The sequence below is a fragment of the Frondihabitans sp. PhB188 genome (genome assembly GCF_003752365.1).
In the GTDB taxonomy this organism is placed as follows: domain Bacteria; phylum Actinomycetota; class Actinomycetes; order Actinomycetales; family Microbacteriaceae; genus Frondihabitans.
The window spans coordinates 683773-794330 of record NZ_RJUO01000002.1 but is presented as its reverse complement, the minus strand read 5'-3'; the positions used below and the strand labels follow the sequence as shown (position 1 = coordinate 794330).

114 protein-coding genes (2 of these 114 only partly in view) are annotated in these 110558 nt (G+C 70.9%); 59 read left to right on the top strand and 55 right to left on the bottom strand.

What is annotated here, in order from left to right:
- The 3 genes in view from EDF46_RS08665 to EDF46_RS08655 are tightly spaced (each overlapping or abutting the next) and all read left to right on the top strand, a layout consistent with a single transcriptional unit that may run on beyond the window.
- Positions 1 to 701 carry the 3' portion of an alanine--glyoxylate aminotransferase family protein gene (locus EDF46_RS08665; RefSeq protein WP_304999878.1) on the top strand. 535 nt of this gene lie to the left of the window's left edge, so 701 of the gene's 1236 nt are visible here — the last part of the coding sequence; the start codon falls outside the window, past its left edge; the stop codon is at positions 699 to 701.
- Entirely contained in the window at positions 698 to 1936 is a 1239-nt protein-coding gene (locus tag EDF46_RS08660) for an allantoate amidohydrolase (RefSeq protein ID WP_123505847.1), read from the top strand. The genes EDF46_RS08665 and EDF46_RS08660 overlap by 4 nt, the downstream gene beginning before the upstream one ends.
- Positions 1936 to 2787, top strand: coding sequence for a MurR/RpiR family transcriptional regulator (locus tag EDF46_RS08655; RefSeq protein ID WP_123505846.1), 852 nt, complete (start codon positions 1936 to 1938; stop codon positions 2785 to 2787). Before EDF46_RS08660 ends, EDF46_RS08655 begins: the two co-directional genes overlap by 1 nt.
- Positions 2788 to 2813: 26 nt before the next feature.
- On the opposite strand, the gene allB is transcribed toward EDF46_RS08655, so the two are convergent.
- A complete protein-coding gene (gene allB, locus EDF46_RS08650) occupies positions 2814 to 4148 on the bottom strand; it encodes an allantoinase AllB (RefSeq protein WP_123505845.1) in 1335 nt (444 codons plus the stop codon).
- Positions 4149 to 4227: 79 nt separating this feature from the next.
- Between allB and EDF46_RS08645 the strand changes: the two genes are divergently transcribed.
- Entirely contained in the window at positions 4228 to 4635 is a 408-nt protein-coding gene (locus EDF46_RS08645) for a type II toxin-antitoxin system VapC family toxin (RefSeq protein ID WP_148061176.1), read from the top strand.
- Between the two features lie 129 nt (positions 4636 to 4764).
- On the opposite strand, the gene EDF46_RS18835 is transcribed toward EDF46_RS08645, so the two are convergent.
- Genes EDF46_RS18835 through EDF46_RS08630 form a run of 4 tightly spaced genes read right to left on the bottom strand, consistent with a single transcriptional unit; the run spans position 4765 to position 8328 of the window.
- Positions 4765 to 4899 (bottom strand): hypothetical protein, encoded by a 135-nt coding sequence (locus EDF46_RS18835; protein ID WP_255410942.1) that lies wholly within the window; start codon positions 4897 to 4899, stop codon positions 4765 to 4767.
- Positions 4896 to 5690 (bottom strand): creatininase family protein, encoded by a 795-nt coding sequence (locus tag EDF46_RS08640; protein ID WP_123505843.1) that lies wholly within the window; start codon positions 5688 to 5690, stop codon positions 4896 to 4898. The genes EDF46_RS18835 and EDF46_RS08640 overlap by 4 nt, the downstream gene beginning before the upstream one ends.
- Positions 5687 to 7030 (bottom strand): FAD-binding oxidoreductase, encoded by a 1344-nt coding sequence (locus EDF46_RS08635; protein ID WP_199738237.1) that lies wholly within the window; start codon positions 7028 to 7030, stop codon positions 5687 to 5689. Before EDF46_RS08635 ends, EDF46_RS08640 begins: the two co-directional genes overlap by 4 nt.
- Entirely contained in the window at positions 7027 to 8328 is a 1302-nt protein-coding gene (locus EDF46_RS08630) for an amidohydrolase family protein (RefSeq protein ID WP_123505841.1), read from the bottom strand. Before EDF46_RS08630 ends, EDF46_RS08635 begins: the two co-directional genes overlap by 4 nt.
- A gap of 156 nt (positions 8329 to 8484) precedes the next feature.
- Between EDF46_RS08630 and EDF46_RS08625 the strand changes: the two genes are divergently transcribed.
- Positions 8485 to 9108, top strand: a complete 624-nt coding sequence (locus EDF46_RS08625) for a helix-turn-helix domain-containing protein (RefSeq protein WP_123505840.1) — start codon at positions 8485 to 8487, stop codon at positions 9106 to 9108.
- Positions 9105 to 10064 (top strand): PDR/VanB family oxidoreductase, encoded by a 960-nt coding sequence (locus EDF46_RS08620; RefSeq protein ID WP_123505839.1) that lies wholly within the window; start codon positions 9105 to 9107, stop codon positions 10062 to 10064. Before EDF46_RS08625 ends, EDF46_RS08620 begins: the two co-directional genes overlap by 4 nt.
- Before the next feature lie 112 nt (positions 10065 to 10176).
- Here EDF46_RS08620 and EDF46_RS08615 read toward each other — a convergent pair whose 3' ends face one another.
- On the bottom strand, positions 10177 to 11556 hold the full coding sequence (locus tag EDF46_RS08615; protein ID WP_123505838.1) for an amidohydrolase family protein: 1380 nt from the start codon (positions 11554 to 11556) through the stop codon (positions 10177 to 10179).
- A gap of 288 nt (positions 11557 to 11844) precedes the next feature.
- Between EDF46_RS08615 and EDF46_RS08610 the strand changes: the two genes are divergently transcribed.
- Positions 11845 to 12885, top strand: coding sequence for an XdhC family protein (locus tag EDF46_RS08610; RefSeq protein ID WP_123505837.1), 1041 nt, complete (start codon positions 11845 to 11847; stop codon positions 12883 to 12885).
- On the opposite strand, the gene EDF46_RS08605 is transcribed toward EDF46_RS08610, so the two are convergent.
- The 4 genes from EDF46_RS08605 to EDF46_RS08590 all read right to left on the bottom strand — a co-directional run bounded on the left by EDF46_RS08605 (position 12882) and on the right by EDF46_RS08590 (position 17985).
- Complete coding sequence (locus tag EDF46_RS08605; RefSeq protein WP_123505836.1) at positions 12882 to 13640, bottom strand: methyltransferase domain-containing protein; 759 nt, start codon at positions 13638 to 13640, stop codon at positions 12882 to 12884. The genes EDF46_RS08610 and EDF46_RS08605 overlap by 4 nt on opposite strands.
- Before the next feature lie 174 nt (positions 13641 to 13814).
- On the bottom strand, positions 13815 to 16517 hold the full coding sequence (locus EDF46_RS08600) for a molybdopterin-dependent oxidoreductase (RefSeq protein ID WP_123505835.1): 2703 nt from the start codon (positions 16515 to 16517) through the stop codon (positions 13815 to 13817).
- A complete protein-coding gene (locus EDF46_RS08595; protein ID WP_123505834.1) occupies positions 16514 to 17329 on the bottom strand; it encodes an FAD binding domain-containing protein in 816 nt (271 codons plus the stop codon). Before EDF46_RS08595 ends, EDF46_RS08600 begins: the two co-directional genes overlap by 4 nt.
- A gap of 83 nt (positions 17330 to 17412) precedes the next feature.
- On the bottom strand, positions 17413 to 17985 hold the full coding sequence (locus EDF46_RS08590; protein WP_123505945.1) for an NTP transferase domain-containing protein: 573 nt from the start codon (positions 17983 to 17985) through the stop codon (positions 17413 to 17415).
- Here EDF46_RS08590 and uraD point away from each other — a divergent pair.
- Both uraD and uraH read left to right on the top strand, forming a co-directional pair.
- A complete protein-coding gene (uraD, locus tag EDF46_RS08585) occupies positions 17984 to 18481 on the top strand; it encodes a 2-oxo-4-hydroxy-4-carboxy-5-ureidoimidazoline decarboxylase (protein ID WP_158614193.1) in 498 nt (165 codons plus the stop codon). The genes EDF46_RS08590 and uraD overlap by 2 nt on opposite strands.
- Complete coding sequence (gene uraH / locus EDF46_RS08580; RefSeq protein WP_123505832.1) at positions 18478 to 18804, top strand: hydroxyisourate hydrolase; 327 nt, start codon at positions 18478 to 18480, stop codon at positions 18802 to 18804. Before uraD ends, uraH begins: the two co-directional genes overlap by 4 nt.
- A gap of 147 nt (positions 18805 to 18951) precedes the next feature.
- On the opposite strand, the gene EDF46_RS08575 is transcribed toward uraH, so the two are convergent.
- The 3 genes from EDF46_RS08575 to EDF46_RS18830 form a co-directional block, all read right to left on the bottom strand.
- Positions 18952 to 19473 carry a nucleoside deaminase gene (locus EDF46_RS08575; RefSeq protein WP_370454075.1) on the bottom strand — a complete coding sequence of 174 codons (522 nt, stop codon included), beginning with the start codon at positions 19471 to 19473 and terminating at the stop codon, positions 18952 to 18954.
- Positions 19470 to 20363 (bottom strand): factor-independent urate hydroxylase, encoded by an 894-nt coding sequence (gene pucL, locus EDF46_RS08570; protein WP_123505831.1) that lies wholly within the window; start codon positions 20361 to 20363, stop codon positions 19470 to 19472. The genes EDF46_RS08575 and pucL overlap by 4 nt, the downstream gene beginning before the upstream one ends.
- Positions 20364 to 20470: 107 nt before the next feature.
- Positions 20471 to 20869 (bottom strand): DUF3060 domain-containing protein, encoded by a 399-nt coding sequence (locus EDF46_RS18830; protein ID WP_123505830.1) that lies wholly within the window; start codon positions 20867 to 20869, stop codon positions 20471 to 20473.
- A 100-nt stretch (positions 20870 to 20969) separates the two neighbouring features.
- Here EDF46_RS18830 and EDF46_RS08560 point away from each other — a divergent pair, with 100 nt between their 5' ends.
- From EDF46_RS08560 to EDF46_RS18880, 6 genes are all read left to right on the top strand, one after another.
- On the top strand, positions 20970 to 21827 hold the full coding sequence (locus EDF46_RS08560; protein WP_233579945.1) for a DUF3105 domain-containing protein: 858 nt from the start codon (positions 20970 to 20972) through the stop codon (positions 21825 to 21827).
- 103 nt (positions 21828 to 21930) lie between these two features.
- Positions 21931 to 22278 (top strand): LysR family transcriptional regulator, encoded by a 348-nt coding sequence (locus EDF46_RS08555; RefSeq protein ID WP_123505829.1) that lies wholly within the window; start codon positions 21931 to 21933, stop codon positions 22276 to 22278.
- 1 nt (position 22279) lies between these two features.
- On the top strand, positions 22280 to 22771 hold the full coding sequence (locus tag EDF46_RS08550) for a helix-turn-helix domain-containing protein (protein ID WP_123505828.1): 492 nt from the start codon (positions 22280 to 22282) through the stop codon (positions 22769 to 22771).
- A gap of 57 nt (positions 22772 to 22828) precedes the next feature.
- Positions 22829 to 23548 (top strand): SDR family oxidoreductase, encoded by a 720-nt coding sequence (locus EDF46_RS08545; RefSeq protein WP_123505827.1) that lies wholly within the window; start codon positions 22829 to 22831, stop codon positions 23546 to 23548.
- 95 nt (positions 23549 to 23643) lie between these two features.
- Positions 23644 to 24642, top strand: a complete 999-nt coding sequence (locus EDF46_RS08540) for an alpha/beta hydrolase (RefSeq protein WP_123505826.1) — start codon at positions 23644 to 23646, stop codon at positions 24640 to 24642.
- A gap of 68 nt (positions 24643 to 24710) precedes the next feature.
- Entirely contained in the window at positions 24711 to 25919 is a 1209-nt protein-coding gene (locus EDF46_RS18880; RefSeq protein WP_123505825.1) for a C40 family peptidase, read from the top strand.
- A 75-nt stretch (positions 25920 to 25994) separates the two neighbouring features.
- On the opposite strand, the gene EDF46_RS08530 is transcribed toward EDF46_RS18880, so the two are convergent.
- The 5 genes from EDF46_RS08530 to EDF46_RS08510 form a co-directional block, all read right to left on the bottom strand.
- Positions 25995 to 27785, bottom strand: a complete 1791-nt coding sequence (locus EDF46_RS08530) for an MFS transporter (protein ID WP_123505824.1) — start codon at positions 27783 to 27785, stop codon at positions 25995 to 25997.
- A gap of 58 nt (positions 27786 to 27843) precedes the next feature.
- Positions 27844 to 28422, bottom strand: coding sequence for a PadR family transcriptional regulator (locus tag EDF46_RS08525; protein ID WP_123505823.1), 579 nt, complete (start codon positions 28420 to 28422; stop codon positions 27844 to 27846).
- Positions 28423 to 28493: 71 nt separating this feature from the next.
- Complete coding sequence (locus tag EDF46_RS08520; protein WP_123505822.1) at positions 28494 to 28826, bottom strand: SdpI family protein; 333 nt, start codon at positions 28824 to 28826, stop codon at positions 28494 to 28496.
- A gap of 27 nt (positions 28827 to 28853) precedes the next feature.
- Positions 28854 to 29894 (bottom strand): glycoside hydrolase family 6 protein, encoded by a 1041-nt coding sequence (locus EDF46_RS08515; protein WP_148061175.1) that lies wholly within the window; start codon positions 29892 to 29894, stop codon positions 28854 to 28856.
- A 107-nt stretch (positions 29895 to 30001) separates the two neighbouring features.
- Positions 30002 to 31222, bottom strand: coding sequence for a multidrug effflux MFS transporter (locus EDF46_RS08510; protein ID WP_123505820.1), 1221 nt, complete (start codon positions 31220 to 31222; stop codon positions 30002 to 30004).
- A 41-nt stretch (positions 31223 to 31263) separates the two neighbouring features.
- Between EDF46_RS08510 and EDF46_RS08505 the strand changes: the two genes are divergently transcribed.
- Complete coding sequence (locus tag EDF46_RS08505; RefSeq protein ID WP_233579944.1) at positions 31264 to 31740, top strand: MarR family winged helix-turn-helix transcriptional regulator; 477 nt, start codon at positions 31264 to 31266, stop codon at positions 31738 to 31740.
- A gap of 67 nt (positions 31741 to 31807) precedes the next feature.
- Here EDF46_RS08505 and EDF46_RS08500 read toward each other — a convergent pair whose 3' ends face one another.
- Positions 31808 to 33058: a mannosyltransferase family protein gene (locus EDF46_RS08500; protein WP_158614192.1), complete on the bottom strand. Its 1251-nt coding sequence runs from the start codon at positions 33056 to 33058 to the stop codon at positions 31808 to 31810.
- Positions 33059 to 33183: 125 nt separating this feature from the next.
- Here EDF46_RS08500 and EDF46_RS08495 point away from each other — a divergent pair, with 125 nt between their 5' ends.
- Together EDF46_RS08495 and EDF46_RS08490 are read left to right on the top strand one after the other, a co-directional pair.
- Positions 33184 to 33762 carry a molybdopterin-dependent oxidoreductase gene (locus EDF46_RS08495; protein WP_233579943.1) on the top strand — a complete coding sequence of 193 codons (579 nt, stop codon included), beginning with the start codon at positions 33184 to 33186 and terminating at the stop codon, positions 33760 to 33762.
- Positions 33759 to 34565 (top strand): FAD-binding oxidoreductase, encoded by an 807-nt coding sequence (locus tag EDF46_RS08490; RefSeq protein ID WP_199738236.1) that lies wholly within the window; start codon positions 33759 to 33761, stop codon positions 34563 to 34565. The genes EDF46_RS08495 and EDF46_RS08490 overlap by 4 nt, the downstream gene beginning before the upstream one ends.
- 34 nt (positions 34566 to 34599) lie before the next feature.
- Here the strand turns inward: EDF46_RS08490 and EDF46_RS08485 are convergent, their stop codons facing one another.
- On the bottom strand, positions 34600 to 35631 hold the full coding sequence (locus EDF46_RS08485; RefSeq protein WP_123505817.1) for an aldo/keto reductase: 1032 nt from the start codon (positions 35629 to 35631) through the stop codon (positions 34600 to 34602).
- 87 nt (positions 35632 to 35718) lie between these two features.
- Here EDF46_RS08485 and EDF46_RS08480 point away from each other — a divergent pair, with 87 nt between their 5' ends.
- A complete protein-coding gene (locus EDF46_RS08480) occupies positions 35719 to 36177 on the top strand; it encodes a hypothetical protein (protein ID WP_123505816.1) in 459 nt (152 codons plus the stop codon).
- 16 nt (positions 36178 to 36193) lie between these two features.
- Here EDF46_RS08480 and EDF46_RS08475 read toward each other — a convergent pair whose 3' ends face one another.
- Entirely contained in the window at positions 36194 to 36568 is a 375-nt protein-coding gene (locus EDF46_RS08475) for a hypothetical protein (RefSeq protein WP_123505815.1), read from the bottom strand.
- A 26-nt stretch (positions 36569 to 36594) separates the two neighbouring features.
- Positions 36595 to 37749, bottom strand: coding sequence for an acyl-CoA desaturase (locus tag EDF46_RS08470; RefSeq protein WP_123505814.1), 1155 nt, complete (start codon positions 37747 to 37749; stop codon positions 36595 to 36597).
- 177 nt (positions 37750 to 37926) lie between these two features.
- On the opposite strand from EDF46_RS08470, the gene EDF46_RS08465 reads away from it, so the two are divergent.
- The 8 genes from EDF46_RS08465 to EDF46_RS08430 all read left to right on the top strand — a co-directional run bounded on the left by EDF46_RS08465 (position 37927) and on the right by EDF46_RS08430 (position 45438).
- A complete protein-coding gene (locus tag EDF46_RS08465; RefSeq protein WP_123505813.1) occupies positions 37927 to 39057 on the top strand; it encodes a hypothetical protein in 1131 nt (376 codons plus the stop codon).
- A complete protein-coding gene (locus EDF46_RS08460; RefSeq protein WP_123505812.1) occupies positions 39054 to 39395 on the top strand; it encodes an FAD-binding protein in 342 nt (113 codons plus the stop codon). The genes EDF46_RS08465 and EDF46_RS08460 overlap by 4 nt, the downstream gene beginning before the upstream one ends.
- Complete coding sequence (locus tag EDF46_RS08455; RefSeq protein ID WP_148061174.1) at positions 39344 to 41050, top strand: GMC family oxidoreductase; 1707 nt, start codon at positions 39344 to 39346, stop codon at positions 41048 to 41050. Before EDF46_RS08460 ends, EDF46_RS08455 begins: the two co-directional genes overlap by 52 nt.
- On the top strand, positions 41047 to 42693 hold the full coding sequence (locus EDF46_RS08450; protein WP_123505810.1) for a GMC oxidoreductase: 1647 nt from the start codon (positions 41047 to 41049) through the stop codon (positions 42691 to 42693). The genes EDF46_RS08455 and EDF46_RS08450 overlap by 4 nt, the downstream gene beginning before the upstream one ends.
- Positions 42690 to 43748 (top strand): alpha/beta hydrolase, encoded by a 1059-nt coding sequence (locus tag EDF46_RS08445; protein WP_158614191.1) that lies wholly within the window; start codon positions 42690 to 42692, stop codon positions 43746 to 43748. The genes EDF46_RS08450 and EDF46_RS08445 overlap by 4 nt, the downstream gene beginning before the upstream one ends.
- Positions 43739 to 44413, top strand: a complete 675-nt coding sequence (locus EDF46_RS08440) for a hypothetical protein (RefSeq protein WP_123505809.1) — start codon at positions 43739 to 43741, stop codon at positions 44411 to 44413. The genes EDF46_RS08445 and EDF46_RS08440 overlap by 10 nt, the downstream gene beginning before the upstream one ends.
- 99 nt (positions 44414 to 44512) lie before the next feature.
- Positions 44513 to 45151, top strand: a complete 639-nt coding sequence (locus tag EDF46_RS08435) for a DUF308 domain-containing protein (protein ID WP_123505808.1) — start codon at positions 44513 to 44515, stop codon at positions 45149 to 45151.
- A complete protein-coding gene (locus EDF46_RS08430; RefSeq protein WP_123505807.1) occupies positions 45148 to 45438 on the top strand; it encodes a hypothetical protein in 291 nt (96 codons plus the stop codon). The genes EDF46_RS08435 and EDF46_RS08430 overlap by 4 nt, the downstream gene beginning before the upstream one ends.
- A 147-nt stretch (positions 45439 to 45585) precedes the next feature.
- On the opposite strand, the gene purB is transcribed toward EDF46_RS08430, so the two are convergent.
- The 3 genes from purB to EDF46_RS08415 are packed head-to-tail and all read right to left on the bottom strand — an operon-like array spanning position 45586 to position 47929.
- Positions 45586 to 46965, bottom strand: a complete 1380-nt coding sequence (gene purB / locus EDF46_RS08425) for an adenylosuccinate lyase (protein WP_123505806.1) — start codon at positions 46963 to 46965, stop codon at positions 45586 to 45588.
- A complete protein-coding gene (locus EDF46_RS08420) occupies positions 46962 to 47516 on the bottom strand; it encodes a low molecular weight protein-tyrosine-phosphatase (RefSeq protein WP_123505805.1) in 555 nt (184 codons plus the stop codon). Before EDF46_RS08420 ends, purB begins: the two co-directional genes overlap by 4 nt.
- Before the next feature lie 5 nt (positions 47517 to 47521).
- Entirely contained in the window at positions 47522 to 47929 is a 408-nt protein-coding gene (locus EDF46_RS08415; protein WP_123505804.1) for a phage holin family protein, read from the bottom strand.
- 53 nt (positions 47930 to 47982) lie between these two features.
- Here EDF46_RS08415 and EDF46_RS08410 point away from each other — a divergent pair, with 53 nt between their 5' ends.
- From EDF46_RS08410 to EDF46_RS08395, 4 genes are all read left to right on the top strand, one after another.
- Positions 47983 to 49047, top strand: a complete 1065-nt coding sequence (locus EDF46_RS08410) for a histidinol-phosphate transaminase (protein ID WP_123505803.1) — start codon at positions 47983 to 47985, stop codon at positions 49045 to 49047.
- 50 nt (positions 49048 to 49097) lie between these two features.
- Entirely contained in the window at positions 49098 to 50243 is a 1146-nt protein-coding gene (locus EDF46_RS08405) for a thiamine pyrophosphate-dependent dehydrogenase E1 component subunit alpha (RefSeq protein ID WP_123505802.1), read from the top strand.
- 65 nt (positions 50244 to 50308) lie between these two features.
- Entirely contained in the window at positions 50309 to 51274 is a 966-nt protein-coding gene (locus EDF46_RS08400) for an alpha-ketoacid dehydrogenase subunit beta (protein ID WP_233579953.1), read from the top strand.
- Between the two features lie 10 nt (positions 51275 to 51284).
- Entirely contained in the window at positions 51285 to 52646 is a 1362-nt protein-coding gene (locus EDF46_RS08395) for a dihydrolipoamide acetyltransferase family protein (protein ID WP_123505800.1), read from the top strand.
- Positions 52647 to 52755: 109 nt separating this feature from the next.
- Here the strand turns inward: EDF46_RS08395 and EDF46_RS08390 are convergent, their stop codons facing one another.
- Genes EDF46_RS08390 through EDF46_RS08375 form a run of 4 tightly spaced genes read right to left on the bottom strand, consistent with a single transcriptional unit; the run spans position 52756 to position 56333 of the window.
- Complete coding sequence (locus tag EDF46_RS08390; RefSeq protein WP_123505799.1) at positions 52756 to 53481, bottom strand: hypothetical protein; 726 nt, start codon at positions 53479 to 53481, stop codon at positions 52756 to 52758.
- Positions 53478 to 54395 carry an ABC transporter ATP-binding protein gene (locus tag EDF46_RS08385; RefSeq protein WP_123505798.1) on the bottom strand — a complete coding sequence of 306 codons (918 nt, stop codon included), beginning with the start codon at positions 54393 to 54395 and terminating at the stop codon, positions 53478 to 53480. Before EDF46_RS08385 ends, EDF46_RS08390 begins: the two co-directional genes overlap by 4 nt.
- A gap of 52 nt (positions 54396 to 54447) precedes the next feature.
- Positions 54448 to 55098 (bottom strand): response regulator transcription factor, encoded by a 651-nt coding sequence (locus EDF46_RS08380; RefSeq protein WP_123505797.1) that lies wholly within the window; start codon positions 55096 to 55098, stop codon positions 54448 to 54450.
- The gene (locus tag EDF46_RS08375) at positions 55095 to 56333 is read right to left on the bottom strand and encodes a sensor histidine kinase (RefSeq protein ID WP_123505796.1); all 1239 of its coding nucleotides are present in this window, start codon (positions 56331 to 56333) and stop codon (positions 55095 to 55097) included. The genes EDF46_RS08380 and EDF46_RS08375 overlap by 4 nt, the downstream gene beginning before the upstream one ends.
- Positions 56334 to 56509: 176 nt before the next feature.
- On the opposite strand from EDF46_RS08375, the gene EDF46_RS08370 reads away from it, so the two are divergent.
- The 9 genes from EDF46_RS08370 (at position 56510) to EDF46_RS08330 (ending at position 62850) form a co-directional block, all read left to right on the top strand.
- Entirely contained in the window at positions 56510 to 57430 is a 921-nt protein-coding gene (locus EDF46_RS08370) for a metal ABC transporter solute-binding protein, Zn/Mn family (RefSeq protein WP_233579942.1), read from the top strand.
- Positions 57427 to 58260 (top strand): metal ABC transporter ATP-binding protein, encoded by an 834-nt coding sequence (locus EDF46_RS08365; RefSeq protein WP_233579941.1) that lies wholly within the window; start codon positions 57427 to 57429, stop codon positions 58258 to 58260. The genes EDF46_RS08370 and EDF46_RS08365 overlap by 4 nt, the downstream gene beginning before the upstream one ends.
- Entirely contained in the window at positions 58257 to 59162 is a 906-nt protein-coding gene (locus EDF46_RS08360) for a metal ABC transporter permease (RefSeq protein WP_123505794.1), read from the top strand. The genes EDF46_RS08365 and EDF46_RS08360 overlap by 4 nt, the downstream gene beginning before the upstream one ends.
- Positions 59159 to 59551 carry a Fur family transcriptional regulator gene (locus EDF46_RS08355; RefSeq protein WP_123505793.1) on the top strand — a complete coding sequence of 131 codons (393 nt, stop codon included), beginning with the start codon at positions 59159 to 59161 and terminating at the stop codon, positions 59549 to 59551. Before EDF46_RS08360 ends, EDF46_RS08355 begins: the two co-directional genes overlap by 4 nt.
- Before the next feature lie 216 nt (positions 59552 to 59767).
- A complete protein-coding gene (rpmB, locus tag EDF46_RS08350) occupies positions 59768 to 60004 on the top strand; it encodes a 50S ribosomal protein L28 (protein WP_123505792.1) in 237 nt (78 codons plus the stop codon).
- A complete protein-coding gene (gene rpmG / locus EDF46_RS08345) occupies positions 60004 to 60171 on the top strand; it encodes a 50S ribosomal protein L33 (RefSeq protein ID WP_055961458.1) in 168 nt (55 codons plus the stop codon). The genes rpmB and rpmG overlap by 1 nt, the downstream gene beginning before the upstream one ends.
- Before the next feature lie 2 nt (positions 60172 to 60173).
- Complete coding sequence (gene rpsN / locus EDF46_RS08340) at positions 60174 to 60479, top strand: 30S ribosomal protein S14 (protein ID WP_123505791.1); 306 nt, start codon at positions 60174 to 60176, stop codon at positions 60477 to 60479.
- Between the two features lie 112 nt (positions 60480 to 60591).
- Positions 60592 to 60879, top strand: coding sequence for an HU family DNA-binding protein (locus EDF46_RS08335; protein ID WP_123505790.1), 288 nt, complete (start codon positions 60592 to 60594; stop codon positions 60877 to 60879).
- Between the two features lie 96 nt (positions 60880 to 60975).
- A complete protein-coding gene (locus tag EDF46_RS08330; RefSeq protein WP_123505789.1) occupies positions 60976 to 62850 on the top strand; it encodes a cytochrome c oxidase assembly protein in 1875 nt (624 codons plus the stop codon).
- 201 nt (positions 62851 to 63051) lie between these two features.
- On the opposite strand, the gene EDF46_RS08325 is transcribed toward EDF46_RS08330, so the two are convergent.
- Complete coding sequence (locus EDF46_RS08325) at positions 63052 to 64146, bottom strand: LLM class flavin-dependent oxidoreductase (RefSeq protein ID WP_123505788.1); 1095 nt, start codon at positions 64144 to 64146, stop codon at positions 63052 to 63054.
- A gap of 135 nt (positions 64147 to 64281) precedes the next feature.
- On the opposite strand from EDF46_RS08325, the gene EDF46_RS08320 reads away from it, so the two are divergent.
- The 4 genes from EDF46_RS08320 (at position 64282) to EDF46_RS08305 (ending at position 72979) form a co-directional block, all read left to right on the top strand.
- Positions 64282 to 64902: a TetR family transcriptional regulator C-terminal domain-containing protein gene (locus EDF46_RS08320; protein ID WP_158614190.1), complete on the top strand. Its 621-nt coding sequence runs from the start codon at positions 64282 to 64284 to the stop codon at positions 64900 to 64902.
- 132 nt (positions 64903 to 65034) lie between these two features.
- The gene (locus EDF46_RS08315; RefSeq protein WP_233579940.1) at positions 65035 to 69861 is read left to right on the top strand and encodes a GH92 family glycosyl hydrolase; all 4827 of its coding nucleotides are present in this window, start codon (positions 65035 to 65037) and stop codon (positions 69859 to 69861) included.
- Positions 69862 to 70009: 148 nt separating this feature from the next.
- Entirely contained in the window at positions 70010 to 71746 is a 1737-nt protein-coding gene (locus EDF46_RS08310; protein ID WP_123505787.1) for an APC family permease, read from the top strand.
- 6 nt (positions 71747 to 71752) lie between these two features.
- On the top strand, positions 71753 to 72979 hold the full coding sequence (locus EDF46_RS08305; protein ID WP_123505786.1) for a saccharopine dehydrogenase family protein: 1227 nt from the start codon (positions 71753 to 71755) through the stop codon (positions 72977 to 72979).
- Between the two features lie 142 nt (positions 72980 to 73121).
- Here EDF46_RS08305 and EDF46_RS08300 read toward each other — a convergent pair whose 3' ends face one another.
- From EDF46_RS08300 to EDF46_RS08265, 8 genes are all read right to left on the bottom strand, one after another.
- The gene (locus EDF46_RS08300; RefSeq protein ID WP_123505785.1) at positions 73122 to 73655 is read right to left on the bottom strand and encodes a GNAT family N-acetyltransferase; all 534 of its coding nucleotides are present in this window, start codon (positions 73653 to 73655) and stop codon (positions 73122 to 73124) included.
- A gap of 154 nt (positions 73656 to 73809) precedes the next feature.
- Positions 73810 to 75594, bottom strand: a complete 1785-nt coding sequence (locus EDF46_RS08295) for a fibronectin type III domain-containing protein (RefSeq protein ID WP_123505784.1) — start codon at positions 75592 to 75594, stop codon at positions 73810 to 73812.
- A gap of 212 nt (positions 75595 to 75806) precedes the next feature.
- Positions 75807 to 77453 carry an HAD family acid phosphatase gene (locus EDF46_RS08290; protein ID WP_123505783.1) on the bottom strand — a complete coding sequence of 549 codons (1647 nt, stop codon included), beginning with the start codon at positions 77451 to 77453 and terminating at the stop codon, positions 75807 to 75809.
- A 68-nt stretch (positions 77454 to 77521) separates the two neighbouring features.
- Positions 77522 to 77971, bottom strand: coding sequence for a DUF6314 family protein (locus tag EDF46_RS08285; protein WP_123505782.1), 450 nt, complete (start codon positions 77969 to 77971; stop codon positions 77522 to 77524).
- Positions 77968 to 79194: an ABC transporter permease gene (locus tag EDF46_RS08280; protein ID WP_123505781.1), complete on the bottom strand. Its 1227-nt coding sequence runs from the start codon at positions 79192 to 79194 to the stop codon at positions 77968 to 77970. The genes EDF46_RS08285 and EDF46_RS08280 overlap by 4 nt, the downstream gene beginning before the upstream one ends.
- Complete coding sequence (locus tag EDF46_RS08275; protein ID WP_233579939.1) at positions 79194 to 80177, bottom strand: ABC transporter ATP-binding protein; 984 nt, start codon at positions 80175 to 80177, stop codon at positions 79194 to 79196. The genes EDF46_RS08280 and EDF46_RS08275 overlap by 1 nt, the downstream gene beginning before the upstream one ends.
- A 65-nt stretch (positions 80178 to 80242) precedes the next feature.
- The gene (locus tag EDF46_RS08270; RefSeq protein ID WP_123505780.1) at positions 80243 to 81262 is read right to left on the bottom strand and encodes a LacI family DNA-binding transcriptional regulator; all 1020 of its coding nucleotides are present in this window, start codon (positions 81260 to 81262) and stop codon (positions 80243 to 80245) included.
- A 46-nt stretch (positions 81263 to 81308) separates the two neighbouring features.
- On the bottom strand, positions 81309 to 82286 hold the full coding sequence (locus EDF46_RS08265) for a hypothetical protein (RefSeq protein ID WP_148061172.1): 978 nt from the start codon (positions 82284 to 82286) through the stop codon (positions 81309 to 81311).
- An 86-nt stretch (positions 82287 to 82372) separates the two neighbouring features.
- Between EDF46_RS08265 and EDF46_RS08260 the strand changes: the two genes are divergently transcribed.
- Positions 82373 to 83671 (top strand): ATP-dependent RecD-like DNA helicase, encoded by a 1299-nt coding sequence (locus EDF46_RS08260; RefSeq protein WP_123505936.1) that lies wholly within the window; start codon positions 82373 to 82375, stop codon positions 83669 to 83671.
- A 76-nt stretch (positions 83672 to 83747) separates the two neighbouring features.
- On the opposite strand, the gene EDF46_RS08255 is transcribed toward EDF46_RS08260, so the two are convergent.
- From EDF46_RS08255 to EDF46_RS08235, 5 genes are all read right to left on the bottom strand, one after another.
- A complete protein-coding gene (locus tag EDF46_RS08255) occupies positions 83748 to 84398 on the bottom strand; it encodes a heme oxygenase (biliverdin-producing) (RefSeq protein WP_123505778.1) in 651 nt (216 codons plus the stop codon).
- A 69-nt stretch (positions 84399 to 84467) separates the two neighbouring features.
- Positions 84468 to 84881, bottom strand: coding sequence for a DUF4383 domain-containing protein (locus EDF46_RS08250; RefSeq protein WP_123505777.1), 414 nt, complete (start codon positions 84879 to 84881; stop codon positions 84468 to 84470).
- A 45-nt stretch (positions 84882 to 84926) separates the two neighbouring features.
- Positions 84927 to 86216 (bottom strand): chloride channel protein, encoded by a 1290-nt coding sequence (locus tag EDF46_RS08245; RefSeq protein ID WP_233579938.1) that lies wholly within the window; start codon positions 86214 to 86216, stop codon positions 84927 to 84929.
- Positions 86213 to 87199, bottom strand: a complete 987-nt coding sequence (locus EDF46_RS08240; RefSeq protein ID WP_123505776.1) for a glycyl-tRNA synthetase — start codon at positions 87197 to 87199, stop codon at positions 86213 to 86215. The genes EDF46_RS08245 and EDF46_RS08240 overlap by 4 nt, the downstream gene beginning before the upstream one ends.
- A 295-nt stretch (positions 87200 to 87494) precedes the next feature.
- The gene (locus tag EDF46_RS08235; RefSeq protein WP_199738235.1) at positions 87495 to 87974 is read right to left on the bottom strand and encodes a PaaI family thioesterase; all 480 of its coding nucleotides are present in this window, start codon (positions 87972 to 87974) and stop codon (positions 87495 to 87497) included.
- A 188-nt stretch (positions 87975 to 88162) separates the two neighbouring features.
- Between EDF46_RS08235 and EDF46_RS08230 the strand changes: the two genes are divergently transcribed.
- Both EDF46_RS08230 and EDF46_RS08225 read left to right on the top strand, forming a co-directional pair.
- A complete protein-coding gene (locus tag EDF46_RS08230) occupies positions 88163 to 89176 on the top strand; it encodes a glycoside hydrolase family 6 protein (RefSeq protein WP_123505775.1) in 1014 nt (337 codons plus the stop codon).
- Positions 89177 to 89216: 40 nt separating this feature from the next.
- Entirely contained in the window at positions 89217 to 90011 is a 795-nt protein-coding gene (locus tag EDF46_RS08225; protein ID WP_123505774.1) for an oxygenase MpaB family protein, read from the top strand.
- On the opposite strand, the gene EDF46_RS08220 is transcribed toward EDF46_RS08225, so the two are convergent.
- From EDF46_RS08220 to EDF46_RS08210, 3 genes are all read right to left on the bottom strand, one after another.
- The gene (locus EDF46_RS08220) at positions 89941 to 90864 is read right to left on the bottom strand and encodes a ketopantoate reductase family protein (RefSeq protein WP_123505773.1); all 924 of its coding nucleotides are present in this window, start codon (positions 90862 to 90864) and stop codon (positions 89941 to 89943) included. The genes EDF46_RS08225 and EDF46_RS08220 overlap by 71 nt on opposite strands.
- A 140-nt stretch (positions 90865 to 91004) precedes the next feature.
- Complete coding sequence (locus EDF46_RS08215; protein WP_123505772.1) at positions 91005 to 92105, bottom strand: ketopantoate reductase family protein; 1101 nt, start codon at positions 92103 to 92105, stop codon at positions 91005 to 91007.
- A 43-nt stretch (positions 92106 to 92148) separates the two neighbouring features.
- The gene (locus tag EDF46_RS08210; RefSeq protein WP_199738234.1) at positions 92149 to 92754 is read right to left on the bottom strand and encodes a helix-turn-helix domain-containing protein; all 606 of its coding nucleotides are present in this window, start codon (positions 92752 to 92754) and stop codon (positions 92149 to 92151) included.
- 212 nt (positions 92755 to 92966) lie between these two features.
- Here EDF46_RS08210 and EDF46_RS08205 point away from each other — a divergent pair, with 212 nt between their 5' ends.
- Positions 92967 to 94586: an NCS1 family nucleobase:cation symporter-1 gene (locus tag EDF46_RS08205; RefSeq protein WP_123505771.1), complete on the top strand. Its 1620-nt coding sequence runs from the start codon at positions 92967 to 92969 to the stop codon at positions 94584 to 94586.
- 2 nt (positions 94587 to 94588) lie between these two features.
- Positions 94589 to 95332, top strand: coding sequence for an aspartate/glutamate racemase family protein (locus EDF46_RS08200; protein ID WP_123505770.1), 744 nt, complete (start codon positions 94589 to 94591; stop codon positions 95330 to 95332).
- 65 nt (positions 95333 to 95397) lie between these two features.
- On the opposite strand, the gene EDF46_RS08195 is transcribed toward EDF46_RS08200, so the two are convergent.
- Complete coding sequence (locus EDF46_RS08195; protein WP_123505769.1) at positions 95398 to 96501, bottom strand: calcium:proton antiporter; 1104 nt, start codon at positions 96499 to 96501, stop codon at positions 95398 to 95400.
- Positions 96502 to 96621: 120 nt separating this feature from the next.
- Here EDF46_RS08195 and EDF46_RS08190 point away from each other — a divergent pair, with 120 nt between their 5' ends.
- Positions 96622 to 96834, top strand: coding sequence for an antitoxin (locus EDF46_RS08190; protein ID WP_123505768.1), 213 nt, complete (start codon positions 96622 to 96624; stop codon positions 96832 to 96834).
- A gap of 112 nt (positions 96835 to 96946) precedes the next feature.
- On the top strand, positions 96947 to 98320 hold the full coding sequence (locus EDF46_RS08185; protein ID WP_123505767.1) for an MFS transporter: 1374 nt from the start codon (positions 96947 to 96949) through the stop codon (positions 98318 to 98320).
- 8 nt (positions 98321 to 98328) lie between these two features.
- Here EDF46_RS08185 and EDF46_RS08180 read toward each other — a convergent pair whose 3' ends face one another.
- The gene (locus EDF46_RS08180) at positions 98329 to 99540 is read right to left on the bottom strand and encodes a glycoside hydrolase family 16 protein (RefSeq protein WP_123505766.1); all 1212 of its coding nucleotides are present in this window, start codon (positions 99538 to 99540) and stop codon (positions 98329 to 98331) included.
- Positions 99541 to 99881: 341 nt separating this feature from the next.
- Here EDF46_RS08180 and EDF46_RS08175 point away from each other — a divergent pair, with 341 nt between their 5' ends.
- The gene (locus EDF46_RS08175; protein WP_123505765.1) at positions 99882 to 100334 is read left to right on the top strand and encodes a MarR family winged helix-turn-helix transcriptional regulator; all 453 of its coding nucleotides are present in this window, start codon (positions 99882 to 99884) and stop codon (positions 100332 to 100334) included.
- Positions 100335 to 100338: 4 nt separating this feature from the next.
- Here EDF46_RS08175 and EDF46_RS08170 read toward each other — a convergent pair whose 3' ends face one another.
- Positions 100339 to 101079 (bottom strand): hypothetical protein, encoded by a 741-nt coding sequence (locus tag EDF46_RS08170; protein WP_148061171.1) that lies wholly within the window; start codon positions 101077 to 101079, stop codon positions 100339 to 100341.
- 59 nt (positions 101080 to 101138) lie between these two features.
- On the opposite strand from EDF46_RS08170, the gene EDF46_RS08160 reads away from it, so the two are divergent.
- Both EDF46_RS08160 and EDF46_RS08155 read left to right on the top strand, forming a co-directional pair.
- Positions 101139 to 102329 carry an MFS transporter gene (locus EDF46_RS08160; RefSeq protein WP_123505762.1) on the top strand — a complete coding sequence of 397 codons (1191 nt, stop codon included), beginning with the start codon at positions 101139 to 101141 and terminating at the stop codon, positions 102327 to 102329.
- Positions 102330 to 102433: 104 nt separating this feature from the next.
- Positions 102434 to 102928 (top strand): hypothetical protein, encoded by a 495-nt coding sequence (locus tag EDF46_RS08155; RefSeq protein WP_123505761.1) that lies wholly within the window; start codon positions 102434 to 102436, stop codon positions 102926 to 102928.
- Between the two features lie 39 nt (positions 102929 to 102967).
- Here the strand turns inward: EDF46_RS08155 and EDF46_RS08150 are convergent, their stop codons facing one another.
- Positions 102968 to 103786: a LuxR C-terminal-related transcriptional regulator gene (locus tag EDF46_RS08150; protein WP_123505760.1), complete on the bottom strand. Its 819-nt coding sequence runs from the start codon at positions 103784 to 103786 to the stop codon at positions 102968 to 102970.
- A gap of 98 nt (positions 103787 to 103884) precedes the next feature.
- On the opposite strand from EDF46_RS08150, the gene hxlB reads away from it, so the two are divergent.
- Entirely contained in the window at positions 103885 to 104454 is a 570-nt protein-coding gene (hxlB, locus tag EDF46_RS08145) for a 6-phospho-3-hexuloisomerase (protein WP_123505759.1), read from the top strand.
- 50 nt (positions 104455 to 104504) lie between these two features.
- A complete protein-coding gene (hxlA, locus tag EDF46_RS08140; RefSeq protein ID WP_123505758.1) occupies positions 104505 to 105128 on the top strand; it encodes a 3-hexulose-6-phosphate synthase in 624 nt (207 codons plus the stop codon).
- A 79-nt stretch (positions 105129 to 105207) separates the two neighbouring features.
- On the opposite strand, the gene EDF46_RS08135 is transcribed toward hxlA, so the two are convergent.
- The 4 genes from EDF46_RS08135 to EDF46_RS08120 form a co-directional block, all read right to left on the bottom strand.
- Positions 105208 to 105588, bottom strand: a complete 381-nt coding sequence (locus EDF46_RS08135) for a cupin domain-containing protein (RefSeq protein ID WP_123505757.1) — start codon at positions 105586 to 105588, stop codon at positions 105208 to 105210.
- A 72-nt stretch (positions 105589 to 105660) separates the two neighbouring features.
- Positions 105661 to 106206, bottom strand: a complete 546-nt coding sequence (locus tag EDF46_RS08130) for a cysteine hydrolase family protein (protein WP_123505756.1) — start codon at positions 106204 to 106206, stop codon at positions 105661 to 105663.
- Between the two features lie 89 nt (positions 106207 to 106295).
- Positions 106296 to 107108 carry an alpha/beta hydrolase gene (locus EDF46_RS08125; RefSeq protein ID WP_123505755.1) on the bottom strand — a complete coding sequence of 271 codons (813 nt, stop codon included), beginning with the start codon at positions 107106 to 107108 and terminating at the stop codon, positions 106296 to 106298.
- Complete coding sequence (locus EDF46_RS08120; RefSeq protein ID WP_233579937.1) at positions 107105 to 108127, bottom strand: DMT family transporter; 1023 nt, start codon at positions 108125 to 108127, stop codon at positions 107105 to 107107. Before EDF46_RS08120 ends, EDF46_RS08125 begins: the two co-directional genes overlap by 4 nt.
- 33 nt (positions 108128 to 108160) lie before the next feature.
- Between EDF46_RS08120 and EDF46_RS08115 the strand changes: the two genes are divergently transcribed.
- Entirely contained in the window at positions 108161 to 108757 is a 597-nt protein-coding gene (locus tag EDF46_RS08115; protein WP_123505753.1) for a TetR/AcrR family transcriptional regulator, read from the top strand.
- Positions 108758 to 108782: 25 nt separating this feature from the next.
- Here EDF46_RS08115 and EDF46_RS08110 read toward each other — a convergent pair whose 3' ends face one another.
- Positions 108783 to 109433 (bottom strand): NAD(P)-dependent oxidoreductase, encoded by a 651-nt coding sequence (locus tag EDF46_RS08110; protein ID WP_123505752.1) that lies wholly within the window; start codon positions 109431 to 109433, stop codon positions 108783 to 108785.
- A gap of 62 nt (positions 109434 to 109495) precedes the next feature.
- On the opposite strand from EDF46_RS08110, the gene EDF46_RS08105 reads away from it, so the two are divergent.
- Entirely contained in the window at positions 109496 to 110095 is a 600-nt protein-coding gene (locus EDF46_RS08105; RefSeq protein WP_123505751.1) for a TetR/AcrR family transcriptional regulator, read from the top strand.
- A 237-nt stretch (positions 110096 to 110332) separates the two neighbouring features.
- Positions 110333 to 110558, top strand: the 5' end (the start) of a protein-coding gene (locus EDF46_RS08100; protein ID WP_123505750.1) for a sensor histidine kinase. 1958 nt of this gene lie beyond the right edge of the window; only the first 226 of its 2184 coding nucleotides appear in the window; the start codon lies at positions 110333 to 110335; the stop codon falls past the right edge of the window.

Genomic DNA, 110558 nt, shown 5'->3' with positions numbered 1-110558 from the left:
CCGGCAACACCTTCCGCACCGACGAGCTCGGCCTCGACGCGGTGACCGCCGGCCTGCAGAAGTGCCTCGGCGGACCCTCCGGCTCGGCCCCCGTCACGTTCTCCGCGAAGGCCGTCGACGTCATCACTGCGCGCAAGTCGATCGAGGCGGGCATCCGCACCGACGGCGACGCCGTGAGCGCCCACCCGATCCGCTCGAACTACTTCGATCTCGCGATGATCTTCGACTACTGGGGCCCCCAGCGCCTCAACCACCACACCGAGGCCACCTCGATGCTCTACGGCGCTCGCGAGTGCGCACGCCTCCTCGTCGACGAGGGCATCGACAACGCCGTGGCGCGCCACGCGCTGCACGGCTCGGCCATGCTCGCCGGTCTCCAGGGGCTCGGCCTCGAGGTGTTCGGCGACCTGGAGCACCGCATGAACAACGTCACCGCGGTCGTGATCCCCGACGGGATCGACGGCGACGCGGCCCGCGCGGCCATGCTGAACGACTTCGGCATTGAGATCGGCACCTCGTTCGGCCCCCTGCACGGCAAGGTGTGGCGCGTCGGCACCATGGGCTACAACGCCCGGAAGGACACCGTGCTCACGACGCTCAGCGCGCTGGAGTCGGTCCTGCGCCGCGGGGGCGTCTCGATCACGGCCGGCGGCGGTGTCGGGGCGGCCTACGACGTCTACGCCGACGGGGGTGCCTTGTGATCGACGCGAAGACGATCCTGAACCGCTGCGACGCGCTGGCCAACCAGTCGTCGACGCGCACCGGCATCGAGCGCGTCTACCTCTCGCCCGAGCACGCCGCCGTCAACCTGCAGGCCGGCCACTGGATGCAGGAGGCCGGCATGACCACGTGGATGGACGCCGCCGGCAACCAGCGCGGCCGCCTCGAGGGCGCCACCCCGGGCCTGCCGACGCTGCTCCTCGGCTCGCACCTCGACACCGTTCCGAACGCCGGCCGCTTCGACGGGATCCTCGGCGTCATGCTCGCCATCGCCGTCGTGGACCGCCTCCGCGAGAGCGACGCGACGCTCCCGTTCGCGATCGACGTGCTCGCATTCGGCGACGAGGAGGGCACCCGATTCGGCACCGCGCTGCTCGGCTCCCGCGCCGTCGCCGGCACCTGGGACGACCAGTGGTGGACGCTCGCCGACAAGAGCGGAACCACCCTCCGCGAGGCGTTCGTCGAGTTCGGCCTCGACCCGGCGAAGGTCGGCGACGCCGCGTACCGCTCGGATGACGTCGTCGGCTACCTCGAAGCGCACATCGAGCAGGGCCCCTACCTCGAAGAGGCCGACCTGCCCCTGGCCGTCGTCTCGTCGATCGCCGGCGCCCGCCGCTTCGCCCTCACCATGACGGGCGAGGCCGGCCACGCCGGGGGAGTCCCGTTCCACCGCCGCCACGATGCGCTCGCCGGCGCCTCCGAGGTCGTGCTCGCCGTCGAGCAGCTGGCCCGTGAGGCGGGCGCCATCGCCACCGTCGGCCGCCTGCAGGCGTTCCCCGGCGGGGTCAACGTGATCCCCGGCCGCGTCGAGTTCAGCCTCGACCTCCGGGCCGAGACCGACGACGTGCGCGACGCCGTGTGGGCGCAGATCCAGGACGTCGCGGCCGAGATCTGCACCCGGCGCGGGCTGGCCTTCGCCGACGAGCAGACGCACGGCGCCCCCGCCGTCGTGGCCGCGCCCCACCTGCGAGACGTCATCCGCGCGGGGATCACCGCGACGACCGGCGAGCCCGACCCGATGGTGCTCTTCTCGAAGGCCGGGCACGACGCCATGGCGGTGGCCGACCTCACCGACTGGGCGATGCTCTTCATCCGCAACGGCAGAGGCGGCATCAGCCATCACCCCGACGAGACAGTGACCGAGGCGGACGTCGCCGTGGCGCTCGACGCGTTCGAGGCGGCGGTCAGGGCGTACGCGGCGACGTACGCGGCGTGATGACGGAGGGGCCCCGAGTTCCTGCGCCCGGTTCTGACGACATCGAGGGCCGGATCCGCGAGGCCTACGCCGAGCTGACAGCCCGCGAGCGGGTGGCCGCCGACTTCATGCTCGAGCACGTGGCCGACCTCGCCGTGTTCTCGGCCACCGAGATCGCCGACAGCAGCGGGGTCTCGAAGGCGACGGTGTCCCGCCTCTTCAGGAGCCTCGGCTATGCCGACGCGCAGGAACTCCGCGACCAGGCCAGAGCCCTCCGCGGACGGGGCGTGCCCGTCGCCACCGGCCCCACCGGCGACCTGGCGGAGCACCTCCGCAGCGAGCAGGCCGCCCTCGAGCGCATGGTCGCCGGGCTCGCCGACGGGCGCCTGGAGACCGCCGCCGGCATGATCGCCGCCGCGCGCGAGGTCGTCGTCGCCGGCTTCCGCAACAGCTACCCGGTCGCCCTGCACCTTCGGCAGCAGCTCGCTCAGGCGAGGCCCCGCGTGCGCGTCGCTCCGGCGCCGGGCCAGTCGGTGGGCGAGGAGCTCGCCGGGCTCGACGCCCGTGACGTCGTCGTGCTCGTCGGGTTCCGGCGGCGTCCGGCGGGGTTCGCCGCCGTGGTCGCGGCGCTGCAGTCGCGCGGGGTGCCGCTGGTGGTGCTCGCCGACCCGGCGTTGCGCCTGCCGGTGACGCCCGACACTGTCGTGCTGCCCTGCCCGGTCGACGGCATCTCGGCCTTCGACTCGTACGCGGCCCCGATGAGCCTCGCGAACCTGCTCGCCGCCGCGGTGCTCGGTGCCGATTCTCGCGCTGGGCGTACCCGTGTCGCGGCCATCACGGCGCTGTACGACGAGCTCGGCGAGCTGGAGTAGCGCCGCGCCCGGCTGCCGGAAGGCGGCTACGCCGGCCGCACCACGAGCCGCCCGCCGGCGTCCACGACGCCGCGCTGCCACACCGTCTCGACCGAGCCGCGCAGCTCGCTGCCGTCGAACGCGCTCACGGGGTTCTTGTGGGCGAGGCGCGCGGCATCGACGGTGAAGGCCGCGTCGGGGTCGAAGGCGACGAGGTCGGCCTGGGTACCGACGGCGATGCGGCCGCGGTCGGAGAGCCCGACGAGGTCGGAGGTGGCGGTCGACATCCAGCGGACCACCGACTCGAGCGGGATCCCGCGTGCGGCGGCGCCGGTCCAGACGGCGCGGAAGCTGAGCTCCAGGCCCGAGATGCCGCCCCAGGCGAGGTCGAAGTCGCCGTTGCCCGCGAACTTCAGCGCCGCGGTCGAGGGGGAGTGGTCGCTGGCGACGAGGTCGATGGTGCCGTCGACGAGGGCCTCCCACAGGGCGTCTTGGTTCGCGGCGTCGCGGATCGGCGGGCAGCACTTGTACTGGGTGCCGCCGTCGGGGATGTGCTCCTCGTCGAACGACAGGTAGTGGGGGCAGGTCTCGACGGTGAGGCGCAGGCCCTCGGCCTTCGCCGCGCGGATGGCGGGCAGAGCGGCCGCCGACGACAGGTGCAGGATGTGCGCCCGGCCGCCCGTGCGCCGGACCGCGTCGATCACGTGGTCGATCGCCGACTGCTCGCTCGCGTCGGGCCGCGACCGGACGAACGCGGAGTACGACGCGCCCTCGGGGGCGGGGGAGTGCTCGAGGGTGTCCGGGTCTTCGGCGTGCACGATGAGGAGGCCGTCGAACGCGGCGATCTCTTCCATCGCGGCGTGCAGCTGCTCGGTCGACAGGTGCGGGAACTCGTCCACGCCCGACGGCGACAGGAACGCCTTGAAGCCGAAGGCCCCGGCGTCGTGCACCGGGCGGAGGGCGCCGAGCGACGACGGGATCGCGCCGCCCCAGAATCCGACGTCGACGCGGGCCTGGGGCTCGGCGGCCGCGCGCTTCAGATCGAGCGCCTCGACGGTGGTCGTCGGCGGGATGCTGTTCAGCGGCATGTCGACGATCGTCGTCACGCCCCCGCGGAGCGCCGCCGTCGTGGCCGACGCGAAGCCCTCCCAGTCGGTGCGGCCGGGCTCGTTGACGTGCACGTGGCTGTCGACGATTCCGGGGATCAGCACCTGCCCCTCGGGAAGCGTGCGGTCTTCCAGGGCCGTCAGCACGGTGTCGATGTCGTCGATCGCCGTGATCAGCCCGCCGGTGACGCTCACCGCGGCGGGCCGGAACGCCCCCTCGACGAGGACTCGAGAAGCACGGACGACGAGGTCGACGGGGGACTCTGTGGGGGCCATTCGCCCATTTTAGAGAGTTTTACCGGCCCGAAATGCCCGGAGTCTCGGGGCGAAACACGCGAATGCAAGCGTGTTCACCATGGAGAGGACTGTCGCCGCGACGGAGCCGACGTGTCCGAAGAGCATGGTCTCCGGGCCGGGTGGGGCCGGGCTCTTCGCGGAGGCGCTGGCGGCAGTGGGATCGGCGGTGGTCGGTGTGGCCGTCGCCACTTCGGCGGTCGCGCACGCGGAGCGCCGGTCGCTCTTGGCTCGACTCGCCAATGCGAGGATGCAGTGGCTTCCCTACACCGACGCGACAGCCACGTTCCACGCCGAGCTCATGGAGGTCACGCACCCCCACGCGCCCGGCAAGGCGCGCTCCCGCGACCTGATGATCGCCGCGACCGCGTACGAGCTGGGGGCGTCGTTGGCGACTCTCAATCCAGGAGACTTCCGCCATGTCGAGCACCTGGTGCCGATCGTGGTGCCGCCGCGTCGCTCGGCCTGACGGCTCCGGGCCGCAATCCGGCTCAGCCGGCGAGGTGCCGCCGCACCCAGCCGTCGGCGCCGAGGGCGAACTCGACGCGCCGCGACGCCGTGTCGTCGCTCGACGACCAGAAGGTGAGCTGCGTCGGCGTCACCACGTCGACAGCGTGATCTGCGGCCGATCGGGGTCGTCGTTCGCCGGCAGCCAGTCGACGAGCAGGGCCCAGGCCTCGTCCGGGATCGCGACGATAGTCGGCGCTGATGCCGTGGCGGCCGGGTCCGTCACGAGAGCGTGCCGGGCTCGAGCGCCGGGTGCGCGAAGCGCGCGATCTCTGCCAATGAGGCGACCCCCGCCTCGATCGCCGTGTCGTACAGCACCTTGCCCCACTCGGCGTTCGCCTGCGAGGCGTCGCCGACCACCCCGGCCTCGCCGAAGTCGTTCGACAGCCAGCCGAAGTGCACGGGGCCGCCGTTGAACTTCACGTACTCCAGGTCGAGCATGTGCTCGGGGATCCAGCGCTCTGCCTTCGTCATGTCGACGAGGTCGGGTCGCAGGTGCAGGATCATCGACGTCTCGCTGTGACCACCGTGGACGCCGAACCCGTGCTCGTCCGGCCCGTCCACCCCGTCGCCGCCCTTCATGTTCGACCCCATCAGGAAGGTGCGGAGGCCGAAGCGGCGACGCAGCTCGCGCAGCGCCACCTGGAGCAGGGCGATGTTTCCGCCGTGCCCGTTGTAGAAGACGAGCGTGCGGGCGTTGGTGGCGAGGATCGAGCGGCCGATGTCGACGACCGTCTGGAGCAGCGTGTCGGCGTTCAGCCACATCGTGCCAGGGGCCCAGTGGTGCTCGTCCGACTTCGTGTAGGCGAGCGAGGGCAGCAGCCAGACGTCCTGACCGGCCTGGGCCGCCGCCTCGACCACGCCGCGGCCAATCATGTCGGCCATCAGCCAGTCGGTCGAGAGCGGCAGGTGCGGGCCGTGGTGCTCGATCGCGCCGGTGGGCAGCACCAGCACCGACGACTCGGTCAGCGTCGTGGCGAGCGACGGCCCGGTGAGGTGGACGAGATCGCGGCTCACGAGACCTTCGCCCCCGTCGCCAGGGTGGCGTCGACGAGCTTGCCCGGGTTGAGCAGGCCGTTCGGGTCGGTCGTCCTGGCGAGCTCGCGGGTGCGGGCCGGCTCGAAGTCGACGAACCACTGGTGCGGGTTGTGGTAGCCCACGCCGAGCTCGGCGAGCCGGTCGAAGCCGGCGAACACCTCCTCGGGCGACGAGTACCGGCCGGCGAGCATGCCGATCGGGCGGCCGTGCGCCGTCTCGATGTGGAGCATGCCGCCGGGGTAGACGGCGTGCACCTCGTCGATCCGGTCGATCAGCGGATCGCCCGACACCTCGACGTGGAAGTACGTGTCGGGGTAGGCCTTCTGCAGCCACTCGATGGGGTGGTTGTACGACATCATGCTGATCTTCATGGAGGTCTGGGGGCCCTCGCGGACGTCCTCGACGCGACCGCCGGCCGCCTCAACGAGTGCCGTGGCGGCGTCGACGGTCGACACGTCGAGGATCGCGCGGAGCGACGCGCGTCCGGCCGGGATGGCCGGGTCGTCGGGCAGGGCGTCGGCCAGCGTCGACAGGTCGCCCGATGTCAGGCGGGGAAGCGGGTCGAGCTCGCCGAAGGCCCGCATCAGCGGGAGGAGCTGCTCGAACGAGTCGAAGCTGGCGAAGAAGCCGCGCCAGTCCTGCAGCTGCTCGAGGGCGATGGTGGCGCGCACGATGATGCCGGCGGTGCCGTAGTTGTGGACGTACTTCTGGGCCTCGTCGCCCTCGACGTGCACGATCTCGCCGGTGCCGTCGGCGTGGACGATGTCGAGCGCCTTCACGAAGCCCTGGTGGTTGGAGCCGTGCTTGATCGAGCCGGTGCCGCCGGAGCCTCCGGCGAGGAAGCCGCCGAGCGACGACTGCGCCGTCGACGGGTACATCAGGATCTGCTGGTCGGCCTTGTTCGCGGCCTGCTCGAGCGACACCATCGTGGCACCCGCCTCGGCCGTGAGCTCGCCGTCGCCGACCGAGACGACGGCGCGGGCCTTCGTCATGTCGAGCACGAGCCCGCCGGTGAACGGGATGGCCTGGCCGTAGTTGCCGGTGCCCTTGCCGCGCGGGGTGATCGGCACCCCGAGACGCGAGGCCGCGCCGACGACGACGGCGATCTCGTCGGCCGAGGTCGGGTAGGCGACGACGTCGGCGAGGCCGAGCGGCAGCTGGGCGCTGATGACCGGGGAGAGACGGGAGCCGTCGACGGAGGCCCTCTCGCGGGCCGCGAGCTCGACGGAGACGCCGCGCTCGCCGAGGAGCTCGCGCAGCTCGGCGATCAGTTCTTCGAGGGGGTAGGGCATGTGTCGCTTCGCGTCAGGAGTGGTCATGCTGTCACCGTGCTTTCCGTGAGGTGGGGTGCTGCGATGTCGCTGGTGGTGCGGCTCTGGGCGACGAGCCGCCCGGCGTGGATCACGTACCGGTCCGCGGGCGCGTTGGCCGTGACGTCGGCCAGCGAAGAACCGCGGACCGCCAGGAACTCGGCGCGCCCGCCGACGACCGCACCCGCCGGGGCCAGGCCCATCACCGACCGCGCCCCGTCGCTGACCGCCGCGTAGGCCTCGTCGATGGTGAGGTGGCCCGCCGTGACCAGCAGCATGGCGGTCTCGAGGGCGTCGCTGCGGCCGAGCGGGTTGAACGGGTCGCGCACGTTGTCGGCCCCGGCACCGAGGCGCACCCCGGCGTCGAGCAGCTCGCGCACCGCGGTGAGTCCGCGCGGGGTGGAGACCGGGTGCTCCCAGCCCTGCAGGTAGAGGTTGGTGATCGGGTTGGCGATGATGCCGATGTCGGCGGCTTTGACCAGGGCGATGAGGTCGTCGCGGGTGGTGGCGTCGACCGTTCCGAGCCGCACGCAGTGGCCGGCGCTGACGGTGACGGTCCAGTCCACGACCGTCTCGGCGAATTCGCCCAGCGTGATCGCGCCGGCGAGCGACTCGTCGGTGTGCAGGTCGACGCCGACCCCGCGCCGGGCGGCGATGGCGAGGAGGCGCTGCAGGTCGGCGCTCGGGTCGGGCGCCAGGTGCGACGACCCGCCGACGAGGTCGACGCCCAGGTCGAGGGCGGCCTCGACGGCGGAGTCGGGCACGTCGGGGCCGGCCAGCGCGACGAGCTCCAGGTCGACGAGGCCGGCGAGTTCCTGCCGCACCTGGACCAGGGCCTGGGCGCCGCGGAGGGGCTGGTCGCCCAGCAGGATGTCGACGTGGGTGCGGACAGCGGTCGTTCCCTGGCCGAGCATGCGGAGGAGCTGCTCGCGGGCCCGGTCGGCGATGTCGTCGACGGTCATCGTGCGGGCGTACTCGCGCCAGGCCGTGATCGCCGAGACGAGGTCGCCCATCGGGGGCCGGATGGCCTCCCACGAGAGGGCCTTGTCGAGGTGGGCGTGCGGCTCGGCGGGCGCGGTGAGGAGAACGTGGCCGCTGAGGTCCAGGACGGCACCGGGGTCGAGGGCGGCACCGGGATCCAGAGCGGCACCGGGGTCGAGGGCGGCGCCCGGGTCGGCTGGCACGCCCGCGGCCCGCGCCGCCTCGATTCGGGTCACGGTCTCGCCGTCGATCGTCACGTCGACGACGGAGCCGTCGGGCAGGGTCGCGTTCTGCAGGAGGGTGAGGCGGCGGGGGAGGAAGGGCACTGGTACGCTTTCGTCAGAATGTTGATGAGATCAACATGATTGAATCTACGGACGCCGCGTTTCCACGACGTAACACGGTCGTTTCGACGTGTTAATTGCGGCTGCGGCCGCCGGTACGCCGTGGTACACACGTCACGGCGCTACTGCCCCTCGACCTTGGAGGACCCCGTCACCACGACCGACAGCGACACAGTCGCCGATGCCGCAGTCCCTGCCGTCGACCGGCAGGCGCTGCTCGTCGGGCGCCGGATCCGAGGACTCCGTCGCGACCGCAAGCTGACCCTCGTGCAGCTCGCGGCCGCCGCCGACCTGTCGCACCCCTTCCTGTCGCAGCTCGAACGCGGCCTGGCCCGGCCCAGCATGGTGTCGCTCGAGCGCATCGCGCGGGCCCTGGGCTCATCGCAGGTCGAGCTGCTCGCCGACGACGACGACGCGCCGGTCGACCAGCCCGGGATCGTGCTGGTCCGCGCCGGCGAGGGGTCGCACGGCCGCTACGGCGAGTCGGACGGCCGCATGCTCACGCACGGCCACCGCGGCTTCTCGCCGATGGAGCTCGTCGGCACGAACGTCGACCCGGGCGACTACTTCGCGCACGCCGAAGACGAGTTCGTGCACGTGCTCGACGGCACCGTCATCGTCGACCTCGGCGACGACGCGCCCCGCACCCTGACGCCCGGCGACTCGCTGTACTTCGTCGGCGGCACCCCGCACCGCTGGAAGGCCGCCGACGAGAGCGGCTACCGAATCATCGTCGTCAAAGAGAAGCCGCAGTCGCTGTGAACCATCCCGATCTCCACGAGACCCAGTTCGAGGTCGTCGTCGCCTCCCGCACCCGCGGAGCCGACGGCATCGACCTATTCGAGCTCGCACCAGTGGCGGGCCTCTCGCTTCCCGGCTGGAACGCCGGCTCGCACATCGACGTCGTCCTGCCCGACGGCGACGTGCGCCAGTACTCCCTCTCGGGGCCGCCGCAGCCGGGCCGCAGCGAGAGCTGGCGCATCGGCGTGCTCCGCGAGCCCGACGGCCGCGGCGGCAGCGAGTGGCTGCACTCCGGCGTCCAGGCCGGCGACCGGCTGACCGTCGCCGGGCCGCGCAACCACTTCGAGTTCCAGCCCGTGCACGGCACGTCGTACGTGCTCGTCGCCGGCGGCATCGGCATCACGCCGATCTCGTCGATGGCCGCCGCGGCCGAGCGTGCCGGGGTGTCGTACGAGGTGCACTACGCCGGACGCTCGCGCTCGACGATGGCCCTGCTCGACGAGCTGCCCGACGCCGAGACGCACGTGTACGCCGCCGACGAGGGCCGGCGGCTCGACCTCGACGCGCTCTTCACCGGCATGAAGCCGTTCACGACCACGTTCTGCTGCGGACCCACCCGGCTCATCGAGGCGATCGAGAAGGCCGCCGCGGGGCGCCAGCTCGTCGTCGAGCGGTTCGCGCCGCGCGAGGTCGGCGAGCCGGTGCTGCAGGAGGCCTTCGAGGTCGAGCTGGCGCTCACCGGCGTCACCGTCACCGTGCCGCCCGACCGGTCGGTTCTCGACGTCGCCGAGGAGGCCGGCGCCCTCGTGCTGTCGAGCTGCCGCGAGGGCACCTGCGGCACCTGCGAGACCGTCGTGCTCGAAGGCGAGGTCGACCACCGCGACTCGATCCTCACGCCCGACGAGCAGGCGGCGAACGAGGTCATGTACGTGTGCGTGTCGCGGGCGGCGTGCCCGCGGCTGGTGCTCGAGCTCTAGTCCGTCCGGCGCGGTCGACCCGGCGACGCGGCGCGAGTCTCGGGCCGCGGCGGTGTGCGGGTGCCGCTTCGCGGTGTCCACGGGCGCAGGAACTCGCCGCTCACCGCCGCGCTCAGCGCCCGACGCGCGCCCGCACCGCCGCCACCAGCTCCCGCTCGTCGGCGTTCACCAGGGCGTAGTCGCGCACGACCACCCGGCCGGCGACCACGACGTGCCGCGGACGCCTCCCCGGCGACGCCCACAGCAGCCCCGCGACGGGGTCGGCGACTCCGGCATCGGCCACCCCGCCGATGTCCCACACGCACAGGTCGGCGGCGGCTCCCGGCCGCAGGTGGCCGAGCTCGGGCCGCCCGAGACCGCGTGCTCCGCCGGCGGTGGCCATGCCGAGCACGGCGCGCGCCGAGAGCGGCGGGCCGACGAGCGGTGCCACCTGCATCGCGAGGCGCGCGTCGGCGAGCAGGTGCCCGGCGTCGTTCGAGCCGCCGCCCGAGGTGCCGAGCCCGACCGGCGCGCCCGCCTCGCGCAGGGCCGCCACGGGTGAGATGCCCCAGCCCATCGGCAGATCGCAGCCCGGCGCGTGAGTCGCGGTCACGCCGGCTGCGGCGAGTCGAGCGATCTCGTCGGGCGTCACGTCGCAGAGGTGCGCCACGGTGACGTCGGGCCCGAGCCAGCCCCACTCGTCGAGCAGATCGATCGGCCGCCTCCCGTAGCGCTCGAGCGCGATCGCCGTGTCGACCTGCTCGTTGGCCTGGGTGCGCCGGCGCAGGCCGTGCCGAGCAGCGATCTCGCCGAGCGCCTCGAAGGTCTCGCGGGAGTCGCTGTGCACGCCGGCCGGTCCGACCGCGACCTGGAGCATTCCGTCGGCCCGCACGCCGCCGACCGCGCCGGGAACGAGCGCGCGCACGATCGCCTCGGCCGACTCCGCGGCGTCCGTGGCGGCGTCGCGCGCCGAGCCCCGCACGAAGACGAGGCGCCCGCCGAGTCGCGCCGCGGCGTCGGCGGTCGCCCGGGCCACGGCCGTCAGGTCGTCGACGGAGGCCTCGAGCGGCCAGTTCAGGTGGTGGTCGGCGACGGTGGTCACGCCGTTCAGGAGCCCCTCGGCCACCCCGGCGGCGGCCGACGCGGCAAGCAGCGAGGCGTCTATGCCCGCGTCGGCGTAGGCGGCGGCCATCGTCGGAAGCCATGTCGCCATCGGGACCCCGCGCGTGCCCGGCAGCGTCCTGAAGGCGCTCTGGAGCAGGTGGTGGTGCGCGTTGATCAGGCCCGGCGTGACCACGGCGTCGGTCGCGTCGAGGGTCTCGACTGTGCCGTCCCAGTCTGTGCCGTCGCCGTCCCTGTCTTCGCCGTCCGTGCCGTCGCCGTCTGCGCCCACGACGAAGCCGTCCCGCACGAGCAGGTCGCCGTCGCGCTCGGTGTCCTCGTCGACGACGGTGCGCACGGCCCCGCTGATTCGCAGGGTCGGGGCGGGAGTCGGGGTCTGCGTCTGGGCCATGCCGCCATCGTGGCACCGCCATGTGTCGGCGATGTGTCGTCGCCGCCGGACCGCCTGCCGTCCGCTCGCCCGCCGTCCGCCCGCCCGCCCGCGGCCGCCCCCCTCCCCGCCCGCGGCCGTCCGCCCCCCCCCTCCCCGCCCGCGCCATCCTCAAATTTCAAGGAGATTTTCGCCCCAACGACCCCCGATCCGCATGGCGCCGTCGTCCGCCCGCCGGATCTCCTTGAAATTCGAGAAGGGGGCGCGACACGTAACACCGCCGAAACGGCGCCGTGCGACCCTGGGGAGATGTTCGAGATCGCCGACCGCCTGCTCTCCGCGCTCGCCGCGGGCCGCACGCTCGCGGTCGCGACGGCCGTGTCGATCGAGGGCAGCGCCCCGCGCACGGTCGGCACCTCGATGGCCTACGACGGCGAGGTCGTCATCGGCTCCATCGCCGGAGGCTGCGTCGAGGCCGCCGTGGTCGCCGAGGCCGAGGAGGTCCTCGCCGACGGGCGACCGCGCACCGTCGAGTACGGCGTCGACGACGAGACCGCGTTCTCGGTCGGACTCACCTGCGGCGGCCAGCTCCGCATCCGCATCGAGCGGGTCGAGTCCGCGCACCCCCTGATGCAGGAACTCGGGTCTGCCGCGGCCGGCCGAGCAGCCGGCGCCGTCACGGTGGTCAGCGGCGTCGTCCCCGGCGGGTGGAGCGAGCGCATCGCCGCCGAGCTCAGCGCCCGTGTGGCGCTCGGGGAGTCCGCCCTCACCACCCTCGACTGCGACGGGGCGCAGGTCGAGCTGTTCTTCGAGGTCGCGACGGCCTCGCCCGTCTTCGTCATCATCGGCGCCATGGAGTTCTCGACGGCGCTCGCCGCCGCGGCCCGCGTGCTCGGCTACCGGGTCGTGGTCACGGACCCGCGCGAGCTGTTCACGACGCAGGAGCGCTTCCCCGGCGCCGAGGTGATCGTCGGCTGGCCGCAGCGGGTGCTGCCGACGCTGGACCTCGACGAGCGGTCGGTCGTCTGCGTCCTGTCGCACGACGCGCGGTTCGACGCCCTGGCCATCCAGCTGGCGCTCGAGTCGCCGGCCTTCTACGTGGGTGCGATGGGGTCGCGGCGCACGCACGATCGACGCGTGGCATCGCTGAGGGAGCGCGGAGTTCCTGCGCCCGATATCGCCCGGCTGAGGTCTCCGATCGGCCTCGACCTCGGAGCGTCGACGCCGGAGGAGACGGCGATCTCGATCCTGGCGGAGGTCATCGCGGCGCGCAACAACGCCTCGGCGGCCGCGCTCGCGACGACGACGGGGTCGATCCACCAACGTCGCGGAGTGCGGGCGATCCGCTAGAGCGGCTTGCGGGCGTCGACCAGGTAGCGGGTCGAGTAGGCGACGAACGGGCCGTCTGCCCGGATCAGGGCGTCGAGCTCGCGGAGCTTCGGCAGGTGGGCCTCGACCGTGAAGCCGGGGACCATCCAGATCACCTTGCGCAGGAAGTAGACCACCGCGCCGATGTCGAAGAACTCGATCCGGGTCTGCTCGTAGCGAAGGTCGGCGATCTCGAGCCCGGCGGCCTGGGCGGCGACCGTGTCGTCGTCGGGGTGCCGGCCGCGGCGGACGGACTCGGACTGCGGCCCGAGGAAGAACTCGACGAGCTCGAACACCGAGTGCGGGCCGACGTGCTGCGCGAAGTAGGCGCCCCCGGGCGAGAGCAGGCGGGCGATCTCGCTCCACCAGGGCTCGACGGGGTGGCGCGCGGTGATCAGGTCGAAGGTCGCGTCGGCGAAGGGGAGCGGCGGCTGCTCAGGACCGGCGACGACCACGATGCCGCGCGGACGCAGGAGCGCTGTCGCCTTGGCGAGGTTCGGCGGCCACGACTCGGTTGCGGCGGCGAGCGGCGGGATCGTCGGCAGGCCGGCCAGGACCTCGCCGCCGCCGGTGTCGATGTCGAGGGATGCGGTCGCGCCCGCCATCCGGTAGCCGAGGGCCTCGAAGAAGTGCCAGCTCGGGCGCTCCTCGGTGGCTCGGCCGTCGAGCCACGAGAAGTCCCACCCGTCGACCGACACCGCGGCTGCCTCGGTGACGAGGTCGTCGAATTCGCGCATGGGGCCAGTCTGCCGTGTCAGAGCCTCGTCCCGTCGTCGGCCGCCCCGCCCCGCCCGTCGCCCCCGCCCCCAAGGCCGCCGAGGGGTCGCTGATTGTCGCGAAAAACGTTGAGGCGTACAACGAGCGACCTCTCGGCGACGGCGACGGCCGGCGCCGGCGACGCCGGCGCCCGCCTAGCCGTGCAGCAGCCGCCAGATGCGGTCGCGTGACATCGGCAGCTCGAAGGGCCGCACGCCGATCGCATCGCGGATCGCGTTGGCGAGCGCGGGCGCGACGGGGTTGTACGGCGCCTCGCTCATGCTCTTGGCGCCCAGCACGCCGGTGTCGTCGTGGGTCGACGCGAAGTGCACCTCGGTGACGGGGATGTCGGCGAACCGGGGCACGCGGTAGCTGCGGAACGCCGGCGTGGTCACGGTGCCGGCGCCGTCGAGCAGCACCTCCTCGTAGAGCGCGGTCCCGATGGCCTGCGCCGTGCCGCCCTCGATCTGGCCCCTCAGCTGCTCCGGGTTCAGGACGGTGCCGGCATCAGCGGCCTGAATCGAGCGCAGGATCCGCACCTCGCCGGTCGTGGTGTCGACGGCGACCCTGAACGCGTGCACATTGAACGCGACCGACCGGGGCGTGCCGTTGTGGCTGCCGTCGGCGACCAGCGGCCCGCCGGCGAGGAGCTCCGCCGGGGTGACGAGCCGATCGCCGACCAGCACGCCGTCGGCGGTGAGGGTGCCGGGCACGCGCTCGAGGATCGCCGCCTTGAGCTTCGTCGCGGCGGCGTGCAGGGCCTTGCCCGCGACGACGACGCCGGCCGACCCGTAGGCGCCGGTGTCGTAGCGGGCGACGTCGGTGTCGGACTGCCTGACCACGATGCGGTCGGGCGTCGTCTCGAGGACCGTCGCGGTGAGCTGCGTGTGGACGGTCGTGGTTCCGTTGCCGAACTCGGCTGTTCCGACGCCGATCGAGTACGTGCCGTCGGCGTTCAGCTCGACCGTCGTGTCGGCGAAGTGCCCGCGCGGGGGAGCAGTGGCGATCATCGCGACCGAGACGCCGGTGCCGATGGCCCATTCGTCGCCCACGGGCACGGGGGTCTCGCCGGTGAGCGAGCCCGAGTCGGCCGGGGGCGGCGAGTTCAGGGCGTTCTCGACGAGGTCGATGCACTGGTCGAGGCCGTAGCTGCCGAACAGCAGGTCTTCGGCGTCGAGCGGGTCGACCACCGTGAGGTGCCCGCCCGACACGATGACGTTGCGGCGCCGGAACTCGAACGGGTCGATGTCGAGCTTGCGGGCGAGCTCGTCCATGGCCGATTCGACCGCGAAGATCACCTGGCCGAGTCCGTAGCCGCGGAACGCGCCCGACGGCGGGTTGTTCGTGTAGACCGACTCGGCGTCGACGCGCTTGTTCGGTGCCCGGTAGACCGCCATCGACTCGCCGACGCTGTGGAACATCACGCCGATCCCGTGGTTGCCGTAGGCGCCGGTGTCCATGAGCTGGTCGACCGCGAGGGCCGTCAGGAGGCCGTCGCTGTCGGCGGCGGCCGTGACCTTGACGGTCATCGGGTGCCGGACAGTCGCGATGGTGAACTCGTCGTCGCGGGTGTACTCGTACTGGACGGTGCGCCCGGTGCGCAGGACCGCCATCGTCACGAGGTCTTCCGTCAGGAGTTCCTGCTTGCCTCCGAAGCCTCCGCCGACCCGGGCGGCGAACACGCGCACGCGATCCTGCGGCAGGCCGAAGATGTGCGCGATCTCGTCGCGGATCAGGAAGGGCACCTGGGTGCTGGTGCGGAGCACGAGTCGGCCGTCGTCGTCGATCCAGCCCCGCGTGGCGTGCGTCTCGAGAGCCGCGTGCGAGACGCGCTGGGTCTGCCAGGTGCCCTCGACGACGGCGTGCGCCTCGGCCAGAGCCGTGTCGACGTCGCCGTGCCAGCCGTGAAGCTGGGCGACGACGTTGCGTCCGGGCTCCGAGATGCGCGATTCGGGGCCCTTCTCGCCGTGCACCAGGTGCGCGCCGGGGAGCCGGGCCTCGTGCGGATCGAAGACGGCGTCGAGCACCTCGTACTCGACGTCGATCTCGCGCAGGGCGAGCTCGGCGATGCGCACGGTGTCGGCGACGACGGCGGCGACGCGCTGCCCGCGGAACCGGATCACCGGGTCCATGACGAGCGTGTCGTCGGGATCGTCGTTGCGGTCTTCGTGGCGGCCGGTCGAGAACAGCGTCGCGGGCGAGTCGCGGTGCGTGAAGACGACGTGCACCCCCTCCATCGCCTCGGCCCGCGACGTGTCGAGAGAGAGGATGCGCGCCGACGCGTGCGGACTCTTCAGGACGGCGAGGTGCAGCAGCTTCGTCGGCGTCGTGAAGTCGAGCGTGTACTGCTCGCGTCCGGTCACGACGCGCATCCCGGCGGGCGCCTTCACCGAGCGGCCGGCTGCGTCGCCGGCGGCGGCCGTCTCGACGTTCGTCACGCCCTGGATCGCGTCGCGGATCGCGCGGTAGCCGGTGCAGCGGCAGATGTTGCCCTTGAGCTTGCGCGGGAGGTCGTCGAGGTCGTCCTCCGTGAAGGTCGAGGCCGTCACGACCATCCCGGCGGTGCAGAAGCCGCACTGCAGTCCCGCGCCATCGACGAACGCCTGCTGCAGCGGGTGCGGCGCCTCGGGGGTTCCGAGACCGGCCACGGTGGTTACGCTCTTGCCCTCGAGCCGATGCGCGGGGTAGATGCACGAGTGAACGGGCTGCTCGTCGACCAGGACGCTGCACGCGCCGCAGTCGCCGGCGTCGCAGCCCTTCTTGACCTCGTAGTGCTCGTGCTCTCGCAGGAGCGTCCTGAGAACCTGCCCCGGCTCGGCCGTCGTCTCGAGCTCCTCGCCGTTGACCTCGAACCTCATGCGGCACCTCCAGCCGAAAGCTCCACCCGGATCTGCTCGGCGTACAGCCGCGACACGGCCTCCCGCCAGTCGGGAGCGCCGTGCGGGTCGTCGTACCAGACGTCTATGCCGTCCAGGGCATGCGCCAGTTCGGCGGCGGTCGGCACGCCGTCGAACCGCAGCTGCACGGGAGCCGGCGTCGACGCGGTCACTGTGACGACCACTGCGCCGTCGGCGTCCTGGCGTCCGATCACCAGCGTGCCCGACCGCCCCAGGTTCGAGAGGGCGATGCGCCGGAAGGCGACCCTCGCCTCGAGCGACTTCACCGGGATCTCGATCGAGCGCAGGAACTCCTCCGGCCCCATCGCCGTGGTCCGCACCCCGGTCACGAACTCGGCCACCGCCGCCCGGCGCTCGCCTCCCTCGGCGTCCCAGATGACGGCGACCGCGTCGAGCCCCGCCAGCAGGGACGTCATCGCGCCCGCGGGGAGGGCTGTGCACACGTTGCCGCCCACGGTGGCCATGTTCCAGATCTTGAAGCTCATCAGGAGGGAGTCCGCGCAGAGTCGGACGAGTTCCTGCGCCGGCCACTCGGGTCGCAGCGGGATCTCGGTGAGCTCCCGGATCAGGCAGGTGGCGGCGATGGTCAGGGTGTCGGGGGTCTCGACGACGGGCTCCCAGCCCAGCGCCATGAGGTCGACGAGGCCGGTCACCTCCGGCTGCTGCTCGGAGAACAGCCACGAGCCGCCGCCCAGCGGCCGGACGCCGGCCGAGAGCACGACGTCGCCGCGGGTGCGGGGCACCGTGATCTGAGTTACGCCGACGAGGTCCATGTGTTCACCGAGTCAACATCATCGCTGTTTCGGGGGTGTTTCCGGGCCCGGCGGGTCGCCGGTCGCCGGTTGCGGTTGCGGCCTCAAGACGGCCGGGCATCCACGTCGGCGCCGGTGGAGAGGTCGCCGCACTCCACCTCGACGACGCCGTGCGCCATGAGGTAGGGGCGGGCTCCGCGGTCGCCGACCAGGGCGGCGGCTAGTTGCGGCACGTGATCCCGGCCGATGAGCACGGGGTGGCCCGGGCGGCCGTCGAACACCGCCTGGCGGAGGGCCGCCGCCGCAGTGCCGGCCTCGACGACGCGTCGCGCGACCGAGACGGGCAGGTCGGGGAGGTCGACGAGCGTGACGAGCACGGCGTCGGCGTCGCCCGCGGCGGCCAGCCCCGCCCGCAGGCTCGCACCGAGCCCGGACTCCCAGTCGGCGGCGAACACGTGCCGGGCGCCGGGAGGCAGCAGCGCGGTCGCCTCGTCGGCGCGCGCCCCCAGAACGACCGTGACGGGGTCGCAGCCCGCATCGCGCAGCAGACCGCAGGCGAGGTGGAGCCACGGCGTCCCGTCATCCTCGCGCACGAGCGCCTTCGGCATGCCCATGCGGCTTCCGGCCCCGGCGGCGAGCACGATCCCGTGCAGCGACGGGGCGGGCAGCTCGGGCATGGCTACAGTTGACCACACCATGATCGACGTCTCCGAGGCCGACCTCAGCGCGGCCCTCCACGTGTCCCGATTCGCCCGCGAGGTCGGTGCCGGATCGCCCTACGCCGACTGGCCGGCCCTCCGCCAGGCGGCCCACGATGCCGCCACGCCGCTCAGCCCGGACGAGATCGACGAGGCGATGGCGTCGCACCCGCGCATCGGCGAGAAGCCGACCGGCACGTCGGCGTCGGCGAACTTCAGCCGGTCGGAGCAGCAGGCGCCCGACGCCTCCGACGAGACAATCGCCGAGGCGCTCGCCGAAGGCAACGCCGCGTACGAGGAGCGCTTCGGGCGTGTCTTCCTCATCCGCGCCGCCGGGCGCTCGCGCGCCGAGGTGCTGTCGGAGCTCCGCCGCCGCATCGTGCTCGACGACGACGCCGAGCTCGAGATCGTCGGCGAGCAGCTGCGCGACATCGCCCTGCTGCGTCTCGAGACGCTGTTCGGGGGTGCCGCATGAGCCACGTCACCACGCACGTGCTCGACTCGTCGCTCGGCCGGCCCGCCGCCGGGATCGAGATCCAGCTGCAGGAACTCGACGGCTCACCGATCGCCACCGGCATCACGAATGCCGACGGCCGCGTTCCCGAGCTCGGCCCCGAGCGCCTCGCGCCCGGCGCGTACCGGCTCGTATTCGCTACCGGGGCGTACTTCGCCGCTTCGAGCACGCCGACCTTCTACCCGAGCATCACCATCGACTTCGACCTCGCGGATGAGTCGTCGCACTATCACGTGCCGGTGCTGTTGAGTCCCTTCGCCTACAGCACCTATCGCGGCAGCTGATCATAGGTGCCGCGCGGCAGCTGACTCCAGGCCCGGCGCGGCAGCCACCCCGGCCCGGAAATTCAAGGAGATTGTGCTGGCGGCGAGCCGGGCCATGCCGATCGGCGCGCGCCCGAGCCGGAAATCTCCTTGAATTTATGAGGCGGGTCAGTAGTCGGTGCGGGCGTCTGCCTCGAGCCACGCGTCGAACGGCGCCGCGGCGTTCTCGGGCCGGGCCGTGTCGATGGCCATGCTCCACTCGGAGCGAGGCGTCGCGAACAGCTCGTAGAACGCGAGGTCGTCGAACCCTCCGCGGGCGGCGTCGTAGCGGTCGGCCGCGAAGACGACCCGGTCGAGACGGGCCCAGAGCGACGCCGAGAGGCACAGCGGGCACGGCTCGCACGACGTGTAGAGGGTGGCTCCGGCGAGGGAGAAGTCGCCCACGACCTGGCACGCGGCCCGGATCGCGCTGACCTCGGCGTGCGCCGTCGGGTCGAGGTCGCGCGTCACCCGGTTCTGCCCGGTGGCGAGGACGGCTCCGTCGCGCACGATGACGGCTCCGAAGGGGCCGCCGCCGTCGGCGACGTTCTGCTTCGCGAGCTCGATGGCCTGCGCCAGATAGCCGGCGTCGACCGCGTCGGGCTCGACGGCGGTCGTCATGCCGGTGTCCGTTCCGTCCGAGCCGCTCATGCCAGACCCGCCGCGGAGCGCCACGCGTCGTTCGCCGGAGGGGCGTCGTCGCGGATCAGCGTCGCCTCGATCAGCCCGTAGGCGCGGTCGGCCGCCCAGAAGACCTCGCCCTTGTTCTCGACACCGAAGCGGCCGATGTCGTAGTCGAAATGGTGCTTGTTCGGGGCCTTCAGACGCACCTCGGCGATGAACGGGAACGCCTCCATGACGGCGGTGCCCATGTGGAAGAGCGTCTGCTGGAGCGCGAGGGAGTGCAGAGTCGCGAACTCCTTCACCATGAGAGCCTTGATCGCCGGGTAGACGGCGTTCCAGTCGACGTCGACCGACGAGAAGCGCCACCGGGCCTCGAGTGCGGTCGCCATGATCCGGTCGGTGACCTCGGGCAGAGTCGTGAACTCGTCTTTGAGGAAGCCGTGGAACTCCGATCCGGTCGACTTGAGCAGCACGAGGTCCTTCAGGCCGCCGATCACGTACTCGCCGGTCGCATCGACCGTGATCGCGGCGGTTCGCACCTCCTGCCCTCGGCGGAGCCAGGTGTGGTCGTGCTCGGTGCCGTCGACGACGGCGCGCTCCCACTCGTATTCCTCGATCTCGATCCGGGCGCCCTCGACGGGGTCGATGTCGTGCACGAAGTGGCGCGCGAGCTCGAGCCCGTACTGCTCGATCGTGTCGACGCCCTTGGTCTTCGCGAAGGCGTACGCCGTGTTCTTCTGGGTATCGGTGGGGAGCACGTTCGCCTGGTCGCCCTCGAGGTACGCGGGGGCGAACGGACCGCGCAGGGCGGTCGACACGTTCAGGTCGCGGATCTCGTGGCGCGGGCTGTCGCGGACGATGCGGACGACGCGGGACTCCGCTTTTCCGTACTGGTTGTCTCCGAGGATGATGGCCATGATGGTGAGTCTGTCAACACTTTGTGACCGGAGTGTTTCGTGACGGTTCCGGGCACGTGCCGCGGTCGGCACCCGGAGGCGCCGGCCGCGGCGAGGAGATCACCGGCTCAGCGCTCGCCGATGGTGTTCTTCGTGCCGGTGTCGCTGGTCTTCGGCTTCTGGGTGGCGCCGAAGTAGACGGTGTTGCCGTCGCCCGAGGTCGTGATCGACGCGGCGGAGTCGACGGTCACCGTGTTGTCGGAGCCGCTGACCTCGACCGACGTGACGGTGCGGAGGCTGACGATCTTGTGCGAGCCGGAGACGACGACCGACGCGCAGTCGGAGGTGGCGTTGACGGCTTTGGGCGCCGAGGCGGGGATGGTCATGACGCCGTCGACGCAGGCGGGGGCCGTGGCGGCGGCGGTCGGAGTTCCTGCGCCCGAATCCGGGGTGGACGAGGCGCAGCCCGCGAGCGCGAGGGCTGCGGCGGCGAGGGCGAGGGGGAGGGTGATCCTGGTGGAGCGCATGGTTCGAGGTGCTTTCTGGTGGTGCGTGCGCCTGCGGGGTGCCGAAGGCCCCGAAAACCCTAACGGGTTGCGTCAGAACGTCGCCTGCTAGCGTCGGCGGGTGGCCACGAAAGCAGAGAAGTCGGCGGAGCGTCGGGCGAAGGCGGAAGCCCTCCGCAAGCAGGAGGAGGCGCAGCAGCGTCGGCGCCTGATCTTCATCATCGCCGGGGCTGTCGCGACGGCGATCGTCATCGTGCTGATCTTCGTGAGCACGATCGACGGCAACAAGGCGGCCGACACCGGGGCGGCGTCGACTCAGGTCATCCCGGCGGCGGTGCCGGGCACGACCAAGGTCGCCGAGGCGAAGGCGACTCCGGTGGCCGACGACTCCGGCATCGACGGAGTGCTGGCCTGGGACACCACCGGCTGGCCCGGTGACGGCAAGGACCACGCCGGCGCTCTCGAGCACGACCACGTCACCGGACCCGTGACGTACAGCGTGACGCCGCCCGTCGGCGGGCCGCACGATGCCATCTGGATGAACGCCGGCGTGTACACGAAGCCCGTGCCGACCGAGCGCGCCGTGCACAACCTCGAGCACGGCGCCGTCTGGATCACGTACGACCCCGACCTCCCCGCCGACCAGGTGAAGCAGCTCACCGCGTTCGTCGGCAGGCAGACGATGATCGAGGAGACCGAGCAGAACGTCACCGGCCAGGCCAACCGCTACGTCGACCTCAGCCCGTGGGCGTCGGACGACCTCCCGTCGAAGATCGTGATCAGCGCGTGGGGTCACCAGCTGCGGGTCGACAGCGCCGACGACTCGCGGCTGCAGACGTTCGTCGACACGTTCCGCGACAGCAAGACCTACACGCCCGAGTACGGCGCACAGGTCGACGGCGTGCCCGTGCAGACCGGCGGCGTGCCTGCCTCGGACGGCAGCCGCAAGGCGAACCCGGCCGGATCGGCGAGCGAGTAGCAGCCCCAGCACGAGCCCGGGGAGGTCGAGCAGGGGGTCGTCGTCGACGAGAGCCAGTCCCCGCCAGGCTCCGACACCCGACGGGTGCGCCTAGGCTGACGCCGTGAAGATCGCGCAGCTCCGCCATTTCGTCGTCGCGGCGGAAGAGCTCCATTTCCCTCGCGCGGCCCAGATCCTGGACATCTCGCGCCAGAAGCTCAACTCGTCGCTGGCCGCCATCGAGGCCGAGTACGGCAAGGCGCTGTTCGACCGCAGCGAGGCCGTGCCGCGCTTGACCCGCGCCGGCCAGCAGGCGCTCGCGGATGCCTACGAGGAGCTCGCCAAGCCCTCGACGCCGCCCCCGCCCGAGCCGAAGCCCGCCGGCGGCAAGGCCAAGGCATCGAAGGGCGTCGGCCGCGGCAAGGTGCTGAAGGGCGAGCCCAAGCCGTTCAAGAAGCGGCAGGGGCGCTGACATGGCGCGCCCCGAGTTGACCCCGGTCACTCCGTACTGCTCGATCGAGCGCGCCCTCGTCCTGATCGCCGACCACTGGAGCTTCCTGATCCTCCGCGAGGTCCTGATGTACCGGCGCTCGCGGTTCGCCGAGATCCAGGCGGCGCTCGGCATCGCCAGCAACGTCCTGACCGACCGGCTCGAGCGGCTCGTCGACGGCGGGGTCCTCGAGCGAAGGGCGTATCGAGACGCAGGAACTCGCACCCGCCCGAGCTACCACCCGACGCGCGCGGGAGCCGACCTCACGCTGGTCCTCGCCGCCCTGCAGCAGTGGGGCGACGAGTACGAGCCCCGCGCCGCCGGCCCGACCGTCGTCCGCCGCACCATCGACGGCGGAGCACCGGCGTCGGTCGCGTTCGTCACGGCCGACGGCGCGGCTCTGGGCATCGACGACGTGACGTTCGAGACGACCGATGCCTACCCCGGCCACGGCGCCCGCACGAATCCGGAATAGCTCCTGCCCGGCTGGGTTGCACTAAGCAAGTCAGCCCACCCCACGCAAGGAGTTCTCATGTCCGTCGAATTCACCAATGCAGTCGTCCTGGTCACCGGTGCGAACGGAGGCCTCGGCGAGCAGTTCGTCGCGCAGGCCCTCGAGCGCGGTGCCAGCAAGGTCTACGCCACCGCCCGCACGCCCCGCGACTGGGGCGACGCCCGCATCGTGCCGCTCCGCCTGGACGTCACCGACCCCGAGTCGGTCCGCGCCGCCGCCGACGCGGCCTCCGACACCACGATCGTCGTCAACAACGCCGGCATCTCCAGCCGCACCGAGAACTCGCTGCTCACCAGCCCGATGGAGAGCGTCCGCGCCCTCTTCGAGACGAACTTCTTCGGCGCTGTCGAGGTCGTCCGCGCGTTCGCGCCGGTCCTCGCGGCACACGGCGGCGGGGGCCTGATCGACGTCCACTCCGTCCTGAGCTGGATCGGCATCAGCGGCGTCTACTCGGCGACGAAGGCCGCGTTCTGGTCGGCGACCAACTCGTTCCGCCTGGAGCTCGCCGGCCAGGGCACGCACGTGCTCGGCCTGCACCTCGGCTACACGGCGACCCCGATGACCGAGGGGATCGACGCCGAGATGGGCGAGGCGTCCGACGTGGTCCGCGTGGCCTACGACGGGCTCGTCGCCGGCGAGCACGAGGTCCTGGCCGACGAGATCAGCGCCCAGGTGAAGGCCGGCCTCGCCGCGCCGCTCGAGGCGCTGTACCCGGAGCTGGCAGCCGCGCGCGCCTGACCGCGTCGGCGGCGGACCCGATGAAGCGGCGCCCGCCCCAGGCCGCAGCCCTGGGGCCGGTGCCGCTCGGAGGTTCGCACCGGCAGACTGGGGCGATGAGCAAGCTCGGGTGGGGGGTGGCGGCGGCAGCCGCGGGCGCCGCGGTGGCCGTGGTCGAACTGGTGTCGCCGCTGCCCGCGGTGGCGGCGATACGGTGGCTGTTCGACCGGGATGCCGGTTCCTGCGCCCGGGAGATGCGGCTGTACTCGACGGCGGGCCCCGTCGTCGACCGCTTCGGGATCCGGTACGGCCCGGCGCGTGAGAAGACCCGCTACGACCTGCATCGGCCGCTCGGCGAAGTGGTCGCCAGGCCCACGATCGTGTGGATCCACGGCGGCGCCTGGGTCTCGGGCACGCGCTCGCATGTCACGCCCTACGTGCAGGCGCTGGCCGCGGAGGGGTTCACGACCGTGAGCGTCGACTACACGATCGCGCCGGAGGCCGGGTATCCGACTCCCGTCAGGCAGATCTCGGACGCGCTGCGGCACCTCGTCGCCAACGCCGCCGAGCTGGGCGTCGACCCCGAGCGCATCGTGCTCGCGGGCGACTCCGCCGGGGCGCAGCTGGCCAGCCAGGTCGCGGCGGTCGTCACGAACTCGAAGTACGCCGCCGAGGTGGGCGTGACGCCGCCGCTGCGGCCGGGGCAGCTGCGCGCGCTCGTCCTCCACTGCGGGATCTACGACGTCGGAGCGGTCGACGATCGGCGCGGGGTGATCGCGTGGGGTTTCGCGAAGGCGCTCTGGGCGTACACGGGGTCGCGCCGTGGGGCTCCTGAGATGTCGACCATCCGGGCGGTGACGGAGCGCTACCCGGCGACCTTCGTGTCGGGCGGCGACGCCGACCCGCTGACCGCCTCGCAGTCGAAGCCGTTCGCGCAGCGCCTCGGCGAGCTGGGCGTGCCGGTGTCGACTCTCTTCTGGCCGGAGGGCACCGGGATGCCGCACGAGTACCAGTTCCACGCGCACCTGCCGGAGTCGCGTGATGCCTTCGAGGCGTCGGTGACCTTCCTGAGAGAGACCCTCTCGGATGATCGAGATCATCCTGTGGGTGGATAACAGGAAGATAACGAACGCCCAGGATCAGAGGTTGGCCTCGGGCCGGATTCCCCCTAGGGTGGACTCCGATGCACACGATCGACCCGACTCCCGAGCCCCGCACCACCGGACCCTCGGTCGAAGTCCGGATCGCCGCCGAACCGAAGCGCTCGGGCCGTCGTGCGGCCGTCGCGTCGTCTGCCTCCGCCCTTGCCGGGGCCCCATTCAGCATCGATCCGGTCATCAGCCCGCGTCGCGCCGCCCGTGCCGCTCGCGAGGCTGCGGCCGCCGCTGAGCTCATGTCGGGCTCTGCCTCGGATCCCGCCCCGGTCTCGCCGGTCGTGGCTGCTGCGCCCGTGTCGCCGATCGTGGCACCTGCAGCCGCCGTGGCTCCCGCCCCGGTCTCGCCGGTCGTTGCGCCGGCCGCGGTCGCCCCGGTCGCACCTGCGGCCACCACCGCCCCGCTTCCCCTCTCGGGGCTCGCCGCCAGCATCCCCAGCAGCGTCGTCGCGGGCCGCCGCCAGACTTTCGTGCCCTCCGCCGTCGAGCCGACCGGGCGCTCCCGCGTCGTCGTCTCCCGTCCGGCTCAGCGTCCGGCGATCGCCGCCCCAGCCGGCCGCCGCGGGGCCCGCATCGCCCTGGCCGCCCGTCGCGGCGCGATCGTCGGTGTCGTCTGCGGCATCCTGGCGACCTCCGTGCTGCCCGTCCTGAAGTCCGCACAGACCGCCGCCTACGCCTCCCCGACCGGCACGACCACTGTCGTCGCCGCCGGCAGCCAGACGTACGACGTCGCCACCGGCGTCCTGAACACCGTCTCCGGCCGCGACTCGTACGGCGCCACCTCGGTCGTCGACTACGAGGTCTCGGCCATCGCGGCCCGCCAGAAGCTCGGCATCTACGAGTGGACCGGCCCCACCGCCGCCGACTACCTCGCCAAGCCGAAGTACGCCAAGCTCGACCGCGCCGAGGTCTACCAGGTCGCGCTGCAGTACCTCGGCACGCCGTACGTGCACGGCGGCGACACCCCCGGCTCGTTCGACTGCTCGGGCCTGATCATGTACGTCTACGCGCAGTTCGGCATCTCGCTGCCGCACTACGTCCCCTCGCAGGACGCCGCCGGCACCACTATCTCGCAGAGCGAGGCCGTTCCGGGAGACCTCGTGGTCTTCGACAGCGACGACCACGACGGCATCTACGCCGGCAACGGCATGATCCTCGACGCTCCGAAGCCGGGCGGCTACGTCAGCGTCCGCCCCATCTGGGACGCCCCGCACCACTTCGTGCGCATCGCCGGCTAGCCGCGCACCGGCTCTCCCGGGTGCAGACGAAACCGCCCCCGGGCCTGAGCTCGGGGGCGGTTCGTCATGCGGAGATCAGCGGGCGGCGGGAGATCCGGCGTCGGGTTCGACGTCGGCCGCGTGGTCGCCGTGGTGCGGAGTGCCGGCGTGAGCGCCGTTTCCCGTGTGCACGGGCTCGGCAGGATGCGCGGGATCAGCGGCGTGCGCCCCGTGGTGGGGCGCACCGGCCCCGACGGGCTCGGCCACCTTCGCCGACGCGCCGTCCCCGTCGTCAGGCCGTGAGCCGTCCGCACCGCCGGCAGGTGCATCGGCACCCTTCCCGGCAGGCGCCCCGCCCCCGTGGCCGCCGCCGAACCCGACGCGCTTCGGCAGCGCGAAGACGAGGACGAAGGCCGCGACGGCGAAGATGGCGCTAACGAGCATGGCGTGGGCGGAGGCCGAGGTGAAGTTGGTCGCGAGCTGGTCGAGGACGTCTCGCTTCACTGCTGCGATAGCGGCGGGCGTGTTCGAGGTCGGCTTGCCGGCGGTGGGTGAGACGAAGGTGCCGAACAGCACCGAGCCGATCACGGCGATGCCGATCGCCGAGCCGATGCGCTGGATGGCCGAGATCACCGCGGAGCCCGAGCCGGCGTCCTTGCGGTCGACGGTCGCGACGATGAACTGCGCGTTCGGGGCGATGAACAGACCGTTGCCGAGGCCCGCCACGAAGAGCGGCGCGAGCAGCATCCAGCTCGTGAGGTCCTGGCCCGACACGTTGACGAGCAGCAGCCAGATCACGATGAGGCCGATCGCGACGAGCGCCGTGCCGATGATCAGGACAGTGCGGCCGAGGCGCTGCGACAGGCGGTTGCTCTGCGACGAGCCGAGGATGGAGCCGACGGCGAACGGGATCGTGACGGCACCCGACTCGAGGGCCGTGTGCTGCAGACCCGTCTGCCACAGCAGCGAGATCGTGAAGAAGATGCTGGTGAACGCCGCGAAGTAGACGAGTGCGAGGATCAGGCCGCCGGTGAACTGCGGGTGGCGGAAGAGCGACGGCGGGACGAGCGGCGAACGCCCGCTGCGCGAGACGCGCACCTCCCACAGGCCGAACAGCGCGAGGAGCACGACTCCGCCGGCGATGGTGAGGTAGGTCCAGATCGGCCACCCCGCCTGCTGGCCCTGGATCAGCGGCACGAGCAGAGCGACGAGTGCGGCCGAGACCAGGATCACGCCGATCCAGTCGAGCCCGGCTGGCGGACGCGGTGCCGACCTGTCGCGCTTCGGCAGCCAGATCGCAGCGAGGATCAACGTCGCGACGCCGATGGGGAGGTTCACGTAGAACACGGTCCGCCAGCCGTCCGTGTCGCCGAACGCCTGGATCAGGAGGCCGCCGACGATCGGGCCCAGGGCCGACGAGACGCCGATGACGCTGCCCATGATGGCGAACGCCTTGCCGCGGGCCTGGGGCGGGAAGAGCAGCTGGATGAACGCGGTCACGGCAGGCACGTAGATGCCGCCGGCCAGACCCTGGATGACGCGGAAGATGACGAGCTGCTCGTCGGTCTGCGAGATCCCGCAGGCGAACGACGCGGCGGTGAACAGCGCGATGCCGCTGAAGAACACCCACTTGTGTCCGATGCGGTCGCCGATGCGGCCGGCGGGGATGAGGGCGAGGCCGAACGCGAGCGCATAGCCCGAGATGATCCACGAGATCGTCGACTCGGAGGCGTCGAGCGAGGTGCGGATGGTGGGGAGCGCGACGTTGACGATGGTCGTGTCGAGCAGGGCGATGAACATGCCCATGAGCAGCACGACGAGGGATCGCCACGCCGTCTTGGGGATTGCGGGAGCGCCGGCTGTGGCGGCCGCGGGGGCGGTGGTCATGGTCGGTGGAGCCTTTCTGGAACAGCAGGGGAGAGGAGAACAGGGGGAGGGTGAGGAGTCAGGGGGTGGCCCGGTCGGGTTCGACGCGCGACTTCTCGTCGGCGACGATCGCCGGAAGGTGCTGCTGGAGTGAGCGCAGCCAGTCGATCTCCGACCGCAGTCGGTGCTCACCGTGAGCGATCACGAACTCCTCGCCGGTCGAGAGCCAGGGCTTGGCTCGCTCGTTGTTCGCGACGGTGTCGGCGAGCAGCTTCTCGAGGGCGACGGCGCGTTCCTGGATCGTACGCGGGAGCTCGTCAAGGCGCTCGGGGTCGAGCCGGGCGAGTGCCAGGTCGAACGGGTCGGGGCGGTGGACGACCTCGAGCAGGGTCGACCGGCGCAGCTGCGTCAGAGCGACCCGGCCGCTCTCGGTGATGGCGTAGACCTGACGCTCGGGGAAGTTGCCCTCGCGCTCCGTCCGCACCTCGGTCAGCAGCCCGTCGGACGCCAGCCGCTTGAGGGCGCCGTACAGCGCGCCGACGCTGACGTCGGTCCACAGCGAGATCCGCTCCTGCTCCGCCTGCAGGCGGAGCTGGTGCCCGTGCATCTCCCCGTAGCGCTCGAAGGCGTCGAGGATGAACAGGCGGATGGACGACATGCGACTACTCTCGCGTAAGTACTCTCACCTGTCAATCTCGGGTGCAGGAACTGGCCGGCCGCCGCCGACCCTCAGGCTGACGGCGCGTCGGCCGCCGCCGCGTTGCCCCGCACGATCCCCCACGTGAGGAACGCGAACAGCAGCACGTACGCGACCACGACGAGCCCGGCGGACGGCGCCGGCTGCAGGGCGACGAGCCCGCCCGCGACGGCGACGAGCCCGCCGACGGTCACGGGGAGGAGCGCCTTCAGGTGCCCGGCCTCCCAGGCGTCCTGCGAGTCGAGGAAGTGCCCGATCCTGATGCCGACCGCCCCGTTGAGCTTGACGACGCCGGCCGCCGCCAGAACGGTCGTGCCCATCACGACGGCGGCGAACACGAAGAGGACGATGGCGGCGACGATCACCGACCGATTCTAGAGGCCCGGCGCGACCTACGACCGTCGCAGCGCAACCAGGCGCTCGGCGTACGACGAGAACCACACGCCCGCCTTCGGCCCCCCGTTGCACGAGCCGTCGCTGATGCCCGGCGTCTTGATCCAGAGCAGCGCGTCGAGCCCGGTGGTCCCGTAGGTCACGTGCGGCGCCTGCCCGAGTCCGACTCCCGACGGGTTGCACCAGGTGCCCTTCCAGCCCTGGCCGTTGCGCGACACGTCGATGACGTAGTGCGAGTCGCCGGTCAGCGCCGACACCTTCTCGGCGAAGGCGCGCTCGTCGTCGACCGGATAGAAGCTGGCGACGTTCGTGAAGAAGCCGCGGGCGTCGGCGATGCCGGCCTTCTCGAGTCGCTCGGCGATGACGGAGGGCTGGACCCAGTGGCTGTTGCCGGCGTCGAGATAGGCGGGGACCTTCGCCGCCGCGAGCTGCTCGACGGCCTGCTTCACGAGCGGGAGCCGCCGCTCGGTCTCGTCGGGGCAGTTGGTGAGCATCGCGAGCGAGTCGGGCTCGACCATGACGACGGCGCGGTGGCCCTCGAGCGTGTCGGCGACCGCCTGAGTCCAGACCGGGTACTCCTTCTCCGACCAGCCGCCGGCCGAGTAGTCGCCGCAGTCGCGGTTGGGGATGGCGTAGAGCACGAAGACGGGCGTCGTGCCGGCCTTCTCGGCGGCGGCGACGTTCTTCGCGACGACCTTCTTCACCTCGGCGACCGAGTACTGGTCGCCGAGCCACATCGCCGTCGACGTCTTCGCGATCTCCTCGGCCGCGGTGGCGGCAGTGTCGTCGCCCTTGTCACGCAGGGTGACGGCCGCGCGGGCGGCGAGGCTGTCCGTCTGCACGTACAGCCCTCCGGCGTACAGCGTCTGGTTCGACTCGGCCTGAATCGTCGTCGGGGTGGGCGTCGGGGTCTCCTTCGGCGTGGGCTCGCTGGTCGTCGAGCCCGAGGTGCAGGCCGACACGACCACGGCCACAGCCGCGCCGACGATGGCGACGGCGGCGAGGCGCCGGGCGAGAGAGCGGGTGCGGCGAGGGGTCATGGGGTCCGATCGGGCGTCGCGGGTCAAGGGGCGTCCCACTTCGCACGCTCTCCCAGTGCACCACGCCTCGCCCGATCCGGCAACGCCCGCATCGAGGGGGCGAAGCCTCAGCGCCGGCGGCCGACCACCAGGAACGCGGCGACAGCGACGACGGCCGAGCTCGTCATGACGATGGCGAGAGGCAGCGCGGTGTGCTCCCCGCCGAGTCCGACGAGGGGCGAGACGAGGGCTGCGAGCCCGAACTGGAGGGCCCCGAGGACGGCCGAGCCGGTTCCTGCCGCCCTCGGAACCGCACCCAGCGCGAGCGCCGTCGCATTGCCGAGTACGAGGCCCAGGCTCGTCACGGCAACGAACAGGGGGATCGGCAGCAGGGCGACCGGTGCGCCGGTGACGACGAGCACCAGGATCGCGACGGCCGCCGCCAGGATCAGCAGGAGGCCGACCCGCACGAGCGAGCGCTCCGGCCGGGTGGCGGCGAGCTTCGCCGCGACGGCGCTCATCGCCACGAGCCCCACGGCGTTCATCCCGAAGAGCGCGCCGTACGCCGGTGCCGAGAGACCGATCATCACCTGGTACACGAAGGGGCTGGCCGAGATGTACGCCATCATCACCGCGAAGGCGAACGCGAAAGCCAGGGTGTAGCCCAGGAACTCCCTTGACCGCAGCGCACCCCACCCGGCGGGGGCCGTGCTCTCCCGTGCGGCCCGCCGCCTGTCGGGGGTGTGCGACTCGCGGACCACCAGCGCCACCGCCACGCAGCTCGCGCCCACGATCCCGAAGACCACCCAGAGGATGCCGCGCCAGCCGATGCTCGACACCAGGAGGCTTCCGACCAGCGGGGCGACGACAGGGGCGACGCCGCCGACGATCATCATCAGGCTGAAGGCCTTGGCCGCCGCCTTGCCGGTGGCGAGATCGGAGATGATCGCGCGGCCGATGACCATGCCCGCGGCGCCGGTCAGCCCCTGCACGAAGCGAGCGGCGATCAGGATTCCGACGGTCGGGGCGAGCGCGGCGACGGCGCTCGCCGCGACGCAGACGAGAGCGCCGATCAGGAGGGGGCGGAATCGTCCGACGCGGTCCGAGAGCGGGCCGAAGAGGAGCTGGCCCACGGCGATGCCCACGAGGAAGGCGGTCAGCGAGAGCTGGACGGCCGTGGCCGTGGTGTCGAGCTCGCGCGTCATGATCGGGAACGCCGACAGATAGAGGTCGGTGCCGAACGGGGCGAGGGCGGAGAGCAGGGCGAGGACGACGAGAAGCCTCGGCGTGAGGCCGCGGTGGCCGGTCGGCAGAGCGCGGGCGGCGGTGTCGGTCGAAGTAGCAGTCATAGTTATAAAACTATAACTGATGGAGCGCCTAAGATCGAGGCGTGAACACCCTGGCCGACGACGCTCCCTGGGCCGACCTCGCAGACTTCGTGGTGACGGTCGCCCGCGAGATCCAGACGCACGGGTTTCCGGACGACGTCGTCGAGCTCGTCGGCTCGGAGCAGATGGTCATCCGCTACATCCACCGCAATCCCGGGTCGAGCCCCAGCGACGTCGCTGTCGGGACAGGCCTTCAGCGCAGCAATCTCAGCGCGGCCCTCAGGACGCTCGAGGCACGGGGCCTCGTCGAGCGCCGGCCCGATCCGTCGGACGCCCGGCGCGTGCAGCTGTGGCACACGGCGGCCGCCGACGCCAACCTCGATCGCCTGCGCGCCGCCCGGTCGGCGTTGATCGCCGAGGCGCTGGGCGACGAGGTCGACCCCGTCGAGGGCGCGCGGGTGCTCCGGCTGCTCGAGCGCGTCGAGGCCGGGCTCACGGCAGGCCGCCGCGCCGCCGTCGAGTCGGCCGCGCGGGCCTAGACCCCCCGGAAGCGGCGTCCGCCCCCGGCAGCGACGCTGCGCGCGTGCCGTAATGCGGGGTCCACGGTCACGGAGGTCCGGTCAGCCAGAGCGTCACCGCCGCCGACACCTGGAACGCCAGCGCCGACGCGAGCACCATCCGCCGCAGCGCGGGCCGGTGCGTGATGCTGTCGACGGCGACGAGCGGCGCCAGCGGCATGATGAGCCGCGCGATGCTCTGCTGCGGGAGGAAGACCGCCAGCAGGTACAGCGCGAACGACGTCAGGTAGGCCCGGACCTCGAGCCCGAGCCGGCGGAGCGACGGCTTGCGCATGCCGTAGATCCAGAGAGCGGCGATCGCGAGCACGACGACGGCGCCCAGGATGCCGAGGAAGTGGACCAGCATGATGAACCACGGCGTCAGCGGCACGAACTTCGGCTCGAAGCCGAGCACCTGCACCCACCACGACATCTCGGTCTTCAGGTAGGCGTCGGGGTCGCCGGTGATGCCCGCCGCGATGAGCGGCCAGGCGAGCCCGGCGGCGCCCATGACGACGCCGGCGAACACGGCCGACGCCCGCTCGGTCTTCGGGAAGTCGTCGCGCTCCTTCCAGAACCGCACGACGACCACGACCAGCAGCGCGAGCGCGAGCGCGAGTGCTCCGGGTCGAGTGAAGGCCGCGACCACCCCGCACCACATCAGAGTCACGTACCGCCGGGTCATCAGCGCCCACAGCCCGGTGAACATGAGGAAGAGGAACATGCTCTCGGCGTAGCCGACCTGCAGCACGAACGCCATCGGCCCGAAGACGAAGAAGACGGTGCCCCACAGCGCGCCGAGCTCGTCGACCCGGAGGCGCAGCAGGCGGTGGAGCATGAGCGCGGCGAGGGCGCCGAACACCGTCGCGACCCCGACCCCGACGGCGGCGGTGTCCCAGCCGGTGATCTGGGCCAGGATCCGGGTCGCCCACGGGAAGGCCGGCAGGAAGGCCCAGGCGTTGGGCTGCACGCTGCCGTCCGTCGCGACCGGCAGCTGGTGCGGATAGCCGTGCTGGGCGATCTGCACGTAGTAGCGGGCATCCCAGATCGTTCCGAGGAACCCGAAGAACCCCTTCGACGAGCCGCCGTCGACGTAGCCGTCGGCGTACTGGCCGGGAGCGGTGGCGGCGACCCGGTAGAGCACGAAGAGGATCGCCGTCGAGAAGACGCGCGAAAGGCCGTAGAGAGCGAGGACTGCGCCCCACCACGGGAGCCGTCTCGCTGCTGTGAGCAGACGCGACGGCGATGTCAGGGGCTCGGCTACGGCGACACTCGTTGTTGCAGGGTCTCGGTCCAGCACATCACATTGTATTCACGCCCGACCGTCGGGCCGCATCACCCCGGAGGGTGAGACCGACCGTTCCGTCCCTTCCTTCGCGGGTCACGAGGTGCCAGGCTGGTCCCACCCACGTCGAGGAGGCCCCCTTGGTCGGTTTCACCGGTACCGCGAGTCGCCGCAAGGCCGCCTCGGATCTGCCACCGGGCCAGTACCTGGAGCGCGGCTTCCCGGTGCTCTCGGCCGGGCCGACGCCGAACATCAAGCGCTGGGAGCTCCAGATCGCGACGGAGAACGGCGCGAAGTCGCTCAGCTGGGACGACTTCCTGGCCCTCCCGCAGGAGGACGTCACGACCGACATCCACTGCGTGACGAGCTGGACCAAGCTCGGCACGCGCTGGCGCGGGGTCTCTCTCGACACCCTGTTCGACGGCCTCGACACCGAGCACGAGTTCGCCATGGCCCGCAGCTACGGCGGCTACACGACGAACGTGCCGCTCGCCGACCTCCTCGGGGGCAAGGCGTGGATCGCGCACACCTTCGACGGTCAGCCGCTCGCCCCCGACCACGGCGGGCCGGCGCGCCTGTTCATCCCGCACCTCTACTTCTGGAAGAGCGCGAAGTGGGTCCAGGGCATCCAGACGATGCCCACGGACACCCCCGGGTTCTGGGAGGGCCTCGGCTACCACTCCCACGGCGACCCGTGGAAGGAGGAGCGCTACTCGTGACGGGTACCTGGCGCCGGGCGGTCTGCGTCGGCGCCCGGTCCGAGACGAGCAGCGCTCGCACGATCCGCCTCCGCATCGACGGGTCCGGCGGTTCTGACGGGTCGGGCGGGTCCGGCGGTTCTGCCGGGTCGGGCGGGTCGGGCGGCCCCGACGTGCTCCCCGGGCAGCACGTGGACGTGCGCTTGACCGCCGACGACGGCTACCAGGCCGTCCGCTCGTACTCCTTGTCGGCCGTTCCGAGCCGCGGCCCCGCGGGGCACGCGCTCGCCGCCGACGAGGTCGAGCTCACCGTCGAGAAGCTCGCCGACGGCGAGGTGTCGCCCTACCTGGTCGACGGGCTGGAGGTCGGCGACCCGGTCGAGATCCGCGGCCCGATCGGCGGGTGGTTCGTGTGGCACGAGGCCGACCCCGCTCCCGTGCAGCTGATCGGCGGCGGCTCGGGCGTGGCGCCGCTCATGGCCATGCTGCGGGCGCGGGCCGCGAGCGCGACGAGCGCCGCCGAGTTCCGGCTCGTGTACTCCATGCGAGTTCCTGCGTCCGAGTACTTCCGCACCGAGCTCGCTGCGCTCGAGGCCGCAGGAACGGCGACGGTCGACCGCGTGTACACCCGCGTCGCGCCGCCCGGGTCGTCGCGCCCGCCCGGCCGGCTCGACACCGCCGTGATCGAGAGCCTCGTGCTGCCGCCGGGCGCGTCCGTGTTCGTCTGCGGCCCCAACGGGTTCGTGGCGGCGGTCGCGGCGTCGCTCGTCGAGCTCGGCCACGACCCCGCCCTGATCCGCACCGAGAGGTTCGGCGGCGCCTGACGGCGCGATCCTGCGAGACCCGAGGGCGCAGGAACTAGCGCCCGCCCCCGATCTTCCTGACCCTCTGCGCGACGCCGGCCACCCCGTACGGGTAGTCGTCGGCCGCCGGGGCGCTCGCCGCCGACAGCGTGGCCACGTCGCCGGCGCTCAGTCCGAGGCCGCTCGCGCCGAGGTTGTCGACGAGCTGGTCGACCGTGCGCGCGCCGAGGATGACGCTCGTCACGGCGGGCTGCTCGAGGAGCCAGGCGATGGCGACCTGCGATGCCGTCGCGTCGTGGTCCTTAGCGGTCGCCTGGACGGCGTCGAGGATGTCCCAGGTGCGCTGGTCGCCGTTGCGGGCCTCCCACGCCTCCATGCCGCGGGCCGGGTTCTCACCGAGGCGCGAGGCTCCCGTGGGCGACTCGTCGCGCTTGTACTTGCCGGTGAGCCAGCCGCCGCCGAGGGGCGACCAGGGCAGAAGGCCGATGCCCGCGTCGAGCGAGGCGGGGACGATCTCGTGCTCGATGTCGCGCACGAGCAGGGAGTATTGCGGCTGCAGCGTCACCGGCGGCACGAGGTCGAGGGCCGCGGCGCGGTGCACGGCCTTGGTGAGCTGCCAGCCGAGGTAGTTCGAGAAGCCGTAGTAGCCGATCTTGCCGGCGGCGACGGCGTCGTCGAGGAAGCGCAGCGTCTCGTCGATGGGGGTCAGGGCGTCCCACGCGTGCATCTGGTACAGGTCGATGTGCTCGACTCCGAGGCGGGTGAGCGAGGCGTCGAGGGCGGTGCGGAGGTGGCGGCGCGAGAGGCCGAGGTCGTTGGGGCCGTCGCCCATCGGGAAGCGGCCCTTGGTGGCGAGCACGATCTGCTGCGCCTCGGTGGGGTGCGCGGCGAGCCAGGAGCCGATGATCGACTCCGAGACACCCGACGAGTACACGTCGGCGGTGTCGACGAACGTGCCGCCGTGCTCCACGAAGGTGTCGAGGATCTGGTGGGAGGTCTGCTCGTCGGCTTCTGCGCCGAAGGTCATGGTCCCGAGTGTCAGCTCCGACACGATGGTTCCTGAGTTGCCGAGGTTTCTATAGTCCATGAGGGGGACGCTAGACCCGGCAGGCGTCGTCGGGCCGGGCGTACCCCGACCGACGCCTGCCCGGTCGCGAGGTCTACCGTCTCGCGCATGGCCACTACAGCGCATGATCACGAAGCCCTCGCCCGCCAGGCGGAGGTCGCCGAGCTGCACCCGACCGCCGAGCCCAAGCACCTGCTGGCGCCGCTCGCGACCCGCATCGTGCTCCGGAGCCTCGAGGCCGTGCACGGCGACCGTGAGCTGGCGATCGTCGGCGAGTCGTTCCTCACCGCCGTCGTCGACGGCGGCAGGGTGCTCTTCTACGCCGGGTGCGACCCCGTGTGGAAGGCGGCGTCGATCGACGTGTCGAGGATCGCCGGCGTCGAGAACACCGTCAACGACGTGGGGTCGGGCGAGTTCCTGCCCCACCTGCGTCTCACCGGCAGGCTCACCACCGGCAGCCTCTACGACCTCGACTTCGAGGTGCTGCACGTGAAGGACGGCGAGCTGCGGCGCGACCTGCACATCGACGACGAGCTCACCTGGTGGGTCGAGGCCACGGAGCAGTAGATCACCATGCAGTCGGTCAGCTCCTGCGCCCGAAGACCCGGGCCAGAGCCCGGCGGGCGCGCGCCGTCAGCTCGTCGGTGACCCCGTTCGAGACCGCGACGATGCCGCCGACTCCCTCGGCCGTCGTCAGGGTCGACATCGACGCCGTCAGGTAGTGCGAGCGGGCCTTCTGCGTCGTCGCGAACACGACGTCGAGCTCGACCGCGGCCGAGCGCAGGAGGCGCAGGGCCTCGCCGTCGGTCAGATCGTAGCTGGCGGCGAGGAGCTCGAGGCTGGGCGAGATCAGGCCCTGGGCGAGCCACGCCTCGGCCCGCGCGCGGAGAGCCGTGCCGTCTTCGAGGCCGAGCATGCGGCGCGCCTCCGCGGTGCGGAGTTCGTCGAGGGCGGCCATGACTCGACCCTAGATGCTGGAGGCGATCAGCGTGGGCGGAGCTCCGCCGCCATCGGGCAGTCGAACGGGCGACGCGCGGCGAGGCCGACGCGGTTGAGGTAGCGGATGACGGTGCCGAACGCCTGCGGCAGGCTGTTCTGGGTGTAGGGGACGCCGTGCTCGAGGCAGTGCTCGCGCACCATCTTCGAGGCCTTGCGGAGGTGCGGTCGGGCCATGCTCGGGAAGAGGTGGTGCTCGACCTGGTAGTCGAGGCCGCCCATCGCGAAGGTCATGAAGCCGCCGCCGGTGATGTTGCGCGAGGTGAGGACCTGCTTCGACAGGAAGTCGACGCGGCTGCCCTCGGGGATGATCGGCATGCCGATGTGGTTCGGCGCGAAGGCCGAGCCCATGTAGAGGCCGAAGATCGCGAGCTGCACGCCGACGAAGGCGAACGCCATGCCGACCGGGAGGAACCAGAAGATCAGGCCGAGGTAGACGGTGAAGCGCACCGTGACCATGGCGATCTCGTGCCAGCGCTTGTCGACCTTGCCGCGCCCGAAGAGCGTGCGGTACGAGAGCAGGTGGAGGTTCACGCCCTCGAACAGCAGGATGGGAAAGAAGGCGTAGCCCTGCTTCTGCGTGAACAGGCGGCTGAGGCCGCGCTGCTTGACGGCGTCCTGCTCGAGGAACGACACGGTGTCGTAGTCGATGTCGGTGTCGCGCCCGATCGTGTTCGGGTTGCCGTGGTGCTTGGTGTGCTTCGAGGTCCACCAGGCGTAGCTCATGCCGACGACGCCCGACGCGAGGATTCGGCCGACCCGGTCGGAGACGACGCCCGACGAGAACACCTGGCGGTGCGCCGTCTCGTGAGCGAGGAAGGCGTACTGCGTGAAGAGCAGGCCGATGCCGCCGGCGATCAGGAGCTGGAACCAGCTGTCGCCGAGCAGGAACGACCCGGCGACGGCGGCGGCGAGCAGCAGGGTGACGACCACGAACATGCCGATGTAGAAGCCGGTGCGGCGTTCGAGGAGGCCGGCGTCCCGCACGCGCGAGAGCAGGGCGGTGTAGGTGCTGATGGGCTTCGACGTGGCGCCGGAGGTGGTGCCGCGGAAGCCGGCCGGAAGCTCGGCGCTGTTGCGGACCCGGGTCGGCACGGGGTCGGCGACCGTGGGGGAATCGAGGACGGACAAGTCATCTCCCATGACTGGGGATCGACTTCTCAGTCGCGGGTTCGAGCAGGTGCTCCGGTACAGATATCGCGAACGTAGCGGGGAAGGCTGGGAAGGCGCCTCCGGCGCGCTGTGCGTCCGTCTTCGCCCGGTGCATCCTTCTCCGATCTGTAATATCTGACACTCTGCATTTTGGTAGACTCGTCCGTCATGACCACACCCACCTCACGGCACCTCGCCGTCACCACGGTCGCCGCCGCCATCGCGGTATCGGCGGTCGTGCTCCTCGTCGGCGAGGCGCTGCCGCTTCTCGCGGGATGGGTGATTCCCACCGTCCTGGCCGCTGCGACGGCGGCGCTCGTCGTGCGGGGGCGGCTCCTCGCGTCCCGGGGCCAGGTCGAAAGCGCCCGGGCCCTCGCCGGGTGGGCCGGGGTGGCATCCGCGTTCGCCCTGTCGGCCGGGTCGACCCTGGCCGGGATCGGCGGCGGCCTGCTGGTCGCGCTCGTCGCCATCGTCGCAGTGAACGCCGTGCTCGCCCTGTGGTTCCGCTCGCCTGTCCACTTCGCGGCGACGCAGTGGCTCGCCTTCGTCTGGTCGGCGATCGCGCACGTCTACGGGGTGTTTCCGCTGGCCGGGATCGTGGCCGCACTCGCCGGCGTCTGGTGGACCAGCGCCGTCGGCCTGTCGCGCACCGTCGTCGTGTCGACGACGATCCTGATTCCCCTCACCGCGGCTCTCGCCGTGCACCCGCTCACCCACGACGGCCCGGCGGTCGACGGGGCCGACGTCGCCACGCTCGCCGGATTCACCGCCCTCGCCGTCCTGATCGGGGCGCGACGGGTCGACCGCCCCACCTACGAGCGCCTGTGGCCGCTGATGCGGCTGACGGCGTCGGTCGTGCTCGTCGCGCAGATCGCGCTGGGCGGCATCCCGGCCGTGGCCGGCCTCCTCGAGCCGCGCTCGCCGTGGCCGGGTCTCCTGCTGGGCGTCGCGTGCCTGTGCGCGGCGATCGTCGTGGCTCTGCTGAGCGACGTGCGGCCCCGCACCCACCGGGTCCTCGAGTACTGCGGGTTGCTGATCGCCACGGTAGCCGCGGCCGTGCTCGGCGGTGCGACGGCGGCCACGGTCGTGGCGGCGCTGTCCCTCGCTGTCCCGGCCGTCGTCGACATCGTCCTCCGGCGCGAGGCGACGTCGACCCGGCTCGGCATCCTCGTCGCCGTCGGGCTCGCGTTCGTCGTCGTGGCTCCGCTCCCCTTCGCCGGGGTCGTCCTCGTGCTGTTCGCTCTGTCGGCCGCCGTCGCGGCGCTCGGCCTCGGTCTCGACAGCAGGAACTCGCGGTGACCCGCCCCACCGTCACCCGCCGCGGCTTCGTGGCCGCCGGGGTCGGCGCGATCGGCGCCGCCGCGGCCGTCGCAGGGGTCGCGTCGGCGCAGCCGGGGTTCACCCCGCGCGTCGACGCCGGCCCGCGCCGCCCGGTGACCGACACGAACGCCCTCGCCGACCGCGACGAGTTCGACTACGTCGTCATCGGCGCAGGAGCAGGCGGCGGCCCGGTCGCCGTCCGTCTCGCCGAGGCGGGTCACAGCGTCCTCGTCGTCGAGGCGGGGCCGGCGAAGACCGACGCGACGTGTACTCGATCCCCGCCTTCCACCTGTTCGCGTCGAGTGATCCCGAGATGAGCTGGGACTTCCACGTCCGGCACTACACCGACCGCGCGCTGCACGGCTCCGCGTTCGTCCGGGAGGAGGACGGCGTGCTCTACCCTCGGGCGTCGACCCTCGGCGGGTGCACCGCGCACCACGCGATGCTCATGCTGGCGCCCGAGAACGACGACTGGGACCGCATCGGCCGGGCGATCGGCGATCCCAGCTGGAACGCCCTCGGAATGGCGCCGTTCGAGCGCCGGGTGCGGGAGTGGCTTCCCATCGAGACGTCACCGGCGACGCTTCTCGCGAAAGACCCCGTGCTGGCGCGGATCGTCACGGCGGCCGTGGTCGACACGGCCGGTCAGGCGGGGCCCGCCACGGCGGTCGACGCGGTCAACGGCCGTGTCGGGGGCACCCTGTTCGACCCCAACGACCCTCTCGCCATCGAATCGCTCCGTGAGGGCGCGACCCTCGTGCCTCAGTCCACGCGCGACGGCCGCCGCTACGGCGCCCGCGAGCGGCTCCTCGAGGCGGCGCCCCGTCTGGCCGGCACCCTGTTCTTTCAGACCGACGCGCTCGTGGAGCGCATCGTGTTCGACGAGGGCGGCTCGCGGCCGAGGGCGGTCGGGCTCGACGTCCTGCTGGCGCCGAACGCCTACGCGGCGAGTCCCCGTCAGCGCAGGCTGTCCCACGCCGAGCGGCGGGCGGCTCGACGGCGGGTGACCGTGCGCCGCGAGGTGATCGTCGCGGCGGGCGCCTTCAACACGCCCCAGCTGCTGCTGCTGTCGGGCGTCGGCCCCGCGGCTCACCTGCGCGAGCACGGCATCGAGCCCGTCCTCGACCTCCCGGGCGTCGGCGCGAACCTCCAGGACCGCTACGAGATGACGGTCGTCACCGAGTACGACCGTCCGTTCTCCGTGCTGCGCGGCGCCACCTACGGCGCTCCCGGCGACCCCGGCGTGGCGCAGTGGCGTGCCGACGACCCGAACGCGCTCTACCGCTCGAACGGGATCCTCATTGGCATCAAGCAGAAGGTGGCGGGCGGCTCCGACCATCCGGAGCTCTTCGTCTTCGGCGCGCCGTCCAATTTCACCGGCTACCGGCCCGGCTTCGCAGCAGCCGGTCTCGCCGGCGGCACTCACTTCAACTGGGCCGTGCTGCGCGGCTACACGACCAGCAACCACGGAACCGTCCGCCTCCGCTCGGCCGACCCCACCGACACCCCGGCGATCAACTTCAAGTACTTCGGAGACGGCCGCGGCGGCCCCGAGAGCGACCGCGACCTGGCGGCGATGCGCGAGGGCATCGCCCGGGCGAGGAGCATCAACGAGACCGCTCGGCATCTCCGCTTCTCCGACGGGGTCACCGACATCGAGACGTATCCCGGGCCCGACGTCGAGTCCGACTCCGATCTCGACGACCTCATCCGGCGCGACACGTGGGGGCACCATGCCAGCTGCAGCGCCCGCATGGGGAGCGACGGCGACCCGATGGCCGTGCTCGACTCGCGATTCCGTCTGCGCGGGGCCGACGGGGTCCGCGTGGTCGACGCCTCCGTCTTTCCCGAGATCCCCGCGCTCTTTCCCCTCATGACCATCTTCGCCATGGCCGAGAGAGCCGCGAGCGAGATCATCGCTGACTCCGTCCGCAGCGATCGAGCGGCACCCACCGAAGGAGGCGCCCGATGAGCGCACCATTCACCCGGCTCGCGAGCGACGCGATGCCTGCCGACTGCGAGGTCGTCGTGATCGGCTCCGGCTTCGGAGCGTCCGTCGCCGCTGCCCGCCTCGCGCCGCAGGTGGCCGACGGCGACCTCGTCGTGCTGGAGCGCGGCCGAGAGTGGCTGCCCGGGGAGTTCCCGACCGAATTCTCGGAGGTGAGGTCGTCGGTTCGGACCAAGCGGAATCCCGACGGGCTGTTCGACCTCACCTTCGGCCGCGACATCGACTCGCTCGTCGCCTCCGGTCTCGGCGGCGGCTCACTCATCTACGCGAACGTGCTGCTCGAGCCGCGTCCCGAGGTCTTCACCGAGGGGTGGCCCGCCGAGATCACTGCCGCGTCGATGGCCCCGTGGTTCGACCGCGTCCGGGCGATGATGCGCCCGGAGACGTGGCAGGGTCCGACGTTCGCCAAGGCCGCGGCCCTCGGCAGCCTGGCCGACGCCCATGGCACGGCGTCGACGCGCGTGCCCGTGGCCATCAACCTCACCCGGCCCGAGCCTCTCAACGCCCACGGCGTCGTGCAGCCGCAGTGCACCCTCTGCGGCAACTGCATGACCGGCTGCAATGTCGGCGCCAAGGGCACGCTCTGGACGAACTATCTTCCGGCCGCCGTCCGGGCCGGCGCCCGTCTCGTCACGCGGGTCGAGGTCGATACCGTTGCGCCGTCGCCTCACGCCGGAAGGCGGTGGGTGGTCCGCGGGCGCCGGTACGAGCAGCGCGGTCGCCGCGCGACGGTTGTCCCGTTCGAGGTGAGCTGCGACCTGGTAGTCCTCGGTGCCGGGGCGATCGGCACCACCGGCATCCTCCTCCGCAGCACCCAGCTCGATCTCTCACCCGCGCTCGGCGACCGCTTCTCGGGCAACGGAGACGCGCTCGCCGTGGCCTACAACTCGACCGACCGGCGCACCGGCCTGGGCGCCGCCGACCAGCTCGACCCCGACTTCCGGACCGGCCCGACCATCACCGAGATGGTCGATCTGCGGACGCCTACCGGCGGGCACCTCGTGCAGGACGGCGCGATCCCGCACGGCATCGGCGAGATCCTGCGGCGGATCCTCGGCGCCCGGTTCGCGCTGCAGCGCGACCAGAAGGTGTGGTGCGACATCCGCGCGGGCGGCTGTCCGCCCGGCTGCGGCGCGCTGGAGCACTCGCAGGTGTGGCTCGCCATGGGAGGCGACGGCTCCCGGGGACGGATCATCCTCGACCGCCGCGGAGCACCGCGCGTGGTCTGGCGCGACTCGGGCACCCACGGCGTGTTCGCCGCCGAGGCCAGCGACATCGCGCTGCTGTCGGAAGACGCCGAGGCGACCCTGGTCGCCAACCCCCGGCACGCTCTGATGGCGCGAGGGAAGCCCTCGTACACGCCGATCACGGTCCACCCTCTCGGCGGCGCCGTGCTCGCCGACACCGCCGACGCGGGTGCCTGCGACTCCCGCGGGCGAGTCTTCGACGGTCGCGGCGGAGTCCATGCCGGGCTCTACGTCGTCGACGGCGCCCTCTGCCCGACCTCGACCGGCGCCAACCCGTCGCTGACCATCGCCGCGCTCGCCGAGCGGATCACGGCCGGACTCGTCGCCGACGACCTCCTGCGGCTGCGAGCCGGCGCGTGACTCGCCTCGGCCGCGCTCTCGGCGTCCTGCTCGCGGTGGCGTCCGTCGTCGCGCTCGCGGTGCCGGTCGTCGCTGAGGCGGGGCCGACTTCCGCGCCCGCCGGCGTCGTCACGCTGCGGGCGGACCCCGCCTCGGTCGTCCCCCGACTCGAGACCGGCTGGCTGTCGGTGCCCGACCTCGGGTCCGGGGCGCACCGGGTGCGGGTCGGCGTCGTACCCGCGCGCGGGGCGGAGGTGGCGGAGGTGCTCTTCCTGCACGGCCACGCCGACCGGCTCGACAACCACCCCGCGCTCTTCGACGAGCTGAGCCGGGCGGGCGTCCGCGTCGTGTCGTTCGACCTGCCGTCGCACGGCCTCACCGATGCCGGCCCCATCGACGTGTGGAGCTTTGACGACCTGTCCGAGCTGGCGGCGCGCGTCGGGGCAGCGACGTCGACCGAAGACGACACGCCGTTCGTGCTCGCCGGCTGGTCGTTCGGCGGGCTGCTCGCCACCCGCATCGCGCAGAGCGCGGATCTCCTGGCGGCGTTCGACCGGCCGGTCTCCGGACTCGCGCTGGAGGTCCCGGCGCTCGCCCCGTATCCGGCCGCGGGAGGGGACGGGGTCTCCCGACTCCGCGCGCTCACTCATGACCGCAGTGCTCCTGTCGCCGGGCCGCCGAGCCCGGCGTCGCCGCTGCTCGACCCGCTCTTCGCCGGGCGCCTGCTCGTCGAGGCCGAGCTCGCATCGGCGAGGCCGCTCCCGGCCGGCATCCCCGCTCTCGTCGAGCTCAGCGACCCCGCGGACGACCTGTACGTCGACACCGCCGCGGTCGCCCGATGGGCGATGGGCCGAGCGGCTGCGGCCGGCGCCGACGTCACTGTCCGCACCTGCGCCGGGGCCCGGCACGGCCTCGACTTCGAGGCGTACCCGCTCGGCCCGGCGGCTCGCGCCGACCTCGTCGACTTCGTCCGAGCGGCAGCGGAGGGGCGCCCCGTGATCGAGGACCGTCCGAGCACGCACAGCTCGACCACGCAGGACCCCGCCGTACAGAAAGAGGTAGCGCCATGTCGCTGACCACCGCAGCCCAGCGCGCCACACCAGTCCTGGCCCGGTTCACCGAGCGGATGGTCGGCGGTGTCACGGCCGTCACCGGCGCTGAGCCCGTCGACGTCCCGGGCCGTGCCGATGCGGTGGGCGACGACATCGTCGCCCAGGCACGGGCGGCGGGGCTCGGAGTTCCTGCGCCCTCGCGGGTTCTCGACCTCGACGGGCTCGAGCTCCGCGTCGGCGTCGTGCCGGACGGCCGCGACGGCTACCGCTCCACGGTCGAAAGGGGCTCGGCGCGAGGGCTGCAAGGGTTCTCGGCCCGGCCGGTGCTCGCCGGATTCGCCGACCTCCTTCCTCGGGGCGGCCCCGGCGATCGCCGCATGTACTATCGGCTCGTCGTCGGGCCGGTCGACGATCCGCTTCTGGTCGAGGGCGTCAAGGTGATCCGCGGCAGCCGGCTGCGCGTGTGGCAGCAGACCACGACGCTCTACACCCGGGTCTCGACGCTCGCGTCGGAGCACGACATCGAGACGGTGGTGGCCAGGCCCGACCGTCCGCTCGTCGGGGTCGTGCCCGTGGCCGCCGGAGTCCTGCGGATCCGCCCGGCCGACCTCGTGCGCCAGGTGCTGAGCATGCGCGGGCGGATCCCCCGGTTCCTCGTCGGATTCGCGTGGCGCCTCGCCGTGCGGTGAGCGGCCCGGTCGAGAACCCTCGGCGCCGAGCAGCCTCGGCGAGCGGCCGGTTCGGCCCGGGGTAAACTCGATCGTCCCCAATCCACCGGAAGAAGAAACGTGACGGCCCACCAGCTAGACGCCGCGAGCGACTCGCGCTACTGGCCCGTCCCCATCCTCCGGGCGCTGCCGCTCCTCGTGCTGGGCATGGTCACGACCTTCGTGAACGACCACTCGCCGAACATCGGCCTCACCACCTTCGGCGCCACGACGGTGGCGGGCGGCGTGATCGTCGCCCTCGCGTCGTACCGCTTCCTCTCCGACCCCAGCAGCCGGCTCATCGCGATCGTTCAGGGCGCCGTCGGCGTCGCCTTCGGGCTCGTGGCGCTGCTCGTTCCGACCGGCGGCCTCGTGCTGCTCGTCGCCGTCGTCACCGGCTGGGCGCTCATCACCGGCGTGCTCGAGCTCGTCGCAGGGCTTCGGCGTCGCGGCCGGAGCGCCCTCTCGCGCGACTGGATGATCGTCGGGGGACTGACCCTGCTGCTCGCCGTGATCTACCTGATCGTGCCGACCGACTACTCGAAAGAGCTCGGCGGCATCGAGAAGATCCAGGGCACCCTGACCTCGTCGACGATCCTGGTGGGCTTCGTCGGCGCCTACGGCGCGCTCGTCGCCGTCTTCCTGATCATTCAGGGCCTGTCGCTCAAGTGGCAGACGGGCACGCACGAATCCAGCACCGACGGAGCACACTCCTCATGACCACACCCAGCCGCCGCGAACGCGTCCGTCCGGCCGAGCTCCTCGGCCTCTCGGCGGTGTTCGCCGTCTTCACCGGCCTGATCGTGCTCCTGGCGACGCGCGAGCTGAACCTCGCCGGCATCTTCCTCTGCATCGCGTTCATCCTCGCGGTCGTCGTCCTCGCGATGCTGTCGCTCGCCTCGAAGCCGAACGACGCCGAGATGCACGAGATCCGCGACGAGAACGGCCGCATCAAGGGCATGCTCGAGAGCGACGACGACGACCGCCACTACCCCCGCGGCCACTGAGTTCACCCCGGCCGAGGCCCCTCGCCGCCCCCCTCCGAATTTCAAGGAGAAATTCGCCGGCAACCCCGGCAGATCAGCATGCCGGGCGTCGCGACAGCAAAATCTCCTTGAAATTTTCTGCCGGGCGCAGGAACTCGGCGCGCGCACCTACCGCAGGTAGCTCACGAGCGACGCGGCGAGACCCGTGTACGTCGCGGGTGTGAGCGCCGTCAGCCGTGCCTTGGCGGCGTCGCCGATGTCGAGCCCCTCGACGAATGCGACGAGGTCGGCCTGCGAGACGCGGTGGCCGCGCGTGAGCTCCTTGAGCAGCGCATAGGGATCGCTGATGGTCGAGCGGCCGGCGGTGATCTCGGCGCGGATGACCGTCTGGATCGCCTCGCCGAGCACCTCCCAGTTGCCGTCGAGGTCGTCGGCCATGGCGTCGGCGTTGATCGAGATCTCGCCGAGGCCGCGGGTGATGTTGTCGAGGGCGAGCATCGAGTGGCCGAAGGCGACGCCGATGTTGCGCTGCGCCGACGAGTCGGTGAGGTCGCGCTGGAGGCGGCTCGTGACGAGGGTCTCGGAGAGCGACGAGAACAGGGCGCTCGACAGCTCGAGGTTGGCCTCGGCGTTCTCGAACCGGATCGGATTGATCTTGTGCGGCATGGTCGACGAGCCGGTCGCGCCGGCGACCGGGATCTGGGTGATGTAGCCCATCGAGATGTAGGTCCAGATGTCGGTCGCGACATTGTGGAGCACGCGGTTGGCGTGGGCCACGCGGTCGTAGAGCTCGGCCTGCCAGTCGTGCGACTCGATCTGGGTGGTCAGCGGGTTCCAGGTGAGGCCGAGGCCATCCACGAACGAGCGCGAGACGGAGACCCAGTCGATGGCCGGGTCGACGGCGACGTGCGCCGAGAACGTGCCGGTCGCGCCCGAGAACTTGCCGAGGAACTCCGAGCCCGCGATCTGCGAGCGGATGCGGCCGAGGCGGTAGGCGTAGACCGCGAACTCCTTGCCGACGGTCGACGGAGTCGCCGGCTGACCGTGGGTGTGCGACAGGATCGGCGTCTCGGCGTGCTGCTCGGCGAGGCCGGCGAACAGGGCGATGACGTGGTCGAACCGGGGCAGCCACACCTCGAAGACGGCCTGCTTGACCGTGAGCGCGTAGGAGAGGTTGTTGATGTCCTCGCTGGTGGCGGCGAAGTGGGTGAGCTCGGCGATCGACGCGAGGCCCAGGTCGGCGAGGCGGGCGCGGACGTAGTACTCCACGGCCTTCACGTCATGGCGCGTGGTGGCCTCGAGGGTGGCGAGCTCGTCGATGTCGGGCTGGCCGAAGTCGGCGACGACCTGGCGGAGCGCGGCCTTCTGGTCGGCGGTGAGAGGCGGAGTTCCGGCGAAGGAGCGATCGGTCTGCGCGATCAGCCACTCGATCTCGACGTGGACGCGGGCCCGGTTCAGGCCGGCCTCGCTCAGGAACTCGCCGAGCTCGGAGACGGCTGGACGGTAGCGGCCGTCGAGCGGGCTGAGAGGCTGGGGAGGAAGGCTCATGTGGTGGATCCCTGTCGGAGTGCTGGTTCGATCTGCCGGAACAGCGCCGTCGACGCGTGCTCGACCATGTCGAGGACCGTCTCGAACATGGCGGCATCGGAGTAGTAGGGGTCGGGGACGTCCGTCCCGTCGCCTGCGCCCGTGGCCGCGTCGCGGTCGAAGCTCAGCAGCAGCTGCACCTTCGACCGGTCGGCCTCGGTCGGAGCCCAGCCGCGGAGGATGCGCTCCTGGCCCCGATCGAAGACCACCACGAGGTCGTGGCGGTCGTAGTCGGCGGCCTCGAACTGCCGGGCCCGATGCCGAGAACCATCGTAGCCGCGCCTCTGGAGGGCGGCGACCGTGCGGGCGTCGGCGTGCTCGCCGACGTGCCAGTCGCCGGTTCCGCGAGAGCCGACGACCACGCGGTCGCCGAAGCCCGCCTCCTCGACGCGAGCCCGGAAGACGACCTCGGCCATGGGGGAGCGGCAGATGTTTCCCGTGCAGACGAACACGACGCGGAAGAGGGGCGGGGTGTCGCCCTCCTCGTCGAACGCGCTCACCTCGAAGGCCATGGTGGTCAGGCTCGCCCGCGCACGTTGCCGAACAGGGGGCGGAGCACGAGGCCGATCAGCCAGCCGAGGATGGCCAGGACGAGCGCACCCAGGATGCCCCAGCCGAAGTTCTCGACGTCGAGGCCGAAGCCGATCACGTCGGAGACCCAGGCGACGACGAGGAGGAGCAGGCCGTTGACGACGAACGACACGAGGCCGAGCGTGAGGATGTAGAGGGGGAAGGCGACGATCCGGATGACCGTGCCGACGATGCTGTTCACGAGGCCGAAGATGAAGGCCACGAGCAGGTAGGTGAGGACGGTCGGCACGACGGTCTTATCGCCGAAGGAGTCGACGCTCACGTGGGGAGCGAGGAGGAACGTGGTCAGCCAGAGGGCGAGGGCGTTGATCACCAGTCGCACGAAGAATCGCATGGGCACCACTATGCCGACCCGGGGCCGTCGGTGGTAGCCCGTAGTCTTGCGGGATGACCGTTCCCGTTCGACTCCGCCCGGAGATCGCCGCCCTTCCGCCCTACCGCCAGGGCAAGCAGGCCGACGCTCACGCGTTCAAGCTGTCGAGCAACGAGAACCCGTTCGAGCCGCTCCCGGCCGTGCTCGACGTGCTCCGCGACAGCCTCCAGGTCAACCGCTACCCCGACGGCGCGGCGTCGGGCCTCCGCTCCGTGCTCGCGGAGCGCTTCGGCGTCGGCATCGACGAGGTCCACGCCGGTGCCGGCTCGATCTCGATCCTGTCGCAGCTGCTCCTCGCGACGGCCCAGCCGGGTGACGAGGTCGTCTACGCCTGGCGCTCGTTCGAGGCCTACCCCGGCCTCGTGACGGTGACCGGCGCGACGAGCGTGCAGGTGCCGAACCGCGCCGACGGCAGCCACGACCTCGAGGCCATGGCCGCCGCCGTCACCGATGCGACGCGCCTCGTCATCGTCTGCTCGCCGAACAACCCGACCGGCGAGGTCGTCTCGACCCACGACTTCGAGCGCTTCATGGCCGCCGTGCCCGAGTCGGTCCTCGTCGTGCTCGACGAGGCCTATGCGGAGTTCGTCACCGACGACACCGCCGTCCAGGGCGAGTCGCTCACCGAGAAGCACCCCAACCTCGTCGTGCTGCGGACCTTCTCGAAGGCCTACGGCCTGGCCGGACTCCGCATCGGCTATGCCATCGGCCCGGCCTATGTTCTCGACGCCGCGCGATCCACCGCGATCGCCCTCTCGGTCACCGCCATGGGCCAGCAGGCCGCGATCGCCTCGCTGGAGCACGAGGAGGAGCTGCTCGAGCGCGTGTCGCGCATCGTCCGCCTCCGCGATCAGGTGCGGCAGGCCCTGATCGACCAAGGCTGGGACGTTCCGAGGGCGCAGGGCAACTTCGTCTGGCTCCCCACCGGCGAGCACACGGCGCGCGCCGCAGAGGTGTTCGACCGCGCCGGAATCGTGGTCAGGGCCTTCGCCCCGGAGGGCATCCGGATCTCGATCGGCGAGTCGGCGTCTGTCGACAAACTCCTAGGAGCGGCCCAGGAGGTTGTCCGTAGCCTCTAGGTTCCGAGGAGGAGCATCCCTATAGGCTCGTCCTCATGTCATCTGACGCGATGGGGCACGGCGTGCGCCCGACAGCAGAGTCCGACCCGGGCGCCGCTCCCGTCCAGCTTCTGGATACCGCTGGCGTCCTCCAGGTCTCCGACGCCACCGCCGAGTTCCTCCCGGTGATCGAGGCCCTCTCGGACGACACCCTCCGGTCGTTCCACCGCGACATGGTACTGACGCGACGCTTCGACGACGAGGCCGGCAACCTCCAGCGCCAGGGCCAGCTCGCACTGTGGGTCCCGAGCCACGGGCAGGAGGCCGCGCAGGTCGGCTCGGCTCGAGCGACCCGGCCGCAGGACCACCTCTTCCCCTCGTATCGCGAGCACGCCGTGGGCATGGTCCGCGGCATCGACCCGGTCGACGTCGTCCGTCTCCTCCGCGGCAACACGCACGGCGGGTGGGATCCGGCAGAGCGCCAGAACTTCCACCTCTACACGCTGGTCATCGGCTCGCAGACGCTGCACGCCACCGGCTACGCGATGGGCGTCGCCATCGACGGCGACTACGCCACCGGCGACCCCGAGCGCGACACCGCCGTCATCACCTACTTCGGCGACGGCGCCACCAGCCAGGGCGACGTCAACGAGGCCTTCATCTTCGCCGCGAGCTTCCAGACGCCCCAGGTCTTCTTCCTGCAGAACAATCAGTGGGCCATCTCGGTCCCGGTGGCCACGCAGTCGCGCACCCCGCTGTACCTCCGCGGCACCGGCTTCGGCATCCCCTCCACGCAGATCGACGGCAACGACGTCCTCGCGAGCTACGCGGTGACGCTCCGCGACATGGACGCCGCTCGCGCGGGCGGCGGTCCCCGGTTCATCGAGGCGATGACGTACCGCATCGGCGCCCACACGACCTCCGACGACCCGACGAAGTACCGCACCGACGACGAGCTGCAGTCGTGGGTAGCGCGCGACCCGATCGTCCGCTTCGAGCTCTTCCTGCGCAGCCGCGGCGAGAGCGACGCCTTCTTCGCCTCGATCGAGGAGGAGGCGAACGACCTCGCCGAAGACGTGCGCAAGCGCACGCTCGCCCTCGAGAAGCCCGACAACGACTCGATGTTCCGCCACGTCTACTCGGAGCGGCACCCGCGCATCGACGAGCAGAGGGAGTGGCTCAGCAACTACGAGTCGTCCTTCGGAGAGACCTCATGACCGACGCCACCCAGACCCTCGCCGCCGAGACCCTCGCAACCCCTGCGGCCTCCGCCCTCGAGACCATGCCGCTCGGCCGAGCGCTCAACGCGGGCCTCCGCAAGGCGATGCAGGACGACCCGCGCGTGCTCCTCCTGGGTGAGGACATCGCCACGCTCGGCGGCGTCTTCCGCGTCACCGAGGGCCTCAAGGCCGAGTTCGGCGTCAAGCGCGTCATCGACACCCCGCTCGCCGAGTCCGGCATCGTCGGCGCGAGCATCGGCCTCGCGATGCGCGGATTCCGACCGGTCGCCGAGATCCAGTTCGACGGCTTCATCTTCCCGGGCTTCGACCAGATCACCTCGCAGCTCGCCAAGCTGACGGCCCGCCACGAGGGGTCGCAGGCCTTCCCTGTCGTCATTCGCGTGCCCTACGGCGGGCACATCGGCGCCGTCGAGCACCACCAGGAGAGCCCGGAGGCGTACTTCGCGCACACCCCCGGCCTGCGCCTGGTCAGCCCGTCGACCCCGCACGACGCCTACTGGATGATCCAGGAGGCGATCAAGAGCGACGACCCGATCATGTTCTTCGAGCCGAAGAGCCGCTACTGGCCCAAGGGCCCGGTCGACTTCGCCTCGGCCGGAGTGCCGCTGCACGCGAGCCGCGTCGTCCGCGTCGGCACGGAGGTCACCGTCGTCGGCCACGGCGCCATGGTGAGCGTCCTGCTCCAGGCCGCCGAGATCGCCGCCGAGGAGGGCATCAGCATCGAGGTCGTCGACCTCCGCTCGCTGTCGCCCGTCGACTACGGCCCCCTGCTCGAGTCCGTCCGCAAGACGGGCCGCCTCGTCGTCGCGCAGGAGGCGCCCCAGAACGTGAGCGTCGGCTCCGAGATCGCCGCGACCGTCACCGAGAAGGCGTTCTACTCGCTGGAGGCGCCGGTGCTCCGCGTCTCGGGCTACGACACGCCCTTCCCGCCCGCGAAGCTCGAGTCGGTCTTCCTCCCGGACGCCGACCGCGTGCTCGAGGCCGTCGACCGCGCCCTCGCCTACTAGAAGGAATCCCGTGTCGACTGTCACGACCAGCAACGAGTTCCACCTCCCCGACGTGGGAGAAGGCCTGACCGAGGCCGAGATCGTCGAATGGCGCGTCGCGCCCGGCGACACCGTCGCCCTGAACCAGGTCATCGTCGAGATCGAGACCGCCAAATCGCTCGTCGAGCTCCCCTCGCCGTTCGCCGGCGTCGTCGACGCCCTGCTCGTCGATTCGGGCCAGACGGTCGCCGTCGGCGCCCCGATCATCCGAGTCGCGGGCGGCGAGATCCCCCGCACCCCCGCCGACGAGGTCCTCGAGGCCGAGGCCGAGGAGGCCGCGTATGCCGCCGCCTCGCCCGCCGCTGCCGCAGCCGACGAGGCCTCGGGGTCGGTGCTGGTGGGCTACGGCATCACCGGGGCCCACGGTGCGACTCGCCGACGCCGTCCCTCCAAGGGCGAGGCCGACGCGCGGGTGCAGCGGGTTGCCGAAGAGAAGCGGCGGCGGCCGGCATCAGTTCCTGCGGCCTCGGCGCAGCCTGTCATCGTCAAGCCGCCGATCCGGAAGCTCGCCAAAGACCTCGGGGTCAACCTGTCGACCGTCGAGCCGACGGGTCTCGCCGGCGAGACGACTCGCGACGACGTGATCCGGCACGCGCGCCAGGCCAGCGTGTTCCACAACATCGAGACGCCCGAGTGGAGCGAGGAGCGCATCGAGCGGATCCCCGTCAAGGGCGTCCGCAAGGCGATCGCCTCGGCGATGGTGTCGAGCGCGTTCACGGCCCCGCACGTCAGCCTCTTCGTCGACGTCGACGCGACCCGCACGATGGAGTTCGTCAAGCGCCTCAAGAACTCCGCGCAGTTCGCCGGCGTGAAGGTCTCGCCGCTGCTGATCATGGCGAAGGCCGTCATCTGGGCGGTGCGACGCAACCCCACCGTCAACTCGGCGTGGACCGACCAGGAGATCCTGGTGCGTCACTTCGTGAACCTCGGGATCGCCGCCGCGACGCCCCGCGGCCTCATCGTGCCCAATGTCAAAGAGGCGCAGGCGATGACCCTGCTCGAGCTGGCGCAGGCCTTGGAGCAGCTCACCCTGACGGCGCGCGACGGCAAGACGCAGCCCGCCGACACCGCCGACGGCACCATCACCATCACGAACATCGGCGTGTTCGGCATGGACACCGGCACGCCCATCCTCAACCCGGGCGAGGTGGGCATCGTCGCACTGGGCACCATCAAGCTGAAGCCCTGGGTCGTCGACGGCGAGGTGCGTCCGCGCATGGTCACGACCATCGGCGCGTCGTTCGACCACCGGGTCGTCGACGGCGACGTGGCGTCGCGCTTCGTGGCCGATGTCGCCTCGGTGCTCGAGGAGCCGGCGCTGTTGCTCGACTGACGTCGGCGCGCAAGGGCCAGCTCTTCTTCTCCTGCCCACGATCGGGACTCGGCACTGCAGAATTCTGCGGTGCCGAGTCCTGATCGTGGTGTGGGAGCGGGTGCTGTATCTAGGCGTCGGTGCGGATCAGCCGCACGAGTGCGACCGTGCCGCACGCTGCCAGCCAGACGGCGAGCGCGAGCGCCGCTGCGAGGGCGTCGCCCGCCGTCGGCGCCGTCACGAGCCTACCGCCGCTCTCGGCCACGCTGAAGTCGCTCAGGTAGCCGTCGCCGAGCCGGATGGCTCCGAGCAGGCCCGGCAGCAGGATCAGGAATCCGAGGATGCCCGCCACACTGCCGGCCGCGCTCCGGATCACCATGCCGAAGCACGCGGCGAACGCGCCGACGGCCGCGCCGTAGGCCGTGCACCCGGCGATGGCCGCGACATCGTCCGCGCGAGGCACGAGCCCGACGACCAGCATGCCGAGCACCGCGGACACCAGGCTCACAGCTGCTCCGGCGATGGCGCTGACGACGAGCTTCGAGAACAGGAACGCGGCGCGTCGAGGGGCGGCCATGAGGCTCGGTCCGATCGTCTTCGTCGCATACTCGGACGAGCCGGCGACGGCGCCGATGACGCCGATGGCGGCGGCGCTGAACACCGTCGAGCCGAGCAGTGCGGCCGTCGGGGTCACTGCGATGCCGACCTGCAGGATCGCGCCGACGATACCGGCGGCGACGGCGATGACGAAGGTCCAGCGGACCGATGTCAGGCTGGTGAGCTTGAGCAGCTCGCTCCGGAGCGATCCGGCCCAGGATGCGCGGGGTGCGGTCTGCAGAACGGGAACGGCGGTCATCGGCTCGGCCTCTCGGTGGTGCGGTATTCGACCGTGTCATCGGTCAGTGCGAAGAACGCCTCTTCGAGAGACGTGCTGACAGGGGCGATCTCGAACAGGATCACGCCTGCCGTCGAGGCCATCCGGGCGATCGACGCGCTGTCGGGTCCGTCGACGACAGCCGTGTCGGCAGACTCGACGGTGACCGCGGCGCCCGCCGCCTCGAGGACGCGTGCGAAGCGCGCCATGTCGTCGCTGCGGACGCGGGTCTTCGGGTCGCCGGCCCCGCGGAGGACGTCCACCATAGCCGCGTCGGCGATGATCCGGCCGCGGCCGAGGACGATCACGCGGTCGGCCGTCTGCGCCATCTCGGCCATCAGGTGGCTCGAGAGGAGGACGGTGCGCCCCCTCGCCGCGAGATCGCGCGCGAGCGTGCGGACCCAGATGACGCCCTCGGGGTCCAGGCCGTTGACCGGCTCGTCGAGGATGACGACTTTCGGGTCGGCCAGCAGCGCTGCGGCGATGCCGACGCGCTGCCCCATCCCGAGGGAGAACGTGCCGACCTTCTTGCGGGCTACGGAGGACAGCCCCGCGTAGTCGAGGATCTCATCGACGCGGCGGTCGGGGATGCCGTGCGTGCGGGCGATGATCCGAAGGTGGTCACGGGCCGTCCGGCCGGGGTGCACGGCCTTCGCATCGAGAAGGGCCGATGCCTCGTGCAGCGGGGCCCGGGAGTCGACGTAGGAATGGCCGTTCACGGTGACGCGGCCGGAGGTGGGTCGGTCGAGACCGACGATCATGCGCATCGTCGTCGACTTCCCTGCGCCGTTGGGGCCGAGGAAGCCGGTCACGGTGCCGGGTTCGGCTCGGAATGAGATGGAGTCGACGACAGTCTTGTCGCCGCATCGCTTAGTTAGGTCAATCGCTTCGATCATTCCTCGAGGATATCAATCACTCAGTATTTTGCATATCGTCTCCTGGTACCACTCAGACGAGGCCGCGCTGGTACGCGTAGATGACGGCCTGGACGCGGTCGCGGAGCTCGAGCTTCGACAGGATGCGCCCGACGTGCGTCTTCACCGTCGACTCCGACAGGAAGAGCTCGGCGGCGATCTCCGTGTTCGACAATCCGCGGCCGATCGCGACCAGGACCTCGTGCTCGCGCTCGGACAGCGGCGAGTCGGCGTCGGTCGCAGCAGCCTGCGAGGGCAGCTTGCCGCGGTACATCTCGAGCATCCGCTGCGTGATTCGGGGCGACACGATGGCTTCGCCCGCGGCGACGGTGCGGATCGCCTGGACGAGGTCGGCGGCGGGGGCGTCTTTCAGCAGAAACCCGCTGGCGCCCGCATTCAGGCCGCCGAACGCGTACTCGTCGAGGTCGAACGTGGTGAGGATGACGACCCGCGTCTCCGGGGCGGCCTCGGTGATCCGCTTCGTCGCCTCGATGCCGTCCATGCCGGGCATGCGGACGTCCATGAGCACGACGTCGGGCGAGAGCGCGGCGGCGCGCTCGACGGCCTCGGCGCCGTTCGTGGCCTCGCCGACGACACGGAGCCCCTCGGCCGCGCCGAGCACCATCGCCATGCCGGCGCGGAGGAGGTCCTGGTCGTCGACGAGGAGGAGGGTCGTGTCGGTCATGGGGAGTCCTCTCGAGGGTGGTGAAGAGTCATGCGGACCCGCCAGCCGGCGCCGTCCCAGCGGGTCGAACCGGCTTCGACGGTCCCTCCGAACACGGCGGCCCGCTCGCGCAGGCCGACGAGGCCGCTGCCGGTGCCGACGGACGGCTTGGCGCCGACGAAGATGCCGTCGTCGGTGACGTCGACCGTCGACGACTCGGGCTCGAAGGCGAGCTGGACCAGTACGCGCGAGGGCTCGGTCGCGTAGCGCAGGGCATTGGTGAGCGACTCCTGGACGGCGCGGTAGACGGCCACCTGGAGGGCGACGTCGGAGGGCGCGTCTCCGGTGCGCTGGACGGCGACCGGCAGCCCTGCGCTGCGGTACGTCTCGATCAGCCGGTCGAGCTCGTCGAGCGACGGCTGCGGTGCCAGCTCAGCCGAGGAGTCGTCGCGGAGCACTCCGAGGAGGCGGCGCATGTCGCGAAGCGACTCCCGTCCGACCTCGCCGATCTGGCGCACCGTCTCGCGCGACTTCTCAGGGTCGGCGTCGGCGATCGCGTCGGCGCCGTCGGCGAGGCGCACGACGACCGAGAGGCTGTGCGCGACGACGTCGTGCATCTCGCGGGCGATCCGAGAGCGCTCGGCGGCGGCGGCGAGCTGGCCCTGCTGGTCGCGCTCGCGGGCTAGTTGCGCGGCGCGCTCGAGGAGAGCGTCGAGGTAGCGCTTGCGGTCGCCGATGTTGACGCCGATGAGGGCCGCGATGGCCAGGAAGAGGGTGAGGCCGATGGTCCCCTGCAATCCCGACCAGAAGGAGCGGTCGTGCATGATCAGGTGCGCCGCGCTCGTGGCGGCGATGAAGAGGACCACCGTGCCGGCCAGGCCCAGCCAGGCCAGCCGTGGTGAGCGGTAGACGGCCGCCGCGTAGACCGCGAACGAGGCCGCGACGAGGAGGTAGGGCTGGCCCAGGAGGGTCAGGGTCACGCCGAACGCCGCGATGACGGCCAGGGCGACGAGCGGCTGGCGGCGCCGGAGCAGGAGTCCGGCGCAGCCGATCAGCACGAGTGGCCAGGTGCCGTGCAGCAGCAGATCACCCTGGAATCCGAGACCGTCGCCGCTGAGCGCGTCGAGGTACTCGATGCCGAGCACCGGCAGGGCCACGACGGCGTCGACAAGCAGGGAGGGTCGCGCAAGCAAGCGACGGAAGAGCCCCGGCGGGCGCGGCAGCAGCAGGTCGTCTGCGAGCGCGGGGGTCGACATGATGCCAGCGTACGCAGTGCCGCGCCGCGCAGGATCGCCCCCCGGTTCCGCGCTCAGGCACCGCGGTACCACTGCTTTTGACAATGATTATCGTTTAGCGATAGCGTCGATCCCGGTCGGGCCTCAGGGCGGCACCCGTCCTCCTCCCTCCGCGCCGCCCTTAGATGGATTCCTCCGTGAAGTACCCCCTCCTCGCCGCAGCCACGGCCGTCGTGGCCGCGCTGACCCTGGCCGGCTGCTCGTCTTCGACGCCCTCCGCCTCGACCTCGTCCGACGAGAAGGTCCTCGTCGTCGCCTCGACCAACGTCTACGGCGACATCGCCTCGCAGATCGGCGGCGACCACGTCTCGGTCACGAGCATCCTGTCGAACCCCAACCAAGACCCGCACGGGTTCGAGGCCGACGCGCAGACGCAGCTCGCCATCTCGAAGGCGCAGCTGATCATCGAGAACGGCGGCGGCTACGACGACTACGTCGACACGATGCGCGACTCGACCAGCAGCAAGGCGACCCTCATCAACGCCGTCGAGGTCTCCGGCTTCACCCCGACCGACGGCGAGCTCAACGAGCACGTCTTCTACGACTACGCGACGATGGCGAAGCTGGCGAACCGCATCGCCACCGACCTCTCGGTCGCCGACCCCGACAACTCGAAGCTCTTCTTCGACAACGCGGTCACGTTCAGCGCCTCGATGTCGAAGCTCGAGGCCCAGACGGCCGCGCTGAAGAAGACCTACGCGGGCGACGACGTGTCGTACACCGAGCCGGTGCCCGGCTACCTCTTCGACGCGATCGGCCTGACGAACGTGACGCCGTCGGCGTTCTCCGAGGCCGTGGAGGAGGGCGACGACGTCGCTCCCTCCGCGCTGAACGACACGCTGAAGCTGATGACGCAGAAGAAGGTCGCACTCCTCGCGTACAACGAGCAGGCCTCCAGCCCGGAGACCTCGCAGGTGCAGAAGGCCGCGGAGGCCGCCGGCATCCCGGTCGTCCCGGTGACCGAGACGCTGCCGAAGGGCGACGACTACCAGGCGTGGCAGCAGGCGAACATCGACGCGGTCAAGGCCGCTCTCGCGAAGGCCGTCCTGACCAAGTGAGCGCCGAGCCCGTCCTCCGTCTCCGCGGCGCAGCCATGCGCTTCGGCGACCGCGAGCTGTGGGCGAACCTCGACCTCGATGTGGCGCCGGGTGAGTTCATCGCGGTTCTCGGTCCGAACGGGGCGGGCAAGACGACGCTGCTCAAGGCGGTACTCGGCCAGCAGGCGCTGTCGGGCGGCGAGATCGAGTTCCTGCGCCGTCCGGTTCGTCGAGGCCACCGCCGCATCGGCTACATCCCCCAGCAGAGGCTGATGGAGTCGGGCACGCCGCTGCGGACGCGCGACATGATCGCCCTCGGGATCACGGGCCATCGCTTCGGCCTGGGCCGCGAGACCAGGGCCGAGAAGGCCCGGGTCGACTCGCTCGTGGAGCAGGTCGGCGCGACGACGTTCGCGATGGCCCCGGTGGCGTCGCTGTCGGGCGGCGAGCAGCAGCGGGCTCGCGTGGGCCAGGCGCTGGCCTCCGACCCGGCGCTGCTGCTGTGCGACGAGCCGCTCATCTCGCTCGACCTGCGCCACCAGCGCGGTGTCACCGAGCTGATCGACCAGCAGCGTCGCACCACGGGTGCCGCCGTCGTCTTCGTGACGCACGACGTCAACCCGATCCTCGACGCGGTCGACCGCGTCGTCTACATCGCCGGCGGGCGCTTCACCATCGGCACGCCCGACGAGGTGCTGCAGGCCGACGTCCTCTCCGATCTTTACGGCACGCCCGTCGACGTGGTGCGCACGATGGGGCGCATCGTGATCGTCGGGGGCAGCGAGGCGCACGATCACGACCACCACGTCGACCACGCCGACGACCTCGACCCCGAAGGCCCGGTGCGATGAACCTCGACGTGCTCACTCACATCCTGTCGTTCGAGAACTTCGGCGAGCTCGTCGTGCTCGTGCGCAACTCGATCATCGCGGGCGCGGTGCTCGGCGTCGTCGGCGGCCTGATCGGCCCGTTCGTGATCACACGCAACCTGCCGTTCGCAGTGCACGGCATCAGCGAGCTCTCGTTCGCCGGCGCCTCCATCGCCCTGCTCGTCGGCGTCAACGTCGTCACCGGGTCGGTGGTCGGCAGCGTGCTGGCGGCCCTCATCATCGGCCTCCTGGGCAACCGCGCCCGCGAGCGCAACTCGATCATCGCCGTGCTGATGCCGTTCGGCCTCGGTCTGGGGATCCTCTCGCTCGCCCTCTACCAGGGCCGCGCCGCCAACAAGTTCGGCCTGCTGACCGGCCAGATCGTGTCGGTCGACAACCCGCAGCTCGGCTGGCTGCTCGGCATCTCGGCGGTCGTCGTCGTGACGCTGTTCGTCGTCTGGCGCCCCCTGACGTTCGCGAGCGTCGACCCCGACGTGGCGGCCGCAGCCGGCGTCCCGGTCCGCGGCCTGTCGATCGTCTTCATGCTCGCGCTCGGCCTTGCGGTCGCGGTCTCGGTGCAGATCGTCGGCGCACTGCTTGTCCTCTCTCTTCTCGTCACCCCGGCGGCGGCCGCGCTGCGCCTGACGGTCGCGCCGCTCTGGGTGCCGATCCTCAGCGTCGTCTTCGCCGTCACCAGCGTCGTCGGCGGAATCCTCCTGGCCCTCGGCGGCGGCCTGCCGATCTCGCCCTACGTCACGACCATCTCGTTCGCGATCTGGCTGGTCTGCCGCATCGTGGGGGGCCGGCGCTCCGCCCGCGGCAGGGGCGGGCGGGCGCAGGAACCCGGGGCTCCCACACCGTCCCGAGAGAAGGTCGCCGCATGAAGCGGCAGACCTGGCAGCGCGAGGCCGTCCGCGAGGCGCTGCACGAGAAGAGCGGCTTCGTGAGCGCGCAGGTGCTCTACTCGCAGCTGCGCGACGGCGGGTCGGCGATCGGGCTCGCCACCGTCTACCGGGCGCTCGCTTCGCTCGAGGGCGAGGGCGAGGTCGACAGCCTGCAGCAAGACGGCGAGAGCCTCTACCGCTCCTGCTCCACGGGAGCCCACCATCACCACCTCATCTGCCGGAACTGCGGCACCACCGTCGAGATCTCCGCCGACCCGGTCGAGACCTGGGCGCGAGCCGTCGCCGCCGAGCACGGCTTCACGCAGGCGAACCACGTCGTCGACGTGTTCGGGCTGTGCGCCGCCTGCTCGGTGCCGGGTGCCGGCTGAGCTTGCCCGCCGGCTGAGCTTGCCCTCAGGACTTGTTCACACGCGGGCGTGTCGTCTAAGCTTGCTCTTTGGTTGAGTGCTATCTGCGCTCATGTATGCCGAATCCACGCCTTTCCGCCCTGGCGGAGTGGACGACGCGTGCCGACAAGTGACCTTGGGTAGGGCCAGTCTCCGTAAGACGAGGCGGGCTCCTACGGTATCTACGGAGGAATAACCATGGCAGCAACCTGCCAGGTGACTGGAGCCGTTCCCGGCTTCGGACACAACATCTCGCACTCGCACCGACGCACCAAGCGCCGTTTCGACCCGAACGTCCAGAAGAAGACCTACTACGTGCCGTCCCTGCGACGTAACGTGACCCTGACGCTCAGCGCCAAGGGCATCAAGGTCATCGATGCCCGTGGCATCGAGAAGGTCGTCAAGGACATCCTTGCTCGTGGGGAGAAGATCTAATGGCCAAGTCCCAGGACGTTCGTCCGATCATCAAGCTCCGCTCGACGGCGGGCACCGGCTTCACGTACGTGACCAAGAAGAACCGTCGTAACAACCCCGACCGCCTCGTGCTCAAGAAGTACGACCCGGTCATCCGCAAGCACGTCGAATTCCGCGAGGAGCGCTAAACATGGCCAAGAAGAGCATGGTTGCGAAGAACAACCAGCGCAAGGTGATCGTCGCTCGCTACGCTGCGAAGCGTCTCGAGCTCAAGAAGGCTCTCATCGATCCGAACGGCACCGACGAGAGCCGCGAGGCTGCCCGCGTCGGCCTGCAGAAGCTGCCCCGCAACGCTTCGCCCGTCCGCGTCCGCAATCGCGACGCTATCGACGGTCGTCCCCGTGGCCACCTCAAGGAGTTCGGCATCAGCCGTGTGCGCTTCCGCGAAATGGCTCACCGAGGCGAATTGCCGGGCATCACGAAGTCTTCCTGGTAGGTTCTGAGGCGGTTCTACAGGGGTTTTGCCCGTGTAGGGCCGCCGACCGCCGTTTACGCGGCGGGCGCCAAATAAGCATGTGCTTTCGAATCGTGTCCGAGGAGGACAAATAATGGCTGACAAGTCACTGAACCGCACCGAGCTCGTTGCAGCTGTCGCCGCTGAGTCCGGCCAGAGCCAGGCCGCAGTGAGCGGCGTCGTCGACGCTCTCTTCGCCGTCGTCTCCAAGAACGTCGCCGACGGCACGAAGGTCACCATCCCCGGATGGATCGCGTTCGAGAAGACGCACCGCGCCGCTCGCACCGGCCGCAACCCGCAGACCGGCGAGGCTCTCGAGATCGCCGCCAGCGACAGTGTCAAGGTCAGCGCCGGCTCGAAGCTCAAGGCTTCCGTCAAGTAGACATCAGCACCGGTACACATCAGCACCGTTCGAAGGGGCGGATCACGACTCAGGTCGTGATCCGCCCCTTCATTTGCGCCCGGTTAGGCTTATGCGGTGCCCCGCTTCTCTCGTCTCGCCGCGCCGGCACTGTTGATCGTCGTGGGGCTCGCCTCCCTCATCATCGCCCTCCAGGCCGGCGGTGCCGCGGCTCCGCTCGCCCTCGCCGACCCGGGTGCGACCGTCCGCTTCGGTCTGCCGATCGCCACGTTCCTCTCTGAGATCGGGGCGTCGCTGACCATCGGCACGCTGGCCGTCGCCTGCTTCTGCCTCAGCGCCGATCGGCCGGAGTGGGGGCGGGCTCTCGACATCGCGTCGGCCGGCGCCCTCTTCTGGACGATCGCCTCGGCAGCGACCGGCTTCTTCACGTTCCTCAGCGTCGCGAACGTGCAGGTGACGCTCGACGAGAAGTTCGGCCAGTCGCTCGCGTTCTTCCTGACCGGTACCGATCTCGGCCTCGCCTGGCTCGTGTCGACTCTGATCGCCGCGCTCGTGACAGTGCTCTGCTTCGCCGTCCGCGGGGTCACGGCCGTCTTCGTCGTCGCCGTCGTCGCGGCGGCAGGGCTGATTCCGATCGCCCAGCAGGGACATGCCGCCGGCACCGCATCGCACGCCGCCGCCGTCACGGCGCTGGGCATCCACGTCGAGGGGGCGGCCGTCTGGCTCGGCGGCCTGCTCGCGCTGGTGCTGCTGCGGTCCGTGCTCGAGCGGCGGCTCGCGGTCGTCCTGGGACGGTACTCGTCCATCGCGCTCGTCTGCTTCGTCATCGTCGCAGTCTCGGGAGTGGTCAGCGCGCAGATCCGGATCGGCGGATGGTCGGAGGTCGGCTCCGCCTACGGGCTCCTCGTCGTCGCGAAGTCGGTGGTGCTCGTCGTCCTCGGTCTCTTCGGCGTGGTGCATCGGCGCGTCGTCGTCGGGCGGATGGCCGACCGCGCCCTGGCCCGGGGGCCGTTCTGGTGGTTCGTCGCCGCCGAGATCGCGTTTCTCGGTTCCGCCTCGGGCATCGCGGCCGCGCTATCGCGCACCGAGACGCCCGTCGCGCAGACGGCGGCCGCCGACACGGCCGACCTGACGCCCGCCGAGGTGCTGACCGACGGGAAGCTGCCCGGTCCGTTCACGCCCGGGGCGTGGCTCACGGCGTGGAACGTCGACCTGGTGTGGCTGCTCGGGGCGGTCTTCCTGTTCGCGTTCTACCTCGCCGGCGTGATCCGGCTGCGCCGCCGGGGCGAGACCTGGCCGCTGCAGCGCACGATCTGCTGGGGCGTCGGCCTGCTCGTGCTCGCGTACGCGACGAGCGCCGCGGTCAACGTCTACGACCGCTACCTGATGAGCGCGCACCTCCTGCAGATCGTGCTGGTCGGGCTCGTCGTGCCGGCCCTGCTCGTGCCCGCCGCCCCGTGGACCCTCGCTCTGCGCGCCATGGCGAAGCGGGCCGACGGCAGCCGTGGACCCCGCGAGTGGACGCTGCTCGTCGTGCAGTCCAGGGTCGCCGCTCGCCTGACCCACCCGTTCGTCGGCGGGCCGCTCCTCGCGCTGGGCCTGTGGGCCGCCGTATGGCCGCTGCTCCGCTGGACCGTCTCGACCGAGCTCGGCCACTTCTCGCTCGTGCTCGGGCTGCTGCTCTCGGGCTGGCTGTTCGTGCAGGCGCTGGTCGGCGTCGATCCCGTGCCGCTGCGGGCGGGCTTCGGTGTGCGAGTCTCGCTCGCCGCTCTCGTCGGAGCCGCCGTGCTCGCCGTCGGCGCCGTGCTCAGCGTCTCGCCCGGACTCCGCCTGGCCTCCTGGTTCGGGGCGATGGGGCGGACGTGGGGCTCGGCCCCCGTCGCCGACCAGCAGCAGGGCGGCGTGGTGCTCGGCGTCGTCGGCATCGTCGTGTGCGCCGTGCTCGGGGCGTCCGCCGTGCGCCGGCGGCGTCCGGTCGCCTCGACGGAGTAGGTCCCGCCGAATCGGTGCGGAGTACGCCCGCCGAGGCGGCACAGAGTGGGTCCCGCGGAGGCGGCACGGAGTAGGTCCCGCCGAAACGGCACGGACCCGCCCGAACAAAGGCGGGCCTGAGCCGAATCGGCGGGGGAGCGGTGCCGGTCAAGCGGGGCGGGGCCGAATCGGCGGGCGGCGAGTTCCTGCGCCCGCGAAGGGCTAGGCCGGGACGGGCGACGCCATCAGCTCGCGCACCATCGGCGCGACCTCGCGGCCGTACAGCTCGATGCTCTTCATCATCTCGGGGTGCGGGAGGGTGCCCATGCTGTAGCGCATGTCGAAGCGGGTGGCTCCGAGCAGGCGCATGTTGTGCGCGATCTTGCGGGCGACCGTCTCGGGCGAGCCGACGTAGAGCGCGCCGTCCGGGGCGGCCTGCTGCAGGTACTGCTCGTGCGTGGGCGGCGGCCAGCCGCGCTCCCGGCCGAGCTGCGCCGTCTGGGCCGACTGGTACGGATACAGCGTGTCGAGGGCCTCGTCGTCGGTCGCGGCGATGAAGCCGGGGGAGTGCATGGCGATCGGCTGCGGCGCCCGGCCGAACTCGACGAGCGCGCGTCGGTAGAGGTCGGCGTACGGAGCGAACTGGGCGGGGCTGCCGCCGATGATCGCGAGGAAGAGCGGCAGGCCGTAGTGCGCGGCGCGGATCACCGACTGCGGTGAGCCTCCGACGCCGACCCAGGTCGTGATCGTGCCGCTCTCGGGCCGCGGGTAGACCCACTGCTCGTGGAGGGCGCCGCGCTTGGTGCCGGACCAGCTGACCGGGGCGTCTTTGAGCAGCTCGGCGAAGAGCTCGATCTTCTCCTCAAAGAGCGCCTCGTAGTCGGCGAGGTCGAGGCCGAAGAGGGGGAACGACTCGGTGAACGAGCCGCGTCCCAGGATGACCTCGGCACGCCCGATCGACAGGGCGTCGACGGTCGAGAAGCGCTCGAAGACGCGTACCGGGTCGTCGGACGACAGCACCGTGACGGCAGACCCGAGGCGGATGCGCTTCGTGCGGGCCGCGATGGCGCCGAGCACGACCTCGGGGGCGGAGACGGCGAAGTCGATGCGGTGGTGCTCGCCGACGCCGATGAAGTCGATGCCGACCTCGTCGGCGAGGACGGCCTGGTCGACCAGGTCGCGGATCGCCTGGGCATGCGACACGAGGTCGGTCGACCCGGGCTTCTCGGTGACGTCGCCGAAGGTGTCGAGGCCGAGCTCGATCGTCGACGGGTCGATCTCGGGCAGGATGCGGTCCGGATTGGTGGCGGTGGCCATGGGATCCCCTTTTCTATGCATACGCATGTTACTGGTCAACGCCTGGCCGCGGCCACTATTCCGCACGACCCGCAGACGGGTCGCACACCGACTGGGGGTGGGGGAGGCCGGCGCCGTGACTTTAGAATCATGCCCATGTCGACCACCACTCAGCTGTCGGGGGGCAGCTCTGACGGCCGCTCCGCCATCGATGCTGCCGCCAGGCAGATCGCCTTCACGTCCGGGCTCTCCGGGATCACCCTCCGGCGTCTCGCCGCGACCGCCGGTGTCTCGCCCGGTGACGTCGCCCAGCACGAGCCCTCGATGAGCGCCCTCATCGCGCGCACCTTCGAGGTGCTCGCCACCGACGAGCTCCAGGCCGCCGCCGCCGACATCGACCGCTCCATCGCCGCGGGCGCCTCACCGCTCGAGACCCTGACCATGCTCGTCGAGTCGCTCCTGCAAGACACCCACGACGACTACAACTCCGTGTGGGCGGATGCGTGGAGCCTCGGCCGCCACAATGCGCCGCTCGCGGCTGCCGCCCGCACGAACATGGAGGGCTGGAACGACACCATCGCCCGCGTCGTCGAGGCGGGGATCGCCGCAGGCCAGTTCGCCGACGTCGCCCCGGATCTCGTGGCCATGCAGTTCCTGGCCCTCATCGACTCGACGACCGCCTACTCGCTCGTCGGCTACCGCACCGCCGCCGAGCGGGCCGAGCTGATGCGCCGCACGCTCGAGATCTCGCTGGCGCTGCCTGTCGGGTCGCTGTAGCGCGTTTCGCCGCGCCCTCGCACCCGCCCTTGACGTGCCACCCGAACGGGGGTAGAACTAGAGGACCGTGACAACGCTGTCATAACCAGGGCAGTCGAGTCGCATCCGCCGATCACACGGAGACACACGACGATGACGTCCAATTCGCCCTTCAGAGCCGCGGCCGTAGCCGTGACCGCGCTGGCCCTGGTCGTGAGCGGAGGGTCGCTCGCCATGGCAGCCCCCGCCACCACGACCCCGAAACCCGCCGCCGACTTCCACACCTCGTTCGAGACGGGCGACGCGCAGCCGACGCCGACCCCGATCGGCACCCCGACCCACCTCGCCGACTTCACGGCGAAGACCGGTGCCGGCCCGACGGAAGGCCCCAACATGAAGTCCGGTGCCGGCTTCACGGGCACGCGCTCGCTGTCGTACGGCGGCTCGCAGTCGGCAGCGGCGGCCAGCGGCACGACGGTGCTCTTCGCCGACCAGTCGCTTCGCCTCGGAACACGCACCCAGCTCAGCTACAAGGTCTTCCCGGAGCTGGGCGCCGACCTGCAGTACCCCGCCACCTACGTCTCGGTCGACCTCGAGCTGAGCGACGGCACGCGCGTGAGCGACGCGTCGTACGGCCTCGTCGACGGCCACGGCGACGGCATCTCGGCCGCCGCGCAGGGCACGTCGAAGATCCTCTACGCCGACCAGTGGAACTCCGTGAAGATCGATCTCGGCTCGCTCGCCGGCAAGACGGTCACGAAGGTGCTGCTCAGCTACTCGAACCCGGCGGGCACGTCGAAGACCGAGTTCGCCGGGTGGGTCGACGACATCGCGGTGGCGAACGCCCCGAAGGCGGCCACCGGCGCGGGCCTCGTCAGCTACGTCGACACCCGCCGCGGCACCAACTCGTCGGGGAGCTTCTCGCGCGGCAACAACTTCCCGGCGGCAGCCGTGCCCAACGGCTTCAACTTCTGGACGCCGATGACCGACGCCTCGTCGCAGACCTGGCTCTACGACTACGCCTCGACCAACGACGCGAAGAACCTGCCCACGCTCGAGGGCATCGGCGTCTCGCACGAGCCGAGCCCGTGGATGGGCGACCGCAACCAGCTCGCCTTCCTCCCGTCCGCGCAGACCGGCACCCCCGACGCGACGCTGAAGACCCGCGCGCTCGAGTTCCGCCACGACGACGAGACGGCCCGCCCCGACCTGTACTCGGTGAAGTTCACCGACGGCATCACGGCCGAGGTGACCCCCACCGACCACGCCGCTGTCATGCGGTTCGGTTTCACCGGGTCGACGGGCAGTGTCCTGGTCGATCGGGTCGCAGGAACGTCCGGACTCACCGTCGCTGACGACGGCACCGTGAGCGGCTGGGTCGACGGCGGGTCCGGCCTCTCGGCCGGCGCCTCGCGCATGTTCGTCAGCGGCAGGTTCGACCGGGCCCCCCTCGCCTCCGGAGCAGCCGCCGGCGACCGCACCTCGGCGAAGTACGCCCGCTTCGACACGTCGAGCGACAAGTCCGTCGTGCTACGCGTCGCCACCTCGTTCATCTCAGCGGCCCAGGCCGCGAAGAACCTGCAGCAGGAGGTCGGCAGCAGGTCGTTCGCCACGGTCCACGCCGCGGCGCAGAAGGCCTGGAACGACCGGCTCTCGGTGATCACGCTCGGCGGCGCGACGGCGGACCAGCTGGCCACCACCTACGGCAGCCTGTACCGCCTCAACATGTACCCGAACTCGCAGTTCGAGAACACCGGCACGGTCGCGAAGCCCGTGTACAAGTACGCCAGCCCGGTCGCCGCCACCGTCGGCGACGCCACGGCGACCACGACCAACGCCGTCGTCAAGCCCGGCAAGGTCTACGTCAACAACGGCTTCTGGGACACCTACCGCACCGCCTGGCCCGCCTACTCGATGCTCTACCCGAAGCTCGCGGGCGAGCTGATGGACGGCTTCGTGCAGCAGTACAAGGACGCCGGGTGGATCGCGCGCTGGTCGAGCCCCGGCTACGCCGACCTCATGACGGGCACGTCGTCCGATGTCGCGTTCGCCGACGCCTACCTCAAGGGAGCCTCGACGAAGGACGCCCTGTCGGCCTACGACGCCGCGCTCAAGAACGCCACCGTGCTGTCGCCGATCTCGGGCACCGGGCGGAAGGGGCTCGATACGAGCATCTTCCTGGGCTACACCCCGTCGTCCACCGGCGAGTCGGTGTCGTGGGCGCTCGAGGGCTACATCAACGACTACGGGATCGGCCGGATGGCCGCGAAGCTCGCGAAAGACCCGGCCGTCCCGGCGGCCCGCAAGCCGCAGCTGCGCGAGGAGTCGGCGTACTTCCTCGAGCAGGCGAAGCACTACGTCGAGCTGTTCGACCCGTCCATCGGCTTCTTCCAGGCGAAGAACGCCGACGGCAGCTTCCAGCAGGCCGCGAAAGACTACGACCCCGGCTCGTGGGGCGGTGCCTACACCGAGACCGACGGCTGGAACTTCGCCTTCCACGCGCCCTTCGACGTGCAGGGCCTGGCCTCGCTCTACGGTGGCGACGCCGGTCTCGTGAAGAAGCTCGACGAGTTCTTCGCGACGCCCGAGAAGGCCGACAAGCCCGGCGGCTACGGCGGAACGATCCACGAGATGCTCGAAGCCCGCGACGTCCGCATGGGACAGCTCGGCATGAGCAACCAGCCCTCGCACCACATCCCCTACCTCTACGCCGCCGCCGGTGCGCCGTCGAAGACGCAGGCCGCGGTCCGCGAGATCACCCGGCGCCTGTTCGTCGGCAGCGACATCGGCCAGGGCTACCCCGGCGACGAGGACAACGGCGAGATGTCGTCGTGGTTCCTGTTCTCGGCGCTCGGCTTCTACCCGCTGGCACTGGCGTCCGACTCGTACGAGATCGGCTCGCCGCTGTTCACGCACGCCGTGGTCAGCCCGATCGGCGGCAACCGCCTCACGATCGACGCTCCCGCCAACTCGACCAAGAACGTCTACGTGAAGGGGGCGACTCTGAACGGCAAGGCGCTCTCCAGCGCGACGCTGTCGGCCGCTCTCGTCGCGAAGGGCGGCGCACTCCGATTCGATATGAGCGCCACCCCGTCGAACTGGGGTGCGGGCAGCGCTCCGACCGAGCCGACGCCTGTCCCGCTCGTCGACGCCGCGGGCTCCGGCACGGTCACGTCGAACGACGGCGTCGACGTCACGGCCCTCACCGACGACAACTCGCGCTCGTCGGTCGAGTTCGCGACGTCCGACCCGGCGATCACGTTCGACTCCGACGAGGGGCCGGCGACGGTCGACTCGTACACGCTGACGAACGGCGCCGACGGCGACTCCCCGACGTCGTGGAAGCTCGAGGGCTCCTCCGACGGCAAGACGTGGGTGACGGTCGACAAGCGCTCGGCGCAGACCTGGCCGTGGCAGACGCAGACGCGGCCGTTCGAGATCGCGAAGCCCCGCGCTCTGTTGCACTACCGCCTCACCGTCACGGGAACGACGACGGGAGCGGCGCCGACGCTCTCCGAGGTCGAGCTGCTGACCGACACGACGGCCACTCAGGCCGGCTACACCGTGTCGCCGAAGGCGTCCGCGAAGACGGAGGTCGGCCGTTTCGACGGACCCGTCGCATCCGTCGCGGGCTCGACCGCCGCGACCTCGACGGCCACCGTCGACTTCCTCGACGGGAAGGGCCCGCAGACGGCCACGCTGACGAAGTCGAAGCTCGGCTCGTACGACATCGCCGCCTCGCACATGTTCGCGAAGCCCGGCGCGTACTCCGTCCTCGTCACCGCGACCGACGGCACCCGCATGGCGTCGACGACCGCCACCATCACGGTCTCGCGCACGGCACCCAGCCTCACCGGCGCCTACGACAGCACCTGCCTGGCGACCGACGGGCACGGCGGCAACTGCGACGGCCTCGGCAACGCCTTCTCGGCTGCGTCGCTCGCCGAGTCCGGCTTCGTGCAGGGCGAGACGAACGAGGTCGCAGGAACTGCGCTCACCTTCGACCTGCCCGACGTCGCGCCGGGCCAGGCCGACAACGCCACCGGCGCCGGCCAGGTCATCCCCCTCTCGCTGGGCGACGACGTGACGCAGCTGTCGGTGATCGGCACGGCCAACGAGAAGGCGCAGGACACCGTCGGCACGCTGACCTTCGACGACGGCTCGACGGCCGACATGCCCATCCAGTTCGGCGACTGGACCGCCGCGGCGGCGAAGCCGCAGTTCGGCAACACGGTTGTCGCCACCTCGAAGGGACGCTACGACGGCGGTGCCCCGGGCGACGACGCGGTCGCGGCGATCTACGCCACGGCGCCGTTCACCCTGCCGGAGGGTAAGAAGGCCGTGTCGCTGACGCTGCCGGTGCAGACGGGTGCGGTCACGAGCACGGGCCGGATCCACGTGTTCGCGGTCGCGACGGACGGGACCCGGGAGGCAGTTCCTGCGCTCAGCGTGAAGGCAGGAGCCTCGATCCAGGCGCGAGCCGGGGTCAGCGTGAAGCAGGCGCTCGCCACCGTCGCGGGAGGTGCGTCGGAGAGCTACGCCGCCACCGTGAACTGGGGCGACGGCTCCGCGACGGCCGATGCGGCGGTCGCCGACGGAACGGTCACGGGCTCCCACACCTACGCCGCCCCCGGCACCTACACGGTGACCGTCACCGCCGACGACGGCACGGGCAGCGCCACCACGACGCTCAAGGCAGTCATCACGAAGGCCACGGTCGCCTACGCGCCGACCCTGACCGCTCGGGCGACCACGCCCGGCGGGATCGTGACCGTGCGCGGAGCGGGCTTCGCCCCCGGCGAGCGGGTGAAGCTGACGGTCTCGGGCCTCAAGCTGGCCACGACGGCGACCGCCTCGGCCACGGGCGCGTTCGTACTCAGCGGCACCGTGCCGAAGAAGGCGACGGCCGGCACCTACCCGGTGATCGCGACCGGCGTGAAGTCGGGCGTCCCGGCGACGGTCGACGTGACCGTCGAGTAGCGGTCGACGCCCATGCGGGGCCGGTTGCCGATCTGGCAGCCGGCCTTCGCATTGTGCGACGGAACGGCATTGACGCTTCGCGGGCCGAAACGATTGGGTTGGCCAACTGCTCTTCCCTTCGCTGTTCACGCACCGTGATGGAGAAACGATGACCGCACCGTCAGTGGCGACGACCACTCAACCTGTCGACACCAAAGGCCTGAAAGAGGGCTCACTCGGGCTGGTCTCGAGCGTCGTCGTGGGTGTCGCCTCCACCGCCCCGGCTTACAGCCTGGCGGCGAGCCTCGGATACATCGTCATCGGCGGGACGCTCGTGGCGGGCGTGCACGCGCCCGGCATCATCCTGCTGGCGTTCATCCCGATGTACCTGATCGCGGTCGCCTATCAGGAGCTCAACAAGGCGGAGCCGGACTGCGGCACCACCTTCACGTGGGCCTCGCGAGCGTTCGGGCCGATCACCGGATGGATGGGCGGCTGGGGAATCATCGTGGCCGACGTGATCGTCATGGCGAACCTCGCCTCGATCGCCGGGTCGTACTCGTTCACGTTCGTCGGCAGCTTCGGGCTGCCGGCTGTCGCTGCCCTGTCGACCAACGTCTTCTGGTCGACCGCGGCGGGCATCGCCTGGATCGTGATCATGACCTACATCTGCTACCGCGGCATCGAGGTCTCGGCCCGCCTCCAGTACTTCCTGCTCGCGTTCGAAGTCGTCATCCTGATCTTCTTCGCGGTGTTCGCGCTCGTGAAGGTCTACACGGGCAACGCCGAGTCGTACTCGCTGACGCCGTCGCTCGACTGGCTCAACCCGTTCACCCTCGGCCCCGGCACCATCGCTCCCGCCATGCTCACCGCCATCTTCATCTACTGGGGGTGGGACACGGCCGTCTCCATCAACGAGGAGACGAAGGACCCGGAGAAGACCCCCGGCCGCGCCGCGATCATCTCGACCGTGCTGCTGCTCGTCACCTACGTGCTCGTCGCGGTCGCCACGATCGCGTTCGCCGGAGTCGGCGACAAGGGCATCGGCCTCGCGAACGAGGACAACGCGCTCGACGTCTTCTCATCGGTCGGCCCCACCCTGTTCGGCGGCGGCGTCGTGGGCAGCATCCTGATGGCCCTGCTCGGCTTCTCGATCCTCACGAGCGCGTCGGCCTCGACCCAGACGACGATCCTGCCGACGGCTCGCACCTCGCTGTCGATGGCCGTCTACAAGGCCCTCCCAGCGCAGTTCGCGCGCATCCACCCGAAGTACCTGACGCCGACCTGGTCGACCGTCGGCATGGGCGTCGCGTCCGTAGCCTTCTACCTGATCTTCACCCTCATCAGCGTCAATCTGCTCAGCGCCCTGATCGGGTCGATCGGCCTGATGATCGCCTTCTACTACGGCCTCACCGGCTTCGCCTGCGTGTGGTTCTACCGAAAGACGCTGTTCTCGTCGCCGCGCAACATCATCATGCGCGGCATCTTCCCCTTCTTGGGCGGAGTCATGCTGCTGGCCGTCTTCGTCTACGGCGTCTACGCCTTCGCGGCGCCCGACTGGCTGACCGACGCCGACAAGAAGCCGATCACCATCTTCGGGATCGGCGCCCAGGCGGTCGTCGGCGTCGGCGGACTTCTCGTCGGGGTCGTGCTCATGCTGATCTGGCGGTGGCGCAAGCCCGACTTCTTCCGCGGCCAGACCCTGACCAAGCGCGCCGACTACGTGCTCGCGCCGGGCGAGGGCGTCGTCGCCAACTTCGGGATGCCCGACTCCGGGTACTTCCCGACCGTGGTCGCGCAGGACCTCTCGAACCTCCCGACCGGCGCCATCGCCATCGACGCCGAGACCGGCAAGCCCATCCGCGGGACCCGCCACACGGGTCCGACATCCCCCACAGAGAAGTAGCTCCCCATGAAGATCCTCATCGTCGGCGCCGGTGGCGTCGGCTCCGCCGCCGTGCGCATCGCCGTCCGCCGCGACTTCTTCGACACTCTCGTCGTCGCCGACTACGACCCCGCCCGACCGGCCTCGCTCGTCGAGGCTGTCGGCGACCCGCGGCTCGTCGCGGCCCAGGTCGACGCGTCGTCGGCGTCGTCGGTCGCCGAGCTCATCCGCGCGCACGGCATCACCCACGTGCTGAACGCCGTCGACCCGCGCTTCGTCATGCCGATCTTCAACGGCTGCTTCGAGGCCGGTGCGACCTACCTCGACATGGCGATGAGCCTCTCCAGCCCGCACCCCACCGACCCGCACACCGACACCGGCGTCAAGCTCGGAGACGACCAGTTCGCCGTCGCCTCGGCCTGGAAGGACGCAGGATCGCTGGCGCTCGTCGGAATCGGCGTCGAACCGGGCCTGTCAGACGTCTTCGCCCGCTACGCCGAAGACGAGCTCTTCGACGAGATCGACGAGCTCGGCGTGCGCGACGGCGCCAACCTCGTCGTCGAGGGCTACGACTTCGCGCCGTCGTTCTCGATCTGGACCACCATCGAGGAGTGCCTCAACCCGCCCGTCGTGTTCGAGGAGGGCAGGGGCTGGTACACGACTGCGCCGTTCTCGGAGCCCGAGGTGTTCGACTTCCCCGAGGGCATCGGACCGGTCGAGTGCGTCAACGTCGAGCACGAGGAGGTGCTCCTCATGCCGCGCTGGACGAAGGCCAAGCGCGTGACCTTCAAGTACGGCCTGGGCGACGAGTTCATCGAGGTGCTGAAGACCCTTCACAAGCTCGGCCTGGACTCGACGAAGCCGCTGACGGTCAAGGGCGTCGAAGTGTCGCCCCGCGACGTCGTGGCCGCAGCCCTGCCCGACCCGGCCACCCTCGGCGACAGGATGTCGGGCAAGACCTGCGCCGGCGTCTGGGTCCGAGGCACCGGCAAGGACGGCCAGCCGCGCTCCACCTACCTCTACCACGTCGTCGACAACGAGCAGACGATGGCCGAGTACTCGTCGCAGGCCGTCGTCTGGCAGACCGCCATCAACCCGGTCATCGCGCTCGAGCTGCTGGCCACGGGGGTGTGGAGCGGCGCCGGCGTGCTCGGGCCGGAGGCGTTCGACGCGCGGCCGTTCCTGTCGCTGCTCGCCGCTCCGGCGCCCGAGGGGTACGGGTCGCCGTGGGGGATCCAGGAGAAGGCGGTCTAGCGCAGCCGTCTCGGCAATTCAGGCCCGGTGCGCCGGATCCGCGCCGGCGGCCCCGGATGGGGCGGCGGCGCGTGCACCGGGCCTGAGTTGTCGGGGCTTCACCGGGGCCGGGCGGGAGCGGCGCCGGGTGCCCGTCGAGAACTCAGGTGCGGTGCGGGCTGTCGTCGTCGGGGTCGGCGGGCGAGGGGCCGTCGCCCGGCACCGACCCTGAGTTGCCGACGGCGGGGCGCTCCATCACGTAGTTCACGAGCTCCACGCCGCGGGTGATCGGCCGCCCCTCGGCGACGACGACGAAGCCATGCCGCTCGAAGAACGGGCGCGCCGTGCGGCTGGCGTGCACCGACCGGGGGCCGTCGCCGAGCGACTCGAGCAGCCGGGAGGCGACTCCCCGTCGGGCCACGGCGGGGTCGACGAAGAGCATGTCGATGCAGCCGGAATCGTCGACATCGCTGAACCCGACGACGCGGCCCTCCGCCACGGCGACGACGGTGGCGGAGGCCAGCCGTCTGGCCGCCCAGTCGCCGCCGTCGATGTCGTCCGACGCCCACGCCTCGATCTGCGCCGGCGTGTAGTCGCCCGCCGCCGTCACGCGGATTGCCCGCCGGAACACGGCGAGCGTGGCGGCGGCATCCTCGGGGAGGTACGCCCGGAGCTCCACTCGGGCGTCCTCGCTCACGGCAGGTAGTACGTCGGGTTCGGCAGCTGGAGGGGCCGCGCGGCGAGCATCGGCCCCGGACTGCCGAGGCTCACTGGAGCTCGATAGTTCCTGCGCCCGGCCCTTGTCGACGGGGCCCCGTTCCCGGTCAGCTGAGGACTCCTGCCCGGGCGCTCTAGCTCGGATGCCGCACGCCGATGTATGCCTGCGCCCCGCGACCGGCGGCGTTGTAAGCGACCATGCTGAGCGAGACGCTCGCGTCGTGCCGCAGGCCCGAGATCACGATGGGGCTGTGCGTCCCCGTCGCCGACCGACCGCCCGAGGTCGTCACCACGTACTGGGTGATGGGCGATCCGCCCGTGGAGGCGGGAGGCCTGAAATGGACGGTGACCTTGCCCTTGCCGCTCGCTGCCGAGAGGACTACGGGGGCGCCGGGTACCCGGACGACGGGCGCCGCCGTCCCGAGAGACTTCTTTGCGGCAAGGCTGACATTGCCGGCCCGGTCGACCGCGAACAGCGCGATCGTGTAGCGGACGCCCGTCCTCAGGGTCGGCAGGGTGGTGCTGGTCGCAGTGCCAGCCGAGAGCGAGATACCGCTGTTCGGTCCTACGCGCGCACCGTTGCCCTGGACGAGCCGAGCCACGCTGGCGACCGCGTCGCTAGATTTCGACACTTTCCAGGTGGCCCTCGAGCCGGAGATCGCGAGCCCCGTGGGTGCGGCGGGCGGCGTGAGGTCGTCTCGAGCCTGGTACTGGAAGCGACCCGAGATGCGGTGACCGCCGGCACCCGGCGTGCACGCCAGGTCGAATTCGACGTCCGCGACGGTCGGAAGATCGCGGTCGTCGACCGCGAACGAGCGCACCGTCTCTGTGCCTTCCTCGCTGTCGCTGCAGGGCCCGCGGTTGTCGACGGAAACGTAGGTGCCGTACTGGCTGCGGTCGAGGGCGTTGAACGGGGTCGTGTTGTGGACTCCCACGGCCAGGGGCGTGCCGAAGGTGTCCGACCGCAGCTGGACGGTGTACAGCTGCGAGCCCCGGTTGGGCGCACCGAGCTCCGCGTACGGCTCCACCCCGATGAACGACCAGCCGCTGGCGCGGAACCAGATGACGTCGGCGGCAGCGGCGTCGACCGTCGTGCCTGCCACGTCGCCGGTGGTCTGGAGGCGCGTCGTGCCGAGCATGCCCTGTCCGGAGACGGCGACCTTCTGCGTCTTCGAGCCGATCGGGATCGACAGGGTCGCCTGCGCCGGCCCGCCCTTCGTCGGGTCGAAGACGACGTCGAACCGGCAGGTGGCGCCGGCCGCGAGCACGACCGGGCAGCCGCTCTTCCCAAAGTCGAACGACGACCTCGACAGACCGGAGAACGCCTTCGCGCCGAGCGCCAGACCCACGGCGCTTCGGTTGTGGAGCGTCTGCGTCATGCGGATGGGGGCGCCCGGCGCCGTCATCGGGAAGACCATGTGGCGCATCCCGATCGACACGGACGTCCCCTCGTCCTGCCCGAGGCGGAACTCGCCGATCCCCTCGAGGACGACGTCGAACCGGGTGATGCGACCGCTCGCATCGGACGCCAGGTCGATGATGTCCGCGCGGTCCGCCTCGGTCGTGATCGAGCCGACCGCCACCGTGTACGACGGCACAGCCGGATCGGGCTCGTCCGTGCCGGTGGGCCGGGCGTAGAACGTGCCAGGACGGAGGTAGTCGCCCTTCGGCGGCACGATCGAGAAGCCGAAGCGGTCACGGCCCGAACCTCCGCCCATGCTGATGCCGGCGCTCGTGGTCGCCGTGTTCAGCTGAAGGCCGCTGCCGTCCGCGAAGAACCTCGAGAGGGGTGAGTCCGGACCGCGGGCGGCGAGGCTGATGCTGCCGATCCGCGTGGTCGCCGCGGCTTCGGCGGGGGCCGGAACGGCCATGAGCGCTCCCAGGCTGATCACCCCCAGGCCCAGGGCCAACGCGACCATGGTCGCCGATCTCGTTCTGCGCGTGCCGCTCTTCCGACGCATCCCAGCCCCCGGTCTCTCCGGGCGGCGCGCATCGCTGCCCTGAGAGAACGTTATGACACAGTTCGACTCCTACGTCGGGTGGCGTCCAGGCGATTTCCGGGGTACGGCGCGACGTGCGGTGGGCCGCACCCGGGCTCCTGCCTTCGGCAGGGCTGCGCTCGTGCTCCTGCCTACGGCAGGTAGTACGTCGGGTTCGGCAGCTTGACCGCCCGGCCGTGGCCGCCGATCAGGTCGCTGAACTGGTCGCCGTAGTTCGCGACGATGTAGTACCCGCCGCCGGCGCTCGACTCGACGTGGGCGCGGGTCTGCGACTTGTACTCGATCGTCGTGCACTTGGCCGCGGCGCACGTGACGTACGACGGCTGCTGCGACGAGCCGACCCCGGTCCACTTCGTGTAGTAGTTCGCCGAGGTGAACCCGGTGTAGCCGACCTTCGCGAGGTTGGCGATCGTGGCGGCCTTCTGGTTGTCGTTGCGGCCGGTGAGGCCGATCAGCGTGCACCCGGCGGCCTGCGCCACCTGAGTGAGCGTCGTCATCTTCGGTGTCGCGGGGAAGCGCTCGTCTTGCACCCAGACGTCCTGCTCGGCGGGGTCGAACGTGAAGTGCATGTCGGCCACCTCCATGTCGTACGTCCACAGCGTGGTGTCGTCGGCGTCGAGCACGATCGCCGGCTTCTCGCCTTTCTCGCTGGCGGCGTAGCACTCCGACGCGACCTTCGGGATCTCCCGCTTCACCAGAGCCGCCATCTCGCTGATGTACGGCGATGTGGTCTTGTTCGAGATGCCCGTGCCGGTGTCGCCGTAGTACTTCGCGATGGTCGACTTCACGCTGTCGATGTTGGGGATGCCCTCGCCGCCCTGGGTCAGGCCGCTGGAGCCGTCCGCCTTCATCGTGAAGCGGGTCCGCGGCGCCAGCCGGGGCTCCGAGACGCCGGGAAGGTCGGCCGACGGCAGGTAGTAGGTGGGGTTCGGCAGCTTCAGGATCCGGTCGGCGTACCCGCCCTGGAGGTCAGACCACTGGTCGCCGACATTGAGGGCGATGTCGTAGCCGAGGCTCTCGATGTGCTTGCGGGTGAGCGCCTTGTACTCGACGGTCGTGCACTTGGCTGTCGCGCAGGTCACGTACGAGGGCTGCTGCGACGATCCCGTCCCGGTCCACTTCGTGTAGAACCTGTCGGCGGTGAATCCCGTGTAGCCGACCTTGGTGAGGTTCGCGAGGGTGGCCGCCTTCTGGTCGTCGTTGCGGCCGGTGAGGCCGAAGACGGCGAAGCCCATCTTCTTCGCCGCCGCGACGAACGACACCATGGACGGCGTCGCCGGGAACCGTTCGTCTTGCACCCAGACGTCCTGCTCGGCGGGGTCGAACGTGAAGTGCATGTCGGCCACCTCCATGTCGTACGTCATGAGAGTGGTGTCGTCAGCGTCGAAGACGATCGCGGGCTTCTGGTGGTGCCGCTTCGACGAGGCGTAGAGCGAGCGGAGCGCCCGCTTCTCGGACGACACGATCGACGCCATCTCGCTGATGTACGGGGACGCCGTCTTCGAGGCGATGCCCGTGCCCGGATCGCCGTAGTACTTCGCGATGGTCGACTTCACGCTGTCGATGTTGGGGATGCCCTCGCCGCCCTGCCTCGCGCCGCTCGAGCCATCTGCTGCCATCACGAACTGGGTGCGCGGCGAGAGTGCGCTGTCGCTGTGATGCGTCGGTCCGTGATGCGACGGCGCGTATCCGGAGGCGGAGGCGCCGCTGACGAGCGTCGCTCCCAGCGCGAGTGCCGCGATGGCGGCGACAGTGGTCATGGACCTGCGACGTGGCATGGGTGTCCCTCGAGTGTGATCGTTCCGCCCTGATCGAAGCGGACCCCCTGTTCGGGGGTGATTGCACTCTACGCAGAAATCACGCGCACGTACCTCGTGTCGACGACGTAGTCCTTGGCGGGGCCGGTGGCCGCCCAGCGCATCGTCCACGCGTCAGCCGAGCCCGCCGAGCCCGCCGAAGACCCCGCATCGGCGCCCTGCGAAGGCCCGGCGACGCGGCCGCGGTAGAGGTCGGGCGCGCAGTCGTGCACGAGCGGCTCGTCGACCTGCCACGGGTGAAACGGTCGTCCGTCGGCGAACTCGACCCGCCAGCCGCTCTCGTCGGCCACGATTCGCCGCGTCTGCGCCACCGGCACAGGCCCCGTCGGCCCGTCGAGCGTTCCGGTCTCGACCCAGTCGACACCGTCGGGGCCCACCGTGAACACAGCCGTCCCGACCACCGGCATCCGCGACCCCGTCAGCCGGTCATCGATGATCCTGTCGAACGCCCACTCGCCGAGCAGGTCGAGCGGCGTCACGCTTTTCGCGTCGACCGCAGGACCGACAGCGACACCTTCTTCGAGTACTCGACCGACCCGTACTGGAACAGCCGCACGGCCAGCCGCAGCACGATGATCCCGAGCACGAACTGCTCGACGATCAGGCCGATCGCCTCGACCGGCGACAGCGACGAGAAGCCGTTGCGGAGCATGCCGGTCACCGGCGCCGAGTACGGGAACCAGGTGAACACCTGCACGATGAACGCGCTCGGATCGCTGACGATGAGCGTCACCGCGTAGAACGGCACGAAGATCAGCGCCATCATGATGCCGAAGATCTGGCCGGCCTCCTTGGCCGTCGGCATGATGGCGCCGACGGCGACGAGCGTGCCCGTGAACAGGGTGAAGCCGCCGATCAGCAGCAGTGCCCCGACGATCATCTGCCACGGGTCGAGCTGCAGGTTCGCGAGGTCGAACGACGGCAGGTTGAGTGACGACCGGAAGAACAGGTACCCGATCACGACCGGCAGCGCGAACACGAGCATCTGCACGATTCCGATGACGAACAGCGAGATCACCTTGCCGATGATCAGCGTCGTCGGGTTCAGCGTCGTCAGGATCATCTCCGTGACGCGGTTCTCCTTCTCCTCCAGCGTCGACGTCAGCATCTGGTTGCCCAGCAGCAGGATCACGACGTAGAAGATCGCGAGGAACAGCAGCGGCGGGATCACCCCGGCGACGCCCGCCGAGACCCGCCCGCCCGAATCGTAGGTCGTCGCGTCGACCGGCAGGTCGCCCTGCACCAGCTTCGTCAGCGTGGTGTCGCCGACCTTCTCCTGGGCGCTCAGAGTCAGCACCTGCGTCGCCACCGACTTGTACTTGCCGTTGTCGAAGACCCCGGTGTCGACGCCGTAGACCTCGGTCGCCTGCTTCGCGGGATCAGCAGGGTACGAGAAGTACGCGTCGAGCGTCCCGTTCTTGACGGCGGCGATCGCGGCAGTCGGCGACGCGGCCTCCCTGCCGCCGAGCTTCTGCACCAGCGCGGGGTCGACGATTCCCGACGCGTCGGTGTACGAGAACGAGAACTTCTGGTCTTTCTGCGACGCCACGCTCGAATCGGTCGACGAGTTCGCGGCCACGATCAGCGCGACGACGATGCCGATGATCACGGGCACGATGAGCGTCGTGATCCAGAACCGCCGCTTCGACAGCGTGCGCCCGATCTCGAACGAGACGACGGTCGAGAGGTTGTGCTGCGCCATCAGGCGGCCTCGCCGCTGTATCCGTGGGCGGCCTCGCCGTGGTGTCCGTCGGCGGCCTCGCTGCTGTGCCCGCCGGCGGCCTCGCCGTAGACCCTCAGGAAGATGTCGTCGAGGCTCAGCTTGCTCGTCTCGAACCCGCGCACCGTCAACCCGGCCTCGATGAGATCGCGCAGGATCCCCGCCTCGTCGACGCCCTCCATCACGGCGAGCTCGGCGTAGTTGCGCTCCCGCAGCGTCACCTCGTACTTGCCCGACGCGGGGATGTCGCCCGAGTAGCGCAGCCGCACCGTAGTGCCGCCGAACTGGTCTTGCACCTCGGGGATCGTGCCGTACGCCTCGGCGGTGCCGTTCTTCAGGAGGATCACGCGGTCGCAGAGCCGCTCGACCTCCTCCATCTGGTGCGTCACCATCAGCACAGTGGCCCCGGCCCGCTTCTGCTCCTCGATGATGTCCATCAGCAGCCGACGGTTGACCGGATCGAACCCCTTGGTCGGCTCGTCGAGGATCAGCAGCTCGGGCCCGTTCATGATCGTGACCCCCAGCTGCACCTTCTGCTGCTGGCCGCCCGACAGCTTGTCGAGCCGAGTCGTCGCCTTGTCGGCCAGGGCGACGCGCTCGAGGTACTCCAGCGACCAGCTCTTCGCCTCGGCCTTGCCGAGCCCCTTGAGCCGCCCGAAGTAGGTCATCACGTCGATGACCGACTCCTTCTTGTACAGCCCGCGTTCCTCCGGCAGGTAGCCCAGGCGGGATCCCTGCTCGGGTGAGAACGGCCGCCCGTCGATGTGCAGCACCCCGCCCGTCGGCTGGTAGATGCCCAGCAGCGCGCGGATGGTGGTCGTCTTGCCCGATCCGTTGGAGCCCAGAAATCCGAACGTCTCACCCGCCCGAATATCGAACGAGAGGTCGTGGATGACGGTGGTTCGCCCGAAATCCATCCGGAAGTTCTGGATGCGGACGATCGGCTCGGTCGTTCCCTGATCCATGGCCGACACCCTACTGGAGGCCGCCGACACCTGCCAGCAGGCGAAACCGGCGCAGGAACTCGGGTCTACCGCCAGTCCACTCCGGGCCCCGCCTCGCCGGACCCCCGCGGCACGAGGCGCACCGGCAGCACCAGCTCGTCACCCCGCGGGGTGCGCGAGGCGAGCGTCTCCAGGGCCAGGCGGGCCGCGCGGGCTCCCATGTCGACGGGGTCGTGCGAGACCACCGTCACGCCGAGCACATCGGCGAGGTCGAAGTCGTCGAAGCCGACGAGCGCCGGAGCCGTCGAAAGGCCCCGGAAGGCGGTGAGCGCGCCGATGGTGACGCGGTTGTTGCTGGTGAACAGGGCCGTCGGCGGGTGGGGGAGCGACAGGAGCTCGCGCGCGGCGTTCCGGCCCCCGGCGGCGTCGTGGAGATCTTCGCGGACGAGTTCGCGAGCTGAAGATCCTGCGCCCGAGGCCACCGCGTCGAGGTACCCGTCGAGCCGCTGCTGATGGGTGGGAAGCCGGGAGTAGTCGCCGATGAAGCCGATGCGGGTGTGGCCGTGGGCGAGGAGGTGCTCGACGGCCATGCGGGCGCCGGCGCGGTTGTCGAGCACGACGCTGTCGGCAGTGAGGTCGGTCGAGGGGCGGTCGACGAAGATGACGGGGATGCCGCGCTCCTGAGCCTGGCCGAGGGCGTCGCTCGACTCGAGGGTGGAGACGACGATGAGGGCTCGGACCTGGCGGGCGACCATCTCGTCGACGAGGACGCGCTCGCGGTCGCCGCTCTCGTCGGTGGACGAGATGACGAGCTGGAGGCCCTCGTCCCGGAGCTCGCGCTCGACGCCCTTGGCCAGCGCCGAGTAGAAGGGGTTGCCCAGGTCGCCGGTCACCAGGCCGATGAAGCTCGAGCGGATGCCGCGCTTGAGCAGCGACGCCATGCTGTTGAGCTGGAAGCCGAGCTCGCCCGCGGCCGTCATCACCTTCTTGCGCGTGGCTTCCGCGACGTGCGGCTCCCCGTTGATGGCGCGGGACGCCGTCTTCAGGCTGACGCCCGCCCGCTCGGCGACGTCGACGAGCGTCGCGGGAGTCTGGGGGATGGGCACGGCGCTCCTGGGTCGGGTGAGTCGATTATGTCAGCGCTGGCGTCCGTCAGCGCGGGGTGATCGTCAGGTTGTTGTCGGAGCCGATGGTGACGAGGTACTCGACGTCGAAGGGGACGTCCTCGTCGATGTCGTAGGCCTGGCCGTCGAAGAGCGACTGGGCCTCGACCTCGAGATGGGCGCGGCCGGCCGCGCGCTTGACGATCCAGACGCCCGACGTCTTCGTCGGCTTCAGCGCCACGGGCGGGTAGGCGGTCATCGACCACGTCGGCGTGGAGGTGACGCGGTCGTCGACCTCCTTGCCGAACGGGCAGCCGGCGGGGAAGAGCACCTTCTGCGAGACGCACGTCGTGCGCAGGTACTTGGTGACGTCGCGGCGGACGCCGTCGGTGAAGCTCTTGCGGGGCTCGACATCGACCGTGCCCTTGGCGACGGCGCCGGGAGCGGCGGCCACGACGGTCGTCTGATCGGCCGTGAGGTAGGTCGTGTCGCGGGTCAGATCGAAGACCGCCGGTGCGAGGACCGTGTAGCGGGTCGCGATGTCGGACCCCTCCGCCTTCACATCGACGCCGTTGGCGGTGAAGCGCGGGTCGTGCTCGGGCGTGACATCGAGGAACGCCGTCGGCGTTGTCCGGAAGCCCCACGCCGTGAAGAGCCCGCCGAAGGCGCCCGTCGGCGCGACGTCGTACACGGCCTCGTGGCGCGTTCCGTCGAGGAGGAAGCTCGCCGTGACGCGGTCGCCCTTCGCCGTCGTGGAGATGTCGTCGATCCGGCCGTCTTCCGGGATGGTCAGGAGCACGTCGTCGGCCGACGGGGTCACGCCGGCGAGGCCGAGCGCGCTCGCCGTGTCGCCGCGGTCGAGGGCGTGCAGGTAGCCGCGGACGAATCCCGACGCGCTGTAGACCGTCGAGTTGAGGATCGCCACCGTCACGACGAAGGCGATCGCGATCCCGACGAGGAGCCCGCCGTAGAGGAGGGCGGCCCGTCTTCTCGCGGATCGCCGCGCGCTCCCCACAGGCACAGACATTTCCACATCCTAACTTCGGCTAGCCGGGTGACCCGTTCGCGACCGGTAGATTGGATGACCCGGGCCGGTCGACGAAAGGGGTGCTCGTGGCTCCAGAGCTGTCGCCCGAGCAGGCCGCCGTCTACGACGCGATCGAGAACACCCGGGAGCACATCTTTGTCACCGGGCGGGCCGGCACCGGCAAGTCGACGCTGCTCAACCACCTGTCGTGGAACACCTCGAAACAGGTCGTCGTCTGCGCGCCCACGGGCGTCGCCGCCCTCAACGTCGGCGGGCAGACCATCCACTCGCTCTTCCGGCTGCCGATCGGGCTCATCGCCGACCACGACATCGACCAGAACTCCGAGCTGCGCAAGCTGCTCAACACCATCGACACGCTCGTCATCGATGAGGTCTCGATGGTGAACGCCGATCTCCTCGACGCGATCGACCGGTCGCTCCGCAAGGCTCGTCAGCGCAAGAGCGAGCCGTTCGGCGGCGTGCAGGTCGTCCTGTTCGGCGACCCGTACCAGCTGCCGCCCGTACCCGGCGACCCGGAGGAGCGCGCGTACTTCAAAGACCACTATCGGTCGATGTGGTTCTTCGACGCCCACGTCTGGGAGGAGGCGACGCTGCGAATCCTCGAGCTCGCTTTCATCCACCGGCAGAGCGATGCCGGCTTCAAGGAGATGCTGAACGCCGTCCGCCACGGTCGCGTCACCGCCGAGATCGCGAACGCGCTGAACACTGCCGGGGCCCGGCCCGTGCCCACCGACGGCACGATCACGCTCGCTACCCGCAACGACACCGTCAACCGCATCAACAAGCTCGAGCTGTCGCGCCTGGCCGGCGGGGTGAAGACGGCGAAAGCCGAGGTGACCGGCGATTTCGGCGGGCGCACGTTCCCGGCCGACGAGGCGCTCGAGCTGAAGGTGGGGGCGCAGGTGATGTTCCTCCGCAACGACTCCGACCAGCGCTGGGTCAACGGCTCGGTCGGCGTGGTCACCAAGATCCGCGACACCGTGTTCGTCGAGCTCGACGGCGAAGAGGTCGAGGTGCAGCCGGCCGTCTGGGAGAAGTACAAGTACACCTACTCCGAGACGACGAAAGAGCTGAAGAAAGACATCGTCGCCGAGTTCCAGCAGTTCCCGCTGCGGCTCGCGTGGGCTGTGACGATCCACAAGTCGCAGGGCAAGACGTACGACCAGGCCATCGTCGACCTCGGTACCCGAGTGTTCAGTGCCGGCCAGACGTACGTGGCACTCAGCAGGATCACGTCACTCGAGGGCCTCTACCTCTCACGGCCCCTGCGACCCGCCGACATCATCGTCGATCTGGACGTGAGGCGCTTCATGTCGCAGGCGACCCGAGTTCCTGCGATTCAGGCTGCGACGGTGGGGTCGTAGGGGCTGCGGGCCTGCCGGACTCCGCTGCGCTTCGCGTCGACGCGCTGCGGTTCGCGTCGCTGTGCGGCGATTCGGGCTATGCCGCGGTTCGCGGCGCGGAGAGCTCGCCGAAGAGGTCTTCGGTCAGGCGGTAGGCGACGCCGACCTCGTCGATGACGCGCTCGCGCTCGTCGTCCGTCCAGCCGACCGAGTCGAGCTGGGCCCGGTAGGTCGACTTGAACTCCTTCGGGCGGGCGATGCCGGCGTAGAGGTAGAAGCCGACTCCGTTCGTCTCGAAGCCGAACTGGCGCTGCATGATCTGGCGGATGATCGCGCAGCCCGACAGGTCGCCGAGATAGCGCGTGTAGTGGTGGGCGACGAAGCCGCCGGTGGAGGTGGCGGCGACGGTCTCGATCCGGTCGACGTAGCGGAGGGTCGTCGGCATCGGGACGACGCGCGACTCCCAGTCGTCGCCGATCAGGAAGCGGAGGTCTTCGCGGATCGCCGGGAGCCGGGTCAGGGCCGGCGACATGAATGCCGCAGCGACAGGGTCGGACTGCCGGGCCTCGGCCGCGCGCTCGAGGGCGCGGTACACGAAGTAGTTTTGCTCGACCATCGCGATGTAGTCGTCGCGCGAGCCGTGGCCGCTCAGCAGCGCCGACATGAAGAGCTCGCTCGCCGCGGGAGTCGATCGTGGCCGTGAACCGCGCTCGCGCAGGACCTGGGAGAAGGGGACGACTGCGTGCATGCGGCGCCTCTCGGTCGCGGTTAGGTGACCCTAACTCTAACGGCGGAGGCCGCGAATCGCCAGGGCTCGCTACGCGAGTTTCGGAGCCTTGAGGATCACCTTGTCGGTCGTGAGGCCGAAGGCGACCAGCAGGAGCCCGGCGAAGAGGTGCAGCAGGTTGTCGGGGGTGTTGAGCGCGAAGATGTTGGCGCCTGTGTGCGCGATGCCGAAGCCGACGAGTGAGAAGACGACGAGAGCAGCGCCGAGGACGACGGTGGCGAGCTTCGCCGGGAGGACGCCGCCGAGGCCCGCCAGCAGCAGCGCGGCGCCGACCAGGACGTGGATCGTGCTGAGGGCCGCATTGACTCCGAAGAGGCCGATCAGGACCGCACCCTCGGCCGTGGCGAACGGGAGCGGGGTCGCCACGAAGAAGCCGAACAGGCCGATGAGCAGGAAGACGATGCCGAGGATCAAGCTCAGGAGCCGATTGGGGGAGTGGATCATGTCGAGGTGCCTCCTAGCGAATGCGTGCCCCCAGCCTAGTTGGACCTACGCCACGCCCTCGCCACGCGGCGTCTTCCACAGCTGACGGCGGGTGATCATGTAGCCGATCGTCATCGAGCCGGCGATCGCGAGGAGGGCCGGCACCAGGATCGCCTGGCCCTGGCCGGTGAACTCGACGACCAGGACGAGCGCCGTCAGCGGCGCCCGCATGCTCGCCGCGAGGAAGGACGCCGCGGCCACGAATGCGAAGGCCGCGATGCCGCTGCCGGGCCAGAGGAGCAGCCAGAGTCCGCCGAGCACGGCGCCGAGCCCGCTGCCGAGGGCGAGCGACGGGGTCAGGGTGCCGCCGGCCGCCCCGGCGCCGATCGTGCCGACGGTCGAGATGAGCTTGAGCAGCACGATGATCAGGATGAAGAGGAGCGGAGCCGCGCCGAGGGTCGCACCGTCGAGGTTCGCGCCGCCGTCGAACCCGAGCTGGCCGAGCGCGCGGCCGTTTCCGAGGATCTGCGGAAACCAGATCGACAAGACGCCCACCGCCGTGAACACCACCGGCATGACGATGAGGATGCCCCAGCTCTTCGGCCGGCGCTCCCCCGCCTTCTTCGCCAGGACGACGAAGCCGAGAGCCGCGAACCCCATGACGGGCCCGGCGATGATCGACCAGACGATGAGGGAAGGGCTCAGCTCGAGGTGGGGGACGCTGTAGAGCGGGGCGGCGCTGGTGACCAGTCTGGCCACGATCGCCGCTATGGCCGACGTCGCGATCGCTGGGACGACGGTCGCCAGGGTGAGCTCGGCGAGGAGGATCTCGACCGCGAAGACGGCACCGCCGAGTGGCACGTCGTAGACCGCGGCCAGACCGGCGCCGGCGCCGCAGGCCACCAGGATCCTGGTCTCGCGAAAAGTGACACCGGTCTTGCGGGTTATCCACTGGGCCGCGAGCGCTGCCAGCTCCCGCGGGGCGACCTCTCGGCCGATGCTCGCGCCGAGTCCGACGATGACGATCTGCAGGGCGATGTTGCCGAGGGACGACCAGAAGGGCATCCGCTCGCCCTTCACCGCGGCCTCGACCGACACCACCCTCCGGCCCCAGCGGCGGACGGCCCACCAGCCGAACCCGCCGATGACGCCGGCGATGAACAGCGCCAGGACGCGCAGGCCGTTGCTCGGGGTCGGCAGCTCGTCGAGGAAGTCGCCCTCGCCGAACCCGTAGACCAGGTGCTCCAGGCCGTGCAGGAGGAAGCTCACGACGAGACCGCTCAGGCCGCTCCCGATGCCGACCAGGATCGTCACGAAAGTCAGTCGGGCGAGCCACTTCATGGGGGGATGCGTCACCCGACGATCGTAGCGATGCGCGGGAAGGGCCTTCGCGCGAGGCCGCGCGTCGGCAATTCAGGCGCGGTGCGCCGCCGCGGCGCCGGCAGGCGCCACAGGCGCGGCGCGCGCCGCGCCGGCCGCGGCACCGCGCCTGAGTTGCCGACGGCACCACGGCCCCGCCGGTGCGCCGCGACGGCGGTCCGCACCGCCAGCGCCACGCGGTCCCACACCTCCACGAGCATCCGGTAGCTGAACCTGACCGGAGTCCGCCCTTCGATGACGATCGCGAGGTCCTTCCGGCGGTCCTTCTCGAACCGCGACTCGTGGAACTCGCGCCCGTCCACCTCGATCCCGACGACCCCGTCGACGACGAGGTCGATCGCCTTGTTCCCGTCGACGGCGACCTGGGTCTCGACCGTGTGGCCGAGCTTGCGCAACCGGGTCCGCGCGATGCTCTCGGGAAAGCTGCCGCACTTCGGGTCGACCCAGTCCGCGATCGAGCGAACATCCTGCGGCAGAGCCTCCAGCAGCTGCGGCACCTCGTCGACGTCGAGGTGCCTCTCGGAGAGCGCCCAGTCGAGCACCGCCACCGCCTCCTCGAACGCGAGGTCGAGCACGGCCTGGCGGAGCGCATCGCGGAGGCCGACTGACATGAGGTCGCCGCGCCCGCCGACCTCGGGGGAGTCCCACACGACCCGGACCCCCTTCCGCCGCCGCAGCCGACTCGCATTCGCCGGCACCGACACGGTGACCGGCGGCTCGCCCCACATCCACGCCCCCCGAATCCGCAGCGCCGAGGCGCCCGTCAGGCGACCACCGACCTGCACGGCCACGAACCGCGGATCGGACTTCGCGAACGTCGTGTACCACCCCCGCCGCGCCCGCCTGACGTGACCGTGGCGCACTGCCCACGTCAGGTCGCGGTCGGTGGCGCCGAGGGCCACGAGGTGATTCTTGTGCAGGATGCCGCCCCTCTGGGCGACCAGTTCGCTGATGATCATGCCGTCGAGGTTCGCGATTCGGCCGGGCCCGGAGGGGTGCTGCGGCCGATCTGTGGAGGGGCGACCGGAGGCGGCCGGCTGTGGAGAGATGGTCGGGCGTCGGCAACTCAGGGGCGGTGCGCAGCGGCGGGCCGCCCCGGGCCGAGTCCGACGGCCGCTCGGCGCACCGGGCCTGAGTTGCCGACGGCGGCGGTGCGGGACGGCGGCGGTGCGGGGAGGCGGCAGTGCGGGACGGCGGCGGCGCCGGGAGGGTGGCGCCGCGGGCTGCCCCGGGGCCGCGGCCGCGCAGCGGCCCCTACAGCACGAGACAGGTCGAGGTCGCCGTCGCCAGCAGCCGCCCCGACCCGTCGACGATCTCGCTCCGCGCCGTCGCGGTCCGCCGCCCGACGTGGTCGGTCACCGCCGTGATGGTGACGTCCCCGAGGTCTGCGGTGATGGGCCGGAGGTACCGCACCTGCAGATCGAGCGTCGTCAGGCTCTGCCCGGGAGCCAGCCGCGTCTGCACGGCATAGCCGATCGACGTGTCGGCCCAGGTCGCGATGACCCCGCCGTGCACCGACGCGATCGCGTTGTACTCGAACTCCGCCGGGTGCGCGACCAGCACGACGCACCCCTCGCTCGCCTCGACCAGCTCGAATTGGAGCGTGTGCGCGATCGGCGGCTGCGGGATCTCCCCGGCGATCATCCGGCGCAGGAACTCGACCCCGCTCGTCAACGGCGCCGCCGCCGCGATCTCGGCGGGGTCGGTCCAGGAGTAGTCGCGTCGTCGTTCCACCCGTCGACCCTACGAGGCGGATCGCCGACCGGACGAGAGGGTACGGAGCGGCTGTCAGCCTCGTGTCCCCCAAAATGCCGCTACAGCCCAGCCTGCGCACATGTTGAGATTGCTTCGCGTCATTCGGACCGCCCCGCACCTCCGCCCTCCGCGTCTCTCGACGTGCGCTCCAGGATCAGGACCCACGCATGCCCAAAACGCACCAGATCGCTGCCGTAGTCGCCCTGGCGGCGCTCGTCCTGGCCTCGCCGCTCGAAGCGAGCGCTGCCAGCGCGGCCACCTCCACGAAGGCCAGCGCCACGACCCATGCCGCCTCGATCGCCGCGGCCACGAACAGGTCGCTCTTCGACGGCGGCCTCTACGTACAGAAGGAGAGCTTCGCCGCCAAGCGCGCGGCCGAGCTCAGTGCGGCGGGCAAGGCGACCGACGCCGCCTCGGCCGCCTACATCGCCAAGCGCCCGGTCGCCATCTGGCTCGGCGACTGGTACACCGGCGACAAGCTCGCCGCGTACGTGAAGAAGAACGTCGAGGCCGCCGACAAGGCCGGAAAGACCGCAGTCTTCGTCACCTATGCGATCCCCGGCCGCGACTGCGGCGGCTACTCCGCCGGTGGGCTCACCCCAGCGGCGTACGCCAGCTGGAACTCCACGATCGCCTCCACGCTCAAGGGCCACAACGCCGTCGTGCTCGTCGAGCCGGACTCCCTCGGCCAGACCACGACCTGTGCCAGCCTCGGCTCGGAGCGCTTCACCCAGCTGAAGTCGGCGGTCGAGACCTTCGCCGCCAACGGCATCCCCGCGTATCTCGACGGCGGAAACTCCCGCTGGCTCAAGCCGCAGCAGGTGGCAGACCTCCTCGACAAGGCCGGCATCCAGTACGCGCGGGGTTTCTACACGAACGTCTCGAACTACGTCGGAGTCGACGAGGAGCGCGCCTACGCCTCCTCCGTCTCAAAGCTCACGAGCGGCGCGCACTACGTCATCGACGTGTCGCGCAACGGCCGCGGCTGGAAGGGCACCTGGTGCAACGCTCCGGGCGCGGGCCTCGGCCAGGACCCCCACGTCACCGCGGGCAGCACCGGCCTCGACGCCCTCCTCTGGGTCAAGACGCCCGGCGCCAGCGACGGCACCTGCAACGGAGGCCCCGCCGCAGGCAAGTGGTTCGCCAGCTATGCCAACGCCCTGGTCAAGCTCAAGAAGTAGACGCCGCGAAGCTCCAGAACCCGAGCGGTATCGTGCGCCTATGCGCATCGACCCGCCCAGTGAGGCCGTCATCCTCGCCGGAGCAGGCCGGGCCATCCTCCTCCAGCTGGCCCGCCCGGAGGTCGGCCGCGGCGTCGCCGACCACAGCGACTTCGCGAGCAACCCGATGGGGCGGCTGCACGGCACGCTGATGTACGTCTACGCAGTGATGTGCGGCACCGACGCCGACCGCCGCGCCGCCTCGGCCTACGTCGACCGCAGGCACGACCCCGTCCACGGCGACGCCTACGACGCCCACGACCCGGAGCTCCAGCTCTGGGTCGCCGCGACCCTGTACGACACGGCCGTGCTCGTCCACGACCGCGTGCTCGGGCACCTCCCGGAGGGGGCGGCGGACGCCCTGTTCGCCCGGTACGCGGGGCTCGGGACGGCCTTGCGAGTTCCTGCGTCGATGTGGCCTTCGTCGCGCGCGGAATTCAGGACGTACTGGGCCGCCCGGGTGGCCGAGCTGACGGTGTCGCCGGCGATCCGCGCGCAGGCCGACGCGCTCTGGAGGGCCGAGCGGGCGCCGCGGTGGGTGCGTCTGCTGATGCCGTTCAACCGCTGGATGACCGCGGGGCTCCTGCCCGAGACGGTGCGCGACGCCTACGGGCTCACCTGGAGTCGCGCCGACCAGCGCCGCCTCGACCGGCTCTGGCGCGTCGTCGCGGCCGTGTACCCGCGGCTGCCGGGCGGGGTCCGGACCTGGCCCGAACGCTACTACCTCAGGAGGCTGCGCGCCCTCGCCGGTACATCTCGAGCGCCGCATCCGCCGCAGCGAGCAGCGGGACGCTGACGCCGAGCCCGTCGGCCCGCGCGACCAGGTCGCCGAGGATCTGCTCCGCCTCGACCTCGCCGCCCGCCGCCTGGTCGCGGTAGAGCGACGTCGTGAAGTCGCTGCCCGCCGCGGTCAGCGTCCGCTCGGCGCTCGCGCGCGCCTTCGCCGACGGCTCGTGCCCCGCCGCCGCGGCCACGGACGCGCACTCCGCCACGATCGCGAGAGCCGTCCGCGTGCCGTTCGGCGCTGCCTCGATGGCGCCGACGTCGCCGCCGAGGAGGGTGGTCAGGGCGCCGCCGGCCGCGAGCACGAACCACTTCTCCCACAGCGCCTGCAGGATGCCGTCGGGCCCGGAGCGCGCCCGCGCGTCGAACCCGGCGCCCGTGAGGGCGGCGTCGACAGCGTCGATCCGCGGCGTCGGAGTGCCGTCGAGCTCCCCGTACATGACGGTCTGGAGGGGGCCGAGCTGCCGCACCGTGCCGCCGTCGAGGTGAGTCGCGACGAAGCAGAGGCCGCCTACGACCCGGTCGCCGAACCGCGCCTGCAGCAGGTCGAGGTGCCGCATGCCGTTCAGCAGCGGCACGATCGTCGTCGCTGGGCCGACAGCGGGCGCGAAGTCGTCGATCGCGGCCTCGAGCCCGAACGACTTCACCGTCACGAGCACGAGGTCGTACGTCCCGTCGAGCGCATCGGCCGTCGTCGCCCGCACATCGATGCGCAGCGTGCGGTCGAGCTGCTCGATCACCAGCCCCGAGCGCAGGAACTCGAGACGGCCGGGCCGCACCAGAAAGGTGACGTCCCTGCCCGCTTGCGCAAGCAGGCCGCCGAAATAGCCGCCGACGGCACCCGCGCCCACCACCAGAATCCGCATGGGGCAACGGTAGCGGTCGGCAACTCAGGGGCGGTGCGCGGCGGCGGGCCGCAGGTCGGGCCCCGTCGGCCCGGCAGCGCGCACCGGGCCTGAGTTCTCGACGGCGGGCCGGCGCGCGGCGGCGCCGCAGCCGCGGGCGGCTACCGCGCCGCGACGCGTTCGAGCAGCTCGCGCAGCCGCTCGACGCTCATCGCCCCGTCGGCCGAGCGCGCCAGCCGCTGCACCTCGGCGTTGAGGGGCGCGTCGAGGCCGTGGCTGCGGGCCAGGAGAGAGATCTCGCCGTTCAGGTAGTCGGTCTCGATCGAGCCTCCGCGCTGGACGCTCTGCCACGACGACCCGCCGAGCTCGCCGGTGCCGGGGACCGGCCGCAGGTCGAACGCGTTCCCCCGGCGAGCCGCCTCGTCATCGTCGCTCGGCCAGGTGATCCCGAGCGCGCGGTAGACGGCCTCCGCCTCCGACCTCAGGTCGTCGTAGATGTCGGGTGCGGCGTCCGGCCCGAGGAGGGCCTGGAGGGCGTTGCCCAGGTTCGACAGGAGCTTGCGGTGCTTCCACGCCAGGACGTCGTCGTCGAGGAAGATGCGGAAGGTGGCGTCCTGCCAGTCGCGCTGGAGCTCGAGGAGCAGCGGATCGGCGGCGGCACCGCCGGCCGTGGAGCCGGGGCCGCCGCCCGTGGAGCTGGAGCCGCCGGTCGCGGAGCTCGAGCCGGCACCACCGCCCGACGACCCGGAGCCGCCCAGCGAGGCGCCGCCGAACGCCGGCCCCACGATGAACGTCCCGCTCGACGGCGCGATGCGGACGATGACCTCGCCGGGCACGAGGTGGACACCGGGGAGCCACACGCAGACGGCATAGACCCGGTCGAAGTAGCGGGCGGCGATGCGCTCGCCCTCGATGCCGTTGAGCGCGATGAACGCCGGGAGCAGCGCCCCCGCGGTCCCGATCGAGCGGCCGTCGACGTACACGGGCTCGTCGACCCACTCCCGGACGGCCGCGTCGAGCGACTGCGTCTTGGTGGCGAAGACCAGCACGTCGTCGACCCGGAGGTGCACGCCTGCGGGCTTCGACGCGACGGGGATGCGCACGACGGTGTCGTCGTCGGGCGAGCGGAGCCGCATGCCCGCCGAGGCGATCACGTCGCCGTGCTCACCGCGGGCGATCAGCAGCGGCGACTTCCCGTGCTGGGCGAGCCGCGCACCCAGCACCCCTCCGATGGCTCCGGCGCCGATGATCACGTATCGCATGGCCCCACCTAACCAAAGGCCCCTGCGAACACGACAAGCCCGCCTAGCGCCGCGAGTGCACGATGACCCACGTGGCGACGGCGTCCACCGAGCCGTAGTTGCCCATCCGGTGCGGCACCTCGCACGGGAAGCGGATCGAGTCGCCGGCGCGCATCACGACGCGCTCGTCGGCGAAGTCGATGGTGAGCTCGCCGGAGGTCACGGTGCCGACCTCGTAGCCCTCGTGCGTGATCAGCGAGCCCATGTCGGTGGCGACGGCTCCGGCGGGGTAGGTCGACTCGAAGAAGTCGACGCCGGCGGTGTGCGCGGGCGACAGGCGGCGGAAGACCACGCCGGTGCCGAGGGTCACGGGGTGCGTGGCACCCGCACGGGCGAGGACGTACCCGACGGGCATCTCGGCGCGATCGGCGGCCGGCTCTTCGGCGGCGTCGAACACGTCGGCGAGGGGGCGGCCGAGCACCTGCACGATCGCGAGGAGCCGCGACACCGAGGGGCGCCTGACGCCGCGTTCGATCTGCGAGACGGCGCTCGAGGAGATCCCCAGCGCCTCGGCCATCTCGCGAAGCGTGAGGCCGGAATCGGTGCGGAGCGTCCGCAGCCGGGCTCCGAGCACGACCGCGTCGAGCTCGCTGGCGACGGCCTCGGTCACGTCGCGCCTCCAGGACTGCACAAGAACAAGAACAGGGAAGCACGTGAAGCAATCGCTGTCACATGCTTGTTACACAGACGAAACCTGCGCGGTCGCGTGAAGCAATAGGTTCACTCTTCAGAACGAATCTCGGGAACGCCTGCCGGCCACGCGCCGGGATCACCAGCTCGTCTCATCTGCCCACGAGGGTATCAGCCACCCAGGAGAGTGCCATGGCATCGAACATCGCTCCGCCCACCTCGACCACCGACCCCCGCGAGGAGGCCAACCGCGCCGCCACGCTGACCGGTCCGCACGACATCGTCGAGGCGGCCGGCCACCCGGTCGGCGGCGGACTCATCAAAGACCACTACGACCCCCGCCTCACCAACGAGGACCTCGCGCCCCTCCGCAAGCAGACCTGGGGCGGCTACAACTTCTTCGCGTTCTGGATGTCGGACGTCCACTCGGTCGGCGGCTACGTCACCGCGGGAAGCCTGTTCGCGCTCGGCATCGCCAGCTGGCAGGTGCTCATCTCGCTCGTGGTCGGCATCATGATCGTCATGGTCTTCGCCAACCTCGTCGCGAAGCCCAGCCAGCGCACCGGCGTCCCGTACCCGGTCATCAACCGGGCCGTCTTCGGCGTGCTCGGCGCGAACATCCCGGCCATCATCCGCGGCCTGATCGCGACGGCCTGGTACGGCGTCCAGACCTACCTCGCCGCCCAGTCGCTGAACATCATCTTCCTGAAGTTCATCCCGGCGTCGTCCGCGCTGCTCGACCACTCCTTCCTCGGCCTGAGCGCCCTCGGCTACATCTCGTACGCGATCCTCTGGGTCGCGCAGGCGGCGCTGTTCTGGCGGGGCATGGAGACGATCCGCAAGTTCATCGACTTCGCCGGACCCGCCGTCTACGTCATCATGATCGCGCTCGCGGTCTACCTCGTCGCCACCGCCGGCTGGGGCAACATCAGCCTCAACCTCTCCTCCGGCCCGCCGATGTCGCTCGCCGCAGCCATCCCCGTCATGATCTCCGCCGTCGCGATCGTCGTCAGCTACTTCTCGGGCCCGATGCTCAACTTCGGCGACTTCTCGCGCTACGGCAAGTCGTTCAAGTCGGTCAAGAAGGGCAACTGGCTCGGCCTCCCGCTCAACTTCCTGTTCTTCTCAGTCCTCACCGTGCTCTGCGCGTCGGCGACAGTCCCGGTCTTCGGCAAGCTCATCACCGACCCGATCGAGACCGTCCAGGCCATCGGCGCCCCCTTCGCGATCCTCCTCGGCGGTCTCACCTTCGTCACCGCGACCGTCGGCATCAACATCGTCGCCAACTTCATCTCGCCGGCCTTCGACTTCTCGAACGTGTCGCCGCAGAAGATCTCGTGGCGCATGGGCGGCATGATCGCAGCAGTCGGCTCCGTCCTCCTCACCCCCTGGAACTGGTACAGCAACCCCCAGGCGATCCAGTACACGCTGGGCATCCTCGGCGCCCTCATCGGCCCGCTGTTCGGCCTCCTCATCGCCGGCTACTACCTCGTCGCCAAGCAGCGCATCGCCGTCGACGACATGTTCACGATGGAGCCGACCGGCCGCTACTGGTACAAGAGGGGCTTCAACCCGAACGCCGTCTGGACCATGGTCATCGCCGGGATCATCTCCGTCGCAGCCGCCCTCGTCCCGTCCATCGTGAAAGACCTCGGCGGCGTCGACTTCACCTGGCTCGGCAACTACGGATGGTTCATCGGCTGCGCCCTCGGCCTCGCCATCTTCTGGGCGTTCGAGACCGTGAACCCGCGCATGCCCGAGCTGTCCGCCGACGACTCCACCGTCAGCGACGGAACCCTCGAGACGGACTGACCATGCGGATCCGCCTCATCAATCCCAACACCACGCAGTCCATGACCGACGCCATCGGCCGGTGTGCGAGCGACGTCGCGGGTCCGCTCACCCTCGTCGAGGCGGTGAGCCCGAGCATGGGCCCCGCCTCGATCGAGAGCCACTACGAGGAGGCGCTGGCCGTACCCGGCATCCTCGAGCAGGTGGCACTGGGGGAGTCCGAGGGGGTCGATGCGTACGTCGTGGCGTGCTTCGGCGACCCGGGGCTCGATGCGGCGCGCGAGCTGGCGCACGGGCCGGTCCTCGGCATCGCTGAGGCTGGCATGCACGCCGCGGCGATGCTCGGCCGCACCTTCGGCATCGTCACCACCCTCGAGCGCACCACCGGACGCGCCCGCGAGCTCGCCCACCGCTACGGCTTCGGCGACGTCTGCGTCGCCATCCGCGCGTGCGAGATCCCGGTCCTCGCCCTCGACGACCCGCGCTCCGACGCCTACGGCCGCGTGGTCGCGGAGTGCCGCGCCGTGCTCGACGCCGGAGCCGACGCCGTCCTCCTCGGCTGCGCCGGCATGGCCGACCTCTGCCACCGCGTCTCCGACGAGATCGGCGCGCCCGTCGTCGACGGCGTCTCGTCCGCCACGGTCTTCGCGGAGTCGCTCGTCCGCCTGCGCCTCGCCACCGGCAAGCGCGGCGAGTACGCGCCGCCGCCGGTCAAGGCGATGACGGGCCTCATGGCCGGGTTCGAACGGGCGTGGGCCGACGCCTGACGGCGGATCCGGGCGCAGGAACTCCGAGCCCGCCGCCGGGCCGCGAGTTCCTGCGGCCCTCGCCTCTACGGGCTGATGGCGAGGAAGACGAACGCCGCCAGGATGATCAGGTGGATGATCCCCTGCAGGCGTGTCGATCGGCCCGGCGCCACGGTGAGCGTGCTCACGAGGAGGGTGATCGCGAGCAGAACGATCTGCACGCTGTCGAGGCCCAGCACGAGCGGCCCGTCGAGCCAGATGCTGGCGACGGCGATGGCCGGGATCGTGAGGCCGATGCTGGCGATCGCCGAGCCGTAGCCGAGGTTGAGGCTGGTCTGAAGGCGGTTGCCGAGGGCGGCGCGCGAGGCCGCGATGCCCTCGGGGAGCAGGACGATGAAGGCGATCACGACACCGACGAAGGCTCCCGGGATGCCGGCGGCGTCGAGGCCGTCCTCGATGTTGGGCTGGACGGTGTGGCCGAGCTGGACGACCGCGAGCAGCGACAGGACGAGCAGGACGAGGCTGATGATCGTCGCGCGGTTGGACGGAGGGTCGGCGTGGTCGCCCGAGTCGGTGGAGTCGAGCTTCGGGTCGGAGGTGAGCTTCACCGGCAGGAAGAAGTCGCGGTGGCGACCGGTCTGCGTCGACACGAACGCCAGCCAGAGCGCGAGGGCCGCGACGGCGACGAACGCGAGCTGCACGCCGGTGAAGCGCCCGCCCGAGGCGCCGGTGGTGAAGGCCGGAAGCACGAGCGCCATGCCGGCCAGCGCGGCGACGACGCTGAGGGCGGCGCCGGTGCCCTCGCGGTTGAAGCGGGGCAGGCCGTGCTTGACGGAGCCGAGCAGGAGCGAGAGCCCGACGATGCCGTTGCACGTGATCATCACGGCGGCGAACGCGGTGTTGCGGGCGAGGGTCTCGACGTCGTGGCCGCCGGCGATCATCAGCGTCACGATCAATCCGACCTCGATGACGGTCACGGCGACGGCCAGGACGATCGAACCCAGCGGCTCGCCGACGCGGTGCGCGACGACCTCCGCGTGGTGGACCGCCGCGAGGACGGCACCGATGAGGATGGCGCCGACGAGGATCGCCACGCCGGTCGGGAGATGCCGGTGATACGTCGCGATGAGAGCGATCAGCGCCAGCACAGGCATCAGGATCGGTGCGAGCGATTGGAGTCGGGCGGCCATGGAGTACCCCTTCCAGGTCGGGATCTCAGCTTACTGAACGCCGCCTGATAACCCCCGGCCGTGCACGAGGGGTCTGGCTGGTCTATCGTGACGAACATTCACCGACCGAAGGAGCACACCATGGCTGGATTCGACGACATCGCCAAGAAGGCGCAGCAATTCCTCGGCAACGACAAGGTCAAGGACGCTCTGAAGAGCGAGAAGGCGGAGGGGACCAGCGACAAGCTGCTCGACGCCGTCGCGGGTGCCGCCGACAAGGCGACCGGCGGCAAGTACACCGACAAGATCGACAAGGCGCGCGACGAGGCCGACAAGCGCGTCGGCAACGAGTAGGCCCTGCGTCGATAACTCAGGGGCGGTGCGCGAGGCGTCGGCCTCGGGCCAGGGCCCCGGGCCGGTCATCGCGCACCAAGCCTGAGTTCTCGACGGGGCCTAGGCTGACCCCATGAGCACCGCCGCTGTCGACACGTCTTCGCCGGGCGTCCTCAGCAAGAAGTACATCCTCGCCACCCTCGGAATGTGCGCCCTCATCGGCATCAGCGCGTTCGAGGCTCTCGCCGTCACGACCGTCATGCCGACGGTGAGCCGCGAGCTCGACGGCGAGTCGCTGTACGCGTTCGCCTTCGCAGCGCCACTGGCGTCGGGCCTGGTCGGCATGGTCGTCGCCGGCAACTGGGCCGACCGTCGTGGGCCGCGCCCCGTCGTCCTGGCTTCGACGCTCCTCTTCGCAGTCGGCCTCCTCGTCGTCGGGCTGGCCCCGTCGATGACCGTCCTCCTCATCGGACGGCTGATCCAGGGCCTGGGGTCGGGCGCCGTCATCGTGGGCCTCTACGTGATGGTCTCGCAGGTCTTCCCCGAGCGGCTGCACTCGGCGGTCTTCGCCGGCTTCGCGGCCGCCTGGGTGCTCCCGGGCCTCGTGGGCCCCGTCATCGCAGGTACGGTCACGCAGACCGTCGGCTGGCACTGGGTGTTCATCGGCGCGCTGGGACTCTGCGTCCCCGCCTTTCTCATGATCCTGCCGACGCTCCGGCGTCTCGAGCCCTCCGACACTCGAGCCCCCTGGCGCCCCGCCCGAATCCTCTGGGCCCTCGGCGCAGCGGCCGCCATCGTCGCTCTCAACCTCATCTCCGAGCTGCCCGACCTCCTCGGAGCCCTCGTCGTCGTCGCATCGGTCGCGGCCCTGGCGGTGACCCTGCGTCCGCTGCTCCCGAAGAAGACCCTGGGCGCAGGAACGGGGATCCCCGCCCTGGTCCTCCTCCGCGGCCTCGTCGGCGCCGCCTTCATCGGCGGCGACGTCTACATCCCCTATCTGCTGAGCTCCCACTACGGCTTCTCACCCGCCGCCTCCGGGGTGACGCTCACCTCCGGCGCAGTCAGCTGGGCGTTCGCGAGCTGGCTGGTGGGGCGGATCGGCGAGAGGGTGCCTCAGCTCACGGGCCTCCGGACGGGCATCGCGCTGATGATCGTCGGCGGCCTGTCGGCGGTGGCGACGCCGCTGTGGCACCTGCACCCCGTCGTCATCATCATCGGGTGGACGATCCTCGGGTTCGGGATCGGCTTCGTCTACTCCCGCTTCTCGGTGCTCACGCTGCGATGGTCGAAGGACTCCGAGAAGGGGTTCAACAGCTCGGCCCTGACGATCTCGGATTCCGCGAGCGCGGCCGTCGTGCTCGGCGTCAACGGCGCCCTGTTCGGCCTGATCGGCGGGCCGGGCGACATCACGGCGTTCGTGGCGTGCTTCGCGGTCGCGGCTCTCGTCGCGGTCGTGGCACTGATCGTCAGCGGTCGCGGCATCCCGGTGGGGCGCCGCCAGGGCTGACCGTCAGGTCAGTCCCAGATGCTGATCCAGTCGATGTCGAGGTGGCCCGCGGTGGTCTTCGGGACGGTGCCTTCGCCGATGAACGTCTCAGCCTGCAGGGTCACGCGCATGGCCGTGGCAGGCACCGCGTCGGTGACGGTCGAGACGAGCTCGCCGTCCCAGTAGTAGCGGATGGCGTCGTGATCCCACTCGGTGGTGGCGACGTGGTACTCGCTCTGGTCGGTCGCCGCGAACGTCTCGACGGCCGGCTTGAAGGTCATGCCGCCGTTTCGGAGCGAGCCGGGGACGGCCGAGGCGGGACGGGGATTCGCGCCGAGGTCGGCCTCGGGCCAGTCGATCTCGCCGTCGTTCCAGTCGTCGCTCGACGGCCAGAACATGCCGACGAACTTGTAGCCGAGGATGTCGTCCGACCTGTATCGGATCGAGACGCGGCCTGTGGTGTGCGGCGTGTAGCCGTCGGGCATGACCGCGGCGACCAGGGGCTGGCCCTTCTCGGAGTGGAGGAAGAAGTCGAGGTTCGAGTTCGACACGCTCAGCACCCTGTCCGGAGCGTAGAGGCCCTGGCCGCTGGTGTCGTCGAAGCCGTCGTAAGCCTCCATCCGGGGATAGGTCGTCAAGACCGTGCCGAGGGCGGCCGGGGTGGTGAAGTCCTCGGCGTACGACTGCCTCCAGGTGCGGCCGTTCGAGGTGACGCTGCCGGTGGGCATCGCGGCGTCTCCGCTGCCCATGGCGACCAGGCCTCCCTGAGTCGCTGCGACCGCCTTCTGTGCGGCTGCCGCAGCAGCCGCCGCTGAGGCGGCCAGCGCCTTGTACTTCGCGGCGATCGCCTTCGCGGCGGAGTACGCCGTCTTGGCCGACGCCGTGGCCTTCACCGTGACGGCCGAGTTCTTCTTCGCCGTGGCCTTGTACGAGGCGGAGTACGTGGACGATGTCAAGACCACCTTCAGTCGCGACTGCGACGCCGTCGAGGCCTTCGCCTTGGCGAGGTAGGTCGCACGCGACTTCGCTGCGGCAGCCGACTTCGTCGCGTACGCGGATGCGGCCTTCACCGACGCCGCCTGCTTCGACTCGTACGTCGCGCTCAGCGCCTTCGCGCCGGCCTCGGTCGGCACCGTGACGCTCGACTCGGCGGAGGCCCCGGGGGCGTCCAGCATTCCGATGCCGACCAGTCCTGAGACGGTGACGACGGCCGCTGCGGCGAGTCGAAGAGAGAAGGTCACGTGTGCTCCTCGGGGTGAGCCCGGGACGGCGCGTGCTGTGAGGAGAACACTGGGGTCGCGAATGAGAGCCCGGTGAGCGGCGCGGCTGACGCCCTGGTGCCGGCCCGAATTCCCGCACCACGGTGTCAGCCGCACCCCGCGGCCCTCTGCGAAGTCCCGGGTGTCCCACCACCCGTTTCTTCCTGGGTCCAGCCTTCCAGGCGAGGGTCGCTCGCACAGCCCCCAAGGAGGGTGTCGGCACTAGGGGGGACCAGCGGGGGACGAGCCGGGCGGCACCTCGGGCTCGGTGCGAGGAGCGTAACTCGGCGCGTCGCAGGGCTCGCCTGCGCCACACTTGCGTCATGTCCGATGCCGCTTCCCCCTTCGATCCTTCGACCGTCGAGTTCCTGCTCGCCTGGCAGGCCCTCGAGGTGGCAAGCCGGCACGTGCGCGAGCGGTTCGCCGGCGAGGCGGGACTGTCTCTGAGCGACTTTCAGACGCTGGTCTTCCTGTCGGCGAAGAACGGCAGCCCGGCGAAGGCCGTGGGCGAGGCGCTCGGCCTGACGACCGGGGCCACGACAGCGCTGATCGACCGTCTGGTCGCGGCCGGCTACGTCACGCGCGAGCCGCACCCGACCGACCGTCGGAGCACGCTGATGATGCTGACGCCGAGCGGCCTCGCGGCGGCCACCGGCGCGGGCGCCCTCTACGCCGGAGTCACCGAGTCGGTCGTCCCCCTGAGCGAGCGGCCTGCGGCGACGGAGCTGCTGCTCCGGCTGGCCGAGGCGCTCGAGCGTCCCGTCGACGGCGAGTAGCCGGCTAGGGGGTCGGCGTCACGCTCCAGGTCCCGTTGGTCTGGATGGCCATGACGCCCGGCAGATCGGCGTCGTACTTCTTCGCGAACGAGACCGAGTCGCCGAACACCAGCGGCTTGTCGGACGTCGTGAACACGCGCCCCGAGAACGAGTCGCCGGCTCCCGACGGCTTGTAGTCGACGATGACGTGCTTGACGTCGTCCGAGAAGAACAGCACCGCGGGCCCCGCGCCGGACTGCTTGCCCGACACCGGGGTCAGGTCGTTCCAGCTCCGCAGCGTGACCTTCCACGGGCCGGTCGCCTTGACGATCAGCGTCTGCGAGACCGGGTCGTCCTTGAAGACGTCCATCAGGAAGGATGCGCGCAGGGGCGCCTCGGCCTGACCGAACGGCGACAGGCGTCCGGGAGCCGTGACCGTCGCCGTGCCCGCGCAGCCGAGACAGTTGAGCTCGACGACGACGGCGAAGTCGCCGTTGCGCTTGTACGTGACGTTCGACGAGCCGGTGCCGGAGGCGGTGGCTGTGACGGCGGCGGCGACGGTTCCTGCGTCGACCGTCTTCGAGAGCGGCTTCTCGACGGCCGGGGCCGTCACGGTGGGCGTGGGCGTGGGCGTGGGCGTCGGCGTGACGACCGCAGCTTGCGACGTGGCCGGCGGCGCCGCTGTCGTCGTGCCCGTGCACCCGCTGATCAGCAGCGCCGCCGCGACGATGCCCCCTGCCAGGCCTGCCCCTCGTAGCCGTGTCATGGAGACCAGCCTGGCACGCGCGGGGATCTCGTGTCGGAGGCTCCCCCTAGTCTGAATCCATGCCGAGCTCCTCACCCGCCGCCCTCGGCGGGTGGCTCCGCGTCGCCCCGGCGGTGATCGCCCTCGCGTGGGGCGGCAACCACTTCGTGCCCCTGCTCCTCCTCTACCGTCGGGTCGACGGCTACACCCAGGTCGAGATCGACCTCTCGCTGGCCGTGTACGTCTTCGGCATCGTGCCGGGCTTCGTGCTCGCCGGCGCGTGGTCGGACCGCTACGGGCGCAAGCCGGTGATGCTCGCCGGCATCGCGATCGGCGTCGTCGCGAGCATCGTGCTCGCCAGCACCAGCAGCAGCCTCGTCGGGCTGTGCGCGGGGCGGTTCCTGAGCGGTATCAGCGTCGCCGTGGCGATGGTCGTCGGCAGCAGCTGGATCAAGGAGCTCTCGACGGCGGAAGGCCGAGGTTCGTCCGGCGCCCGGCGCGCGTCGGTCGCCATGTCGCTCGGCTTCGGGGGCGGAGCCGGGGTCGCGGGCGTCCTCGCTCAGTGGGCCCCGTGGCCGACCGTGCTGCCGTACGCCGTGCAGATCCTGGCGTGCCTCGTCGCCTTGGCGATCGTGCTCCGGGCTGCCGAGACTCGTCTGCCCGATCCGTCGGTCGCGTCCCTTCTCGGCGACGTGCGCGTGCCCCCGGCAGTTCGCCCGCGTTTCGTCCGGGGCATCGTCCCGATGGCGCCGTGGATCTTCGGCGCCGCCGCCCTCTCGTTCGCCGTCGGCCCGAGCCTCGTCGCGTCGCGAGTGGGCGACTACGTCGTCGCGTTCGCCACGCTCACGACGGTCATCACGCTCAGCGTCGGCACGACCGTGCAGCTCGCCTCGACGCCGATCGACCGGCTGCTCCGCGGTCGGTCGGGTACGGCGGGCGTGCTCCTCTGCTCCGCAGCGGCCGCGGTGCTCATCGTGGCGGCGGTCGCAACGGTGCCCTGGGCCGTGCTCGTCGCGGCACCGCTGTTCGGCGCGGGCTACGGCCTCTGCATGGTCACCGGCCTGACGACCGTGCAGGGCATGGCGACGGGCGGCGACCTCGCGGGGCTGACCGCCGTCTTCTACGCCCTCAGCTACGTCGGCTTCTTCTTTCCGGTCGTGCTCGCCGCCCTCGCGCCGATCGTCGGGACCGCCGCCGTGCTCGGCGGCTTCGTCGTCATCAGCCTCGCATGCGCCGCCGTCAGCGCGAGGGCGATCCGTCGCGTCGCCTGACGGGTCCGATGTCGCCGAGGGCGGCACGGTCGGCACCGTGACGCCGGGCGGGCCGCGAGGCGGCCACTCTCGACGGCTCTCGCGGGTCCGTGCGACCATGGCCCATGGCCTACCTCGTGAGCGGCAACCCCGGCGCGGGCAAGTCCACGCTGACGGCGGAGCTCGTGCGCCGCGGCGTCCGCGCCCTCGACTCCGACGCGGTCGACGGCCTCGCAGCCTTCATGGATGCGTCCGGCGCCGTCGTCGGCGACCACACCCTGCCCGTCACGCCCGAGCTGCTCGCCGACTTCTACTGGGGCTGGTCGGCCGCCCGTCTCGACGACGTACTCGACGAGCTGGGCTCCGACGGCGTGCTGCTCGGCATCGCCGTCAACCAGTGGGACTTCACCGACCGCTTCGACCGACTCGTGCTCCTCGAGCTCGACGAGGCCACCCAGCACGACCGCGTCCTGACCCGCCATCCCCTCGACCGGCAGCAGATCGCCGCAGGGCTTCCGGTGATGCAGGCCCAGATGATCGAGCGCGGGGCCGCCCGCATCGACGCCCGCCAGCCGACCGCGACGGTCGCCGACGAGCTCCAGGCGCTGCTCGGCCTCTGATCGGGCGCAGGAACTGCCCCACCCCCGCCCAACCCGACCTCAGCGCGCCAGCGCCACCAGCTCCGACCGCGACCGGGCCCCGACCTTGCGCAGCAGGTTCGACACGTGGAACTTCACCGTGTTGTCGCTGATCCCGAGCTTCCGGGCGATGTCTCGGTTGCGGGCACCGGCGGCGACGAGGCTGAGCACCTCGCGCTCGCGCGGGCTCAGGGGCACGGCGGTGATCGTCTGATCGGGCTCGACCGGAGGGTCGAGCGGGAGGGCGATCGAGAGCTCCGAGCCCCAGCCCGGCGTGGAGGCGACGCTGAGGTCGCCGTCGAGGGCGGAGACGCGCTCGGCGATCGGGCGCAGCGAGTCGTCGTGGGCGGTCATCTCGCCGCGGCCGTCGTCGCGGATGCCGATCAGGAGGTTGAGGCCGTCGCAGTCCCACTGGATCCGCACCCGCCGGCTCTCGCCGGTGTCGACGAACGCGAGCACGGCGCTGCGCACGATCGCGCGCGCGGCGTGGGCGACCTCGCCGGGCAGGGCCCGGCCGGTGACCGGAGGCTCGACGAACTGCACGTCGAGGTCGCCGAACCGCACCAGGGGGCGGAGGTCGGAGCGGAGCCGGGCGAAGGCTCCGATGACGGGCTCGAGCATGCTGTCGCGCTGCTGGTCGGTCGTCATGCGGATCTCGACCAGCGAGGCGGCGGCGACATCGATCGCCATGGTCCGGGCGGCGCGGTCGTCGAGCCGGGTCGAGCGAAGAATCGCCAGCATCGACTCCAGGGCCACGGCATGCCTGTCCGACTGCTCGGCGACGGTGCGCGCGTGTGCGAGGAGGAGCTCGCGAGTCGCGTGCTCGCCGGTGTCGATCATGGCTCAACCCTACCCATGTCCTGGCCTACCCCAACGGGTAGGCCGAACCGTCCCAGTGGGTGGCCGCGATGCGGCTCCCGGCGGACGAGACTCGAGTCATGAGCGACGACAACGAGCGACCAACGGCGGCCCTCGACCTGATCACGGGCGAGCTGGAGGCAGTGACGAGCCGCATCGACGCCGACGCGCTCGATGAACTCGCGGCACTCCTCGCCGGGGCCGACCGGGTCTTCGTCCACGGCGCCGGCCGGTCGGGCATCGCCCTCCGCATGACGGCCATGCGCCTCATGCACCTCGGCCTCGCCGTGCATGTCGTCGGAGAGACGACGACGCCCGCGATCGCGGCCGGCGACGTCCTCCTGGTCGCCAGCGGCTCCGGTACCACGTCCGGCATCGTCGCAGCGGCCACCACGGCCGCCGAGGCGAACGCGCGCGTCGCCGTCCTCACGACGGCCGGCGACTCGCCCCTGGCCGAGCGCGCCGACGTGGTCGTCGTCATCCCCGCCGCCGCCAAGCTCGACCGCTCGGCGACCGCCAGCCAGCAGTACGCCGGAAGCCTGTTCGAGCAGGCGGTCGGACTCGTCGGCGACGCCGTCTTCCATTCGCTGTGGAAGCGGTCGGGCTTGACGGCCGACGAGATCTGGCCTCGGCACGCGAACCTCGAGTAGCGCTGCCGGATCCTGCGCCCCTTTCCCTCACCGCAAAGACAAGGAAAATCATGAAACTGCAGTTCGCAATGGACACCCTGACCACCGAAGCCGCCCTGGAGCTCGCCGCCGCGGCAGCCCCGCACGTCGACATCATCGAGCTCGGCACGCCGCTGATCAAGTCGGCCGGCCTCTCGGCCGTGACCGCGATTAAGGCGGCCCACCCCGACAAGATCGTCTTCGCCGACCTCAAGACGATGGACGCCGGCGAGCTCGAGGCCGACATCGCCTTCACCGCCGGAGCCGACCTCGTGACCGTCCTCGGCGTCGCGGGCGACAGCACCATCGTCGGTGCGGTCGCGGCTGCCAAGAAGCACGGCAAGGGCATCGTCGTCGACCTGATCGGCGTCGCCGACAAGTCGGCCCGCGCCAAGGAGGTCGTCGCCCTCGGCGCCGAGTTCGTCGAGATGCACGCAGGCCTCGACGAGCAGGCCGAGGACGGCTTCACGTTCGACACGCTCCTCGACGACGGCAAGGCCTCGGGCGTGCCCTTCTCGGTCGCCGGCGGCGTCAAGGTCGCGACGATCGCGTCGGTGCAGGAGTCGGGCGCTCAGGTCGCCGTCGCCGGTGCCGCCATCTACGGTGCCCCCGACGTCGGCGCCGCCGCCGCCGAGCTCCGCGCCGCCATCAAGTAGTCCAGCTTCACCCTCGGGGGCGGTGCGACGATGTCGCCCGCCCCTTTGCCGTTGGGGCGCAGGAACGTGCCGACCGCCGTCAGCTAGGCGCCACCTGCTGGTCGATCGGCACGCTCCGCGCGTCGACCACATCGCCCGTGTGGGCCGTCGTCACCGTCTCGATGAGCACGATGCCGACCTCCTCGTCGGCGACGGGGTTGTGTCGCGTGCCCTTGGGGACGACGTAGAACTCGCCGGGCTCGAGCACGACCTCGCGATCGCCCTGGAGCTGGATGCGCAGGCGGCCGTAGACGATGAGGAACATCTCGTCCTGCTCGTCGTGGGCGTGCCAGACGAACTCCCCGAGCAGCTTCGCGACCTTCACGAACTGGTCGTTGACCTGTCCGACGACGCGGGGCGTCCAGTGCCTGGTCACCTGGTCGAGCTCGGAGCGGATGCGCGTGGGGGCGAGGAGGTCCATGTGGTCAGCCTAGATTCGCAGCGCCGGGGCTGTATTCGCAGCGCCGGGGCTGTATTCGCCGCGCGGGCCGGCTCAGGCCCCGAGCAGCGCGGCGCTCGGCACCACCGTCGCGAAGCTCCCGCCGAGCGCCGCCATGAAGGCCGCGTGGACGCTCGCGCCCGGCACGACGACGTCGCCCAGCGCCAGGTCGGGCGCCGCGCAGGCGTCCGACACCACGGTCGCGGTGAAGCCGAGCTCGTGAGCGGCCCGCGTGGTCGAGTCGACGCACATGCTGCTCATCATGCCGACGATCACGAGCTCGGTGATGTCGGCGGCGGTGAGGAGTTCCTGCAGCCCGGTCTGGATGAAGCTGTTCGGCTCGTGCTTCTCGATGACGAGCTCGCCGTCGACGGGTGCGACCGAGGGGTGGAAGTCGAGGCCCGTGGTGCCGGGCCGGAAGAACGTGGCGTCGGGGTCGGTCGAGACGTGGAAGATGTGCACGATCTTCTCGCCGGAGGCCCGGAACGACTCCAGCACGGTGCGGGCCGCGTCTGCGGCAGCCTCCGGTTCGGCGAGCGGGAAGGCTCCGCCCGGAAAGTAGTCGAGCTGGATGTCGATGAGGAGGAGTGCGCGGGTCATGGCTTCAGTATGTCGGCGGGGCCGGCGCGACGCGGTCGAGTTCACGTCGATTGCGTTCGGTGCCGGGCCCGGTCTGCGGAGCGGTGCCCCTAGCGCGCGTGCTCATCCAGGAGAGTCCACGCGGCGACCAGCGAGATCGCGGAGGCGAAGGCGTCGAGGCTCGGTCGATTCAGGAACGCATGGCGCGAGCCCGCCTGGATGTGATGCCGGACGTCGACTCCCGCAGCCCCCAGTTCTGCCGCAAACATGTCTCCTGACGCGCGCATGTTGTCATGCTCCGCGTTGATGACGAGAGTCCGCGGAAAGGCGTCGAGGTCGTGGCCACCGGGGAACGCCAGGCGATCGGAGAGAGCTTCGGCCGACCCGGCGTAGTTGCGGTTCATCCAGTTCAGGGCCCATCTGGAATGCGTGATCCGTCGGTGCCCACGGGATCTCTGCCGCCGCTCCCGAGTTCGCGGATGCGTCGAGTGGAAGAAGCCGTACGCGAAGACGGCGCCTGCCGGACGAAGGTCGTCGTCGATGGCTCGGAGAGTCGCGGCGGCCGCGAGGCACGCGCCCGCGCTCGCTCCTCCGATCATCACCCCTGACGGAGACGCGGAGAGGACGTCCCGGTAGGCGGCGAACACGTCGTCGAGAGCATCCGGGAAGCGCCCCCGCAGAGGCCGTGCACTCGACTTCATCCTGGCAGGACCGGGGGTCGGCGTGAGGCGGTATCCCGCGGTCGCAACCGTGACGCCATGCTCCGCGAGAGAGAGCGCGACGTCGTGCGCCTCCGGTTGATCCGGGCTCCCTCGGAAGAACCCGCCGCCATGCAGCCAGAGCAGGGTCGGGCCGGATGCTCCGTCGTCTCCCGGTGCCGGCCTGTACCAGCGGACAGGGGCTGCGTCACGGTGCTCGATCACAGTCGATCGTTCCGCGTCGCGGCGACGGCGCGCGTCCGTCTGGAGGGTGAAGCGGTGAGTCTGGCGACGGGTCTGCTGCTTTCGGGGTCGGAGATCGGCCCGGTTCGCCGCGAGGCGCGCAGCTCCCCGCGGCCGTCAGTGATCAGGACCGCCGTCACACCGGCGGCGCAGAGGGCGAATGCCAGCACGGTCGCGAGCGTGAGCGGCTCGCCTAGGAGCACCGCTCCCGAGACCGCGGTGACGGGAGCGACCAGGAAGAGCAGAGCGTTGACGGCAGTGATGCCGAGTCGGCGCAGCAGCCACCAGTAGAGGCCGTAGGCCATCATCGTCGGAACGAGTGCCGAGAGCGCCGCCGCTGACCAGAATGTCGGCGATGACGGGGGCAGGAGAGTGCCAGTGAGCGCCGCGAGGACCGTCAGTGCGCCGGCTGTCACCGACACGTGGACCGTCAAGGTCGTCAGCACAGGAAGCGGGGACTGTCGCCGGCGATCCATGAAGGTGCCCACGACGAGGCAGGCCATGGCCCCCGCGGGAAGCAGATAGGCGTGAGCGGGGGCGCTCGACCCGCCTACCTGTGAGCTGACCACGAGCGCGACCCCGCCGGCGCCGACGACCAGGCCCACCCACTGGAGGCCCCGCACGCGGAGGCCGAGGAGCGGCCCCACGAGCGTGGCGATGACAAGGGGCTGCGCGGCATCGATGAGTGCCGTCGTCCCGGTGGCGACCCCTGCGGCGATTGCCGCGTACACGAATCCGCAGTAGCCGAACTGGGCGAACAGGCCGATCAGGGCCTGACGTCCGAGGTCCCTGAGCGGCGCGCGCCTGATCGAGCCTCGTGCTATGCCGATCGCGAGGAGGACGACCGCCAGCGGCGCGAACCGCCAGACGAGGAGCGTCGTCCACGGGACGTCGACGGTCGCGACCGCTGCGATGACGAAGCCGGAACTCCACGAGGCGACGAACGCGATGGAGGCGAGGATCGACACGAGGCCGCCGAGTACACCGATCTGTTTACTCATGGGAATGACTATACAGGTCGGTATAATCAGCGCATGCCCGTCACCGTTCCTGATCTTCTGCCTCTGACTCCGGGCGCGCGCCGCGTCCTCGGCGCTGCGTCATCGCTGTTCTATGAGCGGGGTATCCATGCGGTGGGGGTCGACACGATCGCAGCGGAGGCCGGCGTCACGAAGAAGACCCTCTACGACCGATTCGGCTCCAAGGAGGAGCTGGTCGTCGCGTACCTGCGGCATCGCGACGCGCGCTGGCGAGCGCACCTCGCTGACGTGCTCGCGCGCGTCCCGCAGCCCGGCGTCGAGCGGGTGCTCGCCGTCTTCGACGCCTCGATCTCGTGGTCCGATGCGAACACCCCGAAAGGCTGCAGCGCGATCAATGCCCGAGCCGAGATCGGCGACGGCCACGACGGCCATCCGGTCTTCCCCGAGGTCGCCCGGCAGAAGGCGTGGCTGCTCGGAGTCTTCGCCGAGCTCCTCGAGGAGGCCGGTAGCGCCGACCCCCTGGAGACGGCGAAGACGATGATGCTGCTCTACGAGGGTGCCATCGTGACCATCGGGATGGAGACGTTCAGTCGGCCGTTCGAGCTCGCCCGCCGCGTGGCGGCCGCGGTGCTCGCGGCCCCCGGCCGCTAGGGCGCCCCAGGATCCGTCACCCCGGTCAGCGCCGCCGGTAGGTGCTGCCGTCTGCGGTGTGCACGGCCGAGTCGTCCAGGAGCGTCCGCAGGTTGTAAGAAGCGCAGTCGACGAACGTGCCGATGCTGATCCGGGAGCTCGATCGGCGGAGCTCGCCCTTCGATGGTCCGTCCGAGCCGATGCCGGCGCGGTGAACCATCCACTCGATGTCGCGGGCGTCCTGGTCGAGGTAGCGCATCACGGCCTCGTTGTCTTCGTGCTGACCGATGTAGCTCCGAGCTATCGTGTTCCGCACGAGCCGGAGCACCAGGGGAAGTCGCGTGCCCGGAGCCGCGCTGAGACCCCCGGCCTGGTACAGGAGTCGCCGTGTGCCGGCGCGGCGCATGGCGGGGACGAGCAGGCGCACGAACGTCGTGTTCACCTGTCGCTCGCGCTGCGCGGCGGCATTGCCGAGCATGATCACGACAGCGTCGATGCCGTCGAGCAGGGCGTCGAGGTCGAGGTCTCCGTCTACGGAGCCCTGAACCACCTCGAGCTCCGGGTGGGTGCTCCTGAGCTTTCCGGGTGTTCTCGCGAGCACCCGGACCCGGTGCCCCGCCTCGAGGGCGAGTCGCGTGAAGTGCTGTCCGGTCTGCCCGGTGCCACCGAGCACGAGGAGCGAGGGATGAGTTGTCATGTGCTCAATCTAGGCGGTGTCTAGAAAATAGGCAATGACAGGATCAGGGTTACGATTGCGGCATGACGCAGAAGCCCTTCCATCACGGGAACCTGCGCGCGGTCCTGCTCGACGAGGCCACGATGGTCCTTCGCGAGTCGGGGGTCGACGGCCTCTCCCTCCGCGATCTCGCTCGCCGCGCCGGCGTCAGCCACGGTGCGCCGCGGAGCCACTTCGTCGACCGGCAGTCGCTGCTCGATGCGCTCGCGGAACTCGGTTTCGACCGCCTCACCGTCGCCGTCCGAACGGCACTGGGTGGCGCGGGAGACCTGTCGGCCCGCTTCGGCCGCGTCGCCCGCGCCTACGTCGACTTCGCCATCGACGACGCCGCGCTGATGGAGCTGATGTTCCAGGCCAAGGCGACTGGCAGACCCGGACGGATCGAGGAGGCCGCCGGCGCCCTCTTCAGCACGCTCGACGGTGCCCTCGGGGCGCGGTCGGCCGAGGGGGACGACGAGTCACGAGACGTCTTCAAGATGCTCTTCGCGGCGACGATGCAGGGGATCGCAGCACTCGTCGCGTCCGGGCGCATCGAACGCGCGCAGGGGGACCGCCTCGTCGATGCGGCCATGGAGACGATGCTCGGATCGGCACTCGGAATGCGGGCCGTCACCTCATCCTGACCGCGTGGCCAGCCAGGAATCAGGCGCTCTGCGCAGCGTGAACGCAGCCCAGACCCGTTCTGGGGTGTCGCCTCCGGGCTCGGGTCGACGTAGCGTACCGAGGTGCCCGAGCCTCACCCAGATCAGTCGGCCGATCTGTCATCGTCCCTTCGCAGGATCCCGCCGTCGCGCCCCGCCGCGACGAGTACACGACCTGTCAGCAGCACGGCGCCACTCCGGCTCGGGGTCGAGCGAGGCATGGCCGCGACGCTGGCCATCGTCGCCGGCCTGCTGGTGCTCCTCGCCCTGCCCGAGTACGTCGGGGATCACAGGCCCGACCGCTTCCCTCTCCTCGTCGTGGCTCTCTGCCTGGCGGGGTCGATGGTGGCGCCGCTGCCCCTCGCACTCGCGCGGAGCACGGGCCTGCTGCGGACGGGGCTCTGGCTGCCGGTGGCCTCCTACGTCGCGCTCCTCGTCGTGGAGC

Coding starts and splice junctions, on each gene's coding strand:
- EDF46_RS18830 (WP_123505830.1), bottom strand. CDS start 20,869: ATGCGCTCCACCAGGATCACCCTCCCCCTCGCCCTCGCCGCCGCAGCC.
- EDF46_RS08190 (WP_123505768.1), top strand. CDS start 96,622: ATGGCTGGATTCGACGACATCGCCAAGAAGGCGCAGCAATTCCTCGGC.
- EDF46_RS08150 (WP_123505760.1), bottom strand. CDS start 103,786: ATGATCGACACCGGCGAGCACGCGACTCGCGAGCTCCTCCTCGCACAC.
- EDF46_RS08375 (WP_123505796.1), bottom strand. CDS start 56,333: ATGTCGACCCCCGCGCTCGCAGACGACCTGCTGCTGCCGCGCCCGCCG.
- EDF46_RS08380 (WP_123505797.1), bottom strand. CDS start 55,098: ATGACCGACACGACCCTCCTCCTCGTCGACGACCAGGACCTCCTCCGC.
- EDF46_RS08415 (WP_123505804.1), bottom strand. CDS start 47,929: ATGCGATTCTTCGTGCGACTGGTGATCAACGCCCTCGCCCTCTGGCTG.
- EDF46_RS08475 (WP_123505815.1), bottom strand. CDS start 36,568: ATGGCCGCCCTCGACGAACTCCGCACCGCGGAGGCGCGCCGCATGCTC.
- EDF46_RS08250 (WP_123505777.1), bottom strand. CDS start 84,881: ATGATCCACTCCCCCAATCGGCTCCTGAGCTTGATCCTCGGCATCGTC.
- rpmB (WP_123505792.1), top strand. CDS start 59,768: ATGGCAGCAACCTGCCAGGTGACTGGAGCCGTTCCCGGCTTCGGACAC.
- EDF46_RS08275 (WP_233579939.1), bottom strand. CDS start 80,177: ATGGATCAGGGAACGACCGAGCCGATCGTCCGCATCCAGAACTTCCGG.
- EDF46_RS08325 (WP_123505788.1), bottom strand. CDS start 64,146: ATGGCCACCGCCACCAATCCGGACCGCATCCTGCCCGAGATCGACCCG.
- EDF46_RS08155 (WP_123505761.1), top strand. CDS start 102,434: ATGGCCTACCTCGTGAGCGGCAACCCCGGCGCGGGCAAGTCCACGCTG.
- purB (WP_123505806.1), bottom strand. CDS start 46,965: ATGAGCCTTCCTCCCCAGCCTCTCAGCCCGCTCGACGGCCGCTACCGT.
- EDF46_RS08265 (WP_148061172.1), bottom strand. CDS start 82,286: ATGTCTGTGCCTGTGGGGAGCGCGCGGCGATCCGCGAGAAGACGGGCC.
- EDF46_RS08485 (WP_123505817.1), bottom strand. CDS start 35,631: ATGGACTATAGAAACCTCGGCAACTCAGGAACCATCGTGTCGGAGCTG.
- EDF46_RS08360 (WP_123505794.1), top strand. CDS start 58,257: ATGAACCTCGACGTGCTCACTCACATCCTGTCGTTCGAGAACTTCGGC.
- EDF46_RS08175 (WP_123505765.1), top strand. CDS start 99,882: ATGTCCGATGCCGCTTCCCCCTTCGATCCTTCGACCGTCGAGTTCCTG.
- uraH (WP_123505832.1), top strand. CDS start 18,478: ATGAGCCACGTCACCACGCACGTGCTCGACTCGTCGCTCGGCCGGCCC.
- EDF46_RS08530 (WP_123505824.1), bottom strand. CDS start 27,785: ATGACCACCGCCCCCGCGGCCGCCACAGCCGGCGCTCCCGCAATCCCC.
- EDF46_RS08225 (WP_123505774.1), top strand. CDS start 89,217: ATGCGCATCGACCCGCCCAGTGAGGCCGTCATCCTCGCCGGAGCAGGC.
- EDF46_RS08525 (WP_123505823.1), bottom strand. CDS start 28,422: ATGTCGTCCATCCGCCTGTTCATCCTCGACGCCTTCGAGCGCTACGGG.
- EDF46_RS08185 (WP_123505767.1), top strand. CDS start 96,947: ATGAGCACCGCCGCTGTCGACACGTCTTCGCCGGGCGTCCTCAGCAAG.
- EDF46_RS08105 (WP_123505751.1), top strand. CDS start 109,496: ATGACGCAGAAGCCCTTCCATCACGGGAACCTGCGCGCGGTCCTGCTC.
- EDF46_RS08645 (WP_148061176.1), top strand. CDS start 4,228: ATGGAGAGGACTGTCGCCGCGACGGAGCCGACGTGTCCGAAGAGCATG.
- EDF46_RS08440 (WP_123505809.1), top strand. CDS start 43,739: ATGTCGCTGACCACCGCAGCCCAGCGCGCCACACCAGTCCTGGCCCGG.
- EDF46_RS18880 (WP_123505825.1), top strand. CDS start 24,711: ATGCACACGATCGACCCGACTCCCGAGCCCCGCACCACCGGACCCTCG.
- EDF46_RS08335 (WP_123505790.1), top strand. CDS start 60,592: ATGGCTGACAAGTCACTGAACCGCACCGAGCTCGTTGCAGCTGTCGCC.
- hxlB (WP_123505759.1), top strand. CDS start 103,885: ATGAGCGACGACAACGAGCGACCAACGGCGGCCCTCGACCTGATCACG.
- EDF46_RS08600 (WP_123505835.1), bottom strand. CDS start 16,517: ATGAGGTTCGAGGTCAACGGCGAGGAGCTCGAGACGACGGCCGAGCCG.
- EDF46_RS08410 (WP_123505803.1), top strand. CDS start 47,983: ATGACCGTTCCCGTTCGACTCCGCCCGGAGATCGCCGCCCTTCCGCCC.
- EDF46_RS08310 (WP_123505787.1), top strand. CDS start 70,010: ATGACCGCACCGTCAGTGGCGACGACCACTCAACCTGTCGACACCAAA.
- EDF46_RS08280 (WP_123505781.1), bottom strand. CDS start 79,194: ATGGCGCAGCACAACCTCTCGACCGTCGTCTCGTTCGAGATCGGGCGC.
- EDF46_RS08200 (WP_123505770.1), top strand. CDS start 94,589: ATGCGGATCCGCCTCATCAATCCCAACACCACGCAGTCCATGACCGAC.
- EDF46_RS08135 (WP_123505757.1), bottom strand. CDS start 105,588: ATGGACCTCCTCGCCCCCACGCGCATCCGCTCCGAGCTCGACCAGGTG.
- EDF46_RS08160 (WP_123505762.1), top strand. CDS start 101,139: ATGCCGAGCTCCTCACCCGCCGCCCTCGGCGGGTGGCTCCGCGTCGCC.
- EDF46_RS08480 (WP_123505816.1), top strand. CDS start 35,719: ATGGCCACTACAGCGCATGATCACGAAGCCCTCGCCCGCCAGGCGGAG.
- EDF46_RS08385 (WP_123505798.1), bottom strand. CDS start 54,395: ATGATCGAAGCGATTGACCTAACTAAGCGATGCGGCGACAAGACTGTC.
- EDF46_RS08205 (WP_123505771.1), top strand. CDS start 92,967: ATGGCATCGAACATCGCTCCGCCCACCTCGACCACCGACCCCCGCGAG.
- EDF46_RS08240 (WP_123505776.1), bottom strand. CDS start 87,199: ATGATCATCAGCGAACTGGTCGCCCAGAGGGGCGGCATCCTGCACAAG.
- EDF46_RS08550 (WP_123505828.1), top strand. CDS start 22,280: ATGGCGCGCCCCGAGTTGACCCCGGTCACTCCGTACTGCTCGATCGAG.
- EDF46_RS08220 (WP_123505773.1), bottom strand. CDS start 90,864: ATGCGGATTCTGGTGGTGGGCGCGGGTGCCGTCGGCGGCTATTTCGGC.
- EDF46_RS08655 (WP_123505846.1), top strand. CDS start 1,936: ATGACGGAGGGGCCCCGAGTTCCTGCGCCCGGTTCTGACGACATCGAG.
- rpsN (WP_123505791.1), top strand. CDS start 60,174: ATGGCCAAGAAGAGCATGGTTGCGAAGAACAACCAGCGCAAGGTGATC.
- EDF46_RS08610 (WP_123505837.1), top strand. CDS start 11,845: ATGTTCGAGATCGCCGACCGCCTGCTCTCCGCGCTCGCCGCGGGCCGC.
- allB (WP_123505845.1), bottom strand. CDS start 4,148: ATGGCCCCCACAGAGTCCCCCGTCGACCTCGTCGTCCGTGCTTCTCGA.
- EDF46_RS08605 (WP_123505836.1), bottom strand. CDS start 13,640: ATGCGCGAATTCGACGACCTCGTCACCGAGGCAGCCGCGGTGTCGGTC.
- EDF46_RS08110 (WP_123505752.1), bottom strand. CDS start 109,433: ATGACAACTCATCCCTCGCTCCTCGTGCTCGGTGGCACCGGGCAGACC.
- pucL (WP_123505831.1), bottom strand. CDS start 20,363: ATGGCCATCATCCTCGGAGACAACCAGTACGGAAAAGCGGAGTCCCGC.
- EDF46_RS08215 (WP_123505772.1), bottom strand. CDS start 92,105: ATGCGATACGTGATCATCGGCGCCGGAGCCATCGGAGGGGTGCTGGGT.
- EDF46_RS08390 (WP_123505799.1), bottom strand. CDS start 53,481: ATGACCGCCGTTCCCGTTCTGCAGACCGCACCCCGCGCATCCTGGGCC.
- EDF46_RS08315 (WP_233579940.1), top strand. CDS start 65,035: ATGACGTCCAATTCGCCCTTCAGAGCCGCGGCCGTAGCCGTGACCGCG.
- EDF46_RS08195 (WP_123505769.1), bottom strand. CDS start 96,501: ATGGCCGCCCGACTCCAATCGCTCGCACCGATCCTGATGCCTGTGCTG.
- EDF46_RS08400 (WP_233579953.1), top strand. CDS start 50,309: ATGCCGCTCGGCCGAGCGCTCAACGCGGGCCTCCGCAAGGCGATGCAG.
- EDF46_RS08540 (WP_123505826.1), top strand. CDS start 23,644: ATGAGCAAGCTCGGGTGGGGGGTGGCGGCGGCAGCCGCGGGCGCCGCG.
- EDF46_RS08115 (WP_123505753.1), top strand. CDS start 108,161: ATGCCCGTCACCGTTCCTGATCTTCTGCCTCTGACTCCGGGCGCGCGC.
- EDF46_RS08355 (WP_123505793.1), top strand. CDS start 59,159: ATGAAGCGGCAGACCTGGCAGCGCGAGGCCGTCCGCGAGGCGCTGCAC.
- EDF46_RS08170 (WP_148061171.1), bottom strand. CDS start 101,079: ATGACACGGCTACGAGGGGCAGGCCTGGCAGGGGGCATCGTCGCGGCG.
- EDF46_RS08470 (WP_123505814.1), bottom strand. CDS start 37,749: ATGGGAGATGACTTGTCCGTCCTCGATTCCCCCACGGTCGCCGACCCC.
- EDF46_RS08295 (WP_123505784.1), bottom strand. CDS start 75,594: ATGGTCGCGTTGGCCCTGGGCCTGGGGGTGATCAGCCTGGGAGCGCTC.
- hxlA (WP_123505758.1), top strand. CDS start 104,505: ATGAAACTGCAGTTCGCAATGGACACCCTGACCACCGAAGCCGCCCTG.
- EDF46_RS08230 (WP_123505775.1), top strand. CDS start 88,163: ATGCCCAAAACGCACCAGATCGCTGCCGTAGTCGCCCTGGCGGCGCTC.
- EDF46_RS08120 (WP_233579937.1), bottom strand. CDS start 108,127: ATGAGTAAACAGATCGGTGTACTCGGCGGCCTCGTGTCGATCCTCGCC.
- EDF46_RS08465 (WP_123505813.1), top strand. CDS start 37,927: ATGACCACACCCACCTCACGGCACCTCGCCGTCACCACGGTCGCCGCC.
- EDF46_RS08305 (WP_123505786.1), top strand. CDS start 71,753: ATGAAGATCCTCATCGTCGGCGCCGGTGGCGTCGGCTCCGCCGCCGTG.
- EDF46_RS08255 (WP_123505778.1), bottom strand. CDS start 84,398: ATGCACGCAGTCGTCCCCTTCTCCCAGGTCCTGCGCGAGCGCGGTTCA.
- EDF46_RS08130 (WP_123505756.1), bottom strand. CDS start 106,206: ATGACCCGCGCACTCCTCCTCATCGACATCCAGCTCGACTACTTTCCG.
- rpmG (WP_055961458.1), top strand. CDS start 60,004: ATGGCCAAGTCCCAGGACGTTCGTCCGATCATCAAGCTCCGCTCGACG.
- EDF46_RS08450 (WP_123505810.1), top strand. CDS start 41,047: ATGAGCGCACCATTCACCCGGCTCGCGAGCGACGCGATGCCTGCCGAC.
- EDF46_RS08575 (WP_370454075.1), bottom strand. CDS start 19,473: ATGAGCGGCTCGGACGGAACGGACACCGGCATGACGACCGCCGTCGAG.
- EDF46_RS08420 (WP_123505805.1), bottom strand. CDS start 47,516: ATGGCCTTCGAGGTGAGCGCGTTCGACGAGGAGGGCGACACCCCGCCC.
- EDF46_RS08635 (WP_199738237.1), bottom strand. CDS start 7,030: ATGACCACTCCTGACGCGAAGCGACACATGCCCTACCCCCTCGAAGAA.
- EDF46_RS08615 (WP_123505838.1), bottom strand. CDS start 11,556: ATGGCCCAGACGCAGACCCCGACTCCCGCCCCGACCCTGCGAATCAGC.
- EDF46_RS08545 (WP_123505827.1), top strand. CDS start 22,829: ATGTCCGTCGAATTCACCAATGCAGTCGTCCTGGTCACCGGTGCGAAC.
- EDF46_RS08510 (WP_123505820.1), bottom strand. CDS start 31,222: ATGACTGCTACTTCGACCGACACCGCCGCCCGCGCTCTGCCGACCGGC.
- EDF46_RS08290 (WP_123505783.1), bottom strand. CDS start 77,453: ATGCCACGTCGCAGGTCCATGACCACTGTCGCCGCCATCGCGGCACTC.
- EDF46_RS08430 (WP_123505807.1), top strand. CDS start 45,148: ATGACCACACCCAGCCGCCGCGAACGCGTCCGTCCGGCCGAGCTCCTC.
- EDF46_RS08320 (WP_158614190.1), top strand. CDS start 64,282: ATGTCGACCACCACTCAGCTGTCGGGGGGCAGCTCTGACGGCCGCTCC.
- EDF46_RS08515 (WP_148061175.1), bottom strand. CDS start 29,894: ATGACCCCTCGCCGCACCCGCTCTCTCGCCCGGCGCCTCGCCGCCGTC.
- EDF46_RS08590 (WP_123505945.1), bottom strand. CDS start 17,985: ATGCCCGAGCTGCCCGCCCCGTCGCTGCACGGGATCGTGCTCGCCGCC.
- uraD (WP_158614193.1), top strand. CDS start 17,984: ATGGCTACAGTTGACCACACCATGATCGACGTCTCCGAGGCCGACCTC.
- EDF46_RS08595 (WP_123505834.1), bottom strand. CDS start 17,329: ATGGACCTCGTCGGCGTAACTCAGATCACGGTGCCCCGCACCCGCGGC.
- EDF46_RS08405 (WP_123505802.1), top strand. CDS start 49,098: ATGGGGCACGGCGTGCGCCCGACAGCAGAGTCCGACCCGGGCGCCGCT.